At 71.2% G+C, this 113593-nt stretch carries 99 protein-coding genes, 1 tRNA gene and 12 pseudogenes; 53 read left to right on the top strand and 59 right to left on the bottom strand.

Annotation, left to right across the window (positions count from 1 at the left end):
- Positions 1-379 precede the first annotated feature (379 nt).
- From AQJ91_RS58290 to AQJ91_RS20370, 3 genes and pseudogenes are all read left to right on the top strand, one after another.
- Positions 380-1615, top strand: a pseudogene (locus tag AQJ91_RS58290) (AAA family ATPase); the annotation flags it as partial.
- A gap of 11 nt (positions 1616-1626) precedes the next feature.
- Positions 1627-2205, top strand: a complete 579-nt coding sequence (locus AQJ91_RS58285; RefSeq protein ID WP_407696887.1) for an ATP-dependent metallopeptidase FtsH/Yme1/Tma family protein — start codon at positions 1627-1629, stop codon at positions 2203-2205.
- Between the two features lie 37 nt (positions 2206-2242).
- Positions 2243-2773: a CBS domain-containing protein gene (locus AQJ91_RS20370; RefSeq protein ID WP_067023496.1), complete on the top strand. Its 531-nt coding sequence runs from the start codon at positions 2243-2245 to the stop codon at positions 2771-2773.
- A gap of 54 nt (positions 2774-2827) precedes the next feature.
- Here AQJ91_RS20370 and AQJ91_RS20365 read toward each other — a convergent pair whose 3' ends face one another.
- Positions 2828-3532: a lysophospholipid acyltransferase family protein gene (locus AQJ91_RS20365; protein ID WP_067023493.1), complete on the bottom strand. Its 705-nt coding sequence runs from the start codon at positions 3530-3532 to the stop codon at positions 2828-2830.
- Between the two features lie 77 nt (positions 3533-3609).
- Here AQJ91_RS20365 and AQJ91_RS53670 point away from each other — a divergent pair, with 77 nt between their 5' ends.
- Positions 3610-3753 (top strand): hypothetical protein, encoded by a 144-nt coding sequence (locus AQJ91_RS53670; RefSeq protein ID WP_159054613.1) that lies wholly within the window; start codon positions 3610-3612, stop codon positions 3751-3753.
- Positions 3754-3795: 42 nt separating this feature from the next.
- Here AQJ91_RS53670 and AQJ91_RS20360 read toward each other — a convergent pair whose 3' ends face one another.
- Entirely contained in the window at positions 3796-4467 is a 672-nt protein-coding gene (locus AQJ91_RS20360) for a CBS domain-containing protein (RefSeq protein ID WP_067023490.1), read from the bottom strand.
- Between the two features lie 425 nt (positions 4468-4892).
- Here AQJ91_RS20360 and fbp point away from each other — a divergent pair, with 425 nt between their 5' ends.
- A complete protein-coding gene (gene fbp, locus AQJ91_RS20355) occupies positions 4893-6062 on the top strand; it encodes a fructose-1,6-bisphosphate aldolase/phosphatase (RefSeq protein ID WP_067023487.1) in 1170 nt (389 codons plus the stop codon).
- 42 nt (positions 6063-6104) lie between these two features.
- Here the strand turns inward: fbp and AQJ91_RS20350 are convergent, their stop codons facing one another.
- Positions 6105-7595 (bottom strand): ATP-binding protein, encoded by a 1491-nt coding sequence (locus tag AQJ91_RS20350; protein ID WP_067023483.1) that lies wholly within the window; start codon positions 7593-7595, stop codon positions 6105-6107.
- Positions 7596-8254: 659 nt separating this feature from the next.
- Between AQJ91_RS20350 and AQJ91_RS58280 the strand changes: the two are divergent.
- The 4 genes and pseudogenes from AQJ91_RS58280 to AQJ91_RS57385 all read left to right on the top strand — a co-directional run.
- A pseudogene (locus AQJ91_RS58280) lies at positions 8255-8581 on the top strand (baeRF2 domain-containing protein); the annotation flags it as partial.
- Positions 8582-8729: 148 nt separating this feature from the next.
- Positions 8730-9134 (top strand): hypothetical protein, encoded by a 405-nt coding sequence (locus tag AQJ91_RS55780; RefSeq protein ID WP_234382659.1) that lies wholly within the window; start codon positions 8730-8732, stop codon positions 9132-9134.
- Positions 9110-9253 (top strand): annotated as a pseudogene (locus tag AQJ91_RS57390) (universal stress protein); the annotation flags it as partial. The gene AQJ91_RS55780 and the pseudogene AQJ91_RS57390, both read left to right, overlap by 25 nt.
- A gap of 109 nt (positions 9254-9362) precedes the next feature.
- Positions 9363-9914 carry a universal stress protein gene (locus tag AQJ91_RS57385; RefSeq protein WP_267891221.1) on the top strand — a complete coding sequence of 184 codons (552 nt, stop codon included), beginning with the start codon at positions 9363-9365 and terminating at the stop codon, positions 9912-9914.
- Positions 9915-10257: 343 nt separating this feature from the next.
- Here the strand turns inward: AQJ91_RS57385 and AQJ91_RS20335 are convergent, their stop codons facing one another.
- The 3 genes from AQJ91_RS20335 to AQJ91_RS20325 all read right to left on the bottom strand — a co-directional run bounded on the left by AQJ91_RS20335 (position 10258) and on the right by AQJ91_RS20325 (position 12971).
- Positions 10258-11586: a PP2C family protein-serine/threonine phosphatase gene (locus AQJ91_RS20335; RefSeq protein WP_079085073.1), complete on the bottom strand. Its 1329-nt coding sequence runs from the start codon at positions 11584-11586 to the stop codon at positions 10258-10260.
- Positions 11586-12170, bottom strand: a complete 585-nt coding sequence (locus AQJ91_RS20330) for an ATP-binding protein (RefSeq protein ID WP_079085087.1) — start codon at positions 12168-12170, stop codon at positions 11586-11588. The genes AQJ91_RS20335 and AQJ91_RS20330 overlap by 1 nt, the downstream gene beginning before the upstream one ends.
- A gap of 342 nt (positions 12171-12512) precedes the next feature.
- A complete protein-coding gene (locus tag AQJ91_RS20325; protein WP_067023472.1) occupies positions 12513-12971 on the bottom strand; it encodes a CBS domain-containing protein in 459 nt (152 codons plus the stop codon).
- Positions 12972-13576: 605 nt separating this feature from the next.
- Between AQJ91_RS20325 and AQJ91_RS20315 the strand changes: the two genes are divergently transcribed.
- Both AQJ91_RS20315 and fdhF read left to right on the top strand, forming a co-directional pair.
- Complete coding sequence (locus AQJ91_RS20315; protein ID WP_067023463.1) at positions 13577-15262, top strand: NAD(P)H-dependent oxidoreductase subunit E; 1686 nt, start codon at positions 13577-13579, stop codon at positions 15260-15262.
- Entirely contained in the window at positions 15259-17946 is a 2688-nt protein-coding gene (fdhF, locus tag AQJ91_RS20310) for a formate dehydrogenase subunit alpha (RefSeq protein WP_067023461.1), read from the top strand. Before AQJ91_RS20315 ends, fdhF begins: the two co-directional genes overlap by 4 nt.
- On the opposite strand, the gene AQJ91_RS20305 is transcribed toward fdhF, so the two are convergent.
- From AQJ91_RS20305 to AQJ91_RS20290, 4 genes are all read right to left on the bottom strand, one after another.
- Positions 17947-18366 carry a CBS domain-containing protein gene (locus AQJ91_RS20305; RefSeq protein ID WP_067023459.1) on the bottom strand — a complete coding sequence of 140 codons (420 nt, stop codon included), beginning with the start codon at positions 18364-18366 and terminating at the stop codon, positions 17947-17949. It abuts the gene before it with no gap.
- Positions 18367-18499: 133 nt separating this feature from the next.
- Positions 18500-21064, bottom strand: a complete 2565-nt coding sequence (locus AQJ91_RS20300; protein ID WP_067023457.1) for a cation-translocating P-type ATPase — start codon at positions 21062-21064, stop codon at positions 18500-18502.
- A 433-nt stretch (positions 21065-21497) separates the two neighbouring features.
- Positions 21498-23897 (bottom strand): glycoside hydrolase family 65 protein, encoded by a 2400-nt coding sequence (locus AQJ91_RS20295; RefSeq protein ID WP_067023454.1) that lies wholly within the window; start codon positions 23895-23897, stop codon positions 21498-21500.
- A gap of 58 nt (positions 23898-23955) precedes the next feature.
- Entirely contained in the window at positions 23956-24831 is an 876-nt protein-coding gene (locus AQJ91_RS20290; RefSeq protein ID WP_067023792.1) for a universal stress protein, read from the bottom strand.
- A 209-nt stretch (positions 24832-25040) separates the two neighbouring features.
- On the opposite strand from AQJ91_RS20290, the gene AQJ91_RS20285 reads away from it, so the two are divergent.
- A complete protein-coding gene (locus AQJ91_RS20285) occupies positions 25041-25727 on the top strand; it encodes a CBS domain-containing protein (RefSeq protein WP_199847973.1) in 687 nt (228 codons plus the stop codon).
- Between the two features lie 425 nt (positions 25728-26152).
- Here the strand turns inward: AQJ91_RS20285 and AQJ91_RS20280 are convergent, their stop codons facing one another.
- The 5 genes from AQJ91_RS20280 to AQJ91_RS20260 all read right to left on the bottom strand — a co-directional run bounded on the left by AQJ91_RS20280 (position 26153) and on the right by AQJ91_RS20260 (position 30007).
- Complete coding sequence (locus tag AQJ91_RS20280; RefSeq protein WP_234382657.1) at positions 26153-26512, bottom strand: Hsp20/alpha crystallin family protein; 360 nt, start codon at positions 26510-26512, stop codon at positions 26153-26155.
- A 171-nt stretch (positions 26513-26683) separates the two neighbouring features.
- Complete coding sequence (locus tag AQJ91_RS20275; RefSeq protein ID WP_067023449.1) at positions 26684-26971, bottom strand: DUF1876 domain-containing protein; 288 nt, start codon at positions 26969-26971, stop codon at positions 26684-26686.
- An 11-nt stretch (positions 26972-26982) separates the two neighbouring features.
- Positions 26983-28383 (bottom strand): nicotinate phosphoribosyltransferase, encoded by a 1401-nt coding sequence (locus AQJ91_RS20270; RefSeq protein ID WP_067023446.1) that lies wholly within the window; start codon positions 28381-28383, stop codon positions 26983-26985.
- A gap of 40 nt (positions 28384-28423) precedes the next feature.
- Complete coding sequence (locus AQJ91_RS20265) at positions 28424-29029, bottom strand: Rv1733c family protein (protein WP_067023445.1); 606 nt, start codon at positions 29027-29029, stop codon at positions 28424-28426.
- A gap of 156 nt (positions 29030-29185) precedes the next feature.
- Positions 29186-30007: a universal stress protein gene (locus AQJ91_RS20260; protein ID WP_067023444.1), complete on the bottom strand. Its 822-nt coding sequence runs from the start codon at positions 30005-30007 to the stop codon at positions 29186-29188.
- Positions 30008-30252: 245 nt separating this feature from the next.
- Here AQJ91_RS20260 and AQJ91_RS20255 point away from each other — a divergent pair.
- The 9 genes and pseudogenes from AQJ91_RS20255 to AQJ91_RS20215 all read left to right on the top strand — a co-directional run.
- Positions 30253-30897 (top strand): annotated as a pseudogene (locus AQJ91_RS20255) (AAA family ATPase); the annotation flags it as partial.
- Between the two features lie 169 nt (positions 30898-31066).
- Complete coding sequence (locus AQJ91_RS20250) at positions 31067-32095, top strand: alcohol dehydrogenase catalytic domain-containing protein (protein WP_067023443.1); 1029 nt, start codon at positions 31067-31069, stop codon at positions 32093-32095.
- 209 nt (positions 32096-32304) lie between these two features.
- A complete protein-coding gene (gene acsA, locus AQJ91_RS20245) occupies positions 32305-34095 on the top strand; it encodes an acetate--CoA ligase (protein WP_067023442.1) in 1791 nt (596 codons plus the stop codon).
- Positions 34096-34148: 53 nt separating this feature from the next.
- On the top strand, positions 34149-35150 hold the full coding sequence (gene pdhA / locus AQJ91_RS20240; protein WP_067023786.1) for a pyruvate dehydrogenase (acetyl-transferring) E1 component subunit alpha: 1002 nt from the start codon (positions 34149-34151) through the stop codon (positions 35148-35150).
- Position 35151: 1 nt separating this feature from the next.
- Entirely contained in the window at positions 35152-36147 is a 996-nt protein-coding gene (locus AQJ91_RS20235; protein ID WP_067023441.1) for an alpha-ketoacid dehydrogenase subunit beta, read from the top strand.
- A gap of 2 nt (positions 36148-36149) precedes the next feature.
- Positions 36150-37607: a dihydrolipoamide acetyltransferase family protein gene (locus AQJ91_RS20230; protein ID WP_067023439.1), complete on the top strand. Its 1458-nt coding sequence runs from the start codon at positions 36150-36152 to the stop codon at positions 37605-37607.
- Positions 37608-37609: 2 nt separating this feature from the next.
- Positions 37610-37855, top strand: a complete 246-nt coding sequence (locus AQJ91_RS20225) for an acyl carrier protein (RefSeq protein WP_067023438.1) — start codon at positions 37610-37612, stop codon at positions 37853-37855.
- A gap of 32 nt (positions 37856-37887) precedes the next feature.
- Positions 37888-38145, top strand: coding sequence for a hypothetical protein (locus AQJ91_RS20220; protein ID WP_067023436.1), 258 nt, complete (start codon positions 37888-37890; stop codon positions 38143-38145).
- Positions 38146-38355, top strand: a complete 210-nt coding sequence (locus tag AQJ91_RS20215; protein WP_067023433.1) for a hypothetical protein — start codon at positions 38146-38148, stop codon at positions 38353-38355.
- A 524-nt stretch (positions 38356-38879) separates the two neighbouring features.
- On the opposite strand, the gene AQJ91_RS57825 is transcribed toward AQJ91_RS20215, so the two are convergent.
- From AQJ91_RS57825 to AQJ91_RS20200, 6 genes and pseudogenes are all read right to left on the bottom strand, one after another.
- Positions 38880-39074 (bottom strand): hypothetical protein, encoded by a 195-nt coding sequence (locus tag AQJ91_RS57825; RefSeq protein ID WP_234382655.1) that lies wholly within the window; start codon positions 39072-39074, stop codon positions 38880-38882.
- A complete protein-coding gene (locus AQJ91_RS57820; protein ID WP_234382652.1) occupies positions 39068-39994 on the bottom strand; it encodes a cation-translocating P-type ATPase in 927 nt (308 codons plus the stop codon). Before AQJ91_RS57820 ends, AQJ91_RS57825 begins: the two co-directional genes overlap by 7 nt.
- A gap of 35 nt (positions 39995-40029) precedes the next feature.
- Complete coding sequence (locus AQJ91_RS57815; RefSeq protein WP_324618015.1) at positions 40030-40641, bottom strand: P-type ATPase actuator domain-containing protein; 612 nt, start codon at positions 40639-40641, stop codon at positions 40030-40032.
- A gap of 159 nt (positions 40642-40800) precedes the next feature.
- A pseudogene (locus AQJ91_RS58275) lies at positions 40801-40878 on the bottom strand (universal stress protein); the annotation flags it as partial.
- Positions 40879-41053: 175 nt separating this feature from the next.
- Entirely contained in the window at positions 41054-41719 is a 666-nt protein-coding gene (locus AQJ91_RS20205) for a CBS domain-containing protein (protein WP_067023429.1), read from the bottom strand.
- 582 nt (positions 41720-42301) lie between these two features.
- Positions 42302-42529, bottom strand: a complete 228-nt coding sequence (locus AQJ91_RS20200) for a DUF1918 domain-containing protein (protein ID WP_067023426.1) — start codon at positions 42527-42529, stop codon at positions 42302-42304.
- 266 nt (positions 42530-42795) lie between these two features.
- Here AQJ91_RS20200 and AQJ91_RS20195 point away from each other — a divergent pair, with 266 nt between their 5' ends.
- Positions 42796-43899, top strand: a complete 1104-nt coding sequence (locus AQJ91_RS20195) for a baeRF2 domain-containing protein (protein WP_067023422.1) — start codon at positions 42796-42798, stop codon at positions 43897-43899.
- Between the two features lie 51 nt (positions 43900-43950).
- Here the strand turns inward: AQJ91_RS20195 and AQJ91_RS20190 are convergent, their stop codons facing one another.
- Entirely contained in the window at positions 43951-44247 is a 297-nt protein-coding gene (locus tag AQJ91_RS20190; RefSeq protein WP_067023419.1) for a hypothetical protein, read from the bottom strand.
- 138 nt (positions 44248-44385) lie between these two features.
- Positions 44386-46113 carry a DNA polymerase/3'-5' exonuclease PolX gene (gene polX / locus AQJ91_RS20185; RefSeq protein WP_067023415.1) on the bottom strand — a complete coding sequence of 576 codons (1728 nt, stop codon included), beginning with the start codon at positions 46111-46113 and terminating at the stop codon, positions 44386-44388.
- A 374-nt stretch (positions 46114-46487) separates the two neighbouring features.
- Here polX and AQJ91_RS55745 point away from each other — a divergent pair, with 374 nt between their 5' ends.
- The 8 genes from AQJ91_RS55745 to AQJ91_RS20150 all read left to right on the top strand — a co-directional run bounded on the left by AQJ91_RS55745 (position 46488) and on the right by AQJ91_RS20150 (position 53495).
- Positions 46488-46643 (top strand): adenine nucleotide alpha hydrolase family protein, encoded by a 156-nt coding sequence (locus AQJ91_RS55745; RefSeq protein ID WP_234382649.1) that lies wholly within the window; start codon positions 46488-46490, stop codon positions 46641-46643.
- Positions 46625-46768, top strand: a complete 144-nt coding sequence (locus AQJ91_RS55740; RefSeq protein ID WP_324618014.1) for a universal stress protein — start codon at positions 46625-46627, stop codon at positions 46766-46768. Before AQJ91_RS55745 ends, AQJ91_RS55740 begins: the two co-directional genes overlap by 19 nt.
- Positions 46769-47026: 258 nt before the next feature.
- Positions 47027-48355, top strand: a complete 1329-nt coding sequence (locus AQJ91_RS20175) for a phosphoribosyltransferase (RefSeq protein ID WP_067023410.1) — start codon at positions 47027-47029, stop codon at positions 48353-48355.
- 800 nt (positions 48356-49155) lie between these two features.
- Positions 49156-49500 carry an ArsR/SmtB family transcription factor gene (locus tag AQJ91_RS20170; RefSeq protein WP_067023407.1) on the top strand — a complete coding sequence of 115 codons (345 nt, stop codon included), beginning with the start codon at positions 49156-49158 and terminating at the stop codon, positions 49498-49500.
- 5 nt (positions 49501-49505) lie between these two features.
- The gene (locus AQJ91_RS20165) at positions 49506-49748 is read left to right on the top strand and encodes a hypothetical protein (protein ID WP_199847972.1); all 243 of its coding nucleotides are present in this window, start codon (positions 49506-49508) and stop codon (positions 49746-49748) included.
- A 293-nt stretch (positions 49749-50041) separates the two neighbouring features.
- Entirely contained in the window at positions 50042-50338 is a 297-nt protein-coding gene (locus AQJ91_RS20160; RefSeq protein WP_067023404.1) for a zinc-binding dehydrogenase, read from the top strand.
- A 404-nt stretch (positions 50339-50742) separates the two neighbouring features.
- Positions 50743-51090: a VOC family protein gene (locus AQJ91_RS20155; protein ID WP_067023402.1), complete on the top strand. Its 348-nt coding sequence runs from the start codon at positions 50743-50745 to the stop codon at positions 51088-51090.
- Between the two features lie 590 nt (positions 51091-51680).
- On the top strand, positions 51681-53495 hold the full coding sequence (locus AQJ91_RS20150) for an ABC transporter ATP-binding protein (RefSeq protein ID WP_079085071.1): 1815 nt from the start codon (positions 51681-51683) through the stop codon (positions 53493-53495).
- Positions 53496-53501: 6 nt separating this feature from the next.
- Here the strand turns inward: AQJ91_RS20150 and AQJ91_RS20145 are convergent, their stop codons facing one another.
- The 3 genes and pseudogenes from AQJ91_RS20145 to AQJ91_RS52190 form a co-directional block, all read right to left on the bottom strand.
- Entirely contained in the window at positions 53502-55007 is a 1506-nt protein-coding gene (locus tag AQJ91_RS20145; RefSeq protein WP_067023398.1) for a tryptophan 7-halogenase, read from the bottom strand.
- On the bottom strand, positions 55004-63154 hold the full coding sequence (locus AQJ91_RS20140) for a type I polyketide synthase (RefSeq protein ID WP_067023395.1): 8151 nt from the start codon (positions 63152-63154) through the stop codon (positions 55004-55006). Before AQJ91_RS20140 ends, AQJ91_RS20145 begins: the two co-directional genes overlap by 4 nt.
- Positions 63155-63240: 86 nt before the next feature.
- Positions 63241-63336, bottom strand: a pseudogene (locus tag AQJ91_RS52190) (DNA starvation/stationary phase protection protein); the annotation flags it as partial.
- 251 nt (positions 63337-63587) lie between these two features.
- Between AQJ91_RS52190 and AQJ91_RS49695 the strand changes: the two are divergent.
- Positions 63588-64415: pseudogene (locus tag AQJ91_RS49695) on the top strand (alpha/beta fold hydrolase); the annotation flags it as partial.
- A 164-nt stretch (positions 64416-64579) separates the two neighbouring features.
- The gene (locus tag AQJ91_RS20135; RefSeq protein ID WP_067023392.1) at positions 64580-65323 is read left to right on the top strand and encodes a class E sortase; all 744 of its coding nucleotides are present in this window, start codon (positions 64580-64582) and stop codon (positions 65321-65323) included.
- Positions 65324-65335: 12 nt separating this feature from the next.
- On the opposite strand, the gene AQJ91_RS20130 is transcribed toward AQJ91_RS20135, so the two are convergent.
- Positions 65336-67180, bottom strand: a complete 1845-nt coding sequence (locus AQJ91_RS20130; protein ID WP_234382637.1) for a helix-turn-helix domain-containing protein — start codon at positions 67178-67180, stop codon at positions 65336-65338.
- 187 nt (positions 67181-67367) lie between these two features.
- Between AQJ91_RS20130 and AQJ91_RS20125 the strand changes: the two genes are divergently transcribed.
- From AQJ91_RS20125 to AQJ91_RS20110, 4 genes are read left to right on the top strand one after another with little or no spacing between them, the layout of a single operon-like run.
- On the top strand, positions 67368-69134 hold the full coding sequence (locus tag AQJ91_RS20125) for an FAD-dependent oxidoreductase (protein ID WP_067023389.1): 1767 nt from the start codon (positions 67368-67370) through the stop codon (positions 69132-69134).
- Positions 69135-69152: 18 nt separating this feature from the next.
- Positions 69153-70022, top strand: a complete 870-nt coding sequence (locus AQJ91_RS20120; protein ID WP_067023386.1) for an intradiol ring-cleavage dioxygenase — start codon at positions 69153-69155, stop codon at positions 70020-70022.
- Positions 70019-71086 carry a maleylacetate reductase gene (locus AQJ91_RS20115; protein ID WP_067023383.1) on the top strand — a complete coding sequence of 356 codons (1068 nt, stop codon included), beginning with the start codon at positions 70019-70021 and terminating at the stop codon, positions 71084-71086. The genes AQJ91_RS20120 and AQJ91_RS20115 overlap by 4 nt, the downstream gene beginning before the upstream one ends.
- 51 nt (positions 71087-71137) lie before the next feature.
- The gene (locus AQJ91_RS20110) at positions 71138-72049 is read left to right on the top strand and encodes a YceI family protein (protein ID WP_067023775.1); all 912 of its coding nucleotides are present in this window, start codon (positions 71138-71140) and stop codon (positions 72047-72049) included.
- Here AQJ91_RS20110 and AQJ91_RS55735 read toward each other — a convergent pair.
- From AQJ91_RS55735 to AQJ91_RS49685, 9 genes and pseudogenes are all read right to left on the bottom strand, one after another.
- A pseudogene (locus tag AQJ91_RS55735) lies at positions 72046-72284 on the bottom strand (pectate lyase); the annotation flags it as partial. The gene AQJ91_RS20110 and the pseudogene AQJ91_RS55735 sit on opposite strands and share 4 nt — an antisense overlap.
- Positions 72285-72447: 163 nt before the next feature.
- Entirely contained in the window at positions 72448-73515 is a 1068-nt protein-coding gene (locus AQJ91_RS20105; protein WP_079085069.1) for an NAD(P)/FAD-dependent oxidoreductase, read from the bottom strand.
- 5 nt (positions 73516-73520) lie between these two features.
- A complete protein-coding gene (locus tag AQJ91_RS20100; protein ID WP_107122482.1) occupies positions 73521-74057 on the bottom strand; it encodes an NUDIX hydrolase family protein in 537 nt (178 codons plus the stop codon).
- A 33-nt stretch (positions 74058-74090) separates the two neighbouring features.
- On the bottom strand, positions 74091-75257 hold the full coding sequence (locus tag AQJ91_RS20095; protein WP_067023374.1) for an amidohydrolase family protein: 1167 nt from the start codon (positions 75255-75257) through the stop codon (positions 74091-74093).
- 1 nt (position 75258) lies between these two features.
- Complete coding sequence (locus AQJ91_RS20090; RefSeq protein WP_067023371.1) at positions 75259-76662, bottom strand: type I glutamate--ammonia ligase; 1404 nt, start codon at positions 76660-76662, stop codon at positions 75259-75261.
- Positions 76663-76701: 39 nt separating this feature from the next.
- Entirely contained in the window at positions 76702-77514 is an 813-nt protein-coding gene (locus AQJ91_RS20085; protein WP_067023368.1) for an SAM-dependent methyltransferase, read from the bottom strand.
- Between the two features lie 125 nt (positions 77515-77639).
- Positions 77640-78428, bottom strand: a complete 789-nt coding sequence (locus AQJ91_RS20080) for a hypothetical protein (protein ID WP_067023364.1) — start codon at positions 78426-78428, stop codon at positions 77640-77642.
- Positions 78429-78530: 102 nt separating this feature from the next.
- On the bottom strand, positions 78531-79316 hold the full coding sequence (locus tag AQJ91_RS20075) for a response regulator (RefSeq protein WP_079085068.1): 786 nt from the start codon (positions 79314-79316) through the stop codon (positions 78531-78533).
- Positions 79317-79516: 200 nt separating this feature from the next.
- Positions 79517-79688, bottom strand: a pseudogene (locus AQJ91_RS49685) (ATP-binding cassette domain-containing protein); the annotation flags it as partial.
- 242 nt (positions 79689-79930) lie between these two features.
- On the opposite strand from AQJ91_RS49685, the gene AQJ91_RS20065 reads away from it, so the two are divergent.
- The 3 genes from AQJ91_RS20065 to AQJ91_RS55730 all read left to right on the top strand — a co-directional run bounded on the left by AQJ91_RS20065 (position 79931) and on the right by AQJ91_RS55730 (position 80688).
- The gene (locus tag AQJ91_RS20065) at positions 79931-80221 is read left to right on the top strand and encodes a hypothetical protein (RefSeq protein ID WP_159054611.1); all 291 of its coding nucleotides are present in this window, start codon (positions 79931-79933) and stop codon (positions 80219-80221) included.
- Positions 80218-80406 carry a hypothetical protein gene (locus AQJ91_RS53660; RefSeq protein ID WP_159054610.1) on the top strand — a complete coding sequence of 63 codons (189 nt, stop codon included), beginning with the start codon at positions 80218-80220 and terminating at the stop codon, positions 80404-80406. Before AQJ91_RS20065 ends, AQJ91_RS53660 begins: the two co-directional genes overlap by 4 nt.
- Positions 80407-80544: 138 nt before the next feature.
- Positions 80545-80688, top strand: a complete 144-nt coding sequence (locus AQJ91_RS55730) for a hypothetical protein (protein WP_234382635.1) — start codon at positions 80545-80547, stop codon at positions 80686-80688.
- A gap of 6 nt (positions 80689-80694) precedes the next feature.
- Here the strand turns inward: AQJ91_RS55730 and AQJ91_RS20055 are convergent.
- The 6 genes and pseudogenes from AQJ91_RS20055 to AQJ91_RS20035 all read right to left on the bottom strand — a co-directional run.
- A pseudogene (locus AQJ91_RS20055) lies at positions 80695-81369 on the bottom strand (SAM-dependent methyltransferase); the annotation flags it as partial.
- 50 nt (positions 81370-81419) lie between these two features.
- Positions 81420-81710: pseudogene (locus AQJ91_RS49680) on the bottom strand (endonuclease); the annotation flags it as partial.
- The gene (locus AQJ91_RS20050) at positions 81707-82039 is read right to left on the bottom strand and encodes a DUF3140 domain-containing protein (protein ID WP_067023355.1); all 333 of its coding nucleotides are present in this window, start codon (positions 82037-82039) and stop codon (positions 81707-81709) included. The pseudogene AQJ91_RS49680 and the gene AQJ91_RS20050, both read right to left, overlap by 4 nt.
- Positions 82040-82066: 27 nt before the next feature.
- On the bottom strand, positions 82067-82549 hold the full coding sequence (locus tag AQJ91_RS20045; protein ID WP_067023351.1) for a Dps family protein: 483 nt from the start codon (positions 82547-82549) through the stop codon (positions 82067-82069).
- Complete coding sequence (locus tag AQJ91_RS20040; RefSeq protein WP_067023771.1) at positions 82546-82803, bottom strand: WhiB family transcriptional regulator; 258 nt, start codon at positions 82801-82803, stop codon at positions 82546-82548. The genes AQJ91_RS20045 and AQJ91_RS20040 overlap by 4 nt, the downstream gene beginning before the upstream one ends.
- A gap of 65 nt (positions 82804-82868) precedes the next feature.
- A complete protein-coding gene (locus AQJ91_RS20035; protein WP_067023348.1) occupies positions 82869-83681 on the bottom strand; it encodes an alpha/beta hydrolase in 813 nt (270 codons plus the stop codon).
- 233 nt (positions 83682-83914) lie between these two features.
- Here AQJ91_RS20035 and AQJ91_RS20030 point away from each other — a divergent pair, with 233 nt between their 5' ends.
- Complete coding sequence (locus AQJ91_RS20030) at positions 83915-84688, top strand: sulfite exporter TauE/SafE family protein (RefSeq protein WP_067023345.1); 774 nt, start codon at positions 83915-83917, stop codon at positions 84686-84688.
- On the opposite strand, the gene AQJ91_RS20025 is transcribed toward AQJ91_RS20030, so the two are convergent.
- The gene (locus tag AQJ91_RS20025; RefSeq protein WP_067023342.1) at positions 84677-85510 is read right to left on the bottom strand and encodes an HAD-IIA family hydrolase; all 834 of its coding nucleotides are present in this window, start codon (positions 85508-85510) and stop codon (positions 84677-84679) included. The genes AQJ91_RS20030 and AQJ91_RS20025 overlap by 12 nt on opposite strands.
- A gap of 81 nt (positions 85511-85591) precedes the next feature.
- On the opposite strand from AQJ91_RS20025, the gene AQJ91_RS20020 reads away from it, so the two are divergent.
- Entirely contained in the window at positions 85592-86338 is a 747-nt protein-coding gene (locus AQJ91_RS20020; protein WP_067023339.1) for a cobalt-precorrin-6A reductase, read from the top strand.
- On the opposite strand, the gene AQJ91_RS58270 is transcribed toward AQJ91_RS20020, so the two are convergent.
- From AQJ91_RS58270 to AQJ91_RS20005, 3 genes are all read right to left on the bottom strand, one after another.
- The gene (locus AQJ91_RS58270; RefSeq protein WP_407696880.1) at positions 86325-86708 is read right to left on the bottom strand and encodes a hypothetical protein; all 384 of its coding nucleotides are present in this window, start codon (positions 86706-86708) and stop codon (positions 86325-86327) included. The genes AQJ91_RS20020 and AQJ91_RS58270 overlap by 14 nt on opposite strands.
- A 132-nt stretch (positions 86709-86840) precedes the next feature.
- Complete coding sequence (gene cobF / locus AQJ91_RS20010) at positions 86841-87629, bottom strand: precorrin-6A synthase (deacetylating) (RefSeq protein ID WP_067023336.1); 789 nt, start codon at positions 87627-87629, stop codon at positions 86841-86843.
- A 426-nt stretch (positions 87630-88055) separates the two neighbouring features.
- Positions 88056-88580 (bottom strand): DUF309 domain-containing protein, encoded by a 525-nt coding sequence (locus AQJ91_RS20005; protein WP_067023332.1) that lies wholly within the window; start codon positions 88578-88580, stop codon positions 88056-88058.
- 99 nt (positions 88581-88679) lie between these two features.
- On the opposite strand from AQJ91_RS20005, the gene AQJ91_RS20000 reads away from it, so the two are divergent.
- Positions 88680-88753, top strand: a tRNA-Pro gene (locus AQJ91_RS20000).
- 626 nt (positions 88754-89379) lie between these two features.
- Positions 89380-89712, top strand: a complete 333-nt coding sequence (locus AQJ91_RS54470) for a hypothetical protein (protein ID WP_067023329.1) — start codon at positions 89380-89382, stop codon at positions 89710-89712.
- A gap of 109 nt (positions 89713-89821) precedes the next feature.
- Here the strand turns inward: AQJ91_RS54470 and AQJ91_RS19990 are convergent, their stop codons facing one another.
- The 4 genes from AQJ91_RS19990 to AQJ91_RS19975 all read right to left on the bottom strand — a co-directional run bounded on the left by AQJ91_RS19990 (position 89822) and on the right by AQJ91_RS19975 (position 92764).
- On the bottom strand, positions 89822-90262 hold the full coding sequence (locus AQJ91_RS19990) for a PRC-barrel domain-containing protein (RefSeq protein WP_067023325.1): 441 nt from the start codon (positions 90260-90262) through the stop codon (positions 89822-89824).
- 3 nt (positions 90263-90265) lie between these two features.
- Positions 90266-90835 carry a PRC-barrel domain-containing protein gene (locus AQJ91_RS19985; protein ID WP_067023322.1) on the bottom strand — a complete coding sequence of 190 codons (570 nt, stop codon included), beginning with the start codon at positions 90833-90835 and terminating at the stop codon, positions 90266-90268.
- A gap of 377 nt (positions 90836-91212) precedes the next feature.
- Positions 91213-91593: a retropepsin-like aspartic protease gene (locus tag AQJ91_RS19980; RefSeq protein WP_067023319.1), complete on the bottom strand. Its 381-nt coding sequence runs from the start codon at positions 91591-91593 to the stop codon at positions 91213-91215.
- Positions 91594-92398: 805 nt separating this feature from the next.
- On the bottom strand, positions 92399-92764 hold the full coding sequence (locus AQJ91_RS19975) for an SAM-dependent methyltransferase (RefSeq protein WP_079085065.1): 366 nt from the start codon (positions 92762-92764) through the stop codon (positions 92399-92401).
- Positions 92765-93008: 244 nt separating this feature from the next.
- Here AQJ91_RS19975 and AQJ91_RS19970 point away from each other — a divergent pair, with 244 nt between their 5' ends.
- From AQJ91_RS19970 to AQJ91_RS19950, 6 genes and pseudogenes are all read left to right on the top strand, one after another.
- Positions 93009-93512, top strand: coding sequence for a pentapeptide repeat-containing protein (locus AQJ91_RS19970; protein WP_067023313.1), 504 nt, complete (start codon positions 93009-93011; stop codon positions 93510-93512).
- 364 nt (positions 93513-93876) lie between these two features.
- Positions 93877-93960 (top strand): annotated as a pseudogene (locus tag AQJ91_RS57375) (helix-turn-helix domain-containing protein); the annotation flags it as partial.
- A 465-nt stretch (positions 93961-94425) separates the two neighbouring features.
- On the top strand, positions 94426-97125 hold the full coding sequence (locus tag AQJ91_RS19965; protein WP_067023310.1) for a SpoIIE family protein phosphatase: 2700 nt from the start codon (positions 94426-94428) through the stop codon (positions 97123-97125).
- Between the two features lie 288 nt (positions 97126-97413).
- Positions 97414-98556, top strand: a complete 1143-nt coding sequence (locus AQJ91_RS19960) for an ABC transporter substrate-binding protein (protein WP_067023307.1) — start codon at positions 97414-97416, stop codon at positions 98554-98556.
- Positions 98557-99308: 752 nt separating this feature from the next.
- Entirely contained in the window at positions 99309-100124 is an 816-nt protein-coding gene (locus AQJ91_RS19955) for a PP2C family protein-serine/threonine phosphatase (RefSeq protein ID WP_067023304.1), read from the top strand.
- Positions 100125-100189: 65 nt separating this feature from the next.
- Positions 100190-101173 (top strand): MASE1 domain-containing protein, encoded by a 984-nt coding sequence (locus AQJ91_RS19950; protein WP_067023768.1) that lies wholly within the window; start codon positions 100190-100192, stop codon positions 101171-101173.
- A gap of 165 nt (positions 101174-101338) precedes the next feature.
- Here the strand turns inward: AQJ91_RS19950 and AQJ91_RS19945 are convergent, their stop codons facing one another.
- A complete protein-coding gene (locus tag AQJ91_RS19945; protein WP_234382633.1) occupies positions 101339-101599 on the bottom strand; it encodes a hypothetical protein in 261 nt (86 codons plus the stop codon).
- Between the two features lie 81 nt (positions 101600-101680).
- Here AQJ91_RS19945 and AQJ91_RS19940 point away from each other — a divergent pair, with 81 nt between their 5' ends.
- The 4 genes from AQJ91_RS19940 to AQJ91_RS19930 all read left to right on the top strand — a co-directional run bounded on the left by AQJ91_RS19940 (position 101681) and on the right by AQJ91_RS19930 (position 106715).
- Positions 101681-102541, top strand: coding sequence for an FAD-dependent oxidoreductase (locus tag AQJ91_RS19940; protein WP_234382630.1), 861 nt, complete (start codon positions 101681-101683; stop codon positions 102539-102541).
- A gap of 174 nt (positions 102542-102715) precedes the next feature.
- Entirely contained in the window at positions 102716-102871 is a 156-nt protein-coding gene (locus AQJ91_RS55725; protein WP_234382612.1) for a hypothetical protein, read from the top strand.
- Entirely contained in the window at positions 102868-103077 is a 210-nt protein-coding gene (locus AQJ91_RS19935) for a hypothetical protein (protein WP_067023295.1), read from the top strand. Before AQJ91_RS55725 ends, AQJ91_RS19935 begins: the two co-directional genes overlap by 4 nt.
- 764 nt (positions 103078-103841) lie before the next feature.
- Positions 103842-106715 carry a SpoIIE family protein phosphatase gene (locus AQJ91_RS19930; RefSeq protein WP_234382610.1) on the top strand — a complete coding sequence of 958 codons (2874 nt, stop codon included), beginning with the start codon at positions 103842-103844 and terminating at the stop codon, positions 106713-106715.
- Between the two features lie 8 nt (positions 106716-106723).
- On the opposite strand, the gene AQJ91_RS19925 is transcribed toward AQJ91_RS19930, so the two are convergent.
- The 8 genes from AQJ91_RS19925 to AQJ91_RS19890 all read right to left on the bottom strand — a co-directional run bounded on the left by AQJ91_RS19925 (position 106724) and on the right by AQJ91_RS19890 (position 113277).
- Positions 106724-107803 (bottom strand): sodium:calcium antiporter, encoded by a 1080-nt coding sequence (locus tag AQJ91_RS19925; RefSeq protein ID WP_067023289.1) that lies wholly within the window; start codon positions 107801-107803, stop codon positions 106724-106726.
- Between the two features lie 48 nt (positions 107804-107851).
- The gene (pqqE, locus tag AQJ91_RS19920; protein WP_067023286.1) at positions 107852-109006 is read right to left on the bottom strand and encodes a pyrroloquinoline quinone biosynthesis protein PqqE; all 1155 of its coding nucleotides are present in this window, start codon (positions 109004-109006) and stop codon (positions 107852-107854) included.
- A complete protein-coding gene (pqqD, locus tag AQJ91_RS19915) occupies positions 108990-109277 on the bottom strand; it encodes a pyrroloquinoline quinone biosynthesis peptide chaperone PqqD (protein ID WP_079085062.1) in 288 nt (95 codons plus the stop codon). The genes pqqE and pqqD overlap by 17 nt, the downstream gene beginning before the upstream one ends.
- Positions 109264-109971: a pyrroloquinoline-quinone synthase PqqC gene (pqqC, locus tag AQJ91_RS19910; protein WP_067023279.1), complete on the bottom strand. Its 708-nt coding sequence runs from the start codon at positions 109969-109971 to the stop codon at positions 109264-109266. Before pqqC ends, pqqD begins: the two co-directional genes overlap by 14 nt.
- A 9-nt stretch (positions 109972-109980) precedes the next feature.
- Positions 109981-110916: a pyrroloquinoline quinone biosynthesis protein PqqB gene (gene pqqB, locus AQJ91_RS19905; RefSeq protein ID WP_067023276.1), complete on the bottom strand. Its 936-nt coding sequence runs from the start codon at positions 110914-110916 to the stop codon at positions 109981-109983.
- A 16-nt stretch (positions 110917-110932) separates the two neighbouring features.
- On the bottom strand, positions 110933-111031 hold the full coding sequence (gene pqqA, locus AQJ91_RS19900; RefSeq protein ID WP_067023273.1) for a pyrroloquinoline quinone precursor peptide PqqA: 99 nt from the start codon (positions 111029-111031) through the stop codon (positions 110933-110935).
- 82 nt (positions 111032-111113) lie between these two features.
- The gene (locus AQJ91_RS19895; protein ID WP_067023270.1) at positions 111114-112793 is read right to left on the bottom strand and encodes a PQQ-dependent dehydrogenase, methanol/ethanol family; all 1680 of its coding nucleotides are present in this window, start codon (positions 112791-112793) and stop codon (positions 111114-111116) included.
- Positions 112794-112815: 22 nt separating this feature from the next.
- Positions 112816-113277, bottom strand: a complete 462-nt coding sequence (locus AQJ91_RS19890) for an MSMEG_3727 family PQQ-associated protein (RefSeq protein ID WP_067023267.1) — start codon at positions 113275-113277, stop codon at positions 112816-112818.
- Positions 113278-113593: the final 316 nt, after the last annotated feature.

Genomic DNA, 113593 nt, shown 5'->3' with positions numbered 1-113593 from the left:
CTTTCCAGACTTATCACCCATCGTGTGCAGAGGGCTGGGGTTCCTGGTCCTGGTCGGCCGGTTTCTCCGGTTGGGTCCGCGCGATGACCCGAGGTGGGAGGCGACCCCGACTGGGTGCGTTCGATCTTCTCGATGGCGGAGAAGGCGTGGATCCTGGAAGTGGGACGCCCGCCTGCGATCCGCAGCCTTTTCGGATTCCGGGAACGGCCTCGCCCGAGGTTCGTCCTTTCGCCAAGGGAGCCGTCCGGTGATCACATCAGTCCGTCTGCCAGGCCGGCATCAGTCGCGTTCGGCCAAACCGGGGCCTCCTCGTGAGCCGCCGAAGCCGCCGGCGTCCTCGCCGACGCCTTCCTGGTCGCGCTGGCTTCTGCCCGTCGCCATGCTGATCCTGCTGCTCGTGGTGCTGACGCGAGCCCCCTCGCCCCAGGAAGGCACATCGCTGTCGTACAGCGACTTCGTCGGCAAGGTCAGCGGCGGTCAGGTCAAGACGGTCGACATCAACGACAAGGGCGCCGTCAAGGGAACCCTGAAGGACGGTACGAAGTTCACCACGCGGATCCCCACCGCCCTGGACAACAGTCGCCTGGAGCAGCAGCTGCAGTCCAAGAACGTGGAGATCACCGCGTCCCAGAGCAGCGGCGGCAGCCCTTGGGGGACGCTGCTGGTGTTGTTCCTGCCGCTGCTGTTGTTCGCCGCCCTGATCATGTGGAGCGGCCGCCGGGCGGCCCGCTCACTGGGCGGGGGGCTCAGCGCCATCGGGCGTGCCCGGGCCAAGATCATCGAGACCGAGCGGCCGACCACCCGCTTCGAGGACGTCGCCGGCTACGAGGGTGTCAAGCAGGAGATCAGCGAGATCGTCGACTTCCTGCGTAACCCGGGGCGCTATGCGATCGCCGGAGCCAAGGGACCACGTGGTGTGATCATGGTGGGGCCGCCGGGCACCGGCAAGACCCTCATCGCCCGCGCTGTGGCCGGCGAGGCGGAGGTCCCGTTCCTGTCGGTGACCGGCTCGGCGTTCGTGGAGATGTTCGTCGGCGTCGGCGCCTCACGGGTACGCGACCTGTTCGCCGAGGCGCGCAAACGCGCCCCTCGATCATCTTCATCGACGAGATCGACGCCGTCGGCAGCCGCCGCGGCGGGGGCGCCCGGCTGGGCGGCAACGACGAACGCGAGCAGACCCTCAACCAGCTCCTTGCCGAGATGGACGGTTTCGACCAGTCCAGCGGCATCGTGGTGCTGGCCGCGACCAACCGGCCCGAAGCCCTTGACCCCGCGCTGCTGCGCCCGGGCCGTTTCGACCGGCATGTGACGGTGCCGCTGCCCAACCAGGCCGAGCGGGCGGCGATCCTGGGCGTCCATGCCCGCGGCAAGACCCTGGCGCCGGACGTCGACTGGGACACCGTCGCCCGGGCCACCCCGGGCTTCTCCGGCGCGGATCTGGCCAACCTGGTCAACGAGGCCGCCATCAACGCCGTCCGCGCCGGCGGTCCCATCATCGACGCCCAGGACCTCGACGACGCCCGCGACCGGCTGCTGCTCGGGCGGCGGGAGTCCACCAACGCGCTGCTCCCCGAGGAACGGCACTCCGTGGCGATCCACGAATCCGGGCACGCGCTGATGGCGGCGTTGTGCGAGCACGCCGATCCGGTCGCCAAGGTCACCATCCTGCCGTCCGGGCCCGCGCTGGGCGCCACCGAGCAACTCCCCGAAGCTGAACGGCACTTGTACAGCGAGAGTTACCTGACCGATCTGCTCACCGTGCGGCTCGGCGGCCGGGCCGCCGAGCTGGTCGTCTTCGGTGAGGGCTCGACCGGCGCCGCCGACGACCTGGCCGGCGCCACCCAGATCGCCGCCCGCATGGTCCGCGAGTTCGGCCTGTCCCCGGCCCTAGGCCCCGTCGGATACGGCTCCGGCGCCCCCCGCTACCTCGGCGGCGAGAGCACCGAAGAGACGCTGCACCGGCCCTACGCGGAGCAGACCCAGCGCATCGTCGACGAGGAGACCGCCCGCCTGGCGCGGAACGCCGAGAAACGCGCCGTGGCCCTGCTGAGCGAACACCGCAAGGCGCTGGACGCCCTGGCCGAACTGCTCACCACCCGCGAGACCGTCGACGGATCCGTGGTCCTCGACGTACTCCAGCAACAGCAGCAGCGACCGGACGGCCACCACCCCGCCGCGGCTGGGAAACCAACGCCCTCCCCGTGACGCCACGGTGACGCCCGCGAACAAGAAGGAGGCGACCATGGAACAGCAGCCGGGGGCGGTCCACGGTGAGCAGGAGGTCTTGGCGCGGACGGTCGCCGACGTGATGCGCACTGCCGCGGTCACGATCTCTGTCGACGAAACCGTGCTCGTGGCCTGGGAGTTGCTGGAGCGCTCCGGTTCCCGTCACCTTCCGGTCGTGCGTCCGGACGGTCGTTGTGCCGGCCTGCTGGACAGGGCCGAGGTAGCGGTCGCCTGTGCGGCGCCGGCCGCTTCGCTGTCCGGCCTGCGCGTGGACGAACTCCTGCCCGGCCACCGGCCCGCGCTCGTACACGTGGAGCAGACCGTACGCCACGCGGCCGACCTCATGAGCTGTACCGAAGTCGACGCCCTCCCGGTGCTGGACGAAGACGGTCGTCTGGCCGGGGTGCTGACCGCAGCCGACATCGTGGCGGCCCTCGCCGGTCGTCCGGTGCAGAAGGAGTCCGCCGACACGCGGCCGCAGGCTCCGTCCACGGTGCTGCCCGGCCTCCCGCCCCGGCGTGGCTACCGTGGAACGGCGGTGCCCTGACGACCCACCACGCAGGCGTGCTCACCGAGATGACACTCGGTAAGGCTTCTGGTGTCACCCGGCCGCGGCGTCAGGCCCGTCGGAGCCAGGTAGGCAGGGCGCGCCGGGGATCACCGGTGCGCCGAGTCGTCGGGCAGCGGCGCACCAGGCCCGGGTCAGCGCGCTGCGGGCCAGGGCAAGGGCCTGAGTCTGTTCGCTGCCGACGTACAGCGGTGCGCCGACGTGCACGTGCAGTCTCGGGCGGCGCAGCGGAGCGGTGAGCAGCCTCGCCGCCTGTTCGAGAGGGCTGCCTGATGCCAGTGCGCGGGATCCGGCCTGGCCGAGGGGCACGACGTGGGCGCCGGTCGACCGCGCGAGGTGGAAGAGGCCCGGATGGAAGGGCCGGGGCGGAGCTTCGCGAACGCCCTTGCGGTGCGGGAGCCCGCCCTCCGGGTAGAGCAGGACGGACCGGCCTGCGGCCAGTGCGGCTTGGGCGTCCCGGAGTGCTTGCGCGGCTCGCGGGTCGTGACGGTGGACCGGGATGTGTCCCTCCCAGGTCAGGACACGGCCGAGCACGGGGATGCGCCACAGCCGCGCAGCCGCGAGGACGACGGGTTCGGTGCCGAGGCGGCGCAGCGCGGCGAGGACGACCGCAGGATCGCTGAGGAATGTGTGGTTGGCGATGATGATGCTGCCCGCAGGCGGTGCGGCACCGGTTTCCGTGGTGACTTTCAAACGGCCGAAGACAGGTACCACGACGCCTGCGAGACGACTGAGCACGACACCACCCCCAGCGTGGGCGACAACCAACAGCGGTCCTGCGATCGCGGCTGCTCGACCCGTACGGACCGAAGGGCGTGATCGAAGCCTGGCTCTCCACGGCGGAGCGGCACCAGCTCATCGCCCGGCTGGCTTCGGACCGGCGGGAGCACCTGGCAGTGCAGACCTATCGCGCCCGACAGCCACGACCTCCGGGCATCACGCCGCTCAAGCCACAATGACGACGACCATGTCGGTGAGCTCGTGCGCGGCATGGATGCGGGTCACCGCCGTGGTGTGCCGGCTTCGGCGTTGTTCTCGGCGCGCAGGTGACTCGTGACGTCGACGACTCCGTCGACGCTCTCGGCCAGGCGTACCGCGATGGGGATGAGGCTCTCCTGGGGCAGGGTCCCCCTGAGCGTCACCCGTCCGTCGGTGACCTGGACGGTGACCGCGCCAGGGGCCAGGCCGAGGGTTCGGGTCAGGACGTCCGTCGTGATCTCCTCGCCGATCGTGAAGTCACGCCGCAGGAAGACGCGCAGCAGGTCGCTGCGGCTGACGATGCCCACCAGCTGGCCGGCGTCGTCCACGACGGGGAGCCGTTTGACGTGGTGGCGGGCCATGGCACGGGCCGCTTCCACGACCGACCACTGGGGTCGGGCCGTAACGGCCGGGCTGGTCATCAGCCCCTCGGCGGTCAGCGCGTGGGTCTTGGCCCGTTCCGCGGGCAGCAGGTGCGCGGCGGCCAGGTGTCCGCCCGGATCCGCCTGGCTTTCCTGTTTGCGCAGCAGGTCCGTCTCCGACACCACGCCGACCGGGCGGCCCTGGTCGTCGACGACCGGTACCGCCGTGACGTCGTGCTCTGCGAGGTGCTCGGCGATGTCCTTGAAGCCCGTGTCCCGCTGGACACTCACCACGGCCTTCGTCATGAGATCTCCGACCATTCGATGCAGCATGTCACCGCTCCCTCCTCGGACGCTCGTGGCACGGGCCCTCTCTCCACTGTCCGCCCCTGGGAGAGCCCCCGCACTGTTCACGCGTCCTGGGAGCTTCGGCGGGCGTGCGAACGAGGACCGCGTGCCCGGGCCTGTCCTGCCGAGTGGCATCGGCCCGGGCTCGTGGCCCGGTGCCTCAGAGCAGCCGATTCGGCGAACAACCGGTGTCGGCAGCGCGCCGCTGACGGACCGGTGGACTGTCCGCTGCGGCGGGCGGCGGGCGGCGGGCGGCGACGGCCACGGGCGAGGGAAATGCCTCCCCATGGCTGACATCTGGTGCTCGGCGTTGCCCCAGAGGTCCCGGCATTTGGGCCGTTCGGCCGTTGCGCCTGAGTGCGGGCACTGCTGAGCGTGGAGCAGAGAGCCGATCGCGAAGGAGGCCGGCCATGCTGACCCTGAGCATCATCAAAGCCGATACGGGCGGATTCGTGGGGCACTCGGCGGTGCACCCGGACATGATCGATCTCGCTCGGCGGGCCCTGGACGGGGCACGCACCAGCGAGCTGCTCCTCGACGGGCAGGTGGCCACGTGCGGGGATGACCTGTCCTTGATCATGACGCATACGTACGGCGCGGACGCCCAGCTGATCCACGAGTTCGCCTGGGACGTCTTCACCCGCACCACCGCCCTGGCGAAGGACCTCGGCCTGTACGGAGCCGGTCAGGACCTGCTGTCGGACGCGTTCTCCGGGAACCTGCGCGGGATGGGGCCGGGCTATGCGGAGCTGGACTTCGAGGAGCGGCCCTCCGAGCCGGTGATCTGCTTCCTCGCCGACAAGACCGAGCCGGGTGCGTGGAACCTGGCGCTGTACAAGATGTTCGCCGATCCGTTCAACACGGCCGGGCTGGTCATCGACTCCAAGATGCACGACGGGTTCGTGTTCGAGGTCTACGACCTGTTCGAGGAGAAGCGGATCTTCTTCGACTGCCCCGGTGACCTGTACGACCTGCTGATGTACATCGGCGCTCCGGCCCGCTACGTGATCCACAGCGTGCGGTCCAAGGCGCTGGGCGAGGTCGCCGCGGCGACGAGCACCCAGCGGCTGTCGCTGATCGCGGGCAAGTACGTCGGCAAGGACGACCCGGTGATGATGGTGCGCTGCCAGTCCGGGCTGCCCGCGGTGGGGGAGGTGCTGGAGCCGTTCGCGTTCCCGTACGCCGTGGCCGGGTGCATGCGCGGTTCGCACCACGCGCCGCTGATGCCGGTGAGCGTGGGCACGGCGCATCCCTCGCGCTTCGACGGCCCGCCTCGCGTGGTGGCGCTCGGTTTCCAGATCACGCACGGGCGGCTGATCGGGTACCGGGACCTGTTCGACGATCCGGCGTTCGACGACGCCCGTCGTCAGGCGAACGCGGCCATGGACTACCTGCGCCGCCACGGCCCGTTCGAGCCGCACCGGCTGCCGCTGGAGGACCTGGAGTACACCACGATGCCCGGCATCGAGGCCAAGCTCGCCGACCACTGGCAGCCCATCGCGGGCAGCCTGGAACCGGTCCACCAGGAGCACCGGGAGGAGCCTGCCCGGGCAGGGACCGCGAGCGGGACTCCCGGCTGAACGGGATCACCGCCGGGAACCGCGCGCTTCGCTGCTGCCGGGTTATTCCCCCCGGTACAGCCGGTCGAGGCCGACGAGCACCACCTGCCCGTCGGCTTCGGCCGCGCGGAGCGCGGGAGTGAAGCCGACGCCGCTGTAGCAGGCGGGCCGGGCGTGAGTGACGTCCTCGCCGTCGGCGGCGAGCAGATCGAGGAGGTGACGGAGGTGTTCCAGGTGGTGCAGGTCCATGACCTCGTTCCAGAGCGCCACTCCCACCGACAGCAGAGCGCCGGAACGGGTGCCGATCCGGCCGCGTACGACCACTTCCGCCTCCGCCTCCGGACCGGCACGGCGTGCCGGGTCGGGCAGTGAGCCATGGGCCACCGTGGCGGGGCGTGCGCCGAAGAGGGCCGGGTCGGCGAAGTCCCTGACCCAGTCCCGGCAGATCCGGGCGAAGTGGGGGCCCGCTACCGTGGAGTCGAAGACGGGTCGTGCGTGGTGCCAGACCTCGGCGGCGTCCTGTTGCTCCAGCTCTGATCGGTGGGGCCAGACCGCCGCGTGTTCGAAGGCCAGCAGCGGCTCCGTGATGCGCAGCCGGATCAGGTTCGGGCGGAAGGCGTCGGGCTCGTTGCGCAGCAGGCCGTTTGCCTGCAGGAGCGCGAGACAGTGGGAGGCGTCGGTGAGCGGAGCGCCGAGACTTTCGGCGATCTGGCCCTGTGTCGAGCAGCCCGAGGCGATGGCGGCGAGCGCGGAGTGGCACAGCGCCCGGTCCCAGTGGTCGGTTTCCTCCTGCAGCAGGTGATGTGCCTCCAGGAACAGCGGTGTCTGGGGGTTGAGGACGGTTCTGCACACCCAGGCGTCGAAGTCGCCCGGCCCGCTGGGGGCGTCGTTTCCGACGTACGGCCGGTAGGCGGGGGTCCCGCCGACGACGGCGTGGACCAGGAGGGCGAGGCCGGGATCGTCGATGCCCCAGAATCGCGCGGCCTGCCGGAAGTCCAGTTGATGAAGGGTGAGTTCCAGATCGGCATGCCCGCGCAGCGGCGAGGCAACGCCGAACAGCCGGTGCATCACCGGCAGGGCGCTGCCACTCAGCAGCAGGCGTGCGCGGTTGTCGCGTCCCGTGTCGTGCAGGCGCCGGTAGGCGCTGTGGATGACGGAGGGCAGTTCGGGACTCTGCCGTACGAGGTCGGGGAACTCGTCGATGACGACCGGTACTGGCCGCTGGTCGCCCAGCGCGAGCAGGGCGTCGACGGCGTCCTCCCAGCCGCGCCAGCGGTGCGGTGGCGGTGTGCCCGTGTAATGGGCGAGCCCGTCGCCGAGTCGGCGCAGGGACTCGGCCCGAGTCGCCTGTTGCGCCCCGAAGTAGAAGCCGCCCAGGGCTGCCGTGAGTGCCTTCAGAAGGTGCGTCTTGCCGTGCCGTAGCCGTCCTGACACGACAGCGAGGCCGGCTCCGGGGCGGGTGTCGCAGGCGAAGGCGATGAGCGCGTCCCACTCAGCGTCGCGGTCGAAGACCGTCTCCGGCTTCGCGGGGCGAGAAACGTCGGAGGACGACACGGCTGCTCCCCTCGTTAGGCAGCACTCCTGCCACCAGTACAACGTCGAATGCCGGACGCCGCGACATGCGCGGCCACGCACGTCAGGCCCGTCGGGGCCGTCGGGGTCGAGCACGCATGCGTGGTCATGCGCTCCCGGTCGTCAGGGCTCCGGGTAGGCCGACTGCGGCTGACCGGGGGAGCGGGCATCGGTGCACTGTCGGCGCGCAGGGTCGGTGGCTGCGAGGTCTACTGGAAGGGCGGAGGCGGGTTTTGGGTGTTGCCGCGAGTGGTGGCTGGGTGGCCGGGAGGCGGGGGAGCGGTTCGGGCGATTCGAACGGGCCACAGCGATGAGGAGCGACCGTGGAGCTGAACTTTCTCGACCCCGTGTACGCGGGACCGGGCCCGTATGCCTGCGCCTACCTGGACACCTCGCGTGACATCCCCGATCCGGAGGCGGCGATCAGTCTGCGGCGCCGGCATCTGCGTGAGGATCTGGTCGGGCAGGGGGCCGATGACACCACCGTGGCCGTTGTCGCCGACGTGGCGGGCACGGACCGGGAGGTTTCCGGCCGGCACGGGCAGGCCATCGTCGCGAGCCACGGTCGTCTGGTTCTGGTGGAGGAACTGCCCAAGCCGCCGGCGCACGACGCGGCCCGGTTCGGCGCGTTGCCCGACCTGATGCCGCTCGCGGTCCAGCATGCGCCGGACATCCCCTACGTGGCCGCCATCGTGCACCGCGTCTCGCCCTGGGAGACCGGCGAGCCGGAGGAACTGGAGGTGGACTTCCAGATGGGGAGGTGGCCGAGCAGCGCGGTCGCGCCTGAACAGCATCGCCATCGGAGCGGTCCTGCGGCCCAGTGGCCTTACGGCGCCGACGAGATCGCCGGCGAGCTGGCGGAGCTGGTCCACCGCAGCGGTGCCGAGGTGATCGTGCTGGGCGGGGACGCGTGGGCGCGCAACGTTCTGGCCAACCGCCTTCCCGAGCCGTTGCGTGAGCGCGTTGTCACCGTCGCGGGTGACGGGCAGGCGGCCGGTGAGGGACGGGCGCTGCTGGAGCAGGAGTTGGGGGGAGGTCTTCCGGGGCCGGATGAGAGCGCGGGACCGGGCTCGGGTGGAGGCGTTCCGGGCGCGGCGAGCTCGGCACGCCGGCGCAGTGGAGGGCCTGACGGCGGTCGTGGCCGCGTTGCAGCGCGCTCAGGCAAGTGCGTTGCTGCTGAACACGCCCGTCGAGCTGTCTGTGCGGCCGTGGGCCGGCTCGGAGCCGACCCAGATCGCCCTGTCGGCTACCGACCTGGAGTCCTTCGGTGTCCTCGGCTTCCAGGAGGATCCGCCCGGCGCGGCCCTGAACCGCGCACTGGTTCGCACCGGCGCCGAGCTGGTGGTCGTCGCGCGGGAGGAACTGCCCCTGGAGGACGGGGTGGGCCGTGCTGCTGCGGTACACCGACCCGGAGGTGCCCGGGTGACTCCCCGTCGCCGGCCGGAGGTGCCACACCGTGGCGGGTTCTGCTTGTCGCCGGGAGGAGCTGGTGAGGTATGCCTGAGGGGCCGGTGGTGGTAGGGACGGACGGCTCGGCCGGAGCGGCACGCGCGGTGCTGTGGGCGGCGCAGGAGGCTGCCCTTCGGCATCAGCCCCTGCACATCGTGTGCGCCGTCGGCCTCGACCTGGCGGAGCGCCTGTCCGCCGAGACCGCTCGGCGGGTCCGTGAGGCGGCCCGGTCTCTGCTGGCCGAGGCTGCGGGCGGCCGCCTCGACGGCTCCGCAAGCCCCGGGTGTTTCGGCAGCGGCAGTGACGATCGTCGTGGGTTCGCGGGGGTTGGGCGGCTTCTCCACGCTGCTGCTGGGCTCGGTCGGGCTGACGGTGGCCGGACAGGCGAGGTGCCCCGTGGTCGTCGTGCGCGGTACGGAGCAGCCGTCGAGCGGCGTGGTCGTGGTGGGTGTACGGGACGAGGAGGACCTGGAGGCGGTGCGCTTCGCCGGAGAGACCGCCAGGCGACGCAAAGCGTCGTTGCGTCTGCTGAGCACGTGGACCTACCTCCAGTACATCGGGACCATGGCGCCCATGGCCGACGCGGTGCGGGTGGCCGTGGAGACAGGGGCAGCGGCGAGCACCCGCATGCTCGGCTCCGTCCGGGAGGAGTTCCCGGACCTCGAGGTGACCGAAGAGGTGGTGAGGGTCCCCTCGCCGGCCGGTGAACTGGTCGCGGCGTCGATGCGCGCGGATCTCGTCGTGGTGGGCGCGCGCAGGTCCGCGCACCACGTGGGCCGTGCGCTGGGCCGGGTCACGCACGCCGTTCTGCAGCACGCGCACTGCCCGGTTGCCGTCGTCCCACGCGAGTGATTCCTGCCGCTTGCCGGCGACGGGAACTGCGCGGATGGTGTCGTCCCGCGGCTAGCGCATGGCGCGGGCGCTGTTCGCTTCCGTCAGGCGCCGAGCTGTCCGCCGAGTCCGGGATGGTGGCAGGCGGGTGACGATGCGCGGTGAGCAGGTTGGTACCGCTGTTTTCGGCTGTTGGTCATGAGCCACTCGGGCAACTTGGTCATGAGCCACTCTGCTTCGTCCGTCGAGCTGATGGACTCGTCCACAGATGCGTGATCGGAAACCAGATCGGGAGCCGCCCCGCCTTGACAGGCGTGGTTCGGTGGGGCGCGGTTCTTCGTGTGTCTGCCGGACGCCTTGAGGGTCAGGTGTGCGGGGTGCGGATGGCGAGGATGGCGATGTCGTCGTGGCCGTCGCTGGGGTGGTGGTCGGCCAGGGTCTGTACGTAGTCCTCGAGTGGCAGGGCGGCGTGGGCGGTGGCGAGTTCGGCGAGTTCGGCGAGGCTCTGATCGATGGGATGGCCGGGGTGTTCGATGAGCCCGTCGGTGAAGAAGACCACGGTGGCATCCGGGGGCACGGGGTGGGTGTGGTCGGGGCGGGGGTGCTCGATGCTGACCCCGAGCGGTAGCCCGGGCTCGGCATTCAGGTACTCCGCTTGCCGGTCGGGCGTGATCAGCAGTGGTGGCAAGTGGCCCGCACTGCTCCAGTGCAGCCTCCAGGCGGGCCCGGCGGGTTCGATGCGGGCCAGGCTGACGGTGGTGACGGGGTTGTCGGTGATGGCCTGCAGGGTGCGGTCGAGCTGGGCGAGGACCGCGCTGGGCGGAGTGCGCCTGTCGAACAGCAGGGCGCGCAGCATGTTTCGGGTGGAGGCCATGGCGGCCGCAGCATGAAGATCGTGGCCGACCACGTCACCGATGACTACCGCCAGTGTGTCGTCGGGGAGCAGGATGGCGTCGTACCAGTCCCCACCGAGGGGGTGGGGCTGGGCGGCGGGCCGGTAGATGGCGGCGGCGTCAAAGGGCCGCAGGTCGGGCAGCGTGGGCAGCAGAAGTCGCTGGAACTGCTCGGACCCGGCACGCGCCTGCTCGAACAGACGGACGTTTTCGATCGCGATACCGGCGGCGCCGGCCAGGGCGACGACGATGTTCTCGTCGTGAGCGTCGAAGGGCTGTCCGTCGCGTCGTTCGGACAGGTAGAGGTCACCGTAGATCGAACCGCGGACGCTGATGGCGACTCCCAGGAGGGTGCGCAGGCGTGGGTGGCCGGCCGGGAAGCCGGCGGAGGCCGGGTGGGAGCGGATGTCATCGACCCGCAGGGGCACGGGATGGCGGATCAGGAACCCGAGAACGCCCTTACCGCGGGGGAAGCCGGTCTCAGCCAGATCGGCACGTTCCTGTTCGGACAGTCCGACGGGGATGAACTGCTCAAGGTACTCGCCGGACTCGTGCAGCACTCCCAGTGCCCCGTAGCGGGCCCCGACCAGATCCATGGCGGTGGTCACGACGCGGTGGAGCACCGCAGACAGCTCCAGTTCGCGGCTGATCGCCAGCACAGCATCCAGCAGCCCGTGCAGCCGGTCCGTGGCGCGCGCCAGCGCCCGAAGCTGCTCGGTGATCTGCTCCAGTTCGGCATCAAGGCGAAGCCGCAGATCAGGAGTGCTCGGCTGCTTCGGTTCCTCGTCCTCTCTCGCCATCACAGGTGCCCGGCCTGGCGTGCGGTTTCGGTGGGCTTGAGCTGGCAGGGGTCGGTTACGGTCTTCTGGATCAGGGTGCCCTTGAAGGTGAGCCGGTCGGCGATCGCCGTGCAGAGGCGGGCGTCGGTGAAGGTTTTGTCCCACTTGCTGAACGGGGCGTCGGAGGCCACCGCCGTCGCCTTGCCTTCCTCCCGCTTCGTGAAGATCTGGTAGAGCAGCCTGGCGCCCTTCCGGGCCAGGTTCAGGTAGCCGAATTCGCTCAGATACAGCAGGGCGAGCGTGCTGCAGCGGGCGATCACGGAGGACGGACGCTTGACGGCCTCCGCTCCGGCGAGCTCGTTCACCAGAGCCGCCTGGCAATCCTCCAGGCGCTTGGGCCGGGAAGACTTCGCCGCCCGCACCTGCCGTTGCCGACGGCGGACCTCCCGGGCAGCGACCTCGATCTGCAGGAACTGCTCGTAGGACGGCTGCTCGAGCCGGGCGGTGGCCCCGATCTCGACGAACCGCTCACGGAACGCCGGCGGGCGGAGGTCTCGGCAGGCTTCGTCGATCAGCGCGCTCTCCGGAATGCCGGGCAGCGCCATCCGGGTGGGCAGCCCCTGCGGCTCGGCTGCAGTCTCCGCAGCCTGGGTGGGGGTCATGCACTCATGCCCTTCCTGGTGGATGCGGGTGTGGGTACCGGCTTGAGTGGCCGGTTCGTACTCGCTCAGGAAACAACGGCCGAACGTGCGGATCGCGGGACCGGCCGAGGGCTCGCTCCCTCCCCGGCCTGGGATTGCGAGCGAGCCGCGCCTTCGGCGGGCGGTGGTCGGGCGGCGTTCGGTGGCAGGGGGCGGCGGGGATGCCGAGCGCGGGCAGCCACCGGGCCTCCCGCCCGGCTGAAGACAACGTCCCCCGCATCTCGCCCGCTGCAAAGCCGCAGTCGGTCAGCCATGCGGCAGGAGAGCCTGCTGGGCGCCGCGGAGAACTTCGGGGATCTTCCTGGCGGCGTCGACCACGGCCGCCAGGTCCGAGAGTTGCTGGGTGAGCTGCCAGAACAGGTCGTCGAAGGAGATCATGCCGACCAGCCGGCCCTCGGACACCACCGGGAGGTGGCGCACCTGAACCGACCGCATGACGAGAAGGGCGACCGCGACGGCCGTCTCGGAGTCCACGGTCGCCGGGGCGTTGGACATGACCTTCTCCACCTCAGTCTGCGGCGGCAGCCCGCGGGCCATCGCCCGTACGACCAGGTCGCGGTCGGTGACGATGCCGACCACCCGGTCGTCCTCGACCACGGGCAGGGCCCCGACGCCGACACGGGCCATGTGCTGAGCCGCCTCCTCGAGGGAGGTCGTACGGGGCACACTGGCCGGCGGTGTGTTCATCACGTACTGGATCTGCACGGTTGGAATCCCTGCCCTCGGAAAAGGGGCGACTCAGGCTGTCCGCAGCACCCCGTCGCCACGGGCGCCACCACGGCTTCGACGAATCGACCGAGGCCGACCTCCTTGTCGCGGAGGCCGCAAGCCAGGTCGGCTTCGCTGATCAGGCCGACCAGTTACCGTCCTCGTTGACAACAGACGGGTCCAGCATGCGCCGCGCCACGACGTCCAGCACCTCGTTGCCCGCCCACGCACTCGGCCCCTTTGTGCATCAGGTCCCGCGCACTGGAAGCCTCCTTGACACGGAGGACCGGCGTTCGCGGCACGGGCGTCTTCGGTGCCTCCTGATGCCCTGAACCAGAACTCCATTGTCACGTCGGCCGGACCGCCATGCACCTCGGGAGCCTGACGAGGCCGACGTGTGTACCGCTCGCTGCATCTGGCCGTTCACCAGGCTCATCCACGCTTCACCGCACCGGTCGGCCACCTGTTCCGGCCGTACGCCGTCTGTCGGTCCTTCCCGGTTGGCGTCCCGCCGCCGGGGCTGGGAAGGCCCGGGCTCGTCACGTCAGCCAGCCATCAATGTCTGAATTGCAGCCTTCTGCGGCTACCTTGACGATGAAGGCATGGTTCCCACGGCACCTGCGGACCGTTTGGACGCGTTCCGGGCCCTGGACGACCGGCGTGGGCGGCCAGGAAGCCGCCTGATCGAGGCGTTGGCCGAGGCCAGGGCGGGAACAGCGGACCAGCCCGCCGACTGGGCTCCGGCTGTCGCCGCCGGTATCGGCCTGCCCGCTGCCGCCGGGCTTGGACCGGCCAGTTACTACGCGGACCTCGCCGCCCCGCACGGCCGCCGTCATGTCCGGGTCTGCGCGGCGACGGCCTGCTTCGCCGCGCAGGCGGGACGGCATCTCACCGAGGTGGAGCACGAGCTGGGCGTCACCGTGGACACGGCCCCACTGGGCGGGGAGACGTCGGTGCAGGCCGTCCGCTGTCTGGGGTATTGCTACGCGGGTCCCGCCGCGCTCGACGGTGACACACCCTGCACCGGCCCGACGCTGGCTGGGCAACTCGCGGGACGCGAGCCCCCTCGGGCTCCGGAGATCTGGGCGGCCGACGACACCGGCGACCCCGTACTTCTGGGAAACGTGGTTGCCGGGGAGCCCGTGTGGCGGGTCTGGCCGCAGGTGGTCACGGCTGGCACTCCCGGCGATGTTCAGCAGGAGGTGGCTGTGTCCGGGCTGCGAGGACGCGGTGGTGCGGGGTTCCGGGTGGCAGCGAAGTGGGAGGCGGCCGACCGGGCTCCCGGCACCGTGGTGGTGGCCAACGGGGACGAGGGGGACCCCGGCTCCTACGCCGACCGGCTGCTGATGGAGGCGGAGCCGGAACGAGTGCTGGAGGGCCTGGCCCTGGCCTGCTTCGCGTGTGCGGCCCGCCGGGGTGTGATCCTGGTGCGCTCGGAGTATCCGCGTGCGCTGGCGCGGATGCGGGAGACGGTGGCGCAGGCGTACGACGACGGGCACTTCGGCCCGTCCGTTCACGGCACGGACATCGCCTTGGACGTCGAGGTGGTGGAGGGGGCCGGATCCTACGTCGCGGGCGAGGAGACCGCCCTGATCGCGAGCCTGGAGGGGGATCGGGGCTGCGCCCGGCCGCGCCCGCCGTACCCGACCCAGCGTGGCCTGTGGGATGCGCCGACGGTGGTGAACAATGTCGAGACCCTGGCATCCGTCCCGTGGATCATCGCCCACGGCGGAGAGGCGTACGCCCGGCGCGGGGCGCGGGACGAGACCGGGACGAAGCTGGTGTGCTTGTCGGAGCGGTTCGCCCGGCCGGGAGCGTACGAGGTCGAACTGGGCACCCCACTGCTGCGGATCGTCACCGAGCTGGGCGGCGGCCTGAAGGACGGCAGCGAGCTGGCCGCGTTGCAGGTGGGCGGTCCGTTGGGCGGCTTCCTCGGCCCCGATGCGCTGGACGTACCGCTGACGACCGCCGACCTCGCGGCCCGAGGCGCCGCACTCGGCCATGCCGGACTGGTCGCCTTCGACCGGCGGGTGGCTCCGGAGGAAGTGCTGCGGCACATCTGGCAGTTCGCGGCGGCGGAGAGCTGCGGCGCCTGCTCCCCCTGCCGCGTGGGCTCGCGCCGCGGCCTGGAACTGGCGTCCGTCGACACCCCACCCGGACCTGAATGGGAACGGCTCGGGCGTGTTCTCGCCGAGGCGAGCCTGTGTGCCTTCGGGCGGCGCATTCCGCCCGCGGTGCACAGCCTCGCCCGCGCCTACGGGGACCGACTCGCGGGATGGCAGCCATGACGGGAATCGAGGTCGATGGCGTCAGCGTCACCGTTCCGGAGGGAGCCTCACTGCTCTCGGCGGTACGGGCGGCCGGAGTCGAGCTGCCCGCGCTCTGCTCCGACGAGCGGCTCAGCCCGGCCGGCTCCTGCCGTACGTGCCTCGTGCGGGCCGACGGGACGATCGTCGCGGCCTGTGTGAGCCCGGCCGCACCCGGTGCGCGCGTCGAGACGGACGCCGACGATCTCCGGCAGCTGCGCCGGGACGCGGTGCGGCTCATCGCCTCCGCCCTGCCGCGCCGTGCCCTGACCGGGGACAACCCCAGCGAACTGGCGCATGCCTGCCGGTCGTTGGGCCTCGGCCCCGAGGCCGCGCAGGGCGCCGAAGGGAGGGGCGGAGACGACTCCCACCCGTACGTCCACCTGGACCGGGACCTGTGCATCGCCTGCGGCCGCTGCGTCCGTATGTGCGCCGAGGTGCAGGGCACCTTCGCGCTGACCCTGGTCGGACGGGGCGCCGGCACTGTGGTCGCGCCCGGCACCGGCGGGCCCTGGGCCGAGTCGGACTGCGTGGCGTGCGGCGGGTGCGTGGACACCTGCCCCACCGGTGCGATCACCGAACCCGGCCCGGGGCGCGGGCTCACCTCCGCCCACGCGCCGGCCGCGACCCGTACCACGTGCGGATACTGCGGGGTCGGCTGTGCCCTGGACGTCGTCACCGCCGACGGCGAGGTCACGGCGGTCCTGCCCGCCCGGGACGGCCCGGTCAACCAGGGACACGCCTGCGTCAAAGGGCGCTTCGCCCACGGCTACCTCACCTCTCCCGAACGGCTCACCTGCCCCCTGCTGCGGCGCTACGGCCGCCTGGAGCCCGTCGGCTGGGACGAGGCTCTCAGGCATGTCGCCCGAGGGCTGCGCGCGGCCATCGGAGCGGGCGGCGCGGACGCGGTGGCGGCGATCTCCTCGGCCCGCGCCACCAACGAGGAGAACTACCTCGTCCAGAAGTTCATGCGGGTCGTCATCGGCACCAACAACGTCGACAACTGCTCCCGCCTGTGCCACTCCCCGTCCGCCGCCGGACTGACCGCCTCCTTCGGACTTGCCGGCGGCACCGACAGCTTCGACGACGTGGAGCGGGCCGACTGCCTGCTGGTGGTCGGTGCCAACCCGGTCGAGGCCCATCCCGTGGTCGGTGCGCGCCTCCTCCGGCGGGTGCTGCGCGGGGCCAAGCTGGTCGTGGCCGACCCCCGTGCCGTGGGACTGGCCTTGCACGCCGACGTGCACCTGCGGCCCCGGCCCGGCACCAACGTGGCGCTCTTCCACGGCCTTGCCCACGTCCTGCTCACCGAGGGTCTGGTGGACGAGGAGTTCCTGCGTGAGCGGGCCGCGGGTCTGCCGGAGCTCGCCGAACTGCTGATGGACTACCCGCCCGACCTGGTCGAGGACATCACCGGGGTGCCCGCCGAGGACCTGGTCGCCGCCGCCCGGCTGTACGGCCGTGCCCGGCAGCCCGCGATCGTCTACGGCCTCGGCGTCACAGAGCACCTGCACGGCACCGACGGGGTGCGGTCCCTGGCCAACCTGGCGGTCCTGCGCGGCGCCGTCGGCACCGACCGCGGATACGGCGTCAACCCGCTGCGCGGCCAGAACAACGTCCAGGGCGCCTCCGACATGGGCGCGCTCCCCGACCTCCTACCCGGCTACGGCAAGGTGGCCGACCCTGCCGTACGGTCCCGGGCCGAGGCGGTGTGGGGCGTACCGGTCCCTGAACGGCCCGGCCTGCGGATCCCGGACATGTTCGCCGCAGCGCGGGCGGGGGCTCTGCGGGCGCTGTGGGTCATCGGTGAGGACGTCTGCGCCACCGACCCCGACAGCAACCGGGTGGCCGCAGCCCTGGACGCGTGCCCGCTCGTCGTGTGCAACGAGCTGTTCCTGTCCGAGACCGCCCGCCACGCCGACATCGTGCTGCCGGTCGCGTCCTGGCTGGAGAAGGACGGCACCTTCGTCAACTTCGACCGCCGCTTCCAGCGGGTCCGCCCCGCCGTGCCCTCGCCGGGCGAGGCACGCAGCGACTTCGACGTCGTGCACGCCGTCGCGGTGGCCATGGGCAGCGACATCGGCTGTCCGACACCGGCCGACGCCCTGGCCGAGTGCGGACGCATCGCGCCCGTCTTCGCCGGCCTCTCCCACGACCGGCTGGACCGGGAGGGCGCCGTGCCATGGCCCTGCCCGGACCCCGACCGCCCGGGCGAGGCCAAGCTCTACAAGGAACGGTTTGCCACACCAGACGGGCGGGCTCACCTCGCCGCGCCCCCTTATCTCCCGCCGGGAGAACACCCCCACGACGACTACCCGCTGCTCCTGGTCACCGGGCGGCGCTGGGCCCACTACAACTCCGGCAGCATGACCCGCCGCGGCGGCAACCTCGCACTCGACCCGGTCGACTTCCTCGACCTGCACCCCGACGACGCCGCCCGGTACGGCGTCCGGGACGGCGCACAGCTCACCGTGGAGAGCCGACATGGCCAGGCCCGCCTCATCGCCCGGGTCAGCGAACAGACAGCCCCCGGCCAGGTGTTCAGCTCCTTCCACTTCCCCGCGAGCGGGGTGAACCGCCTGACCTCCAGCCACGCGGACACCGTCACGTCCTGTCCCGAATACAAGGTCACGGCAGTACGCGTGAGAGTGCGACGACCCGTCGGCTGATCAGCGGGCCGCGCAGACGACCTCGACGAAGTGGCCCACCTGCTCCTCGGGCAGGTGACGTGCGAGGTCCGCCTCACTGATCATGCCGACGAGGCGGTGGTTGTCGATGACCGGCAGCCTGCGGATACGGTGCTCCTCCATGGCCCTCAGGACCTGGTCGGCATCGGCCTCGGCGTCGATCGTGACCGGCTTGCCCTGTTCGAGCAGGCCCGCGGTCATGGTCCTGGGGTCCTTGCCCTTGGCGACGCACTTCAGCACGATGTCGCGGTCCGTGATGATCCCGTGGAGCCGGTCGTCCTCGCCGCAGATCGGGAGGGCTCCGACGTCCAGTTCCTGCATCTTGCGCGCAGCGGCTTCCAGCGTCTCGTTCTCCTGGATGCAGGTGGCGCCGCCGTGCATGATCTCCCGGGCAGTGGTCATGGTCGTCTCCTTCGGGCGTCGTGATCCACGCGGGGAGAGCCCATGGAGCCTGGCCCACCCCGGCCGGTACTCCCACAGACCAGTGTGGATTCCGCGTCTGCTGTGCGCATGCCGGGCGGGGCGCTCTCGGGCCTCAAGGCGGGCCCCCGCGCGGTGGGCGCTCCGGTCTCAGCCGGGCCTGAAGGCGCATGACGACATGGCCGAGGCCGGACACCAAGCCGGCGATCGCCAGGTCGGTGGGCGGAAGTGGCTCCGTGCCCAGCAGCTCCCGCAGGGGCGGCAGATAGACGCCCGCCGCCTGGAGGCCCAGTGCCGCGCCCACGGCGACCAGCAGGAACGGGTTGGCCAGGCTGCCCGGGCGGGCCCGGGAGCCGAGCGCCACGCCGAGCTGGGTGGCGCCGAGGATCAGGAACACCATGGACTGCCACGGGCGTCCGGTCTCCCGGGCCCACACCCCGACCACGAGGGTGACCGTGGCGACGAAGGAGCCCATGAGCAGGATCCGCGGCCACAGGCCGGCACCCAGCACGCTCTCCTCGGGGGGCCGGGGCGGGTTGCGCATCGCGTCCGGCGCGACGGGCTCCGCGCCGAGCGCGACACCGGGCAGGCCGTGCGTGAGCAGGTTGATCCACAGGATCTGCGCGGGCAGCAGCGGCAGCGGCATCCCCAGAAAGGGGCCGAGGAGCATGACCAGGATCTCCGCGGTGCCCCCGGCGAGCGCGTAGAGCAGGAACCGGCGTACGTTCGCGTAGACGCGGCGCCCCTCCTCCACGGCTGCCACGATCGTGGCCGGGTTGTCGTCAGCGAGCACCAAGTCGGCCGCCTGGCGTGCCACCTCGGTGCCGCGCCGTCCCATGGCGACGCCGATGTCGGCCCGCCGCAGGGCCGGGCCGTCGTTGACGCCGTCCCCCGTCATCGCCACCACCTGCCCGGCCCCGCGCCACGCCTGGACGATGTCCAGCTTCTGCTCGGGAGTGGTGCGGGCATAGACCCGTACGCCTGTGAGGTCACCCGCCGTGCCCTCCCGGATCCGATCGCCGGTGGTGACCTCCTCGTCGCGGGTGGCGATGCCCAGGCGCCCGGCTATGGCCCGTGCGGTCAGCGGGTGGTCACCGGTGATGAGTACGGGGACGATGCCGGCCCGTTTGCAGGCGGCGATCGTCGGCTCGGACGCGCTGCGGGGCGGGTCCAGGATGCCGACGAGGCCAAGGAGTGACAGGCCCGACTCCCATGTCGTGGGCCGTGGCCCCCTCTCCTCGTGGACGGCCGAGGCGAGGGCGAGCACGCGGTACCCACGGCGTGCCAGCGCCTCCGCGTGTGCGGCCGCTCGGGCGAGCGCTTCAGGGCCGTCGGCCAGGATCTGCGGCCGGAGCACGGATTCCGGCGCCCCTTTGCACGCGACCCACAGTCCTGACTCCGGCCGGCGGTGCACGGTCGTCATCCGCTTGCGCTCGCTGTCGAACGGGATCTCCTCCAGTCGCGGCAACTCGCGGTCCAGCGCCGCTCGGTCCAGCCCGAGTCGGACCCCGGCCACCAGCAGAGCGGCCTCTGTGGGATCGCCCAGCGCACTCCACTCCGTGGAGCCGTCCGGCGGAGGCTGAAGCGCGGCGTCGTTGCACAGCATCGCGACACGCAGCAATGCCACCAGGTCGGGCGCGTCGCCTGCGGTCACGGTCTCGCCGTCGCGGACAACCCGGCCCCCGGGGTCATAGCCCGTGCCCACGACCGCTGCCTCTCCGCGCGGTGTCCACAGCTGCTCGGCCGCCATCCGGCCCTCGGTCAGGGTGCCGGTCTTGTCGGTGGCGATCACGGTCACCGAGCCCAGGGTCTCCACTGCGGGCAGCCGGCGGACGATGGCGTGCCGGTCCGCCATCCGCCGCGCTCCCAGGGCCAGAGCAAGCGTGACTACTGCGGGGAGGGACTCCGGAACGGCCGCGACGGCGAGGCTGATCGCCGCCACGATCATCAGCTCCACGGGCTGTCCGCGTACCAGCCCGAGCGCGAGGACCACCGCGCACAGCGCCACGGTGACGGCCGCCAGCGTCCGGCCGAACCTCGCGAGCCGGTGCTGCAGCGGAGTCAGACCGGGTGCGGCACCCATCAGGGAGGCGATCCGGCCGAGCGCGCTGTCGGCCCCGGTGGCCGTGACCACCACACGGCCGTGGCCACGGACAACGACCGTACCCGCCGACACAGCACCGCGCGACGCATCCGGGTCAGGGGCCTTCTCCACCGGCACTGACTCACCCGTCAGCGACGACTCGTCCGCCAGTAGCAACGCCGCGGCCAGCACGTCTGCGTCCGCGGGGACGATGTCCCCCTCGGACAGCAGGACCAGGTCACCCGGAACCACCTCGGCAGCCGGAACGGAACGTTCCCCACCGTCCCGCACCACCCTGGCCGCAGGGGCGCTCATGGCGGACAGGGCCATCACCGCCTGTTCCGCCCGCACTTCCTGTACGACGCCGACCACGGTGTTCACGGTGATCACGAGCAGGATCACGGCGGCGTCGGAGAGATCGCCGGTAGCGATGGTCAGGGCGGCGGCAACGAGTAGGACGAGGATCAGCGGATCGCGCAGTTGTTGCAGCACCCGCCGCCACACCGGGGTCCGCGGCTCCGCTGGGATCTCGTTGGGCCCATGGCGCTCCAGTCGTCGCGCGGCCTCGTCCGACGACAGCCCCGTGGCGGGAGGCATGCTCTGAAGTCGGCCGACCTCCGCAGCGGGCCTCCGGCTGCCTCCGCGCCGGTTCACGGCCGTGGCGGAGCCGCGTCCGGACGGCTTGGTGTATTGGGTGCCATCACCGCTCCCGTCGTGAACTCGATTGCCCCGGAGGACGGTTCCCTACCTTCTCAGACTGCACCCTGGCTCGGGGCTGCGCGCGGCTGCGGTCGTGGTCGGCGGCGTACGCGGGGAAGACTGCCGTCGGTGTTCCGCCCGTGTGGAGGAAACGCTGGTCGAGGTTGACGGCGAGGTCTTTCAGCGCATCGGCGAGCAGGCCGCCGGCCAGTCGCCTCCTCGGCCGCCGCACTGCCCGTCCGAGCTGGTCGGGCAGCGGCGTGGCTGACCATGCCCGCCGACGACGAGTGGTCCTCCCCGTCATGGAAGCCCGGCACGCCGTCCGCGCGGATCAACTCGCTGGCAGCACGAGCGTGCAAGTCTCCCCGGGCGCGATGGTGACGGCCCGGTCGGCCAGCACTACGCGGATCGGTGACTCCTCCGAGTCGGGTACGCCGATCTCCAGCTGCCCGCTCCGCCGCCGTAGGCCGACGCCCCAGTGTCCGCGGTAGCGCAGCGAGAATCCGTACTCGGAGAGCGCCGGAAGGGGCACCGGGTCCAGCCACAGTGCGTCCTCGCGCGTCTGAAGTCCCGTCAGGCCGCGCTGGACCAGGTCGAGTGTCCCGGCCATGGCCCCGAGATGGATGCCTTCACCGGTCGTGCCGCCCTGGATGTCGGCGATGTCCGCCTCCAGGGCCTCGTGGACGTACTGCCACGCCTCGGCTCGCCTGACCCTGGCGAGGACCAGGCCGTGGACGAGTCCGCTGAGGGTGGAGCCGTGGCTGGTGCGGTGGAGGTAGTAGTCGACGGTCCTGCGCCAGATCTCGTCGTCCAGGTCGTATCCGAGCCGACGGAACAGGTGCCGCAACTCGGCGGGGGAGAAGAGGTAGCCGAGCATGAGGACGTCGGCCTGCTTGGACGCCTTGTAGCGGTTGACCGTGTCGCCTTCGGCCTCCAGGATCCGGTCCAGCCGCCGGATGTTGTCGTAGCGGGCCCGGTAGGCGTCCCAGTCGAGTTCGGCGAGGTCGTCGTAGCCCTCGAACTGGCTGATGACGCCCCGGTGGAACGGCACCAGCAGCCGCCGGGAGACCTCCTCCCACCTCGGCAGCTCGTCGCTGTTCAGCCGCACGCGTTCGAACACTTCCTCCCGGCGCCATGCGGGAAGGCGCCGCAGCAGCTCCAGAGCGCGGGTGAGGACCCAGGCGGCGGTGACGTTGGTGTACGTGTTGTCGTCCAGTCCCGGCCGGGCGGCACCCGGGTAGCCGTCGTGGTACTCGTCGGGTCCGACGACGCCGCGGATGCGATAGCGGTTCGTGCCGGGCTCGAAGTCCGCGGTGTCCGCCCAGAAGCGGGCGATCTGCAGCAGCATCTCCGCGCCTTTGGTGTGCAGGAACTCGGTGTCGCCGGTGGCCTCGCAGTACTGCCAGATGTTGTAGGCGATCGCCGAGCCGACGTGGTGCTGGAGCCGGGAGTTGTCCGGTAGCCAGCGTCCCGAGCGGGGGTTGAGATGCCATTGTTGGGTCTCCTCGCAGCCGTCGCTGCCGCTCTGCCACGGGTACATCGCCCCGGCTCGGCCGATCTCGGAGGCGGCCCGGCAGGCCCGTGGGAGGCGCCGGTAGCGGTAGTTCAGCAGGGCCCGGGAGACCTCGGGGAAGTGCAGGTTGAGGTACGGCAGGACGAACAGCTCGTCCCAGAAGACATGGCCCCGGTATGCCTCGCCGTGCAGCCCTCGGGCCGGGACGCCCACGTCGAGATCCGCGGTGTGCGGTGACAGCGTCTGCAGGACGTGGAAGAGGTGGAAGCGCAGGATACGACCGGCCTGGCCGGGCACCTGGATGTCCGCGCGTCGCCACAGCCGCTCCCACGCGGCGACGTGGGAGTCCAGCAGGGCCGGGAAGCCCGCCGCGGTGGACACCCGGTCGACCGCTTCGCCGAGGGGGTCGCTGATCGCCGTGTCGCGTGAGGTGTGCAGTGCCACGGTCTTCTCCACGGCGACGGGGCGGCCGGCAGCGATTGGGACCACCAGGCGGTGGACCGCACGGTGGCGGGCCGGACGAAACACCGACGAGGCTGCGGGCCGACCAGTGACGACCGTTCGGGCCGACATGGCTATACCGATGTCTGAGGAGCTGGTCCGGCAGGTCAGCCAGACCGTGTGGGGCTCTTGTGCCCCGGTCCGCACCCGGGTCACATGGCGGTGGTCGAGGGCGCGGTAACGGTGCACGTTGCCGTTGATGACCTCGCCGTCGAGGGCGGACTCGATCTCGATCTCTCCCGACCAGTCCTCGGCTGTGAAGACGGTCCGCAGCGCGGCCAGGTGAGGGTCCCCCATGTGCACCAGGCGGGTCTGCTCGACGCCGAGCACGCCCGCCTCGTCGTCCCGGTGGCGGAAGACACGGGTGAGGATGGCGCGGCGCAGGTCCAGGGTGTGCCGGTGGTCCAGGAGGGCGTGCGTGTCCGGGGAGAACCACGGGCCCCACGCCCCCTCGGCGCGGCGCAGACGAAACCGCAGGAGCAGCCAGTTCGGGAGGTTGACCAGGTCCTCGTTCACCACCTGCCGCCCCGCCACAGTCGACTCCAGGCGGTCGTAGCACCCGGCCGCGTAGGTTCCCGGGCAGTGCACCAGCCCCGCCCGGCACTCGGGCACCGCGCCCCGCGTGGCGAAGTAGCCGTTGCCGAGCGTGCAGAGCGATTCACGCAACCGCTCGGCACCGGGGTCGTAGCCCTCGTACTCCCACGTCCACTCCGACATCCGCCGCCCTTCCTTCTCCCTCAGAAGCCGTGGCAGCCCCGGCCCGCGCTGGGAGACCTCAGATCCGCTGAGGGATGACGGCGACCGGGCACTCGGAGTGGTGCAGCAGGGCGTGGGCGACCCTGCCGAGCTGCAGACCGAAGTGACCGTGACGTCGCTGAGCGCCTACGACGATCAGGTCGGCATCGGCCGATGCCTTCAGCAGGACGTGGTGGGCGGGGCCTTCGACCGGCTGACGGTGCGCCTCCACGCCGGGGTGTTCTCGTACGGCTTCTCGGAGCCCGTCGGTGAGGCGGCTGGAGGCCCGCTCCTCGTGCACTTGGGCGGCGTCGTCTGCGATCAAGGGGTGGTCCACGTGCTCGTGGGCCGGGCTGCGCCAGGCCCGTACGGCCGTCAGGGCGCAGCCGCGCACCTCGGCCTCGCGGACGGCGAACTGTACGGCGCCCGCACCGTCGGTCGAGCCGCCGACGCCTACCACGACCCGGCCGAAGGAGCCCTGAAGGTTCCGTTCCGAGCCGCGGACCACGATGACCGGGCACACGGCGCGAGCCGCCACCGCCAGGCTGACCGATCCCAGCAGGAACCCGGCCAGCTCACCCCGCCCACGAACGCCCGTGACCAGGGCGAACGCGTCGGGCCCCGCCCGCAGCAGCACGGACACGGCGTCGCCCGGCAGTACCTCGCCCGACACCTTCAACTCGGGATCGCGAAGCCGGGCGCGTTCCGCGCAGGTGGCGATGATGTGCTGCGCCGCGACCTCCTCGGCGGGACGTTTGGTGCTGAAGGACGGCAGGGCTCCCTCGTAGCGCTCCCACAGGGAGCCGTTGACCAGGCGCAGCGGCAGCCCGTGGCGTGCCGCTTCGTCCACTGCCCAGTCGACCGCGAGCAGGCTGGAGTCCGATCCGTCGACGCCCACGACCAGCGGCAGTTCCATCGCCGCCACCCCTTCTCCGTCCGGCTGCCAAGAGCCCCTGTGAATACCGTCGCACCGCCTGCGCACCGCCGCGACATACGGACCGGCTCTCGGATCGGGTGGCCTTCGGCCGGATTGCGGTACGCCGGGCTGCGGCGATGCTGGAGGCATGCGACTGAACCAACTCCTCCGGCGCGCCCCCAAGGACCACGCCCTCAAGGACCCAGGACATGCCTGACGCTGCGCACATCGTGAGCGATGTGATGACCCTCCCCGTGGTGGCCGTCGGACGCGGCGCGCGGTTCAAGGAGATCGTGCGGGCCATGGAGCAGTGGAAAGTCAGTGCGGTGCCGGTCGTGGAGGGTGACGGACGGGTCGTCGGAGTGGTCTCCGAGGCCGACCTGCTGCCCAAGGAGGAGTTCCGGGACCGCGACCTCACCCGCGCCGAGCGGATCCGGCGCCTGTCCGGCCTGGCCAAAGCGGGGGCGGTGACCGCTGGGGAGCTGATGAGCACCCCCGCTGTCACGGTTCACCCCGACGTCACCCTGGCCCAGGCAGCCCGGATCATGGCCGTGAAGCACCTCAAACGGCTGCCCGTGGTCGATGACGAGGATCGGCTGCGGGGCATCGTCAGCCGCGGCGACCTGCTGAAGGTCTTCCTGCGGTCGGACGAGGACATCGAGGAGGAAGTCCGCCGCACCGTGGTGTCCTACCTGTTCCCCGCGCTCAGTCACGCCATCCACGTGTCCGTGCACGACGGGGTCGTCACGCTCCGCGGACGGGTCCACGATCCCTCGCTCATCTGGGTCGCCGAGCGCCTCGTCCGCGCCGTGGAGGGTGTGGTGGACGTTGAGTCCCAGCTCAGTGGCGAGGAGGCAGCCCGAGACGTCCCGGACCGGCCTGAGACTACGCGGTGACCTGGGCACGTGGTTCGGGCGGAGACCGGCGGCGGTCCCTCGGGCGGGTCAGAGCTGGATGCCGAGTTCCTCCGACACCGGGCTGCGCGGGGTGTGCCGGGGCCTTGGGGCTACTGATCGGCAGGAGTGATGCGGCGGCCTGTGAGGCTTGTGGGCCAACCTCATGGGTGTGGTGTCCGAGGCCGACCTCGCTACGCAGGAGTGCCGACGTCACGCGACTGCGCGTGGCGGAACGGCTCGCGTGCCGGTCCGACGTCGCCGGCGTTTTCCCCCTCGGCACCTGCGGGACAGTCGGCGCCGGCGGCTCACAGACACGCCGACTGTGGTCGCACGAGGCCGACGACGGAACCGTCGCCCCTCAGGGGGGAGCGGGCACCGGCCTACCGGACCCAGGTACGGATCCCGGCGGCCGGTCCCGCCACGGCTCAGCTGGTGACCTCGATGCGCTGCACCTTCCCCTTCTCGGTTTTCGGCACCCTCACCGTGAGGACTCCGTTGGCCAGGTCCGCGCTGATGTGCTCGGTGTCGGCGTTCGGCGGCACGGTCGTGCGGTAGTCGAACTGTCCGATGCGACGGGTGTGCCGGCGGACCACCCCGGTGTGTTCCCTCGGCCTGACCTCACCGTGGACATCGAGTTCGCCCTCGGCGACCTCCACGGTGATCTGGTCCTTGTCCACACCGGGAAGCTCCAGTTCCACCAGGTAGGCGTCCTCGGTGTCCTCGACATCAGCCGGCGGCGCCCACGGTTCGGCCGCGAAACGACCACGGGGAAAGGCTGCGTGCATGACCTGGTCCATCCGGGTCCGGAGGTCCTCCAGGTCGGGCAAGACCGCCGGAAGCGTGCCCCTTCGGGGTCGTACGGGATGTGCCATGGATGATCCTCCTTGACTACTGCCGGGCTCCCGCCCCGGCACCGGACACTTGGGAGGTCGTGCGGCTTGCTGCACCGCCGTCGGTCATATGGGCCACCCGGCCACCTGACGGGTGCTCGGCCGGGGCACGCCCATGCCTTCGATGTCGCGCTCGGCGGCGTTCAGCAGCTGCTGGGCGAGGTGGTTCATGGCCCGGCCCGCAGCCAGTTCGTCGCCGATCTCCGGCACGTTCATGTCCGCCGGATGGCAGTGCGCGGACCCATGACCGGTGAGCGCCGTGCTGCCGGTGTCCAGCCTCACGCGTGCCTTCGTCGTTCCCTCGTCGTCCTCGAAGAGATGAAGACGAACCTTCCATTCCACCGTATGCGGCATCGCTGTCCTCCTCACCTCGGCACGGACCGATGTGGTCCGGGTGCGGTTCGTGCTGGGACCGGGGGCCGTGCGGAGCCGGCCGACAACTGCTCCTCGAGGCGGCGCCGGACGCGGACGGCGAGTGCGTCCAGCCGCTCGGAGGCCGTCGCGCGAGGCGCGACCGGCGCTCGGATACGGCGGGCCGCCGACGGCAGTTCACTCAAGTCCGCGGCGAATCTCTCCCGGCACTCGTCGAGTGAGGGCCGCTTGCCGGTGCGCCGCCCGCCCCGCATCACCGTCTCCAGCAACGGAACGCCGTCGTCGGGTGGTTGCTCGTCGGCGAGACCGATCACGTCGGCGTAGCCGGGGCGGCGGAACACCTGCTTGGGGCCGGGTGCCGTCACCTTCGCCGACGAGAACTTCATCACCGCCCGGCCGTCGTACTCCACCATCTTGTACGCGGAATCCAGATAGGGTGCGTCGGCCGAGACCCCGACGCGGGTGCCGACGGCGTAGACGTCGATCGGTGCGCCGGAGCGGACCAGGTCGTCCACGGCGTACTCGTCGAGACCGCCGCTGGCGATGATCCGTACGTCGGGCAGGCCCGCGCTGTCGAGGATGGCCCGCGCTCGCACCGCCAGGGCCCCGAGGTCGCCGCTGTCCAGTCGTACGGCCGAGCCGGGCCCGCGGGCCGCGTGGTCGAGGTCTCGCAGGACGTGCGTCGCGACGCGGACGCCCTCTTCAGTGTCGTAGGTGTCCACCAGGAAGGTCACCGGGCCGGGGTGGGAGCGGGCGAAGGCGCGGAACGCGTCTTCCTCCGTGGCGAACGCCTCCACGAAGGAGTGGGCCATGGTGCCGACGGCGGGGATGCCCACGGTGGTCGCCGCGGCCACGTTGCTGGTCCCGGCGAAGCCGACCATCGCACCGAGACGGGCCGCCTGGAACCCGGACTGCGGGCCGTGGGTGCGCCGCAGTGAGAAGTCCACGACCGGATGCCCGGACGCGGCGAGCACGCAGCGCGCGGCCTTCGAGGCGATTGTGGTCTGGTGGCTGAGCTGGTTGAGCACGTACGTTTCGGCCAATTGCGCCTGCGGAAGGGGCGACGTCACCTCCAGCAGGGGCTCTCCCGCGAGCACGATCCGCCCCTCCGGCACCGCCCGCACGCTGCCGGTGAACTCCAGGCCGAGCAGCGACTCCAGATCTCGTGGCGGCCGGTGCAGCGCGGAAGCGAAGGCGTCGACGTCCTCGGGGCCGACATGCAGGCCGGACAGGTAGTCCAGGGCCGACTCCAGCCCCGCGGCGACCAGGAAGCCCCGCTCGGGCGGCAGATCGCGGACGAAGAGGCTGAAAGTCGCCGGGCCGGTCATGCCCTCCCGCAGATAGGACATGGCCATCGTCACTTCGTACAGATCGGTGGTAGTCGCATCGGACATAGGCGGCACCTCCTCGGCTTTCGCCCGGTCGCCCCGTCCGTCACCGGCGGAAGCGCCCGGACCACAGGGGCTCCACCAGGTCCCACTCGGCGTCCCACTGCGCGTACCTTCTCCGGTCCAGCACCAGGAGCACGCCTGCCCGCACCGCGAAGAACCCGGCGGCTACGCCGACCGCCGCCATACCGCCCACGAACCAGCCAGTGGTCCTCGCGTTGAGCGTGTTCATCGGCGCACTGGCGAGGTTTCCGTCCTGGTCCACCCACACCCGCACGGTGGCGCCGTCGGGCGTTCCCGACTTCACGCGGGCGGTTCCCGTCCGCACCGTGTCTTTCCCGTCGGTCCAGCGGACCTGCGCCAACTGCTTTGCCACTTCGGTGTCGCCCTTGACCTTGGACGTCACTCGAGCGGTGATCTCCTGCCGTTCCGCCGCCTGGGCGTGCACGGTGCGCATCGACGACTCGTATGCCGTCAGGCCCGCGCTGAGCGCGGCCACCGGCAGTCCGAGGACAAGGACGAGCAGCAGGAAGCGGCGGAACCAGGACTCGAACCTGTCGGACGTACGTCTCAGGGGGTTCGCCCGCTTCGGCACGTGCTCCTGGCGCTGCGGGGGCGGACCGGATGTGTACGGCGAACCTTGTGCGCTCATGAGTCGGCCTCCAGCAGGCTGCTGGTCCGTTCCCCCACCGCTTGGTCCCACCATCGAACGGGAGAGGAGTTCGGTCACAGGGCCGAAAGTCCCTGCGAGGTCGACGTCCGGCCTCGCAAGGCTGCCCGTCGGCGTGGTCCTCGGCGCCGGGCACGGTCATATCTGGGGAACGAGTACGACCGGACACGGCGCGTGATGCAGTACCGCGTGATTGGTCAGGCCCAGTTGCAGGCCCAGGTGCCCATGTCGCTTGCGGGCGCCGACGACCAGCAGGTCCGCCCCCGCCGCGGCTTCCAGCAGTGCCTGGCGGGTCGGTCCCTCGATCACCCGTCGGCTCACCGGGGCGTCGCCGTACTGTTCAGCCGGGCCACGCAGGGCGTCGTCGAGCACCTGCGCCGGCGGGCGCCGGTGGGCCTCCAGGGCGTACCACGACGGGGCTTGAGGTGTGGTGAAGGCACCGAAGGGTGCGCTCCAGGCGTGCACCGCCACGAGTGGGCAGCGCCGCACATGGGCCTCGCGGAACGCGAACTGCACGGCCGTGCCGCTGCCCTCGCCCTCCTCGACACCGACGACGATGCTCCCGAACCGGGCACTTCGGTGTTCCGCCGCCCCGCGCACCACGACGACCGGGCAGTCCGCTCGTGCCGCCACGGCCAGGCTGACCGAGCCCAGGAGCATCCCGGCGAGGTCTCCGAGCCCTCTGGACCCGAGTACCAGAGCGAAGGCGTTGCGCCCCTTGCCGGCCAGGGCGGAGGCCGCGTCCTCGTGCAGCACCTCGCTCGACAGCCGCACCGTGGGAGCGCTCTGCCTGGCACGTTCCGAGGCGGCGCTGATCACTTCGGACGCTTCGTGGTCCCTCGCCGCCGCGTGCAGAAGGTGGAGCGGCAGCTCGTGCCGGACCGCCTCGTCGGCGGCCCAGTCCACCGCCTGAAGGCTCGCCTCGGACCCGTCGACGCCGACCATCAGGGGAATCGTCACCGCCCCTGTCTCCTCTCGTGCCGGATTCCATGTCTCCGGCCACCTCCTCCACAGGTCCACATGCGCAGCGGAGGGGATTGGGGTACGCCTCGAATGAGAGAACGCACCACGCTCGGCTTGTCAGCGACATCCAGTCCGGACCATCCACGCCATCGGACTCGGTCACCGTCATCCACCGTCCTTTCCAGCTTCTTACGAGACGGAGGCCGCCGCCATGCAACCAGTCGTCACCGTGGGCCTCGACGGCTCACCCGAGGCTGGTCTCGACGACGCTGCGTCACCTGCGGACCTCCGCCGTCTGCGTGACGCTCGTCGGCGGACTGCCGGGCAGCGGGAAGTCCACCCTCTCCGGGGCGCTGGCCGACCGCCTCGGCGTCACGCTGCTCAGCAGCGACCGTCTCCGCAAGGAGCTGGCGGGCATCCCCGCGGAGCAGTCCGCGGCGGCTGGCTACGGCGAGGGCCTGTACACACCCGAGTGGACCGCCAGGACCTACGCCACCCTGCTCGACCGCGCAGCCGCCCTACTTTCCTGCGGCGAGTACGTCGTCCTGGACGCCACGTGGTCCGATGCGGGGCAGCGGGACGCGGCCCTGCGCGTGGCCGAACACACCGGCGCCGACCTGGTCGCCCTGCACTGCCACGTGCCGGGCGACGTCTCAGCGGCCCGCCTGAGCACGCGCGCCGCCGGCACATCCGACGCCGGCCCCGGCATCGCCACCGCCATGGCGGCCAGGGAACCGCCCTGGCCCGAGGCCGTCGCGGTCGACACCAGCGGCCCGCTGGAGTCCACGGTTGCCCAGGCACTGGCAGCCGTACGCCCGTGGGGCACCGGCCAGGCCCCGGTCTTCCGCCGCCCTTACATGAAACCGGACCGAGGTGCCCCCGCATGAGGCGGGACCGAGGTGCGTGGACCCCGGCCGGGAGAGCGAGCGCGACACCACGACGCGGCAGCGCCTCGTCGCCGGCTCGTCGTCCTCCGGGAGAAGCAGGGGCGGCCCGTGTTGCCCGGGAGTCCCGCGGGGGTGACCGTGGAGGTGGGGGAGCGAGGGAGTGAGTACCGTGCGAGCGCTCGTCTACCACGGTCCGGAACAGACCTCCTGGGACACCGTCCCGGATCCCGCGATCGAGGAGGCGACCGACGCGATCGTGCGCGTCGAGGCCACCACCGTCTGCGGCAGTGATCTGCACATCCTGCGGGGAGACCTCCCCGAGGTGAAGCCGGGGACGATCCTCGGCCACGAGGCCGTCGGCGAGGTCATGGAGGTCGGCGGCGAAGTCCACGACCTGCGCCGCGGTGACCAGGTGATCGTCTCGTCCGTCTCGGCCTGCGGCCACTGCAGGGCATGCCGCGACACCACGCCAGGACAGTGCCGCAGGGGCGGTGGATGGATCCTGGGGAATCTGATCAACGGAGCCCAGGCCGAGTTCGTGCGAGTGCCCTTCGCCGACTACTCCACCCACCGACGGCCGTGGGACCTCCCGCTCGATGACGCGGTCCTGCTCGCCGAGGTCCTCCCGACCGCCTATGAGGTCGGAGTGCGGAACGGACACGTGTGCCCGGGAGACACCGTCGTGGTGGTGGGAGCGGGTCCCGTCGGCCTCGCTGCGGTGATCATCGCGCGGCTGTACTCGCCCCGCCGGATCATCGTGGTGGACCTGGCCGCTGCCCGGCTGGAGGCCGCGCTCCATGTGGGGGCCGATGCCGCCGAGCTGCCGGGGAAGATGATCGCCGAACTGTCCGAGGGACCGGGTGCCGACGTGGTCATCGAGGCATCGGGTGAACCGGACGGCTTCGTCCTGTGCACCCGTGCCGTCCGCACAGGGGGTCACATCGCCAACATCGGCGCGCACGGCAAACCGGTCACATTGCATCTCGAAAATCTCTGGAGCAAGAACGTGACGATCAGCACCGGCCAGGTGGACACGTCCTCCACACCCTGGCTGCTGGAGCTGGTGAGGTACGGACGCCTGCACGTCTCCCGGCTGGTCACTCACACCTTCGCCCTCGATCGGATGCAGGACGCCTACGAGGTGTTCTCTCACGGCACCACCACGGGCGCCCTCAAAGTCGTGCTGCACCGCGAGTGAACCCGCCCGGCCGACAGGAGCCTGAACGGGGCGGCTGGACCCTCGCGTCGGGGCCGTCCGGCCCCTACAACCCGCCGACGAGTGGCGGAACCATGATGCCCGCAGCATGCCGCCGCCCGTCTCGGTCGGGCCGCGTTCTCCGGCCGAGGTGCAGCCAGGGCCGGGCTCGGCGACTCTGGAGACCAGGGGCAGTGCCGGGAGGAGCACCCATGCACTGGGAAACGATCCACAAGGACACCACGCCGGTCGTCCCGCCCCGTCTCACCGACTATGACCAGGCCCGCTCCGCCTTCACCTGGTCGCAGGCGCGCGCCGCGCTGGCCGGACTGCCCGGCGGCGGGCTCAACATCGCCCACGAGGCGGTTGACCGGCACGCGGCCTCGGACCTCGCGGAGAAGGTCGCGCTGCGGTGCGTCGCCCGGGACGATTCCGTCTCGACCGTCACCTACGCGGAACTCGCCCGCCGTACGGCCCGCTTCGCGAACGTTCTGCAGACGCTCGGCGTCGGCCACGGGGACCGGGTGTTCACCCTGCTCGGCCGCTGCCCCGAGCTCTACACGGCGGTGCTGGGCACACTGAAGAACACCAGCGTGCTCTGCCCGCTCTTCTCCGCCTTCGGCCCCGACCCGGTGGAACAGCGGCTGCGATTGGGCGATGCGCAGGTCCTGGTCACCACGGCGGCACTGTACCGGCGCAAGGTCGCCGAGCGGCGGGTGTCGGTTCCCGGGCTGAAGCACGTCCTGATCGTCGGGCCCGGCGCGGAGGACCTGCCCGGAACCGTCTCCTTCGACGACCTGATGTCCGCCGCCCCGGACGCCTTCACCATCCCGCCGACCTCGCCCGACGACATGGCCCTGCTGCACTTCACCAGCGGGACCACCGGCACCCCCAAGGGTGCGGTCCATGTCCACGAGGCCGTCGTCGCGCACTACGCCACGGCCGCGTACGCCCTCGATCTGCACCCCGAGGACGTGTACTGGTGCACCGCCGACCCCGGCTGGGTCACCGGCATGTCGTACGGGATCATCGCGCCGCTCGTCCACGGCGTGACGGTGGTCGTCGACGAGGGCGACTACGACGCCCGGCGCTGGTATCGGATCCTCGGCGAGCAACGGGTCACCGTCTGGTACACCGCGCCCACGGCCCTGCGGATGCTCATGCGCGCCACCCCGCGCGAGGGCCCGTACGATCTGCCGCGCTCCTATGACCTGTCGGCCCTGCGCTTCATCGCGTCCGTCGGTGAACCCCTCAATCCGGAGGCCGTGGTGTGGGGCCGGGACGTTCTGGGTCTTCCGGTGCACGACAACTGGTGGCAGACGGAGACCGGTTGCATCATGATCGCGAACTTCGCGGCCTGCGAGATCCGGCCCGGTTCGATGGGGCGGCCGCTGCCCGGCGTCGAGGCGACCGTGCTGAAGCAGGGCGAGGACGGCCGGGCCCTGGTCACCGACGGCAGGGTCACGGAAGTGCAAAGCACTGATGTGGAAGGCGAGTTGGCGCTGCGACCAGGCTGGCCGTCGATGTTCCGCGGGTACTTGCACGACAAGGAGCGCTACGACGCCTCCTTCGCCGGCGGCTGGTACCTGACCGGTGACCTGGTCCGCCGGGACACGGATGGCTGGTACTGGTTCGTGGGGCGCGCCGACGACGTGATCAAGTCGGCGGGGCATCTGATCGGCCCGTTCGAGGTGGAGAGCGCGCTGATGGAGCACCCGTCGGTGGCCGAGGCCGGGGTGATCGGACGGCCGGACCCGGTCGCCGGGAACATCGTCAAGGCGTTCGTGTCGCTGCGCCCCGGTGTCGAACCGACCCCGGATCTGGAGCGGGAGCTGCTGGCGTTCGGCCGCCGCAAGCTGGGCCCCGCCGTTGCTCCCAGGGAGATCGCGTTCGACCAGAACCTGCCCAAGACGCGCAGCGGGAAGGTGATGCGCCGTCTGCTGCGCGCTCGTGAACTCGGCCTGCCTCTAGGCGACTTGTCGACGTTGGAGGGATCCGCATGAGCGTGGCCCGCCACACCCGCACGCGGAAGGACCCGGCGCACCCGAAGCCCGTCATGAAGACCGCTGCGGACAAGAAGAACGCGAGGACCGAGCACCGCAGGGAGCTACTGGAGGCGATGCTGCGCATCCGGCGCTTCGAGGAACGCTGCGTGGAGCTCTACAGCGCCACGAAGATCCGAGGCTTCGTCCATCTGTACATCGGTGAGGAGGCCGTCGCCGTCGGTGTGAACGGGGCACTGACCCCCGAGGACGCGGTCGTCTCCACGTACCGCGAACACGGGCACGCCCTGGCGCGCGGCATCGCGGCCGAGGCCGTCATGGCGGAGATGCACGGCCGGACGACCGGGTGCAGCGGCGGACGGGGTGGATCGATGCACCTGTTCGACGCGAGCCGCCGCTTCTACGGCGGCAGCGCGATCGTCGCCGGCGGGCTCCCGCTCGCCGCGGGGCTCGCGCTCGCCGACCGCATGCGGGGACTGCCCCACGTCACCTGCTGCTTCTTCGGCGACGGGGCCTTCGCCGAGGGGGAGTTCCACGAGACGGCGAACCTCGCCGCCCTGTGGGGTCTGCCGCTGCTGCTCGTCTGCGAGAACAACCTCTACGCCATGGGCACCGCGCTCGCCCGGGAGCATGCGCAGACCGATCTGGCGATGCGCGCCGCCTCCTACGGCATGCCCGCCTGGGCCGTGGACGGCATGGACGTCGAAGCCGTCGAACAGGCCGCCCGGCGGGCCGTCGAGGGCATCCGCGCCGGCACCGGGCCGCACTTCCTGGAGGCGCGCACCTATCGCTTCCGCGCCCACTCGATGTACGACCCGGACCGCTACCGCGCCAAGGTGGAGATCGAGCAGTGGAAGGAGCGGGACCCGATCAGCCTGCTCACCGACCGCATGCACGAGAACGGTGAGCTGGGCGACAAGGAGCTCGCCCGGATCGAGCAGCGGATCACCGCCGAGATCGACCACGCCGTCGAAGCGGCCGAACAGGCCCCCGAGGAGCCGGTCGAGAACCTGCTCCACCACGTCACCAGTGCCTCGGCGGAGGCGGTGAGTTGACATGGGCGCCGACGGGACGGCAGAGGCGAAGACGACCTACCGGGAAGCGATGCGCGAGGCGCTGCGGGAAGCCCTGCGCGCCGACGACCGCGTGTTCCTCATGGGTGAGGACGTGGGCCGCTACGGCGGATGCTTCGGCGTCAGCCTCGGCCTGCTGGAGGAGTTCGGCCCCGAACGCGTCCGCGACACCCCGCTGTCGGAGTCCGCGTTCGTGGGCGCCGGCATCGGCGCGGCCCTGGCCGGAATGCGGCCCATCGTCGAGATCATGACCGTCAACTTCAGCCTGCTCGCCCTCGACCAGATCCTCAACAACGCCGCCACCCTGCTGCACATGTCCGGCGGCCAACTGCCCGTACCGCTGGTCATCCGCATGACCACGGGCGCCGGACGGCAGCTCGCCGCCCAGCACTCGCACAGCCTGGAAGGCTGGTACGCGCACATCCCCGGCATCCGCGTACTCGCCCCCGCCACCCTTGAGGACGCCCGCCACATGCTGGCCCCGGCGCTCGCCGACCCCGACCCCGTGCTGATCTTCGAGCATGGCAGCCTCTACAACGTTTCCGGCGAACTCCTCCCGCCCACCGACCCGGTGGGCCTGGACCACGCCGCGATCCGCAGGCCCGGCACCGACATCTCCCTGATCACGTACGGCGGTTCGCTGCCCAAGGCACTCGCTGCGGTGGAAGAGCTGGCCGCCGAGGGCATCAGCGCCGAAGTGATCGACCTGCGCACGTTGCGTCCCCTCGACGATGCGGCAATCGCGGCGTCCGTGGCCCGGACCCACCGGGCGGTGGTCATCGACGAGGCATGGCGGACGGGAAGCCTCGCCGCCGAAGTGTCCGCCCGCATCGCCGAAGAGTCGTTCTACGACCTGGACGCGCCCGTCGAACGGGTGTGCAGCGCCGAAGTGCCCATGCCGTACGCCCGGCGGCTGGAGGAGGCCGCCCTGCCGCAGACCGCCGACATCGTCGCTGCGGCCCACCGGGCGGTGGGCTGATCATGGCCGAGTTCACCATGCCGTCCCTCGGCGCCGACATGGACGAGGGCACGCTCCTGGAATGGCTGGTGGGGCCAGGGGACCTCGTGCACAAGGGCGATCCGGTCGCGGTCGTCGAGACCGCGAAGTCGACCATCGAGGTGGAGTGCTTCGCAACCGGGACCATGACGGAGCTGCTGGTCGAGCCGGGTGCGACGGTGCCGGTGGGCACGCCGCTCGCGCTGATCGGGCCGATGGCGGAGAAGCCCCAGGAACCGGAGAGAGCGGGGAAGCCGCACAGACCCCGGAAACCGGCGAAGGCCAGGAAACCCGAGGGCCCCACAGAAGCCGAGAAGGCGGAGGAGCGACAACCGGTCCGTCACGCGCCGAAGAAGGCCGAGCCCTCGCCACCCGAACCCGCCCCGGTCCCCGTATCGGCGTCGGCACCGCCCGCCGCTCGGCAGCCCGGCCATATCGAGGCCGGCCCCTTGGTCCGGCATCTCGCGGAGCACAGCGGCGTCGACCTGGAGACACTGCACGGCTCCGGCCCCGGAGGGCGCGTCACCCGAACCGACGTCGAACAGGCGGCGGCCGCCCGAGCCGCTCCTCGGCCACCGCGCGTGCGGGCCACCCCGTTCGCCCGGCGACTCGCCGCCGAGCTGGGCGTCGACCTGGCCACGGTGACGGGGACGGGGACGGGCAGAGGATCGGCCGTGTGTGCCGCGGACGTACGCCGGGCAGCCCGCGGCCCGGCGACCCCCGCCCCGCCCGCGGGTGCCAAGGCCGTACGTCCTGTCGCGCGCCCTGCCGAAGACCGGGCGGCGGCCATGCGCCGGGCGATCGCCGGCCTGATGAGCCGCGCCAACCGGGACATCCCCCACTACTACCTGTCCACGACCGTGGACATGGCCGCCGCGATGGACTGGCTGCACGAGCACAACCGGCGCAGCCCCGTCGGTGAACGGCTGCTCCCCGCCACCCTGTTGCTCAAGGCGGCGGCCATGGCGGCCCGGGAAGTACCCGAACTCAACGGCTTCTGGACCGACGACCACTTCACGGCAGGCGAGGGCGTCCACCTCGGCGTGGCCGTCTCCCTGCGCGGCGGAGGACTCGTCGCCCCCGCGCTGCACCACGCCGACACCCTGGCACTCCCGCAGCTGATGACCGCCCTGAAGGACCTGGTCGCCCGGGCCCGCACGGGCAGGCTGCGGGGTTCCGAGGTGTCCGACGCGACGATCACGGTCACCAATCTCGGCGACCAGGGCGTGGAAACCGTCTTCGGCGTGATCTACCCGCCGCAAGTGGCCCTGGTCGGCTTCGGGCGGGTGGTCGACCGGCCGTGCGCCGTCGACGGCCTGCTGGGTGTGCGGCCGGTGGTCACGGCGACCCTTTCGGCGGACCATCGGGCGACGGACGGTGCCGTCGGCGCCCGCTACCTCACGGCGGTCAACCGCCTTCTGCAGAACCCGGAGCAGCTCTGAAAATGAACCGAACCGATGCACTGGACATGGTCAGGGAATCGATCTCCACCGTCATCCCCGACGCCGACGTCGTCGCCCTGGGCCCCGACGACGCGTTCCGCGACGTGCTGGAGATGGACTCGCTGGACTTCCTGAGTTTCGTCGAGGTCCTCAGCGAGCGGTCCGGCGTGCGCATCGAGGACGAGGACACGCCCCAACTCACCACGCTGTCCGGCAGCGCCGACTTCCTCATCGCCCACACGGAGTGAGAGACGCCGGATGGACGGCTCAGACCGCTTCGATGTGGTTCCGGCCGGCGGCATCGCCCGGCCGGGCCGCACCGAGTGGTGTCCCCGCCGACCGTTCCGCCGAGCTCCGTGCGGAGCTCGCACCACCCCTGGCCTTGCTCGAACAGGCCGAGGCGGAAGCGCGGACCGTAGGCGAGCGGGCCGCCGCGGCCGCCGCGTCACGTCGACAGGAAGCCGAACGGCAGGCCGAGGCGATCGTGGCCGAGGCGCGTGAGGAGGCCCGCCGGGTACGCGCGCGCACCGCCGAGTAGGTGCTGCGTGCCGCCGAGGACGAGGCGGCGGCCCTGCTCGCGGCGGCAGAACGCGAGGCAGTCGCCGTACGCGAACGTGCCAGGAGCCGGTCATCGGTGCTCGCGGACCGTGTGGTCGCGCTGGCGCTGGAGGAGCTCGCGGCGGAGGAGGCATCACCTGCGCCACCGGAGGGTTATCGGGCTTTTCCGCACCAGGAGGGTGGTTCCTGATGGGCGCCGGATGGGTGGCCGGCGCGACCCGGGCACGGGGTCTGCGGACCAGGTGCCTGGGCGCCGAGGGCATGAGGGAGGTGGCCGCGTCCCCCACCCTCGAGGACGCCTTGAGCTACTTGGCGGCCACCCCCTACCGGCACGACGTCACCCCGGGTGCCACCACGGCCGGGGCCCAGCGGGCGGTGTCGGCGACATTGCTGTGGCATCTGCGGGTCCTCGCAGGCTGGCAGCCGGCCCGCGGCCCGAACGCCGTCCGGGCGCTCGCCGCCGGCTTCGAGATTTCCAACACCGAACACCATCTGTGGGCCCTTGGGGCCGACCCGCGGCACCCGGACGCGGAACGCCTCCATCCCCGCCCTACTGCCTGGGCGCGTTGGCACTCGCCTGGACGCGGATCGCCCGCACCCGCACGCCGTCGGAGCTGCGTGCCGCGCTGGCGACCTCCGTCTGGGGCGACCCAGGGGGCGACTCACCGGCGGCGGTCGCCATCGGGATGCGGGTCTCCGCCGCCGTTCGGCTCGCTACTGCTGTCCCCGACGCGGCGCACTGGGCGGCGGCCCGGCTAGCCCTGTTCCCTCGCCGCGTCGCTGGAAGGCGGTGACGACACGCATCTTGTGTTCCGGGCTGACCCGGCACAGCAGCAGCTCGGACGGCTCGGCGAGCAGCACGTCGAGCGCCTCGTCGTCCATCGCGTCGAGCCGGGCACCCGTCACCACGACCGGATCCGGCCGCCGTACGATCCCCACCCGGCGGGCCACCGCCTCCCCGGTGAGCGGGTGGTCGCCGGTGACCATGACGATGCGGATGTCGGCCGGCGGCAGGCGGCGACCGCGTCGCTGACCTCCGGACGCGGCGGGTCCGGCATGCCGACCAGGCCCAGCAGCGTCAGCGCCGACTCGGCCTCGTCCTGCGCGGGCCGTGGCCCGTCCAGCTCTCGCCGCGCGACGGCCAGCACCCGCAGGCCCTGCGACGCCAGTGCGTCACTCGCTGCGACGACCGCCGCCCGGTCCTGTTCGGTCAGCGGCCCGCGCCGTCCCTCCCACTCCACGTCGGTGCACCGCGCCAGCAGTTCCACGGGCGCCCCCTTGACGCACGCCTGGTAGCCGGCGCCGCTCTTGTGCACCGTGGTCATCAGCTTGCGGGTCGAGTCGAAGGGGAACTCCGTCACCCGCGGGACCGCCGCCTCCTCCGCGCCCGGGTCGAGCCCGGCCTTGGCCGCGACGGCGAGCAGCGCCCCCTCGGTGGTGTCGCCGAGCACGCGCCAGTGTTCCCGGGGGCCGTCGGGCGGAACCAGCCGGGCGTCGCAGCACAGGGCCGCCACCCGCAGCAGTTCACGCACCGGCTCCGCGTCGGCGACTTCGCCGCTCGGGGCGTACCCCACACCGCTCACCGGGTGCGGCACGCCTCCCGCCCAGACCTGGGTGACGGTCATCTCGGCCTGGGTCAGCGTCCCGGTCTTGTCGGTGCACACCACCGTGGTCGACCCGAGCGCCTCCACTGCCAGCAGCTGTTTGATCAGGGCGTGGCGGCGCGCCATCCGCCGTACGCCGATCGCCAGGTGACACCGAGAGGGTGGCGGGCAGCCCTCCGGCACCAGCGCCACCATCACCCCCAGCGCGAACACGAACAGCGTCACCGGGGACTCCCCAGTGGGCAGCCGCACGGCGAACATCACGGCGCCGATCGCCAGGCCGCCCCCGCCACCCGCCGCGCCATGGAGGCCACCTGGAGCTGCAGCGGGGTCTTCTGCCGGGGAGCCGCCGCGGCCAGCCGGTATATCCGCCCGAACTCGGTCGCCGCGCCCGTGGCGTACACCACGGCCCGCCCGGACCCGGCGACGACATCGGTCCCCATGAACACGCAGTTGCGAGCCTCCAGCGGCGGCCCGGCCGCCACCGGGTCGGCCGTACGGCCCACGGCGTTGCTCTCCCCGGTCAGCGGCGCGTTGTTCACGGCCAGCTCGTGCGCCTCCACCACCCGGCAGTCCGCCGACACCGCGTCCCCGGCCTCCAGCACCACCACATCGCCCGACACCAGCTCCCGGGCCGGCAGCTCCAGCCGCTCGCCGCCGCGCACCACCCGGCAGGTGCGGGGCACCATCGCCTCCAGCACCTGGGCCGTCCGCTCCGCCGAGTACTCCTGGGCAAAGCCGATCGCGGCGTTCAGCACGGTGACCAGGTCATCGTCGCCAGTGGAATCGGCCGGCTTGCGCACAGAGCCTTGGGTGAGGCTGCCATCACGGACTCCAGAGAACTCCGCGGACGTCGCCAGATCGCCGCCCATGACAGGCGGAACTCCCTCCCATCGTGTGACAGGCCCGCCGACACCGCCAGGGCCGACCGGGGCAGGTGCCCCGCGCCGTTCGCCGAATGACGCGGGAGCCGTAATGACAGGACAGCGGGCGTGTTGGGGTACGCCGTGGCTCACCGAGCCCAGCAGCGTGCCTGGGAAACCGCCGCGTCCCCGGGTTCCCACAACGAGGCCCAGGGCGTGCTCCAAGGCTTCCGTCAGGACCTGCACCGAGTGGCCGCAGACGACTTCATGGCGCAGCTCCCTTCCGGGTGCGTCGTGGTGCGGCCGGCGACCGTCTCGGCGGATGCCCCACGCGGAGCGGTCTGCCGTGCGGCCGAGCCCTCCACGCGGGTGTCCGTACGTCCGTTCTCGGGCCGGACTCGGTTCACACCGCTGTCCGCCCCTACGCGACCATGTCGTCGACGGTGTAGTCGATCATTGGCCTGACGGTGACGACGCCGTCCACGCCCTTGGCGAGCCGTTCGGCGATCTGGGCGGTGCTGCGGTTGTCGACTTCGCCGCGCAGGGTGACGACACCGTCGTGAACCTGGACCTGCACCTCCGTTCTGCCCAGCCGCAGCATCCCTTTGAGTACGTCGTTGCGTATTTCCTCGCGGATCTCCTCGTCGGGGCGCAGGAAGACGCTGAGCAGGTCCGAGCGGCTGACGATGCCGATGATGCGGTCCTTGTCGTCCACGACCAGCAGTCGCCTGACTCGGTGGCGGTCCATCGTCCGGGCCGCCTGGGCGACCGGCCAGTCGGCGTGGGCGGTGACGACGGGGGTGGTCATCAGCCCGGCGGCGTTCTCCGCGTGTGCCTTGGCCCTCTCGTGCGGCCATCCGGGAGGAGTTGCCTGCTTGCCGTACTTGTCGGGCTGCTCGGCCTGCTTGCGCAGCAGGTCGGTCTCGGACACCAGCCCCATCGGCGCACCACGCTCGTCGGCCACGGGCACGGCGCTGAGGCCGTGGGTGGACAGGACGGAGGTGATCTCCTTGAACGGGGTGTCCGGGCGGACGGTGACGACATCGCGTGTCATCACTTCGCTGACGGTGATGTGCTGGGCGCTCATCGTCGCGGCTCCTTCCCGCGTGTGCGCGTCGCGTGGACGCCGACTCTCGTCCCCCTGTCTTCCACTGTGCTCCTTCCGCGTCCGGCTGCATCCGGGCCGATGGTCCCGAATGTCGAAGGCATCCCGGGAATTCGGAGGGCGCAACGCCGACCCAACGCAATGGCCAAGTCCGCCTCGGGCAGTTTTCGGCGATCGTCGGCCCGGAATCATCTGAGGAATTCATGGTCCTCAGTAAGCGTTCTCGTAAATGGAGGATCTGAGGCGCGAGGGAAACGGCTGAAAGCCATTCACCGCGTAACTGGAACCCGCCGGATGCGGGTGATCCTCCTTTCAGCGCGAGCCGCCGCAACGGAGCCGCCGTGCCTGCGGCCGTGGCCGGACGGCCCTGTCAGCCGAACAGATGGCGCACCCGTATCGTGTCGACGCGCCTCCAGCCGGACTGTGGCAGCAGCAACCACTCGCGGCCGTCCTCGAGCCCCCTGCCGCCCGCCACCGCGGCCGCGCCTCGCGGTGCCCGGCGCCGCGGCAGCCTGGCCCCGCACACAGATCGCGTGGACCGGTTCCCGCCTCCGGCGAACCCGGTCACCGCCTCTCCTCGCGCGGACGTCCGAATGCGGCATCCTGTGGCGGATGGGTCTCGTTCACGCATCCAGGGCCGGGAAAGATCTCCGTCTCGTGACCGTCGTCGTAGCGCACCCGATAGGGCGGTTCGCCGTTCGGGCCGAGCACTTTTACGACGGTGGCATGGTGTTCGGGCGTTCCCACGGTTCTGCCGGTGAACCGCAGCACGTCACCCTCATGTGCCCGCATCGTCGCTCACCTCGTTCCCTGCCGTTTTTCCTGTCTTCGTTCAGGATGACTCCGGCGGTCGGCTCGCGCGGAAGGGCCGTTCGGGCACCTCCGGGGGTCTGGGGCCCCGCGATCAGATCGGCGCCAGGCGTCGCGCAGGTCGTGCCGCAGGCGGGCGCGGCTCGTCAGACAGGCGCATCCTGGAGTTGGACGAGCCGCAGCACGCCAACCCGAACGTGTCTTGCCACGGCGGCATCGTGGCGCCGACAGCGCACTCGGGAGTCACCATGAGACTTTCCTTCCTCGAACCTCTGTACAAGCAGCCCGGTCCCTTCGCGTCCGTCTACCTGGACACGTCCCGCGATGCCGCCATCGACGACCCCGATGCCGCGATAGAACTGCGCTGGCGGCATCTTCGGGACGCCCTGGCGGCCGAGGGGGCGGACCGGGATTCCATCACCGCGGTGGCGGGCACCGTGGGCAGCGACGCGGACGTCCCCGGCACCCACGGTCAGGCCGTGTTCACCGCCCACGGACGACTTGCTCTGCTGGACGAGCTGCCCGCCCCGCCCACCCGGGACACCGCGCACTTCGGAACCCTGCCGGACACCATGCCGCTGATCGTCCAGCACGCGCCCGGGATCCCCTACCTTGCGGTGCACGTGCACTACAGCGGCCGCCACTCCACGGACGCCACCGACATCGTGCGCATCGACGCCGAGGTCGGCACCTGGCCGTTGACCAGGGTCACGCCGGGGCACCGCGTCCACGAGGAGATCCCGGCGACCGACTGGCTGAACGCCGCCGGGGAGATCGGCCGGGAGCTGGAGGGTCACGCACGGCACATCGACGTCGAGGCGGTGGTCGTCGCGGGAGACGTATGGGCCCGCGGCATCCTCGTCCGGCGGCTTCCCGCTTCCCTGCTCGGGCAGGTCTCCACGGTGGGAGGCGTCGGCGAGTCCGTGCCGGGACGAGCGCTGCTGGAGCAGCGACTCGAAAGCTTCTTCAGCGGCCGCATGGCCGCGCACGACCGGGCGCTGCTGGATACCTTCCTCGCACAGCGGGCCCGGGACGGAGCAACGGCCGAGGGCATTTCCGCCGCTGTATCAGCCCTCCAACGCGGCCGGGTCAAGGTCCTCTTCCTCAACGACCACCCCGAGTCGACGCTCCACCTCTGGGTCGGCCCGGAACCCGGCCAACTCGCCCTCAGCGAAGAGGAATTGCGCTCCTACGGCGCCCGGGATGTACGCAAGGAGCGGGCCGACGCGGCACTGGCCCGCGCCCTGGTCGGCACACGGGGCGAACTCGTCGTGGTACCCGAGCAGCAGATGCGGCTGAGTGAAGGCGTGGGCGTACTGCTGCGCTACGCCGACCCCGCGTCCCGTGCGTGAACTGGCTTCCGGGGAGCGGCGGAACTCTGGGTACTCGCTGAACGCCGGTCCTTACGCATATCCCCCGAGCGGGTGGGACTGCGGAACGGTCGCGCCTCCGCCCGCCCGCACGGCTTCCACCGCCGCCTGGTGCAGGCGCCGGCTGTCCTCCCGGGAAGGGCAGGGCACCGGGCTTCCGGACAGGGTGAACCACTGGGCAGTGCCGCTGTACTGGACCGCCACATCGGCCTGCCTGCCGTCCCAGGTGGTGTGCACGGTCAGGTCGCCGGTGACGATCCCAGCCTCGTCGGTACGGGCGCCGCCGTGCCCGGCGAAGACGCCTTTCGTCGTCCATGATGTCTGGACCATGCTGATCAGCCTTCCTTCGTGAATGCGGGCCCCCCTTTTTTTCTCCCCGCGCAGCTCCTGTGGACACGCGCCGCCGTCATCGCGCTGATGGCGGTGCTCGCCGTTCTCGTCCACCACACTGTCGGGACGCGTGCGGCCTCAGTCCGCCCGGTCCTTGCGCAGAAACCGGCGCAGCCGCCGCAGCGGCCAGGTGTTGATCACGTCGTCCGGGGTGAGCCATCCGCGTTGCGCCGTGCCGACTCCGTAGCGGAGGTATGCGAGTTGGGGGATCGAGTGGGCGTCGGTGTCGATGGCGAACTTCGCCCCGTGGCTCCTGGCGCGGAGGATGTTCTCGTCGCCCAGGTCGAGACGGTCGGGCTGGGCGTTGATCTCCAGGGCGGTGCCGGTGCGGGCACAGGCGGCGAACACCTCGTCGAGGCCCGCGTCGATGCCCGGCCGTTTGCCAATCAGGCGGGTGGTGGGGTGGCCGAGGACGTTGACGTGGGGGTTGTTGCAGGCGCGTACGATCCGCCGGGTCATCGCCGTGCGGCCGAGGTTGAAGTGGGAGTGCACCGAGGCCACGCAGATGTCGAAGCCCTGCAGGAACTCGTCGGGCCAGTCCACCTCCCCGTCGGGGCCGATGTTGAGCTCGGTGCCGTGCAGCAGGCGCATCCCGTGGTGTTTGCCGTTCAGTGACCGCACGTGCTCGCGCTGGGCGAGGATCTTCTCGTCGGTCATGCGCTGCATGTACAGGTTCGGTGCGTGGTCGGTGACCGCGTAGTAGGCGTATCCGCGCTCGGCGGCCGCTGCCACCATCTCCTCCATGGGGGCGAGGCCGTCGGTGAGGTCGGTGTGGGTATGCAGGTCACCGTTGATGTCGGCCTCCGTCACGACCTCGGGCAGTTCGCCGCGTAGGCCGGCTTCGATCTCCCCGCGGTCCTCGCGCAGCGTGGGCGGGATCCAGGGCAGGCCGAGCCTGGTGTACACCTCGTCCTCGGAGCGGGAGGCGACCCGCTTGCCGCCCTCGGTTTCGAACAGGCCGTACTCGGAGAGCTTCAGCCCCAGGTGGACGGCGATCGTGCGGGTGCGGATGTTGTGCGCCTTGGAGCCGGTGAAGTACTGCATCCCGGCGCCCCACGCGTCCGGTCGCACCACGCGCAGGTCGACCTGGACGCCCTTGACGGTCCGGATCGAGGTCTTCTTCTCGCCGTGGGCGATGACTTCGGCGGTGGGGGGCAGCTCGGTGAGGGCGCCCATGAAGGGCGCCGACCGGGCGGCGGCGACGAGAATGTCGATGTCGCCGGCGGTTTCCTTCATGCGGCGCAGCGATCCGGCGTACGCGCAGTTCTCACAGCCGGTGATTCGGGAGAGCTCCGTGACGATGTCCTCGGCCGTCTCCATGGCGGTGCTCAGCAGGATCCGCTCTCCTGCCTGCTGCATGAGGGCGATGCCGTGCAGGATGTTCTCCTCGGTCTTCTCGCCGAAGCCCTTCAGGTCGCGCAGCTTCTCCGCCTTGATGGCGTCGGCCAGCTCGCCCACCGAGGAGAGGTGCAGGTCCTCGTAGAGCGCCATCGCCTTCCTGGGGCCGAGGGTGGGGATGGTGATGAGCTGCCGTACCCCTGCGGGGATCTTGGCCCGTGTCTCCTCTACGACCGTGACGTGGCCGGTGCGGAGGTACTCGATGACCTTCTCGGCGATCGACTTGCCCACGCCCGGGATTTCCTTGAGTCCCTTGATGTCGAGGTGGGAGACATCGGCGGGATAGCCGCCGATCGCGCGGGCGGCCTTCTCGTAGGCGCGCGCCTTGAACGGGTCGCCTCCGGTGATGGCGATGAGGTCCGCGTACTCCTGCAGGAGCGCCTCGACCTCCTCGTTGGGCCGGACCACCTCTCCAGTCTAGGAACCGACCTTTCCGACATGCCAGCTGACGGCATGTGCCCGATGGCACTACGGCTGATGAGTCAGTGCGGTTGGGCATCGCTCCGCTCGGGCCCGTCGGGATGCCCGCGCAGTGCGCATGCGCGACGGTGGAAGGGAGCGGAAGGGAGCCTGGCGGGCCACGTGCGGCGGCCGGAGGAGGGCACCTCCAGGATCGGCCGCGATTCCGGCGAGCTGCACTGGTCCGGCGGCGCGCAAGGCATTCGGCGTGAATCCCCGGGAGAGGCAATGACTGATCCGATCGTGGTCGGGGTCGACGCTCCCGAGCGGGCCGACGCCGGCGATCCCTCGGCGGTGGCGGCGTTGGCGCCCTGAGCCATGCTGTGGAGGATGCGGAGGACGAGGTGCGGCGGGTGCTGGCGGAGTCGACGGCGGGCTGGCGGGAGAAGTACCCGCAGGTCGAGGTCCAGCACACGGTGATCCGCGGCCACCCGGTACGGGTGCTCAGCGACGCGGCCCAGTGGGGGTGCTGCTGGTAGTGGGCAGCCGCGGGCTGGGCGGATTCTCCGGACTGCTGCTCGGCTCGGTCAGCCAGGGCCTCATGCACCATGCACCCTGCCCGCTCGTCATCGTGCCGCACCCTGCCGGGGACAGAGGCGTCTGACCACCCCGCGACGCCAAATCCGTCGGTGCGTCGCGCACGTCAGCCCTCCGGGCAGACCGGACAGAGGAGAGTGATCGCCGCCTGACGCCCTGAGCCTGCACTCCATCCTCCCGCACGCGGGTCGCCCCACCCCGTATCCGGGCAACCCGCGCGAGCGCGTCTCTCAGCGCCGCGCATCCGTTCTCCGCGGGGGTGAGGATGGAAGTACGAGGCGCACACGTCGCCCGCCGTGTTCCTCCGGGACGAGGAGGTCGGATCGTGTACTTCATCGATCGCCGTGACGCCGGCCGGCAGCTGGCTCGTCGGCTGGAGCATCTCAAGGGCGCTGAGGTGGTGGTGCTGGGCCTGCCCCGCGGAGGGGTTCCGGTCGCCGCAGAGGTTGCCGAAGCCCTGGGCGCGATGCTGGATGTGTGCCTGGTGCGGAAGCTGGGCGTGCCGTTCCAGCCGGAGCTGGGGATGGGGGCGATCGGCGAGGGTGGGGTGCGTGTGATCAATGACGAGGTGGTGCGCATCGCGCATGTCACCCCCGAGGAGCTGGCCGAGGTCGAGGCCCGTGAGCGGGAGGTGCTTCAGAGCCGTGCCCGGCGCTACCGGGGCGGGCGGGAACCGGTCGGGCTCCAGGGCAGCACGGTGGTGGTGGTCGACGACGGGGTGGCCACGGGGTCGACGGCGCGCGCGGCGTGCCAGATCGCCCGTGCCCGGGGGGCCGCACGGATTGTGCTGGCGGTCCCCGTGGCCCCGCACGACTGGACCGCCCGGCTGGGCGGGGACGCCGACGAACTGGTGTGCCCGCATACTCCACGGGAGTTCTTCGCGATCGGCCAGTTCTACGCAGACTTCTCGCAGACCGACGACGATGAGGTCGTCGCCTGCCTGGAAGAGGCGGCCGCCCACCCGGTGAGCACCCGCCGGACCAAGCCGCGTCACACCGTGCCCGAGGATCGGGAGGTGGACGTGCAAGCCGGTGCGATGGTGCTGCGCGGGCAGTTGACGGTGCCCGAGGGCGCGGCCGGGGTGGTGCTGTTCGCGCACGGCAGTGGCAGCAGCCGGCACAGCCCGCGCAACCGGTTCGTCGCCGCCGGGCTGAACCGGGCCGGGCTGGGCACCCTGCTGTTCGACCTGCTCACCGAGGAGGAAGAGATCGACCGGGCCAACGTGTTCGACACCGGCCTGCTGGCCCGGCGGCTGGCAGACGCCACCGGCTGGCTGCGCGGACAGCCCGAGACTCAGGGGCTTGCCGTCGGGTACTTCGGCGCGAGCACCGGCGCGGCCGCCGCGCTGTGGGCGGCCGCCGAGCCCGGCGCGCGGATCGCCGCAGTCGTCTCTCGGGGCGGCAGGCCCGACCTGGCCGGGCCCCGGCTGCCGGCGGTGACGGCGCCCACGCTGCTGATCGTCGGGGGCCACGATGAGCTGGTCCTTGAACTCAACCGCGACGCACAGGCCCAGCTGCGTTGCGAGAACCGGCTCGCGGTGGTCCCCGGCGCCACCCACCTCTTCGAGGAACCCGGCGCTCTGGAGAAGGTGACCGATCTGGCCCGTGACTGGTTCACCGACCACATGGCCCCGGTTCCGCATGCGGCGGCCTGAGGTCGGACGCGTGTTCCCGTGACGGGCGAGTGCCCAGGTGCAGCCGCACGATCCCCATGCGTCTGCCTCGCGCCGGAGCGCTCTGGGTGTCCGGCGCCAGGATCCGTAGGCCCCCGGTGAGCACAGCACCGCCGTGCGAACCGTGAGCACGGCCAACGGGCATGACCAGCACGAGGGTGCGGAAGCGGCCGTGCGGGTCGAGGTCCAGCAGCCGCGAGGGCTGCCGCTCCGGATACGGTCGGTGGCCCCCTGCTCTGTCGTCAACCGCTTGCCCGGAGCGTGACCGGGTATAGGGGCAATGGGGCGATTCCACGCTGACGTTGCAGGTCAGCGCCCGTGGCCAGCGACAACACTCCCTGAGAACGGGCCCGGGGGCTTGCCCCTGATCTTGGGCACACGAGACACTGGATCTTGAGGATCTGAGAACGGACACCCGCCGGAGTTCAAGGCGGACGTGGTCGCGCTGTACCAGTCGCGCCCGTGAGCGACGACCAGGTCGGTTGCCGCTGATCGGGGGCAGCCCGGAGACGTTGCGGAGCTGGGTACGGGCGGCCGGGGCAAGTCGGCCCCGAGGCCGCCGGGCGGAGATGCCCGCCGAGCCGCCCCTGTCGGTGTGGGATCGGCGCCTGTGGTCCGTCAGGGCTGGACCGGAACACTGCCGTGGTCGAGCGCGGCGCATGCTGACACCTTGCCAGGACGCAGCGTCGTGCCCGGCTGAAGCAGCCCATCGCATTGCTGCCAAAGCTGGAGAGAGCACACACTTCCATGTGTAAGAAAAAACTGTCACATGGAGGAGATTGATGGTGGCCGCACCGCCGACCGGCGATCAGCTGGTCATGATGCTGGCGGCGCTGGCCAACCCGCTCCGGCTTCGCATCATGGCGAAACTGGCCGTACGCCGGGACTACGTGAGCAGTCTGGCCCGCGAGATCGGTGTGAGCCGTCCTCTCCTGCGCATGCACCTGCAGCGCCTGGAGGAGGCCGGACTGATCGTGGGCACGCTGGAGTTGTCCGACGACGGCAAGGCGATGAAGTACTTCGAAGTCACCGACTTCGACCTGCACCTGTCCGCCTCGGCGCTGACCGAGGCGGCCAAATCCCTGACCAGCTCGGACCCGGCCAAGGGGTCCCCACGCAAGGAGTAGTCCTGATGGAGGTCACGACCTGGCCCGGCGCGATCCTCGTCCTCGGGGTGCTGCTCATGGCCACGACGCTGATCGGCGGCTCGATGTCGGTCTACCTGGAAATCCGCAAGGCCAAGCTCCAGGCCATGGAGCGGGAGGAACTGCGGCAGCTCGTGCAGCGCTACGAAAACTCGCCGAGAACACCCTCGACGCACAGCAGCGAACCGCCGCCGACGTGGCCGAACTGCGGTCGAGGACCGTCTCCATAGAGCAGATCCTGCGAACGGTCGATTAGCCGTGGACAGGAGCACTCGTATGAAGGCGGTCGTCCACCGTGCCTTCGGCCCGCCCGAGGTGCTGAGTGTCGAGGAGGTGCCCAAGCCCACGCCCAAGGCACGCGAACTGCTGATCCGTATCCGTGCGGCGGCCCTCACGGCCGTGGACTTGTGCTGCACGCCGAGGCAAGCCGTTCTCGGCGAGGCTGGCCTTCGGGCCGTTCAGCCCGAGGCGCCCCGTCCTCGGCGGCGCGTGTGCGGGAGAGATCGAGGCGGTGGGCACAGATGTGCGGCCGTTCACCGAAAGCGACCGGGTCGTCGCGATCAGTGAATCATTCGGCATGCACGCCGAATACGTCTGTGTGCCACAGGAATCGGCGGTGACATCCAAGTCCCCCGGGCTGAGGCCGCCGCGCGAGAAGACCCGGGACCTTGTGCTGATCGGGGAACTCGCCGGGGCGGGGGCGATCCGACCCGTCATCGACCGGAGCCATCCCCTGGAACGGGCCGCCGAAGCCCACGGATACGTTGACACCGGACACAAGAGGGGGGCCGTCATCGTGCTCGCTTCGGAAACCGGATGAGTGACACCGGACGCGGCCGCTGCCCCGGCCGGGGAAGCAGTCGGTGCCGTACTCGATCCGGTCCGGCTCGGAGCCAGGGTCGGGACTGGTGGACTTCTGCCGAGCCCGGTGGGGTGACACGTCGTGCCGGATTCGACGGACCCGGGCCGTGGGTTCCGTCGCCCGGCGGGTTCAGAGCAGCTCTCGGCGGCGCAGAGGGCGCGTACCGTCGCGGCACCCGCGGGCGGCAGCGGGGGAGGCAGAGACACTGCGGGCGACGAGGGGGGCGGGCCCGGGCGACGGGGAAAAGCCTTTGCCTCCAACGGTGTTGTCATACCTATCATGCGGCTGGTGACCGCGCGTGGCGGCACCGTGCTGGGCCCCTGCGGGGGGACGCGAAGGGGTGGACGATGTCGCGTGCCGTAATGCGAGGCGTGACGCTGGACTGTGCCGACCCGCAGGCGCTGGCGGACTTCTACGGGGAACTGACCGGCATGCGGGTGCTCTTCAGCGCGGACGAGTTCGTCGCTCTGACTGATGGCTCCGGCTGCGACCTGGGATTCCAGCGGGTCGACGGATACCGGGCCCCGCGGTGGCCGGGACAGGACGTGCCGCAGCAGTTCCACCTGGACTTCCGCGTCGAGGACCTCGACGCGGCGGAGCGCCGGGCCCTGGGGCTCGGCGCGGTGAAGCCGGACCATCAGCCCGGCAACGGGCGGTGGCGGGTGCTCGTGGATCCGGCCGGCCACCCCTTCTGCCTCACATCGTCCTGACGGCGTTGGAGAAGGGCCGGACAGGCTGGGCAGAAGGCCTGGCCACCGGCGCGGGGCTCAAGGCATCGTGCCGCGCATCAGACCGAGCATCATCCAGCACACGATCACGGTCTGGATGGCGTGCGGGACGACCGACAGTCGCATGCTCTGGTACCGCTTGACGGGCACACCCCGCGCATCCGGGGCAGGAGGATTCCCCGGAAGACGAACTCCTCGCCCAGGAACACGTTGAGCACGCTCAGCGTCATGAACAACGCCATGAACCACCAGGCGCCTTCCATGCGCGGGGCGACCTCGGAGGAGAGAGTGTCTCGCCCTCCTGGGAGTGCAGGGGGCGCAGGTTCAAATCCTGTCGTCCCGACGGTGCGAAGGGTCTTCGCAGGCGACGAGCGTGAGGGCCCTTTTTGCATGGGCCGGCCGAGAAAATGCTTGGACGCCGCGTACGCCGTCGCGGGACACTCCGTTCCCGGTCCGCTCTATTCGCACAGTGACTTAGTCGCTACTCTTCGTGTCCGGTGTGCGGACGAAGCCCACGGCACCTGCCCGCCAACAGCACCTGGCGGGCGGCCGTACGACAACTCAGGATGGGGATGGAATCGCCTGCATCGCGCGAAGTCCCGCCGGGCAAGGGCCCGGTGCTCCTCGCGCTTCGTCATTACGGACGGGAACTGGCCCGGCTCCGGCGGCTGACGGTGCCGGGCATGCTACTGCCCGCGCTGGGCAACATCGGCCTCTACTACATCGCGCCGCTGGTCGTCGCGAAGCTCGTCGGCCGTATCGCCGACGACGCCGGCAGCACCGTCGGCTCCGCGCTGCCCTACGTCCTCGGTTTCGCCGGCGTCATGCTGCTCGCGGAGGCGCTGTGGCGCATCGGCCTGCACTGCCTGAACCGGCTCGACGCCCTCGGCATCGAGCACCTGTACATCATCGGCATGGACGAGCTGTTCGCCAAGGACGCCGCCTTCTTCCACGACAACTTCGCCGGCTCGCTGACCAAGCGGGTGCTGAGCTTCGCCTCCCGCTTCGAGCAGTTCGTCGACACACTGACGTTCAACGTCGTGGCCAACTTCGTGCCGCTGCTGTTCGGAGCGGTGGTCCTGTGGCGCTACGAACCGCTCCTCGTCGTCGGGCTGTTGGTGATGATCGCGGTGACGGCGCTGTGCGTGGCACCCCTCATCCGGCGCCGCCAGGTGCTCGTCGGACAGCGCGAGGCGGCGATCGCCCGGGTGTCGGGTCACGTCGCCGACAGCCTGATGAACATGGACACGGTCCGGGCGTTCGCCGCCGAGGAACGTGAGGCCGCGGAACACCGCTCCCGCGTCGCGGCGTCGCGACGGCTCACGCTGCGGTCGTGGGACTACGGCAACCTGCGCATCGACACGCTGGTCGCGCCCTTGTCCGTGCTGACCAACGTGCTGGGCCTGCTGCTAGCGGTCACGCTCGGCGGGGGTGGGAACGGCGTGGAGGCGGTCGTGGTCGCCTTCACGTACTACACCAACGCGACCCGGATCATGTTCGAGTTCAACCAGATCTACCGGCGGCTGGAAAGCTCGATGACGGAGGCCGCGCAGTTCACCGAACTGCTGCTGACCCCGCCGACCGTGCTCGACCCCGTCTCGCCGGAGCCGCTGCTGCCCGGGGGCGCCGACGTCCGCTTCGACAAGGTGACGTTCGCGCACGCGGGAGCGGAGACGCTCTTCGAGGGCCTCGACCTGACCGTGCCCAGCGGGACGAAGATCGGTCTCGTCGGCCGGTCCGGCGGAGGCAAGACCACACTCTCCCGGCTGCTGCTGCGGATGACGGACATCGACGCCGGCCGGATCCTGATCGGGGGTCAGGACATCAGCAGGCTGCGCCAGGCCGACCTGCGCAGCCTGATCGCCTACGTGCCGCAGGATCCGGCGATGTTCCATCGCACGCTGCGGGACAACATCGCGTTCGCCCGGCCGGACGCCACCGACGCCGAGATCCGCCGCGCCGCCGAGGCCGCGCACGTCACCGAGTTCGCCGACGCGCTGCCGCACGGCTTCGACACCATGGTGGGCGAGCGCGGCATCAAGCTGTCCGGCGGACAGCGCCAGCGAGTCGCTCTCGCCAGGGCGATCCTGCGCGACGCGCCGATCCTGCTGCTCGACGAGGCGACCAGCGCGCTGGACTCCGAGAGCGAGCTCCTCGTCCAGGAGGCGCTGTGGCGGCTCATGGAGGGGCGGACGGCGCTCGTGGTGGCGCACCGGCTGAGCACCGTCGCCGGCATGGACCAGCTTGTCGTCCTCGACCGCGGACGGATCGTCGAGCAGGGAACGCACCAGGAACTGCTCGCATCGGACGGCGCCTACGCGAAGCTGTGGCAGCACCAGTCGGGCGGCTTCCTCGACGACAGCCCCGCCCGGGCCGACCTGCTGTGAACAGGTTCACCCGGCCACCCACGTGAGTCCGTCCTCCGAGGCCACCAGACCGCCGGGGCGCAGCGGGGTCTCCTCCTCCAACGGTCCGCCGAAGACACCCCGTTCCTGCAGGACCGCGCCCTCCTGGAAGACCTGGCGGATCGAGGCGGACTCGAAGAGCGGATTGCGCAGGCCGTCGGAGTCCGGGAGCCGGCCGACGGCCTGGTCGAGTTCCGAGGCGGTGGTCGTCAGCCGGGCACCCGCCTGTCCGGGCCCGGCGAGGGACGTGTCGCCGGAGGCCAGTCCGCCCACCAGGTCGACGAACGCCTCCCGTTCCGTCGCGTCGACGTGGGTGACCTTGCGTGCCTTCCAGAAGTACGACCGTTCGTCCTGATGCATGTCGTAGAAGGAGACCAGGAACTCGTGGAACAGGCCGTACTCGTGCCGGTAGCGGGCCTCGAACTCGTCGAAGAGGCGGCCCTCGCCGAGCGTTCCGGCGAGGCCGCCGTTGATGGAGCGGGCCGCGAGCAGGGCGCCGTACGTGGCGAGGTGCACTCCGGAGGACAGCACCGGGTCGACGAAGCACGCCGCGTCGCCGACCAGCACCATGCCGGGCCGCCACAGCCGTGCCTTCCAGTACGACCAGTCCTTGCGGACCCGCACCTGGTCGTACGGCGCTTCGGTGGACTGCGGCACCCCGTGCAGGAGGTCCCGGACCTCCGGGCAGGAGTCGATCAGCCCGCGCCAGGCCGTCACCGGGTCCTGCTGGATCGCGGCGGCGTTGTCCCGGCCGACCACCGCTCCGACACTGGTGAGGTCGTCCCTCAGCGGGATGTACCAGAGCCAGCCCTCGTCGAAGGCGGCACAGAAGATGTTGCCGTCGTTCGGCTTCGGGAGCCGCGCGCCGCCGGCGAAGTAGCCGAACACCGCGATGTTCCGGAAGAAGTCGGAGTACGTCCGCCTGCCGCCGACCTCGCCGTGGACCCGGCTGCCGTTGCCGGACGCGTCCACGACGTAACGGGCCCGGGCCTCGTGGATCTCCCCGGCGGGGCCCGTCCAGTTGACGCCCCTGACGCGTTCCTCGTCGGCGAGTACGCCCTTGACCCGGCAACCCTCCCGTACGTCGACGCCGACCCGGCGGGCGTTGTCCAGCAGGATCGCGTCGAACCGGGACCGCTCGACCTGGTAGGCGAACGAGGTCGGGTCGGCCAGCCGCGGGGACAGGGCGAAGGAGAACTGCCACGGGTCCCGGTTCCGGCCCCAACGGAAGGTCCCGCCGCGCTTCGGCTTGAAGCCCGCCCGCGCGACCTCCTCCTCGACGCCCAGGATGCGGCACACCCCGTGCACGGTGGACGGGAGCAGCGACTCGCCGATCTGGTACCGGGGGAACGTCTGCTGCTCCAGCAGGAGGACGCGGTGGCCCCGCAGGGCGACGGCCGTGGCGGCGGTCGAACCGGCCGGGCCGCCGCCCACGACGATCACGTCGAACTCGTCGGTCTCCCAGGTCTCCCCTGTCTCACGGTTGGGGTTCACTGCTCTCCTTCTGCGGTCGGCGCCGACGGAGCGTCCGTGCGGCCGAGGGAGTCGATCCAGGTGCGGACGGCCGCTGCCGTGGTCCGGGCGTGTTCCCGCATGAACGAGAAGTGGTCGCCGGGGACGTCGACACGGGTGTGCGGCAGCGGCCAGGAGGTCCGCCACTCGTCCGGGGCGGCGCCCGCCTCCATCGCGGGCGTCGGCCGGGTGGCCCGAACCAGCAGGGTGGGGATGGCGACCGGCTCCGGCTCCCAGTCCAGGAACATACGGGTGTACGCGCCCAGTGCCGCCACCCCGGTGTCCTCGTCCCCGGTGAACTGGTTCCCGCCCAGGCGCGGCGCGATCACAGCGGGCAGGGACAGCAGCCAGTCCTTGTCGCTGTTGCCGTCGTCGATGAGGTACGTGTCGAGCAGCACCTGTCCGACGGGCGGGCTCCCCATGGCTTCGAGTCGCCGGGTCACCGCGTGGGCGACCGCGCCTCCGGTACTCACGCCGACGATCACGAAGGGCCGGTCGCCGACGTGCCGCAGCACCGTCTCCGCGTGCGTCCGGGCGAGCGTGTCCCGGTCCGCGGGCACGGCGCGGCCCGCCCCGATGCCGGGGTGCGGGAGTTCGAGGACGTCCAGTTCGCCCTGGAAGTGGGCGTGGAATCCGGCGAATTCACCACCGGGGGCGGCGAAGGGCGGGTGGTACCCGGTGAGGAAGACGAGTACCGGCCCCTCAGGGGAACCGTCGGCGCGCCGCAGCGGAGGCAGGGCGTGCTCCCGGCCGGCGTCCGGGCCGAAGGTCTGCATCGCCCAGGAGGCCGTGACCAGCATGTGCATCGCCGCGACCACCTGCCCGGCCTCACAGACCCGCCGGTAGAGCGAGGAGAGCGTCTGCGCGGGCCGGTCGTCCGCAGGCGCGTGCTCCGGCTCCGGCGCGACGTCGGGCAGGTCGTCCAGCAGACCGAGTACGTGGCGGGCCAGCCCCTGGGCCGTCGGGTGCTCGAACACCACGGCGGCGGACAGCCTCAGCCGCAGGGCCATGCTCAGCCGGTTGCGGACCTGGACCGCCATGAGGGAGTCGAAGCCCAACTCGGCGAAGGACTTGCCGGTCGGCAGCGCGTCGGCGTCCGGGTAGCCGAGGACCGCCGCCACGTCGGTGCTCATCAACGCCGCGAGGGCGTCCTCCCGTTGGGCGGCGGGCAGCCCGGCCAGCACCTTGCGCCACGCACCCGGCTCCGAGAGCTGCTCCGCACCGGGCGAAGAGTCGGTACCGGCACCATCCCCGGTTCCGGCGGCCGGCCTGCGTGGCGGCACCAGTCCGCGCAGCAGCGGCGGCAGAGGCCCCCGGGCGGACCTGAGAGCCCCCCGGTCCAACAGGATCGGCGCCAGCACGGGCTCGCCCGCGCGCAGCGCCGCGTCGAACAGGGCCAGGCCCTGCTCCACGGAGAGCGCCCGGAGCACATCACCGGCCGCCCGGTTCGGGACACCTGCACCCGCACGGGCACCAGCCGTCCGGTTCCGGACACCTGCACCCGCACCAGCCGTCCGGCTCGGGACCCCCGCGTCCCCACCGGCCATGCCGGCCCCGTGCTCCCACGGTCCCCAGGCCAAGGAGACGGCGGGCAGTCCCAGTCGGGAGCGGTGCCGGGCCAGAGCGTCCAGGAAGACGTTCGCCGCCGCGTAGTTGCCCTGGCCGGCGCGGCCCAGCAGGCCGGACACCGACGAGAACAGGACGAACGCCGACAGGTCCAGGTCCCGGGTCAGCTCGTGCAGATGCCAGGCCGCGTCCGCCTTCGGCCGCAGCACCGCCGCCATCCGCTCGGGTGTCAGCGCGGCAAGGACACCGTCGTCCAGCACCCCCGCCGCATGCACCACGGCGGTCAGCGCGGGCGAGCACCCCTTGATCACCTCGGCGAGCGCGGCGCGGTCGGCCGCGTCACAGGCCACGATCCGCACCTCGGCACCCAACTCCTCCAGCATGACGCGCAGTTCCTCGGCATTCGGCGCCTGGGGCCCCTGCCGACCGGTGAGCAGCAGGTGCCGTACGCCGTGGGAGGCCACGAGATGGCGGGCGACTTCCGCGCCCAGCGCGCCGGTACCGCCGGTGATCAGGACTGTGCCGTCCGGCCCGAAACTGCCGCTGCGGGCCGAGAGGTCGCCGGCGCCGATCAGGCGCGGCACCGCCAAGCGCCCCTTCCGAACGGAGAGTTGGCTCTCATCGCCGGCCACCGCCGCAGGGAGCAGCCGCAGCGATTCCGGCCGCCCGTCCACGTCGACGAGGACGACACGCCCCGGCAGCTCCGCCTGTGCCGCACGCACCAGCCCCCACACAGCAGCCCCGGCCGGATCCGGGTCGGGTGCGGTCGCGTCCCGCGTCACCACCACCAGCCTGGAGCCCGCCGTCCGAGGGTCGTCCTGCCAGTCCTGGAGGGTGCGGAGCACCCTGCCGGTCAGCTGGTGTACGGCGGGCAGTGGATCGGCATCCCTCACCGGGCCGCCGCCGACGGCCGTGACGACGACGGTGTCCGGTTCGGCTGCGTCGGTCCCCACGACGTCGGGGAGCGACCCGCGCAGGTCCAGCGCGTCCGGGCCCACCAGCGCCCAGCGTCCGCCGGCCACGGGCCGCCGCTCGCCCTCCGATTCCTCGACCGCGGCCCACTCGGGGCGCAACAGGGCTCGGCGCACGACGTCGGCCGCCGATTCGACCGTCTCGGCGGGGAGTTCACGCATGGTCAAGGAGTCCACGTGCGCCACCGGGCGCCCCGACGGGTCGGTCAAGGTGACCGAGACCGCGTCCGTCCCGCGCGGAGTGATCCGTACGCGTACCTCCGACGCACCGGTCGCGTACAGGCGTACGCCGTTCCACGCGAACGGCACCCGGACCGTGTCGGAGTCGGGTGCCGAGCCCGTGAGGAGCGGGGCGTGCAGGGCCGCGTCCAGCAGCGCCGGATGGATCCCGAACCGGTCGGCGTGTCCCAACTCGACGTCCGGCAGGCGGACTTCCGCGAACATTTCGTCGCCGCGCCGCCATGCCGCGCGTACGCCCCGGAAGGCCGGGCCGTAGGCGAGGCCGCCGCCCGCGAGGCTGTCGTACGCGTGGGCGAGGTCGACCTCGGTCGCGTCCTGCGGCGGCCACACCGCCGGTTCCGTCTCCGGCCGGGCGGTCTCCGTGCCGCCGAGGAGACCTGTGGCGTGCCGGGTCCAGCCGGGCTCGGAGTCGTGCGTGGCGGGCCGGGCGTAGCAGTCGACCGGGCGTCGGCCGGAGTCGTCCGCCGGGCCCACGACGACTTGGACGCGAACGCCCGTGGCCGCGGGCAGGATCAGCGGGGCCAGGATCACGAGTTCGTCGAGCGTGCCGGAGCCGACCTCGTCGCCCGCCCGTACGGCCATCTCCACGAACCCCGTCGCGGGGACCAGGGCCGTCCCGCGGATCACATGGTCGGCGAGCCACGGGTGGGTGGTGGTGGAGAGCAGGCCGGAGAACACCGTCCGGTCGGTGTGCGGCACGGCGAACGCCGGGCCCAGCAGCGGGTGTTCGTGCGGATCCACGGCGGGGAGGGGGGTGCGGGGCGCGTCCAGCCAGTACCGCTCCCGCTGGAAGGCGTACGTCGGCAGGTCGTCCACGTGCCGTGCACCGCTGCCCGCGAACACGGCGGGCCAGGCGACGCGCGTTCCACGCACATGGAGCCGGGCCACGGCGGCGAGCAGGGTCTTCGGTTCGGGATCGCCACCGCGGGTGGCGGCGGCACACACCGGGGCGGGGCCCTCGCCATCCGGGCCGGTCAGACAGTCCTCGGCCGCGGCGGTCAGCGCGGGACCCGGGCCGATCTCCAGGAACGCCGACACCCCGTTGTTCCCGAGCCATCGCACGGAGTCGGCGAACCGCACCGGCAGACGGGCGTGCCTCACCCAGTACTCCGGCGAACACAGTTCCCCGGCCTCGGCCGGGCGGCCCGACACGGCCGAGATGACCGGGATCCGCGGCGGCCGGAAGGCCAGCCCCTCGGCGACCCGGCGGAAGTCGTCGAGCACCGGTTCCACGAGTGGCGAGTGGAAGGCGTGGCCGACCCGCAGACGTACGGTCCTGCGGCCTCGCGCCTCGAACCCGGCCGCCACGGCCAGCACCGCGTCCCCCACTCCCGAAATCACCACCGAACGTGGCCCGTTGACCGAGGCGATCGCCACCTGGTCGCCGAACGTAGGGAGTACGGCGAGGACTTCCTCCTCCGTCGCGTGCAGCGCCACCATCGCACCGCCGTCGGGCAGGGCGTGCATCAACCTGCCCCGGGCCGCGACGAGTTCCGCCGCATCGGCCAGGTCCAGCACTCCGGCGACATGGGCCGCCGCCAGCTCGCCCACGGAGTGCCCCGCCAGGAAGTCGGGGCGCACTCCCCAGGACTCCAGCAGCCGGAACAGCGCCACCTCGAACGCGAACAGGCCGGCCTGGGTGAAGTCCGTACGGTCGAGCAGGGCGGCCTCCGGCGTACCCGGCTCCGCGGACAGCACCACGTCGAGAGGGTGTTCCAGGCGGTCGTCCAGTGTCCGGCAGACCTCGTCGAAGGCCGAGTCGAAGGTGGGGAAGGCGGCACGCAACTCCGCACCCATACGGGCACGTTGAGAGCCCTGGCCGGTGAACAGGAAGGCCGTACGGACGCCGGGATCGGCGACGGCACGTTCCGCGCCCGTGCCGTCGGCGAGCGCCTCCAGCGCGGTCAGCATCCGCGCCCGGTCCTCGGCCGGCACCATCGCCCGGTGGGCGAGCGGGGACCTCGACACGGCCAGGGAGAAGCCGACGTCGGTGGGCGACAGGTGGGGCCGGGCCGCCAAGTGGGCGGCGAGACGGCGGGCCTGGGACCGCAGGGCGGCCTCGTCGGCGCCGGAGAGCAGCCAGGGCACCGGCACCTCCGCGGTGCTCGGTCCGGTGTCGGGTGGCCGGGGGGCCTCCTCCAGGATCACGTGCGCGTTGGTCCCGCTGATGCCGAAGGCGGACACGCCGGCCCGGCGCGGCCCGGAGTCCGTCACCGGCCAGGGGCGGGACTCGGCCAGCAGTTCCACCCGGCCCGCCGACCAGTCGACGTGCGGGGTGGGTTCCTCCGCGTACAGCGTGCGCGGGAGCTGCCCGTGCCGCATGGCCTGCACCATCTTGATGACCCCGGCGACACCGGCGGCCGCCTGGGTGTGCCCCAGGTTGGACTTGACCGAGCCCAGCCACAGCGGCGGCCGGTCCTCGGCCCGCCCCTGTCCGTAGGTGGCCAGCAGGGCCCCCGCCTCGACGGGGTCGCCGAGTGTGGTGCCCGTGCCGTGTGCCTCCACCGCGTCCACGTCGTCCGCGCTGAGTCCGGCTCCGGCCAACGCCCGTGCGATCAGGCGCTGTTGGGCCTGGCCGTTCGGTGCCGTCAGGCCGTTGGACGCGCCGTCGGAGTTGACGGCGGAGCCGCGCAGTACGGCCAGGACGGGGTGGCCGTTGCGGCGGGCGTCGGACAGCCGCTCCAGCAGCACAAGGCCCGCGCCCTCGCCCCAGGCGGTGCCGTCCGCCGAGGCCGAGAACGACTTGCAGCGGCCGTCGGGCGAGAGAGCGCGCTGTCGGCTGAAGGCCGTGAACGGCTTGGGCGTCGCCATCACAGTGACGCCGCCGGCGAGGGCCAGGGAACACTCGCCGGAGCGCAGCGCCTGCGCCGCCCAGTGCAGGGCCACCAGCGAGGACGAGCACGCGGTGTCGAGAGTGATCGACGGCCCGCGCAGGCCGTACACGTACGAGATCCGGCCGGAGGCCACGCTGCCCGCCGAGCCCAGGGCCAGATGGGCCTCCAACTCGCTCCGGGTCAGGCGGGCGGAGTAGTCGCCGTGCATCACACCGACGAACACACCCGTGTCGCTCTCGCGCAGCGCCGCCGGGGCGATGCCCGCCCGTTCCCAGACCTGCCACGAGGTCTCGAGCAGCAGCCGCTGCTGCGGGTCCATGGCCAGCGCCTCGCGCGGCGAGATCCCGAACAGGCCCGCGTCGAACTCCGCGGCCCGGTGCAGGAATCCGCCGCTGCGGGTGTACGACGTGCCGACCCGGTCCGGGTCCGGGTCGTACAGCGCGGCCAGGTCCCAGCCCCGGTCGGTGGGGAAGCCCGAGATCGCGTCCCGGCCCTCCGTCACCAGGTTCCACAGATCGTCGGGGGAGTGCACGTCGCCGGGGTAACGGCAGCCCATGGCGACGATCACCACGGGGTCGTCCGCTCCCGCTCCCGCGGCGAGGTGCGGCACAGCTGTGGGCGCCGGGGTGAAGAGGACGTCGTGCACGTGCCGGGTCAGGGCGGCCGGAGTGGGGTGGTCGAAGATCAGCGTCGAGGGGAGCCGCAGCCCGGTCGCCTCGCCGAGCCGGTCGATCAGCGTGACGGCTCCCGTGGACGTCAGCCCGAGATCGGTGAACGGGCGGTCGGCGTCGAGCCGTTCGTACGGTCCCTCACCGCACACCCCGGCCGTCTCCGCGAGCACCGCCTCGCGCAGGGCGCGTTCCCGCCCCTCCGGCGGGAGGGCGAGCAGCCGTCGGCGCAGGGCACCGTCGGCCGCGGTCGGGGAAGCGGGGCGGACCTCGGGCGCCGGGCGGGCCAGGTCCGGCAGGACCGCGTGGCGGGCGATCTTTCCGGACGCCGTACGCGGGACGGCCGCGATCTCGCGGATCTCGACGGGCAGCTTGTACGCGGCCAGCCGCCCCCGGCACGCGGCCAGTACCCGCCGCGGGTCGAACCCGTCCGGCCCCGGAACGACGTAGGCCACCGGGACCTCCCCGAGGACGTCGTGCGGCCTGCCCACCACCACCGCGTCCCGCACGCCGGGACAGTGCAGCAGGGCCTGCTCGATCTCGGTGGGGTGGATGTTCTCCCCGCCCCGGATGATCAGCTCGCTGACCCGGCCGGTGAGGGTGAGATGGCCGTGCGCGCCGCGCCGCCCCAGGTCACCGGTGCGGTACCAGCCGTCCCGCAGCGCGGCCGCCGTCGCCTCGGCCTGGTGGTGGTAGCCGGTCATCAGACTCGGACCACGCGCCCAGATCTCGCCCTCGTCGCCGTCCGCGACATCGTTGCCGGAGCCCGGATCGACCAGCCGTACGTCCATCCCCGGGACCGGCGGCCCACAGGACCCGTCGGCCCTCGGCCCGTCCGGCCGGTTCACCGCGATCATCCCGCAGGTCTCGGTACTGCCGTACGCGTCGAGCAGCGGCGCACCGAGAAGGTCCTCCACCGCCCGCCGCAGGGCCGGCGCACTCGGGGCGCCGGCCACGAGGCACGTCCGCAGACCCGCCAGGGGCGAGGTGTCCTCGGCCGCCGACGCCACCAACTGGTGGTAGACGGCGGGCACCCCGGCCAGGACGGTGTAGGAGCCGCCGAGGGATGCGTGAGGTGTGCGCAACTCCCTCAACAGGCCCCCGGGCGGCAGCAGTTCGCCGGTGATCCGGGCGCTCGCGCCGACCGCGGTGACCCCCAGGATCGCCAGCGAGTGCCCGAAGCTGTGGAACAACGGGAGCGGCCAGAGCAGCCGGTCCTCGGGAGAGAGCCCGAAGACCGGCGCATAACAGGCAGCCACCGACCACAGGGCCGCGCGCTGCGTGGACAGCACGCCCTTGGGCCGGTGTGTGGTGCCGGAGGTGTAGAGCATCCAGGCCGGCTCGTCGAGCCCGAGGTCGTCCCGGGGCGGCACGGCGGGCTCCGCCTCGGCCACCTCCTCGAAGAGAACCGTGCCCTCGGGGGCGTCCGACGGGACCGGATCCGTACCGGTGAGCAGGACCCGCATACGGCCGTGCCGGGCACCCGCGCGGTGCAGTCGGGCGAGGTGCGCGCGGTCGGTGACGACGACCGAGGCCCCGCTGTCCTCCAGGAAGTGGTCGAGTTCGGCGTCCGAGGACCGGGGGTTGAGGGGGACGCCGACCGCCGCCGCCCGGACGGTGGCGAGGACGCTCTCCACCATCTCCACGCAGTTGCCCAGACAGATCGCGACCCGGTCCCCGCGCCGCACACCCGCCCCCGCGAGATACGCGGCCAGCCGACCGGTGCGCCGCTCCAACTCGGCGTAGGTGACGCCCCGTTCGTCGTCGGCGTACGCCACGCGCAACGGTGACCTCTCGGCATGCGCCTTCAGCAGTTCCGGCAGCGGCCGGATCAGCTCGTCGCGCGTCATGTACCCGCCCCTCCGGCACGTGTCGCAGCACGGCCGCCGTCAATCTCCTTGCAGAGCAACGGTATTGAGCGTAGGCGCACCGTCCCTCAGGCGCGCACCAGCGGTGTGTCGACCAAGTGCTCGGCCAGGAACCACGCCTGGAGTTCGCCGGTCCTGATCACCTGGGACACCAGCGGGTCGTTGTGCACCATCGGCTTCCACCTGCACAAGATCTTCCCCAAGCCCGGCATCACCCGCCCGCGCCCAGCTCCGCGACACGCTCGGCGGCATGCCGCGGTCGGACCGAAGCCCGGACGTCGTGACCGAGGCGGTCCGTCCGCGGCGGCGCTGCTGGACAACAGGCCGTGCGCTGGAGGAGAACAGGCCGTGCGAGGTCCGCCCTGGCATGGTGACGACGGGCATCACCAACCAACTCCGGACGAAGGGCGGGCACGTGCCATACATCACCGTGGGCCAGGAGAATTCCACCACCATCGACCTGTACTACGAAGACCATGGAACCGGTCAGCCGGTCGTCCTCATCCACGGCTTCCCGCTCGACGGCCACTCCTGGGAGCGGCAGAGCGCCGCGCTCCTCGAAGCGGGCTACCGCGTGATCACGTACGACCGCCGCGGCTTCGGCCAGTCCAGCCAGCCGACGACCGGCTACGACTACGACACCTTCGCGGCCGACCTGAACACCGTGCCGGCGACCCTCGACGTGCGGGACGCCGCCCTGGTCGGTTCCTCCATGGGCACCGGCGAGGTCGCCCGGTACGTGTCCACCTACGGCTCCGCCCGGGTCGCCAAGGTCGCCTTCCTGGCCTCGCTCGAGCCCTGCCTGCTCAAGTCCGACGGCAATCCGGGCGGGGTCGCCCCGAAGGAGTTCTTCGACGGGGTGGTCGCGGCCGTCAAGGCGGACCGCTACGCCTACTACACCGCCTTCTACAACGACTTCTACAACCTCGACGAGAACCTCGGCACCAGGATCAGCGAGGAAGCGGTACGCAACAGCTGGAACGTCGCGGCGGGCGGCGGCTCCTTCGCCGCCTCGGCCGCGCCGTCGACCTGGTACACCGACTTCCGCGCCGACATCCCGGCCATCGACGTGCCGGCCCTGATCCTGCACGGCACGGCCGACCGGATCCTGCCGGCCGAGGGAACCGCGCGCCTGTTCCACAAGGCGCTGCCGTCCGCCGACTACATGGAGATCGAGGGCGCCCCGCACGGCCTGCTGTGGACCCACGCCGAGGAGGTCAACAGCGCGCTCCTCGCCTTCCTGGGGAGTGACGGGAGGGGCGGGGCCGGCCTGACGGAGGGGGCGCGGAAGGCGGGGGAGGCGCTGGGCGGAGTGGCTCCGCGGGTACGGGGAGGTACAGGGAACACGTGGACGACTCGTGTCGTTCTCCTGTCGAAGCACCCACCCCGGCTACGAACCCGAGTGCCATGCCCCGTTCCCGCTCCCGAACCCTCCCCGCCCTCCTCGCCGCCGCCGGCGTCACCGTGCTCCTCGGCTGCTCCACCGGCGCCCGCGCAGCCGACGAGTCCGCGACGGCCCCGGACACGTCGTCCCCCACGGCCGGCCCCACCCGGGCCGCACCCGAAACACCCTCGGTCACGACGGCCCTGGAACCGACGCAGCCGACTCCCCGCGAGACCGGCGCCCAGCACCGGACCGCGTCGATCACCATCCCGGCGATCGGCCTCAGGAACCTGCGCGTCATCCCCTACGAGGGGACGACCGACGACTGGCCGGGCACCCGCATCCAGAACCGCGGCGTCGGAGCCAGCCCCTACGGCGAGCTGGGCGGTGTCGGTCCCGGCGAGATCGGCAACTACCTCGTCACGGCCCACCGCCTCTCCGTCGGCGGCCCCCTGCGCCAACTCCCGGCCCTCGACGAGGGCGACCGGGTCCTGGTCACGTCGGGCGGCACGAGCTACGAGTACGAGATCACCGACACCAGGAGCACCTCCTTCCGTTCCGCGCGCTCGCTCGCCGAACAGCGGGCAGCGGTCCCGGGCGTCCCGGGCGAACGCCCCACCCAAGCCGTGATCACCATCTCCACCTGCGCCACACCCGAGGACAACGCGGCCGGAAACTACTGGCGTGACGAAAGAGGCAACCCCGAACACCGCATCGACAAGATCGGCGTACTGACTTCCGTGCGGACTCCGTCGAGTACGCCCTGACCGGAGCGGCGCTCAGCCCCGATAGCCCCGCAGCTTCCGGTACAGCGTGGCGCGGGCGATGCCCAGGGCCGCCGCCGTGCGGGCCTTGTTGCCACCATGACGGCGGAGAGCCTCCAGGATGGCGGCGCGCTCGGCATGCTCCATCGGCGTGAGGCGTCGAGTCGCGGGCCCCTCACGCACGGGGTCCGGCAACTCGCTGCGCCGCACGGGGCCGGTCGTGCGACGGCGCTCGGCCAACGCCCGTACGAGGTGGGCGAGTTCGGTGACATTCCCCGGCCATGGGTGCTGCTCCAGGGCGCGCAGTGCGTCCAGCGTCCAGGTGAGCGGGGGCTGTCCCGGTGCGGGCCGGGGTGCCAGGGTCGGGAGCAACTCCCTGATGTCCGGCGTCCGTTCGCGCAGCGCCGGGAGGGTCACCGAGCGTGCGGCCAGGGTGTCGAGGAGCCGTTGGAGACAGGGGCCCGGCGGGGTTCCGGGGGTGTAGGTGACCAGCAGAGGTGCGCCCGGATGCGTTTCGAGCAGCGAGTTGAGGGCTGCTGTGTCCGGCTGGGCGAGCCGCTCGACGTGGCGGACGAGGAGGGGATGGCCGTCCATCAACCCACCGAAGTCCGCGTGGAGTTCACCTTCGGCCGCGTCCAAGGTCAGTGGGCTCGCGGCCAGTTCTCGGGCGAGCGAGGTCTTCCCGGTGCCGCGCTCGCCGACGAGCAGCAGAGGCTCGGGGGACCGGGCTAGCTCCAGCGCGCGACCGACCGCATGCCGCCAGGGCACCGACCGCCCGGCCATCCCCACGACGACCCGCCCGGCCGACGTCACCGGCCCCTGCCACGCCGGCTCCAGCACGACGACCGCGCCGATGACCGAGCCCAGGTGCGGGACGGGGGTGACGGTCGCACAGCATCCTGAGTCGTCCTGGAGTTGGATGCGGTACGAGGCCGATGGGGTCGGGTCGGCTGCCGTGGGGGGTGCGAGTGCCGAGGCACTCCCGGGACCTGTCGTCGTACCAGCCCGGTCCCCGTCCCCGTCCCCAACTCCGTCCCCGAACCCCGACCGCACCCCCCGCCCCACATCCCGCACCAGCGCAACCACGCCCCGCTCCAGCCCCTCCAGCCCCTCCAGCGACAGCAACTCCCCCGCGGCCTCGCTGACCAGCCGATTCCGGCCGTCGAGGGCGACGACCGCCTGCCCCGGCTCACGTACCGCCCGGAGATAGGCGTCCAGAAGCACCCGTTCCGCCGCCCGGGACCGCGCGAGGAGCTCCGCCTCGACCGCGCTCGCCGCGGCCTCGGCGAGCGCGGCGCCCGGATGCGGCCGGCACTCGGCGCACAGCCCGGAGGCCACCGTCACGGTGCCCTGTGTCCGCCCGGTCTCCGGCGCCAGCACCGGCACGCTGACCGCGGAGACGTCCTGCCACAGATCGAGGAAGTGCTCGGGACCGTGCACCTCGGCGCGGCGGCGGGTGTGCAGCGCGAGGGCCGCGCTGTTGTGGCCGACCTCCCGTTCGGAGAGGTCACGGCAGCGGGGGGCGTCCGCCGCGCACCCGGTCGCCCACAGCACGCGCAGCCGCTCGTCGGTGAGCACGAGGGCCGCCCGCCCGGTGCCGAGCGCCGGGGCGATCCGTTCGAGCACGGGCCGGGCCGCGGTGAGCAGGGCGGACTCGGTCGGCCGTACGGGGTGCCGCGGCGCGTCGGGTGCCAGGTCCCGCACGTCGGGCCGTACGCCGAAGAACCGGGCGCGCTTCCACGCGGCGACGATGTCCTCCGGGACCCCGTCAGGCAGTTGGCGACCCGTCAGGAACAGCTCACGGGCCCTGCGCAGCGAAGCGAGCGCGGGGTGGACGGAAGCGTGCTCTGCGGTGGTCACGACGCCGCTCAGCCTACCGGCAACGGTTGAATACGCAACAAATACGGCTCCTCGTATCGCGCCAGACGCGCTGCCTCTGACGCACCGCCCCCAGACGCACTGTCTCTTATTGAGACACCCACGCTCCCGCGTCCCCCTACATGATCTTGGACGTTCGGCACCTGTTCTCATGTCCTGGAGCGTCCCCGTGCACACCGTCGAGCCCGATGTCGTGACCGACGTACTGATCGTCGGCAGTGGCCCCGCCGGCGCCTCCGCCGCACTCGCGCTGAGCACCTACGGCGTACCGAACATCGTCGTCACCCGCTACGCGAGCCTCGCCGACACGCCCCGGGCGCACATCACCAACCAGCGCACCATGGAGGTGCTGCGCGACCTCGGCGTGGAGCGGGAGGTCGTCGCGCAGGCCACGCCGCAGCACCTGATGGGCAACACGACCTTCTGCACCAGCCTCGCCGGCGAGGAACTCGGCCGGGTCCGCTCCTGGGGCAACGACCCGCTCGTCCAGGCCGCGCACGAACTCGCCAGCCCCACCCGCATGTGCGACATGCCCCAGCACCTCATGGAGCCGGTGCTCGTCGACGCGGCCGTCGCGCGCGGCACGAACCTGCGCTTCAGCACCGTCTACAAGTCCTTCGTCCAGGACGCCGACGGGGTGACCGTCACCGTCGAGGACCGGCTGCGCGGCGACGAGTACACCATCCGAGCCAAGTACCTCATCGGCGCCGACGGCGGCCGCTCGAAGGTCGCCGAGGACGCCGGGCTGCCGATGGGCGGCCAGATGGGCGTGGCCGGCAGCATCAACATCGTCTTCGACGCCGACCTGTCGAAGTACACCGCCCACCGGCCGTCCACCCTCTACTGGGTACTCGCCCCCGGCGCCACCGTCGGCGGCATCGGCGCGGGCCTGGTGCGCTGCGTCCGGCCCTGGAACGAGTGGCTGATCGTCTGGGGGTACGACGTGACCGCCGGCGCCCCCGACCTGACCACCGAGTACGCCGAGTCCGTCGTCCGCAAGCTGGTCGGCGACGACGAGATACCCGTGACCATCAGGTCGTCCTCGGCCTGGACCGTCAACGAGATGTACGCGGAGACCTACGGCAACGGCCGCGTGTTCTGCGCCGGCGACGCCACGCACCGCCACCCGCCGTCCAACGGCCTCGGCTCCAACACCTCCATCCAGGACGCCTACAACCTGGCCTGGAAGCTCAAGCTCGTCCTCGACGGCACGGCGTCCCCCAAGCTGCTGGACACCTACACCGCCGAACGCGCCCCGGTCGGCAAGCAGATCGTGACCCGCGCCAACAAGTCCATCGGCGAGACCGCCCCCGTCTTCGAGGCGCTCGACGGACTCTCCCCGCAGACCCCCGAGCAGCTGTGGGCCAACATCGTCGCCCGCAAGGAGGACACCGAGGCGGCGGAGAAGCAGCGGGCGAGGCTGCGCGAGGCGATCGCGTTCAAGGTGTACGAGTTCAACGCGCACGGCGTCGACCTCAACCAGCGCTATTCCGCAGAAAGCTCCGCCGCGATCGTCCCCGACGGCACTCCCGACCCCGGCTTCGACCGCGACCCCGAGCTGTACCACCAGCCCACCTCCCGCCCCGGCGCCAAGCTCCCGCACGTCTGGATCACCGCGGGCACCCGCACCCTGTCCACGCTCGACACCGTCGGACAGGGCCGCTTCACCCTGATCACCGGCATCGGCGGGACGCACTGGCTGAGGGCGGCCGACGCCCAGGACCTGGAGATCGCCACCGTCGTCATCGGCCCCGGCCAGGAGTACGAGGACCCGTACGGGGACTGGGCCCGGCTCAGTGAGGTCGCCGACGGCGGAGCCCTGCTCGTACGGCCGGACGGGTACGTCGCCTTCCGGCACGCCACGGCGGCCGCCGGCGGCGAGGACGCCGAGCGGTTGCTGACCGAAGCGGTGCGACGGATCCTCGGACATGCCTGACCGGAAGGATCCCCGGACATGACCACCGAATTCACCACCCACCTCACCGAGGCCGTCGTCGACAGCATCGAGGGCACGTCCGACCCCCGGCTGCGCGAGCTGCTCGCCGCCCTCACCCGCCACCTGCACGCCTTCGTCCGCGAGACCGAGCCCACCATGGCCGAGTGGGAGAGGGCCGTCGGCTTCCTGACGGCGACCGGGCAGACCTGCACGGACACCCGGCAGGAGTTCGTCCTCCTGTCGGACGTGCTCGGCGTCTCGATGCTGGTCGAGACGGTCAACAGCGACGGCCGTGAGGGCGTGACCGAGTCGACGGTGCTCGGCCCCTTCCACATGACCGAGTCCCCGGCCCGCGAACTCGGCGCGAACATCGACCTGGTCGGCGGCGGCGAGCCGTGCGTGGTCAGCGGGCGTGTGCTGGCCCGGGACGGCAGCCCGCTGCCCGGCGCGGTCCTCGACGTCTGGCAGGCGAACGCCGAGGGCTACTACGACGTGCAGCAGCCGGACGTCCAGCCACCCGGCAACGGGCGTGGCCTGTTCACGGCCGACTCGGAGGGCCGCTTCCGGTTCCGCACCTGCGTACCGAGCCCGTACCCCATCCCCACGGACGGTCCCGTCGGGGACCTCCTCCGGGCGATGGGCCGGCACCCCTACCGCCCGGCCCACATCCACTTCATCGCCTCGGCCGACGGACACACGCCGGTCACCACGCACATCTTCGTGGCGGGCAGCGAGTACCTCGACTCGGACGCGGTGTTCGCGGTCAAGGAGAGCCTCGTCCAGGACTTCACCGAGACCGACGACCCGTCCCTGGCACGGGAGTTCGGCATCCCGAACCCGTTCCGGCACGCCCGCTTCGACCTCGTGCTCAACCCGGTGCGGTCATGAGGGAGTTCGTCTACGAGGCCCAGCCCATGCGGGTCGTCCTGCGGCCCGGAGCCTCGGTCACCGCGATCGCGGGAGAAGCCGAACGGCTGGGTCTGCGGCGGCTGTTGGTGGTGTGCGGGCCACGGGGTGCGGAGACGGCACGGGCCGTCGCCGACGCCCTGGGCGACGCCTGCGCCGGGCTGCACGCCGAGGCCCGTCCGCACGTGCCCGCGGACGTCGCCGACCGGGCCGTCGAGGTGGCGCGCGCCGCCGGTGCCGACGGCTGCGTGGCCGTCGGCGGCGGCTCCGCGATCGGCCTCGGCAAGGTGATCGCGCTGCGCACCGGCCTGCCGCTGCTCGCCGTGCCGTCGACGTACTCCGGCTCCGAGATGACCCCCGTCTGGGGCCTGACCGAACACGGCGCCAAGCGCACCGGCCGCGACCCGTCGGTCCTCCCGCGCAGCGTCGTCTACGACCCCGAGCTCACCCTGTCGCTCCCCGTCGGCCTGTCCGTGACGAGCGGCATCAACGCCGTGGCGCACGCGGCCGAGGCCCTGTACGCGCCGGACGCCTCGCCACTGGTGTCGCTGATGGCCGAGGAGGGCGCTCGCGCCATGACAGGCGCACTCCCCTCGGTGGCGGCCGACCCCGGGGACCTGGACGCCCGCGGCCGCGCCCTCTACGGAGCCTGGCTGTGCGGTGCCACGCTGGGCGCGACCACCATGGGCCTGCACCACAAGCTCTGCCATGTCCTCGGCGGCACCTTCGGCCTGCCGCACGCCGAGACGCACACCGTGGTCCTGCCCCACGTCCTCGCCCACAACGCGCCCGCAGCGCCCGAGGCGATGGCCGCACTGGGCCGAGCCCTGGACACCGATGACCCCGCACTCGCCCTCCAGAACCTCTCCCACCGCCTCGGCGCACCCCGCTCCCTGTCCGAACTGGGCCTCACGGAAGCCGACTTGACGGTGGCGGCGGACGCGGTGACCGGGCAGGCGTACCCCAACCCGCGGAAGATCACGGTGGAGGGCGTACGGGCCGTACTGAGAGCGGCGTACGAGGGCGCACCACCACCGAAGTCGTGACCTCTCCTGCGGTCCCACCGAAGTCCCGTTGAAAACTGAAAGGTGAACACCATGCCCCTCGGACTGCTCCGGCGGCGACTCAAGGGTGCCTCCAGGGGTGCCGCGGGCCCCGCGCTTCCGGTCCCGGCCGGTGCGGGTGTCGTCGTCCGCGAGGTTCTGGACCCGGTGAACCAGCCCATGGGTGCGGCCGACGTGACGGTGACGGAACTCGGCAGCCATCGCGTCGCGGCACGCGGCACGACGGACCCGTACGGCTTCTTCATGGCCGTCCTGCCGCCGGGCAGCTACAGCCTGCTGGTCATCGCCGAGGGGCTGGAACCGCACCGCGAGACCTTCGAAGTCGTCGCGGACACCGGCCCGTCTCCGCAGCGCGTATGGCTCCAGTCGGCCCGCCAGCTGGAACTCCCGGTCCCCGGAACGTGGCTCTTCGACCCGCCGCACACGGCGATCCGCTTCATCGCCAAGCACGTGGGCATGGCCCATGTGCACGGCCGCTTCGAACGCTTCGAGGGCGGCATCCAGATCGCCCCGGACATGGCCCAGTCCCGCGTCCACGTACGCATCGACGCGTCCAGCATCACCACGGGCAACAACACCCGGGACACCCACCTGCGGTCCGCCGACTTCCTCGACGTCGACCGCTTCCCGTACATCGACTTCACCAGCACCCGCTTCGCCTACCGCGGCGGCAGCAAGTGGATCCTGCAGGGCAGCCTGCACATGCACGGCGTGAGCCGGTCGGTGGCCCTGGACACGACCTACCTCGGCACGGTCAACGGCGGCTACGGCGAGGAACTGCGCTGCGCCGCCCTGGCCAAGGCGGAGCTGCACCGCGAGGACTACACGCTCAACTGGCGTTCGATGCTGGCCCGCGGCATCGCGGTGGTCGGCCCGACGATCCAGCTGGAGCTGGACGTCCAGGCGATGTACCGCACGCATGACACGCCGACGCCGCCGGAGTAGTGGCGCGGTGGGCCCGAGCCGTGGGTGGGCGGCTCGTCCCCGTCATCGTTCCCGATGTACTTCTGGCACGGCACGATCTTCCTGCTGCTGTCACCGATGATCGTGATGTTGCGCAGCGCGGCCGAATCGCCGTAGTTGGTGTTGATGCCGACCAGCCGTCCGCCCGGGGCGGTCACCTCGACGGTGTTGAAGATCGAGGTGCGCTGTACTGCGTCGAGCAGTTGCCGCAGGAACGGGTACTGGCGGTCAACGCCATCGGCTTCACCGCCGTCAGCGCGGTCAACAGGCGCATCGCCCCGCGTTTGCTGCTGCGAGTCGGCCTGGCCTCAATGGCCTCGCCGTGACCGGGCTGCTCGTCGCGGTGCTCAGCGAGACGCCCGCCTCGGTGGCGACGGCGGTCAGCAGGCCGTAGCGGGGTTTCGTCCGGTACTGCTCGGCCGGCAGCGGCTCAGCTCGGCCACGGGTTTGCCGGTGACGAGTTCCTGGGCGACCAGCCGTCCGACCGTGGGCGCCAGGGTGACGGCCGAGTGCATGACGGCCACGTACACGGACCCGTCCGGGGTGAGGGGACCGACCAGTGGCCCGTCGGCCGGCATCGGCCGCGCGCCGACCAGGGAACCCAGGACCCGGCAGTCGTCGGCGCCGCGGAACGCCGCGCGCAGGCGCCGCAGCGCGCCCTCCTCGGGCGAAGCCGCCACGGGCACCGTCATCAGCAGCTGCCCGTCCCGCACTTCCCGCACCTCGACGTCCGGCCCGGAGACGATGGTCCGGACGAGCCCGGGCGGCGCCGTCAGCCGCACCAGACAGGCCGGCGAGGCGGCGAGCGGCAGCCCGACCCCCAGCGGCTCGATCAGCTCCGTGATCCCGGTGCCGGCCGCCAGCACCACGGTCGACGCCGGATGGAACCCCGCGGACGATGTCACACCGGTGACCTTCCCCCAGCCTCCGGCCGGGGGGACCCCCATCTCGCTTCGCTCGCCGTCCACCTTCAGGGCGACCCCGGTCGCCCCGAGGATCACCTGCGCACCGGAGGCCCGCACCAGCGCGCGGGTGACCGTCACCGGATCCACGCCACCGTCGGAGGGCGTGTGCACGACCCACTCGGGAGGCGTGCGCAGGCCGGGCTCCAGCGCCCTGATCCCGTCGCGCCCGACCAGGTACTGGCCCTCGTCCGGGCGGGCCTCCGCCGCGCTGCCATGCCAGATCAGCGAGCCGGACCGGCGCACCTCGACGTCCGGCAGCTCGGCTTCGAGGCGCCGGTAGTCCGCCAGGACCGACCCGCGCAGATCCTCGGCACCGCCCGGCCAGTCACCGCTGCGGCCCCCGAACCAGGCGAAGGAGCCACCGGTCACGCCCGCGGCCGGTGCCGCCTCCCGGTCGATCAGGGTCACGGACACCCCGCGGCGCGCGAGGTGGTACGTCACGGAGGCGCCCACGATCCCCGCCCCCACCACGACGACCCGCACGCCGGTCAGACCGCGCAGCCCACATGTGCCAGCGCCTGCTTCAGCAGCACCCCGTGCCCGCCCGGCATCTCGCTCTGCACCGCGGGCGACAGGGCCTCCTGCGGGCTGAACCAGACCAGGTCGAGGGCGTCCTGGCGGGGCCGGCAGTCGCCGGCGACCGGGACGACGTAGGCGAGGGACACCGCGTGCTGGCGCGGGTCGTGGTACGGCGTGACGCCCTGCGTCGGGAAGTACTCCGCGACGGTGAAGGGCTGGAGGGAGGACGGGACCCGGGGCAGCGCCACCGGGCCGAGGTCCTTCTCCAGATGCCGCAGCAGGGCGTCGCGCACCCGCTCGTGGTGCAGGACGCGGCCGGAGACCAGGGACCGGCTGACCGTTCCGTCCGGCCCGATGCGCAACAGCAGGCCGATGCTGGTGACTTCGCCGCTGTCGTCGACGCGCACGGGCACGGCCTCGACGTACAGGATCGGCATGCGGGCGCGTGCCTGCTCCAGGTCGTCGGAAGTCAGCCAGCCGGGCGTGGTTTCGGTCATGTCAGACATTGCTTGATCATACTTTCCGGGAATTGCGAACGCTCAGTCGCGGTGCTGACGGGGGACGGGATCGGGGCCGGGCCCGGGGGCGGGCAGTCCATAGAGCCGGCGGGCGTTGTCGCCGCCCGCCCACGCCGCGATCCGCAGCGCGTCCGGCCGGCTCAGCTCGTCGGCGGCCACCCGGGCCTGCAGTAACGCGCCCAGGCCCTGCCGGAAGGCCAGCGCGCCGAGCAGGTGGAACTCGGCCATACCGTACGCGTCGGAGCTGTACAGCAGCTTGCGGAACGGGGTGATCTCGAGGGCCTCCTCCAGGACCGCCCGGGCCCGGGCGGGGCCGACGTGGTGCAGGGTGAGGCCCACATCCAGGTACACCTGTTCGAAGACGGCGGCCAGATAGGCGGCCTGGCGCTGGTAGGGCCAGCAGTGCAGCAGGAGGACCGGGATCGTGCCGGAGGTCAGGTGCAGCCAGTCCGTGAGGTGGGTGGGGTCCACCCGGTGCAGCCGGATGTCGTTGTCGCCGAAGCCGGTGTGCAACTGCAGGGGGAGGCCCAGGTCCACGGCGGTCCAGAGCAGGTGCCGTACCAGCGCCGGGTCGGTCAGACGGCCGCCCTGCGGCAGCCAGTGCCGGGCCGCCTCGACGACCTCCTCGCCCGCCGGGCGGGCCGGGTCCAGGTCGAAGCCGGTGCGGTAGGCGGCGACCGACTTCACCGCGACCACGCCCGGGCGCCGTACGGCCTCCTCGGCGGCCGCGCGGCAGGCGGCGCCGTACTCGTCCGGCTCGACTCCGCCGGCCGCCACCGCCTCGGCCACGTTCTCCAGGCGTACGACCTCGTAGGCGGCCCCTCCGGCGGCCTCGGCCAGCTCCTGGGGCGAGGTCAGGGGGTGCGGGGTGTAGCCGGTGTCGACGCAGAACACGTCGGTCCCGGCGGCGGTGAGGAAGCGGCGGTTCACCTCGCGCGGGCCGAGTTCCGTCCGCCGGGCCAGGTAGTCGTCGGCGGGGGCGTGCCGTGGCAGGTCGAGGAGCGGGGCGCAGTGGCGGCGTACGGACACCCCGACGGGAGTGTCGAACGGCGAGATCCCGGGCCAGGCCGCGCCCTCGGTGAGCAGGGACTCGAAGTCCGCGCGGCCGAGGTCGGCGGTCACGACGCCGTGACAGTGGTGATCCACCAACGGGAGGGCGGCGAGCGCCTCTTGGACCGTGGCGCGCACGTCAGTACTTCCACCGGTAGGCCGCCGCGACCCGCTCGTCGTCCAGACCGTCCACGGTCGCGATCTCCCCTTCCCGTACGGCGATCACCGCATCGGCCAGCACCGGGCCCAGCGTCGCCCGCAGCAGCTCGTCCCCGCGGAACTCCGCCACCGCCCCGCCCAGCGAGGTCGGCAGCCGGCGCACACCCCGCGCCTGAGCCGCCTCGGCGCCGAGCCGTACCGGATCCCCGGTGGTCTCCTCCGGCAGCGCGGCGGTCGAGGTCAGCCCGTCCATCCCGGCGGCGATCAGGCAGCCGAGCGCGAGGTACGGGTTGGCGGCCAGGTCGACCGGTTTGACCTCCAGGTTGGCGGCCTGGTCGTGGCGGCCCGCGGTGCCGGTGATGACGCGCAGGGCGGTCTCGCGGGTCTCGCGGCCCCAGGCGGTGAACACCCCCGCCCACTGGGAGGGCTGGAGCCGCAGATAGCTGGCCGGGCTCGGCGCGGTGACCGCCGTGAGGGCGGGCAGACGGGCGAGGACGCCGGCCAGGAAGGACTCGGCGTCGGCCGTCATGCCGTACCGGCGGTCGCCGCCCGCATGCAGGTTGGCCCCGCCGCGCCAGGCGGAGAGGTGGACGTGGCCGCCGTTGCCGACGCCCTGCGCGGACACCGCCGGGGCGAAGGAGACCCGGAGCCCGTGCCGCTGGGCCACCGCCCGGATCGTCTGCCGTACCAGCACACTGAGGTCCGCCGCGGCGACCGGGTCGAGCGGGTCCACCGAGAGCTCGAACTGGCCGGCCGCGTACTCGGGATGGAACTGGTCGACGCCCCCGCCCTGCCGGCCGAGCGCCGCCAGCAGGTCGGCGCCGAAGTCACTGAGCTCGATCTGCCGGGTGGCACCGTACGCCGGACCGGTCGCGGCGGGCACGAACTCGCCGTCAGGAGCCGCCCCTTGGCCGACGGCCCACTCGATCTCGATGCCGGCCTTGAAGGTGATGCCGTGACGCTCGGCCGTCTCCCGCACGATCCGGCGCAGGAAGGTGCGGGCGCACCCCGGATGCCGCTCGCCCTCCTGCGTGATCCGGTCGACCGGCACCCACGCCCAGCCGGGCTGCCCGGCCAGGACCGTCAGCCGGTCCAGGTCGGGGTAGAGACGCAGGTCGCCGTCCGGGGAGCCGAGAACGTCCGTGGCGACGATGGAGTCGTTCGCCAGGAACGTGTCGAACACCGGCGACATCCCGACGCCCCAGGCCGCCGCCGAGGCGAGCTTCGCCGTCGGGACCGTCTTCACCCGACCGACGCCCGCGGTGTCGACGTAGGACAGGACAATCCCGTACACCCCCTGCTCAGCCAGCTTCCGGCCGAGCGAGGTGGCCCGGTCGACATCGCCGGGCCGCCCGCCGGGGACGGGATCGGCAAGGGTGGTCATACGGTCTCCTCGACGGGCTCGGCCGGGCCGTGCAGGGCGTCAGGGTTTCACAGCCACCGCGCCGTACTGCGGGACCGCGACGGGGGCGTCCGGACCGGCATGCCACTGCGAGCACGACACCATGCCCGGGTCGAGCAGCTCGAGCCCCTCGAAGAACGCGGCGATGTCCGCGCCGCTGCGGGCGGTGATCGGCGGCGTGGCGTTCTCGTTCCAGAACTTCATCGCCGGGATCTGGCCCTCGCCGCCGAGTTCCGCGTCGAAGGTGGGGTGCGTCAGGACCAGGAAGCTGCCGGACGGCACCTCGGCCATGACGCGCCGCACGATGGCGCGGGCCTCGTCGTAGTCGAGGACGAAGTTGAGGATGCCGAGCATCATCACCGCGACCGGCTTCGTGAAGTCCAGGGTCCGCGCGGCCTGTTCGAGGAAGGCGGCCGGGTCGTGGACGTCCGCGTCGATGTAGGCGGTGACGCCCTCGTGGGTGCCGGTCAGCAGGGTGCGGGCGTGCACGAGCACGACCGGGTCGTTGTCGACGTACACGATCCGCGAGTCGGGTGCGACGCGCTGGGCGATCTCGTGGGTGTTGTCTGCCGTCGGCAGCCCGGTGCCGATGTCCAGGAACTGCCGGATCCCGTGCTCCTCGGCCACGTGGCGCACCGCCCGGCCCAGGAACTCGCGGTCCGCGCGGGCGATGTCCCGGATGATCGGGAACATCCCGGCGACACGCTCGCCGACCTGCTGGTCGACCTCGTAGTTGTCCTTGCCGCCGATCCAGTAGTTCCACACGCGCGCGTTGTGCGCCACACCGGTGTTCAGCTTCGCCGACCCGCCCGACGGGGTGTGGCCATCACTCACGACTCGTTCCTCTCCTCGCACGTACGGCCGAAACCGGCCGTCGCCGCCATTGTGCCGTCCGTTGATCACGTTGTCCCGCGAATGGGCGGACCGGGGGCGGGGGTTGGCGTCCGGGAGGGGCGGGGTCAGTCGAACTGCCCGGGATTCGCCGTGGGCGTCCGGCCCGCCTGCACGTCCTCCAGCCGCTGTGTGCCCTGCCGCACCGCCTGCTCCACGGAGTCGTCCTCGTCGCCGTCCAGGCCGCCCGCGGTGACGGTGATCGCGTCGGTGCCGACGCGGACGGCGGCGACGTCCAGGGTGAGCGTGCTGGTCCCGTCCTTCACCGTGACCCGCAGGCCCTGACGGGCGTCGCCGCTGTCCGGCACCGGGGACTCGATCACCTGGACCGTGCGCTGCCCGCCGTCGTCGCCGGTCGCGGTGAACTGATCGCACTTCACCGGCAGGGTCTTCAGCCAGGCCAGGGAGGCGTCCAGGTCGGTGCGGTCGTAGGCGGCGACCTGGTGGAGCAGCCGGGAGTCGCCCTGCTCGAAGCCGCGCAGCGCGGATGCCCCGGACGGCTTGCCCAGCAGGTCGTCGCCGTAGAGGGCGTCGAGGAGCTTCTGACAGTCCACGGCGTTCGCCTTCGCGGTGAGCAGGTCGGCGACGTCGACCTTGCCGATGAGGAGACGGTCACGCCAGCCGGCGGCGTCCGCGACCTGCGCCCAGTCGTCCTCGATATCCGCCTCGGTGATCAGCGCGGCCCGCGCACCGGCCTCGGTGAGGCGGGCGGCGGGAGACTTCTCGGCGCCGGGGGACGCGGCGACGTCCGGGGCGCCTCCACCGCTGTCCGAGCAGCCCGCGGTGGTGAGGAGCGTGGCCGCCGCGAGGGCCGGGGCGAGGACGCGGGCGGGGCGGCGGGACGGACGACGGCTCATCGCGGATGCCTCCTGGGGACGTGGTGGTGCGTGCGTGTCCTCAGCGCACCATCGGGCCCGTGGGCCCACCAGCGGCATCGGGCCGATCGGGTGAGGCGTTCCTCAAGCGGTTTCCCGCTGGTGGTGGCGGTGCGGCAGCCTCCCCGGTGTGGCCGCAGCCGCCGCAGGCGAACGCGAAGGGCGAGGATCGCTGACGTCGGCTTGAGCGCCCGGCTGTGCGTGGCCGTTCTGCCAGGCCCAGGCCGCGATCTCGACGCGGTTTCGGGCGGCCAGTTTGAGCTGGACGCTGGAGAGGTGCGTCTTGACCGTGGACAGGGAGACGTACAGTTCGGCGGCGATCTCGGCGTTGGTGCGGCCGAGGGCGACCCGGCGGACGACGTCGAGTTCGCGGTCGGTGAGGGGTTCCGTGGGCGGGGCGGGCCTGGCCGGGGCCGAGGCGGCCTGCGGGGCGGTGACGTGCTTGAGCAGGCGGACCGTGACCGACGGGGAGACCAGCGAGTCGCCGGCCGCCGCGGCGCGGACCGCCTCCGCGAGGAGGGTCGGACCGGAGTCCTTCAGCAGGAACCCGCACGCGCCGCCGCGCAGCGCCCCGTACACGTACTCGTCGAGGTCGAAGGTCGTCACCACGACCACCCGCATCGGGTCGGCCACATCGCGCCCCGCCAGCAGCCGTGTCGCCTCCAACCCGTCCAGCTTCGGCATCCGGATGTCCAGCAGACACACGTCCGGCCGCTCCCGCCGCGCCAGCGCCACGGCCTCCTCACCGTCCGCGGCCTCGGCGACGACGGTGATGTCGGGCTGCGCGTCGAGGAAGAACCGGAAGCCGGTGCGGACCATCTCCTGGTCGTCGGCGATGAGGACGCGGATGGGCGGGGCCGGGATGCTCATCGCTCGATCATGCCAGCCCTGGCCCGTCGGCCATCCGGCCCCACCCACAGGCTCTCAGTCCGCCGACTGCGCCGGATCCGCCGTCACCCTGCGCAGCAGCGGCCCGCTGCCGCCGATCGCCGCGAACATCGCCGACGCGCCGATGGCCACGCAGAGGCCCAGCTGCAGGGCGCCGGTCGTGTTGATGCCCACGTCGGCCGCCTTGTTGAGCTGGTAGGAGCCGAGACGCCCCCCATGCTGGTGCGCTGGTCCAGGGGCGCCGATGGGCTCGTGGGCGAAGACCACGTCCGGCTCGGCGGCCAGGGCGCGGGCGATGGCGACCCGCTGGGCCTGTCCGCCGGACAGCTGGCCGGGGCGGCGCTGCTCCAGCCCGTGGTCCAGCAGATACGTGCCGACGCCGCCCACCGCGACGACGGCGGTGACACCGCCGATGACGCCGACGAGGAACTTGCTGCGCTGCATCGCCTCACTCCTGATGACTGCGGGGAGGAAGTGGCTCCACCCTCGCCCGTGGGTGCGGGCGCGCGCCTCGGCCATAAGGCCAGGGTTCGGGAGGCGGCGCCTCGGCCATTCGGCCGATCCGGCCGCAGGTGACTGCGCATACGGTGATCCACATGGCTTCTCTTTCCGGCCGGGGCTGCATCCGGGGGTTCGGCGTCGGCGTCCTGCTCGCGGGGTCGTTCGTCGATCTCGCCTCCGTGACAAGCACGGATGTCGGCATCCTGCCGGTCACGATCGTGGTGCTGCTGGTGGGGTTGAGTGCCGTGACCTGGCCGGCCGCCCGCCGGCCGGCCTGGCTCACCCCGCAGCTGCGTACGGGCCTGCCCGCCCTCCTGTCCGTGCTGTTGTCGGTGGGCATGCTGCTGAGCGGCGCGTCGGACGTGATCAGGCTTGCCGAGGCGTGATCCTGCTGTGTCTGCTGTTCATCGCCGTGCGGCACTGCCCGCGCCCCTGGGCCATGGCGTGCGGTCTGCTGGCCGGCGGGGCCCTGCTCCTCATGGTGCTGATCGAGCCGGACCTCCTGCTCGTGGGCCTCATCCTCGTCGGCGTGATCGCCGGGCTGGCCGGCTATCTGCGCTCCCTCGACTGACGACGGTGGCGACCGTCAACGCGGGAGTACGCGGGCTGGTGAACACCCTCGCCGTCGAACTCGCCCCCGTCCGGGTCAACGCCGTGCCCCCCCGGCGTCGTCGGCGACAGCCCGTACTGGCTCGCCAGGCCGGAGGAGGTGCGGGCCGGGCTGCGCGCCAGGAGGCCCACGGGACGGCTCGCCACGATGGCGGACGTGGTGGACGCCGTGGACTTCCTGCTGCGCAACAGGTCCGTCAACGCGGTCGAGCTGAACGTGGACGAGGGCTGGCTCCTGGGGTGAGGCGGATCAGGGCTTGAGCCCGACCGCGCCGTACAGCGAGATGGGCCCGTCCCCGTCCGCCTCTTCGTCCACCGCGAGCTCCGGACGCCAGTCGGCCACCGACACGACGCCCGGCTCCATCAGCTCGAGTCCCCTGAAGAACCGGCCCACTTCGTCCCGCGAGCGCGCCACCAGCGTCACCCCGCCGGCCGCGTACGCCTCGATGCCCCGGCGTACGTTCTCCGGCTCGAAGTCGGCGGTCATCGCGGACAGGACGAGACAACTGCCCGGCGCCAGTGCGCCGACCAGGGTGTCCACGATGTCGTAGGCGCCGTCCGCGTCGGCGATGAAGTGCAGCAGGGCGATCAGCGACAGGGCGACCGGGCGGTCGAAGTCGAGGGCGCGGGCGGCCTGTTCGAGGATGCGGTGCGGTTCGCGGGCGTCGGCCTGGAGGTACTCCGTGACACCCTCCGGGGTGCCCCGCAGCAGGGCCTCGGCGTGCGCGAGGACGATCGGGTCGTTGTCGACGTAGACCACGCGCGCCACCGGAGCCGCCGACTGGACTATCTGGTGCAGATTGGGCTCGGTCGGGATGCCGGTGCCGATGTCGAGGAACTGGCGGATTGCGGTCTCCCGGACCAGGCGGCGCGTGGCCCGCTGCATGAACCAGCGGTTGGCGCGCGCGGCCCGCGGGGCGTCGGTGTTGATCGACGAATGGGGGCACCGCCCGTGCCCGAAGGGCTACGGGGGAGGGTGGCCGTGCGCTCGTCGTAGCGCCGGTAGCCGCCCCGGCCGAGTGCGTCCACCCGCTCCTGCCAGCCGGCCGCAGCCATGCGGCGCGGGTCGCGCAGACCGGCGTCGTACAGGGCACGGGCGGTGTCGACCGCGATCGAGCCGCGGATCCTGGCGCTGAGCAGCAGCGCCAGGACCAGCAGCCGGTACAGCCGCTGCGGGGTGTATTTGAGCGTGATGCCCGCGTCCTCGGCGAAGGTCCGGCCGTGTGCCCCGACCAGCTCACGCACCACGGACTCCTTGCCGCTCATGGCTTCAGCGGGTCGTGGCCGATGGTCATCAGCCGGTGCCGGCGGCGGGTCTCCTCGGCCTCGGGCTCGTTCTCCACGTCGGCCTGCTCGGTGACGGTGTCCACGACTTCGTACATCACGCTGATGTCGTCGTCGGTGAGATCCGTACGCCGTTTCTGCAGGATCGCCAGGACGTGCTGCCCGGTCGGTGTGCCCGCCCGGTCCGGCAGCGGCTCGGTGTCCTCGTCGGCGTCACTGACCCGCAGCCGGGCCGCCAGCTCCTGGGAGGTCATGTTCACCACGCGGTGGAAGTCCTCCCACAACGCGTCGAGTTCGAGGGCGTCGGTCATCGGATGCCCCTTTCGTCCGTACGTCCGTCACTCGTGACGGGGCCAGTTCGCGGCGTCGAACATCCAGCGCTGCTTCTCCAGCTCCCGGGTGATGCCGATCAGCAGGTCCTGGGTGACCGGGTCCGGCTTCTCGGTGGCGTCGACGCGGTCGCGCAGCCGTGCGACGGCCGCCTCCAGCGACTCCACCATCAGCCGGACGACCGCCACGTCCCGCAGCCAGCCCTCGCCGATGCCGGGCAGCTTAGAAGCCGCGGCGATCGTCTCCGGGCGGCCGTCCGGCGGGACGCCGAGCGCCGCGGCGCGTTCCGCGACCGTGTCGGCGTAGCCCCGTGCGACCGTGACGACCTCGTCCAGCTGGAAGTGGATCGAGCGGAACCTGGGTCCCACGATGTTCCAGTGCGCCTGTTTCCCTACGAGCGACAGCCCGAGCAGATCCACCAGGGTGTCCTGGAGAGCGTCGCAGGCGATCCGGCGCTCCTTGTCGGGCAGCGTGCTTTTCACCACGGTCATAGCGCGCTTCTCCTTCTCGTGTCGTACCTCGACGTCCGGAGCAGCTCGACGCGTTCCTCCTCGCAGGTCCCGCCCCAGACCCCCGAGGCCTGTCCGCTGTCCAGCGCGAAGTCCAGACACTGGACGGTCACCGGGCAGCGGGCGCAGATCCGCTTCGCGGCCGCGATGTCCCGCAGCGCCGGTCCCTTCGTGCCCACCGGGAAGAACAACTCGGGGTCCGCACCCACACAGGCCGCTCTCCTCAACCACTCCATGCGGGCGCGGGTGCCCAGGGCCAACTGGTGCAAACGTGACGTGACGCCGCTGCTCGACAGGTGTCTCAGCCTGCGAGAACACGCTCCACGAAGCCCGTCAGGTCGGCGTAGACCTCCGCCTTGTTGGTCTCGTTGAACACCTCGTGCCGGGCGCCCGGGTAGATCCGCTCGGTCAGCGAGTCACCGCGGAGTTGCTCGACCCCGACGCGGCTCCCGGCGAGCGGTACCAGCCGGTCGTCGTCGCCATGCAGCCACAGCAGCGGCAGCCGGCCCACGTCACCCCCCTTGGACACCGCGTCCAGCATCCGGACGAACGCCTCCACCGTCGGCCGCTTCATCGGCCCGTGCCAGACCAGTGGATCCGCCGCGTACGCCGCCCCCACCGCCGGGTCCCGGGAGAGCGCGGCCGGGCTGATGGGCGTGTCGGGGATCTCGTCCAGGGCGAGCAGCCGCCGCGGCAGCTCCCAGTCGCCGATCACCGGCCCGGACAGCACCAACGCGGCGAGGCCGCCGCCGTACCGCTGGGCGTAGCGGGCCGCGATCAGGCCGCCCATGGAGTGCCCGACCATGACGACCGGTACGTCCGGGTACGCGGCCCGGGCCGGCCCGGCCACGGCGTGCACATCGGTGACGACGTCCTCGAAGTCCTCGATCAGTACGCGCTCGCCCGCCGACCTCCCGTGCCCCATGTGATCGATCCCGAACACGGCCGCACCGTGCGCCACCAGCACATCGGCCACCTCGGCGTACCGCCCGACGTGCTCCCCGTACCCGTGCACCAGGAGCGCCACGTACCGCGGCCGCTCCCGCGCCGGCCACTCGCGGACGGCGATCGCTCCCCAGGTCCCCGTGAGGACGTGCTCGCGGGTGTCGGCCATGTCTCCTCCAACTGCGTCGGTGAAGGTTCCCGGGTCTTCCCCGGGCCCTGGGGATCTTCCCAGGCGTTCTCGGGGCGGTCTACGGCCCGAAACTAGCGCTGCCGATCAAAGCGTCGGCCGTGCTCCATGGGCGAGACCGCCGCGGGAGTCGCCGCACGCCACGGCGTCCAGAGGCCGCCTGGCGAGACGGTGCTTACGGGCATCGGTTAGGTGCACGTAGCATCGGTCCCCGCATGGACACGATGACTCTCTGGCACATCTCCGGTTGGGAGTTCGCCGCGCTCGCCTTCGCGGCTCTGCTCGTCGGCTTCTCCAAGACGGCTGTGAGCGGGGCCAACACGGTCAGCCTGGCGATCTTCGCGGCCGTACTGCCCGCCCGCGCCTCCACCGGCGTACTGCTGCCGATCCTGATCGCCGGGGACGTCCTCGCCGTCCTCACCTACCGGCGGCACGCCCACTGGCCCACGCTGTGGCGGCTGTTCCCGGCGGTCGCGGCGGGCGTGGTGTTCGGCACGCTGTTCCTGGTCTGGGCGGACGACGGAATCGTCCGGACGTCGATCGGCGCGATCCTGCTGCTGATGGCCGGAGTGACGGTGTGGCGCCGCCGCAGGACCGAGAAGGAGGAGGAGCCGGACTCGGTCGTCACCCGGACCGGCCGGATCAAGGCCCGCTCGTACGGCGTCCTCGGCGGCTTCACCACGATGGTCGCCAACGCGGGCGGCCCCGTGATGTCGATGTATCTCCTCTCGGCCGGCTTCCGGAAGCTCGGCTTCCTGGGCACCTCGGCTTTCTTCTTCCTGATCGTGAACGTGTCCAAGGTGCCCTTCAGCGTGGGCCTGGGCCTGATCGACGGCCCCTCGCTGCTTCTTGACGCCGCGCTCGTGGTGTTCGTAGTGCCCGGCGCGTTGTTGGGCAAATGGGCTGTGAGCCGAATCAACCAGCGATTGTTCGAGCAGCTCGTGATCGGGGCGACGGTCGTGGGCGGCCTGCAACTACTATTGCGCTGACCGCAGCGGCCCTCGCAGCAGCGCGGGCAGATCCGCGAACGAGTCGATGACTTGGCCGGGCGTGCCGCTCGCCGACTCATGCGTCTCCGGCAGGTACTTCCCCGTCTTCACCAGCACCCCCGTCACCCCGGCCCGCTGCGCCGCCAGTACGTCCGACTCGATGTCGTCCCCCACCATCACCGCCTCGTCCGCACCGACCCCCACATGGGCCAGCGCCGCCTCGAAGAAAGCGGCCGACGGCTTCCCGGTGATCTCCGCCTCGATGCGGGCGGCCTTCTCGAGCCCATTCAGAAACGCCCCCGTGTCGAGCTGCAACCCTCGGTCGGTACGCCAGTACAGGTTCCGGTGCATGGCGACCAGCCGCGCCCCGCGCTGCAGATACCCGAAGGCCCGGTTGAGCGCCGCGTAGCCGAACTCGGGACCGGCACCCCCGACGACCACGACGTCGGGAACGGCGTCTCCTTCCTCTTCGTCCTCTTCCTCCTCTTCCTCCTCTTCGTCCATGACAGTGACCCCACCCAGATCCTCCGCGATGTCCCCGCTGTTCAGCAGCACACACCGCGCCCCCGGACAGTGCTCGGCGAGATACGCGGCGGTCACGGCGGGCGCGGTCAGGATGTCCTCCGCGGACACCGGGAACCCCGCGTCCGCCAGCGTCCCGGCGATCGACGCCCGGGTCCGTGACGTCGTGTTGGTGACCAGCACGACGCCGAGCCCGGCCTCGCGGATCTCCCGCAGCGCCTCGACCGCACCGGGCAGCGGCTGCCAGGAGACGGTGAGGACCCCGTCGATGTCGATCAGGACGGCACGCACGGATTCCATGCCAGGGACGATAGCGATGCGGCGGCTCGGATTCCCGCACCCGGCATACGCTCCTCGCCGTCCGTTTCGTACGCTCGCCCCATGTCCCCCCACGTCCTGATCCTCGGCGGCACCACCGAGGCCCGCCAACTCGCCGCCGAGCTGGCGGCACGCCCCGGAGTCCGGGTCACCACCTCGCTCGCCGGACGCGTGTCACGGCCGGGGGCGCTCGCCGGGGACGTACGCGTCGGAGGGTTCGGCGGGGCACAGGGACTGGCCGACTGGCTTCGCAAGGAGCGCGTGGACGCCCTCGTCGACGCCACGCATCCCTTCGCCGAGTCGATCACGGCGAACGCGGCGCGGGCCGCGGCGGCGACCGGGGTCCCCTCAGTGGTGTTACGCCGTCCCGGCTGGCGCCCCGAGCCCGGGGACCGCTGGCACCCGGTCCCGTCCCTGGACCTGGCTGCCGACCTGCTGCCCCTGCTCGGCCGACGCGTCTTCCTCACCACCGGACGCCTGGGCCTTGCGGCCTTCGCGCACCTGTCCGACCTGCACTTCGTCGTACGCTCCGTAGAGCCGCCCGAGCCGCCGCTGCCGCCCTACACCGAAGTGCTGCTGGCCCGCGGTCCGTTCACGGTGGCCGACGAGTCGGCGCTGCTGGGCGAGCACCGCATCGACGTACTGGTGACGAAGGACAGCGGCGGAGAGGCGACGGCCGCAAAACTCGCGGCGGCCCGCCAACTCATCCTTCCCGTCGTCCTCGTGCAACGGCCGCCGTTGCCCGAGGGCGTGGACACCGTGCCCGATGCGGCGGGGGCGCTGGAATGGCTGGGGTTCAACTCGCCGTGACGGAGGCGCGGATGCGGTCGATGGAGCGCGGGACTTCGGTGCGGTTCTTGGCGCTCTTCATCCAGGCCGGGAGCCTGGCGACCAGCGTCATCTTCTGACCCGTGTCGTACCAGGGCGCCCGCTCCCGCAGGTCGGCGGCGACGAACCGCCTGATCTGGTCGAGGTGTTCGAGGTTGTAGGCCCACACCTCGCCGTACCTGGTCGTCGCCCGCAGCCACAGCGGAGGTCGGTGGCAGCGGTTCCCGGTCTGCCACGAGGTTTCGTACGGCCCCTTGCGGATCCGGCACAGCCCGCAGCGCAGGACCGGCAGACCCGCGGTTTTCAGCGGGCGGCGCGCCGGCCAACTCCGGGCTCCGCTGCGGCAGCCCATGGCGAGGGCAGCCCGTGCAGGCCCTCCGGGCTGGTCGCGGCCCCGGTGAGGGCGTCCGGATCCAGGCGGTCACAGTACAACTGGCGCCGCATGCCGGGACCGTTCGCCCGGGTGGCGTGCTTACCGGTGGTCCTACTGGCCGTCCCCCCGGTCGTCCTTGGGGTGGCGGCGCAGCAGATACGTGTCCATGATCCAGCCCTTGCGCTCGCGGGCCTCCGCGCGCAGCCGCTCGATGCGGGGAGCGGCCTCGGCGATGGGCCCCGAGGCGAGGATCTCGTCCGGTGTGCCTATGTAGGCGCCCCAGTAGATGTCCATGTCCTGGTCGGCGTACTGCCGGAAGGCCTGGTGGGCGTCGAGCATCACCACCACGTCGTCCACGTCGTCCGGGAAGCCCTCGGCGAGCCGCCGCCCGGTGGTGATCTGCACGGGCCGGGCCACCCGGTTCAGCCCCGTCCGATGCCGTGCGACAAGCGCCGAGACACTGCTGATCCCCGGCACGACGTCGTACTCGAACTCCACGGCGCCCTTGTCGAGCACCTCCTCCAGGATCCCGATCGTGCTGTCGTACAGCGACGGATCGCCCCACACCAGGAACGCGCCCGTCTGGTCCTCGCCCAGCTCCTCGGTGATCAACCGCTCGTAGATCCCGGCACGGGCACTGCGCCAGTCCCCGACGGCGGGGGAGTAGGCGGCCCCACCTGCGGACCGGTCCCGCTCGGGATCCCGCGCCTCGACGACGCGGTACGCCCCCTCCGGTATGTGCGCGTCCAGCATGTCCCGGCGGAGCCGGGTGAGGTCCGACTTCACCTCGCCCTTGCCGAGGATGAAGAACACGTCCGTGCTCCGCAGCGCCCTGACCGCCTGCAGGGTCAGCTGGTCGGGGTCGCCCGCGCCGATACCGATGACATGAATCTTTCGCACGCGTCGAGTCTGCCGTACGCCACTGACAACGCGGACACCGCGCCCGCGCTCATCGTGGTGACGGACGGCCCCGGCTCCCGCGCGGCCGGACCGCTGGGCTGAACCGGGTCGTCCGAGCAGCCGTTCCTACGACAGGACCAGCCGGGACGCTCACTGTGATGAGGCCTGCTCGGCCAGAGCCCTGAGCCTGTGCCGTCGGGACGGCCCTTGTCGGTGTCGGCCCGCGACGCCGGGGGCGCGCTGGGGACGGTGCGCGATCCTGCACGGTGGGCTTCCCGCGGCCGCGCCGGCTGGCGGGGCGGACCGCATGGCTGCCCCTGCCGGGCCCGCGTGCCTGCCGCCACTATCACCGTGCGCGCCGCCGAGCGGCTTGGAGGGCCCGCCGCGTGCACTGAGGTGGCTGGGCCCCCGGGCGCCCGCCGGCCCCTACGACCACCCCCGCAGCCGAGGCGTCCGCTCCCCGGCGTCCACCGTCTCGGCCCCCTCCTCCACGACCCCGGCCAGCTCCCGTGCCCACACGACCAGCCCCCCGAGATCCATCCCGTACGGCCGCTGCCGCCCGGCATCCGACGCCACCCACTCCGCGACCGCCCCGGCCCCGCGCTGCAGCAGCCGCGCCCCGCCGGTGACGTTGCCCCGGGCGGCGTGTGTAAGGCCCACGGCGAGCTGTGCCAGGCCCCGCCACAGGGCCCGCTCCTCCTCGGGGCCCGATTTCCAGGCGTCCTCGAAGACCTCGTGCGCGTGGAACGGTTTCCCGGCGTCCAGGAGCTCCTGCGCCTCGGTGACGGTCTGCTCGGGGGTGCGGACGACGCCCTCGGGCTGGCGGGCCACGCCGTCCGCGTCATACGGCAGGGGGCGCCCGAGACCGTCCCGTGGGCGGGCGTTGCGTGCCCGGCCCTCGCTGTCCCGGTCCCGTGCGTCGGTCTGTCGTCCTGACGGCGTGCTGCCCATGCGTCGATTGTCTCGCGCCCGGTGCCCCTTTCGGCGTGGCCCACGGCGTGCGGTAAAGTGCTGTTCGCGCGATCATGCGGTTCACCGCGGGTGGCGCACCGGGACGTGGCGCAGCTTGGTAGCGCACTTGACTGGGGGTCAAGGGGTCGCAGGTTCAAATCCTGTCGTCCCGACTCTTATGAGTCGCAGGTCAGGGCCGGTTTCGGAGGCATCCGAAACCGGCCCTTGATCATTCTTGGGGACCAGTTGGGGACCGGCGTCCTTGACCGCGTCAGCGAGTCATGACGATCGGGCCCGGCAGGGAGCGCGGTGCGCGGAGCACACTGAGGTGTGCGGAGAGCGCTGCGCCGGCGGCCGGGAGGGGTAGACGCGAGGGGGTTTCGCGACTCCGATACGGGCTGTTGCCGGCGATCTCTGAACCCTCAAGGAACGGCGACACTGGGCTCGCGGTGACGCAACACCAGACTGGGTGACCGTTTCCCCCAGCAGATGACCATCGCAGAGCGGCCCACCCATCTGCGCAACGGACGACGTCCTCCTGGTCTCCCACCTGGACGACTCAAGCCAGTGAGCCCCGCGTGAGTCCGGCGACACACGGTGTCGCCGCCACCAGGTTCATACCCTGGGCAGCGCGTGATCAAGTAAGCAGCCACTGCAGTGGCCGGCTGACAGCTATCCACCACCCGAGCAATTCCCGGGCTGCCGTGGGTCGGCTGCGCTGCCCAGAACGTGTGTGGTACGACCGGCATCGGGTACTTCAAGAAGATCAGAATTATGACCGGATCAGGAGGTGAGAGCAATGCTCACGTTGGCGCTCCTGCTGGTACTGGCCACCGGTGCGTTCACGGCTATTGCTGCCGCAGAGAACTTTTCAGACGGACCTGAGTACGCGGTGGAGATATTCGGCAACCAGATCGCGACGCTAAATGGGCCGGAGCTGTTCCTCTCCGGCGTAGGGCTGGCCCTTATCTTCTGCTTGGGCCTGGCCGTGCTCACCGCTGGAGCGAAGCGGCGGCACCGCAGGCGGGAGTCCGTGCCTGCCGCGCCCGTGGCAGAGGACCGGGAGGCCGACCGCCCACCGCCGTCGCAGTCAGATCACCGCCGCCGGGCACGGCACATCTTCGGACACTGAGTGTGGGCGGCGTACGTCCAAGGGTGACGACGCAGCTCGACCCACTTCCAGAAGTACGGACGAAGCCCATGTGACGATTGTGGCCCAGGACCCTGACACCCTGATGTTGTCATTGCGAGGCGGTGACTACAACTGCGTAGCTGCCGACTCCGAGGAGTTCGTCGCCCGGGATCTGCTCCTGATCGGTGAGCAGTTGACGGATACGTCCTGATCGTTCGTCGAATTCGATGTCGGTCACGGTGCCCTTGTTGACGCCTGATTCGGTCAGTATCGCCTTTCCGACGGGGTCGTGTGCCGGATGGGCGTGGTCGCCACGATCGATGGTCTTCTCGTCGCGGATCCGAGTGGCCTCTTCGACGGCGACCGCGTCTGGGCCGAACGACTGGACGTCTGTCCATTCGAGGGTGTGGTGTCCGCGGCCGCGGGTCCTCAGGCGCAGGCCGACGATGCGCGCTGGCGACGGTGTGACGGTGCACGCGGCGACCGTCCCTACTGTCTCGGCTGTCGCGAGGTCCATGACGGGCTTGCCCTGGGCCTTGGTGATCAGCATGGGTCACTCCTCATGCGAGTCCTGCTGGAGGCGGACGCGCAGGCTCTCCGCGGCGGTACCAAAACCGCTCAGGTCACCGGCTCGGTACTGTGCTGTGGCGTCCGGAACGAGTACGCGCTCGCCGGAGACGGTGACGGGTCCGGCAACCGGCAGCAGGACGCGGCGGTGCTCGTCGGTTTCGATCTCGTAGCCCGCCACCACCGGAGTCCTGCCTGTCTCGACGACGGCGTCGGTGACCGTACCTAGCCGCTCTCCGCTGCGGGTCGTGATCGCGACACCCAGGACATTGCCTCCGCCTGGCTCCGTCGCGCCGAATCGGGCGGCCCTGTCGTCCTTCTCCAGCGCGCTCTCGTCGCGCACCATGACCGCGTGCGGACCCAGGGCATGGACGTTTCTCCACAAGAGGGCTCGGTGGAGCGGGCCCGCCAGCAGGCCGCGGCCGGCGAGGGTGAAGCATCGAATGCTGCCCGTCGAGGCGTCGAAGACCAGGTCCTTGACCTGCCCGAGGTCGTCCCCCGCCAGTGTGACCACCGGCTTCTTGGCGATCTCGCTGGCCCGCATGTAGGCGGTCACGGCTTCGGCCCTCCTCCCTCGCGAGGTCGGCGACCCTGAGCTATCACACCACCGGAGCGGCGCCGCGCCTGCAGTGGAACGACCAGGGCGGCGCCCGCCAGGACGATCGCGAGAGCGACGATGAGCCAGCTCCACCATTCCATCTCGACACTCCTTTTCTCCCGTATCACCCATATATTCCCCTTCCAGGGTCGGCCCACCGAGGCTCGGGTGTCGACCGCAAGAGGCGAGGATCAGCCTTGGGCATGTTCGTGAGGGCGCTGACTGGAGGGGCCAACGGCCCCACAGAGGGAGCGGGCCGACCGCCTGCACCGCGAGGGCCACCTCGCCAGGGCGCCGAGAGACGGACGGTGACGGTGGTCTTCGTCGGGGCCCAGTCATCCCGGGGCAGGGATGGTGAGGACGCCGTCGTCGTAGTCGATGGTGATCGAGCCGAAGTCACTAAGCACGTCCGAGCCGAGCAAGCCCTGAATGCCACCGCCGTCTGTGGGAGAGCCCAGGTCGATGACCGTGACCTCACCCGGATCGAGACGTATGTTTCCGACGTCCCACTGGTCCACCTGGGCAACGGGAACCTTCCCGCTGCCGAGAACCCCGCTCACTGAACGGCGTTCCCCGGTGGGCTCAAGGCCGACCCGGTCGGCGACGTCGTCATCGACGACGCTGGTCGAGGCACCGGTGTCCAGGGCGAACATGAAGGGTCCCTCGCCTTCGATGCTCACGGGGATGAACGCCAGCGTCAGGCCGTTCTGCTCCACGACCCTGAGCGGTACCTCGCGCGCCGTCCTTGGAGAAGGCTGCCTCGCACGGAAGTCGTCGGAATCTCCGTACGCGAAGCAGCCGACGAGCAACAGCGCGGCCAGGGGTGCAGCGACGAGCCGGCCCTTCCACCGCTGCCTCGTGCCGGATGTGCCGTCATGTCGTGGCCGCATGCAGCCGGAGTGCCCACCGAAGCACCGGCCAAACACGCGTCAGCCGGCGGTGGGTGCACCAAACGGCGTCCGGCTTGGGCGTGAACCGCGCTGCGCTCACGCCCCATCCGAGGGCAGCAGTTCAAGGATGCTGAAACCGGGCGCGACGAGAACAGGACCGTCCCCTCACCTGCGAAGGGCACCACCAGGCGCCCCCGATCACCGATCCGTGACGGCCCCAGCGGGTGAATCGGCCTCACCTGGCCCTCGCTGAGGCGAAGCCGCGCATCATCGCCGCGCTGTACGGCAGCAGCCAGCCGCACTGGCACACCCCGCAGGAAGCCGCCCCAGTCACAGCCCCCGCCAGGATAAAACACTCCCAGGTCAGCCTGAATTTCGACTTGTTCGCTGTCCACGAGGAGGAGCACCGGCTCAGGCGAAGCGGACACACCTCCAGTCTGCCCTTGGGCAGGCTCCTCCGCGAGCCCGGAGTCCCACGCAATACGCCGGGCGGCCTACCGCAGAAGCCCATGTCCGCTTCGTCGGCCGCCGCCCAGGCCGGGCGGTTCGCCGTCCACGTGAACGAACGGCACGGCCGTGGCCTGCATCATCCCGCCCTGGGCGGCGCGTGCGCAGGGGCTTGCCGCCGGCTTCAGGTATCCGCGCGTGCTGACCGAGGCTTGGGGGCGATGGCGGCGTACACGCTGACGTCGCTGTCGGTGGCGTCGTTGATGCAGTGGTACTTGATCCTGTCGATGAGATCGAGGGAAGCGAGGTATTCGGGGTCCGGTACCTGCGGGACCGGCCCGGCGCGGTCGGGGCACCAGCGGTGGACGGGGATGACACGGGGATCCACGGGGTGCAGACCGTTGGTGGCGAAGAACCTCTCCACCCCCTCCTTCGTCCGCGGTACGAAGGCCGGCCCCCGCCGCTGGAACGACCGCACCATGGCGCCCGTGCCCTCGCGGTTGAGGTCCGCGGCCAGGTGGCTGAGTACCAGCCAGCTTCCGGGGGCCAGAGCGAGCGGCGGGCCGGATCATGGACGAGGCCGATCGTTTGTCTGCTCGGTGATTCCCGGCGGCCACACGCCCCCGGGAGTATGCCAGGGATGGCTGGTGAACATGCGTGTGTATCGTCTGCGGCTGTGTACGGCTGCGCTCGCGTTGTCCGTTTGGTTCGCAGCTGGCTGCGGGCAGGGGAAGCAGGGCCGGACCTGTCCTGATGGGACGGGCAAGGACCTCTCGGGCCGCACCGTTGTAGGGGTGGAGCTGTGGCAGAAGAAACTCCGGTGCGTCAACCTGGAGGGCTCGGAACTGACCGGCTCGGTCTCTGAGGCCAACCTCAGCCGCGGCAACCTCTTCGGAGCGCGGCTGGCCGACGTGTCCCTGCAGAGCGTGGACCTGCGTGATGCTGATCTGCGGCGTGCTCAGCTCAGCTCCGGCACTCTCGCCGAGGTCGACCTGCGCGGTGCCGACCTTGGCAGAGCCGTGCTCGACAAGAGCCTGCTCACCAACGTCAGTTTCGAGGGAGCACGGCTTCGGGGCGCGATGCTGCGTTCTGTGTCCCTCACCAACGTCGACTTCGGCGACGCGGACCTGCGGGACGCCGATCTGGCGGGGGCCGCGTTGTCCGGCACCACGCTGCGCGGCGCGAGGCTGGACGGGGCTGATCTGTCGGACACGAGTTGGGAGAACGTTGTGTGTCCCGACGGCACCAAATCCGTCGGCAAGCGTTCCTGCGCCGGGCACCTCGACCTGTCCTCCTGACGACAAGGCACCACCGGGGGTGCCCTGATGCCGGTGTACTTGGCGATGGGCCGGCCGCCTTCCAGTCGCGAAGTGGAGGAAGGACGCCGTCGCACCCGGCGGGTGGATCCGTTCGGAATTCAACCCACGGCGTCCCTCTCGTCCTCGAGAGTTTTATGCCCTTTGATACTTATTTCTCACCTCGTGTGATAGTCGTGTGCCGTGTCGGGGGGCGCGACGATTTCGCAGCCTGCAGACAGCTGTGTACGGCAGTGCTGGCGGGCGGTGGCCTCGACGCGGTCGCTGCGCTCGGCTGCCGTCGGCAGACAGGTTGGCGCGCCGGTCATGCGGCGGGCGCGCGCCCGCTGAGCTGATGGTGCTGTTCGCAGAGGTGACGTTCACCAGCGCGGACCGGGTCCGGGACGTGATCCACAACTTCAACGCCGATGGTTTCGAGACGCTCTACCCGACACTCGGCCCGGGCGGCGGAGAGTGAACGAATCCCGGCACCGGCTCCGCGAAACATGCAGCCGGGAAGAGCGGTGTGGTCTCGGTGACGGCGTGCCGAAGGGTGAGCCTGTCGCCCCGCAGGACGTGATGACGGTCCGGGCGACGGGTGGCAGGCTCACCGACACGGGAACATCAGCCCAGGACGTGGCGTATGTGCGATGCTTCGGCCCCCTCCCCCCATCACCGCTGGCCGTGTGGTTGCACACAAGCGTAGAAAAGGTATATGCGTAGAATTCGGGGGCGATGGGTGCGATCGGGGCGCAGAGTGCCTCGCGTATCCGAGGGGACCCAGGGACTCGGTCCCCGTCCCCGTCCGGTCCAGTCCCCCCAAGGTTCCCCAAGCCTCCATGGCCACCCAGGCCCCCTGGGCGCCCGAAGGCACCCAGGGCCGCGGGAACGCGGTCGGTCTCGCCAGGGGGGAAAGATGGAACGGTCGTTGCGGCGGCTGCGCTCCCTGCTGAGCGTGCGCAGTGTCGCCGGCGAGGTCTTCCTGCTGCAACTGGTGATCGTCGTGCTGCTCGTCGCCGCGGCGCTGGTGGCTCTGGTGGGGAATGCCCGCCGCGACAGCATGTCGGACGCCCGTGAGAAGACGCTTGCCGCGGCGCAGACGTTCGCGAACGCCCCCGGGATCGTGACGGCGCTGAACGGGCCCGACCCGACAGGGGTGCTCCAGCCGAGCGCCGAGGCCGCTCGGAAGGCCGCCCACGTCGACGCCATCATCGTGTACGGGCTGGACGGGGTCACAGTCACCCACAGCGACCCGCGCCAGATCGGAAAGTACGTCATCGGGCCCTATGCCCAGGCGGCAGACGGTAGGGCGTTCACCAGGACCTTCAAGGGGTCCTTGGGGTTGTCCGTGGTTTCGGCGGTCCCGGTCAGGGACACCGACGGTTCGGTGGCCGCCGTCGTGGCCGTTCCCGTCCGGGTTGAGACGGTGCAGCGCAGTGTGAATCAGCAGCTGCCGGTGCTGCTGGGCGGCGCCGGTGTGGCCCTGGTCGTCGCCGCGGGCGGGTCCGGCTTGGTGAGCCACCTGCTGCGGCGGCGGACCCACGGCCTGGGCCCGGCCGAGATGACCCGGATGTACGAACACCACGACGCGGTCCTGCACACCGTGCGGGAAGGAGTGCTGATCACTGGCGGCAACGGCCGTCTGCTGCTGGCCAACGATGAGGCACGGCGGCTGCTGGACCTGCCGACGGACGCGGAGCGGCGCCACGTCACCGATCTGGGGCTGGAGGAGGACCTCGCCGGACTGCTGGCCTCCGATCGCCCCGCCACCGACGAGGTGCATCTGGCGGCCGACCGTCTCCTGGCGGTCAACAAGCGGCTCACGACGCCCCGGGGACCGGTCGGCAGCGTGGTGACGCTGAGGGACACCACAGAGTTGCGCGCACTTTCCGGCAGGGCCGAAGTCGCACGGCAACGGCTGAGACTGCTCTACGACGCCGGGCTGCGGATCGGCACCACGCTGGACGTGCGGCGCACCGCCGAGGAACTGGCGGAGGTGGCGGTGCCCCTGTTCGCCGCCAACGTCACCGTCGAACTGCTGGAACAGGTCCTGCACGGCGAGGGGTCCCGCGGACCGAACACCGAGATGCGCCGTGCCGCAGTCGCGGGACCGGCCGCGGACCACCTACTCCACCCAGTCTCCGTGAGGATGGCGGGCGACGGGCCGGTCCTGGTCAAGGACCTCAGTACCTGGGCCGACTGGCGGGACCAGGACCCCGAACGCGCCCGGCGGATCCTCGACCGCGGCATTCACTCCCTGCTCGCCGTCCCGCTGCGGTCCCGCGGGGCGATGCTGGGCATGGCGGAATTCTGGCGGTCGACGGACTCCCCGCCCTTCGAGGACGAGGATGTGACCTTTGCTGAGGAGCTGGCCACCCGGGCAGCGCTGTGCATCGACAACGCCCGCCGCTACACCCGCGAACACACCATGGCCGTCGCTCTGCAGCACAGCCTGCTGCCCCGCGCGCTGCCCGATCAGGTGGCCCTCGACGTGGCCTACCGCTACCTGCCCGCCCAGCATGGGGTGGGTGGGGACTGGTTCGACGTCATCCCGCTCTCCGGCGCCCGGGTGGCACTGGTGGTCGGCGACGTCGTCGGCCACGGCCTCCACGCCGCGGCGACCATGGGCCGGTTGCGCACCGCCGTGCTCAACTTTGCCGGCCTGGACATGCCCCCGGAGGAGATCCTCGACCGGATGGACGAGCTGGTGGCCCAGATCGACGCCGACGAGTCCGCCGGGGCGGGCGGGCACTGGCTCACTGGGGCAACCTGCCAGTACGCCGTCTACGATCCCACGACCGGGAAGCTGGACATCGCCACCGCGGGCCATCCGGGACCGGCGCTGGTCCATCCCGACGGCAGCGTGGCCTTCCCGCCGGTACCCGTCTCCCCGCTTCTGGGGCTGGGCACCAGGCTGCCCTTCGAGAGTGCCGAGCTCACCGTGCCCGAGGGCTCCCGTCTGGTGCTCTACACCGACGGCCTGATCGAGGAGCGCGACCGCGACCTGGACATCGGTCTGGAGGCCCTGCGCGAGGCCCTGACCGGGCCCGGCCGCTCCCCGGAAGCGACCTGCGCGGCGGTGATCGAGGCCATGCTGCCCGACCGGCCGAGGGACGACGTCGCGCTGCTGGTGGCCGGTACCCGGCGGTTCGACGCCGCGCAGATCGCCGAGTGGCACGTCCCCCGCGACCCGGCGGAGGTGCGTCGCGTGCGTACCGCCTGCGCCGACCGGCTGGCGGAGTGGGGCCTGGAGCGCATCGCCTTCACCGCCGAGCTCGTCCTCAGCGAGCTGATCACCAACGCCATCCGCTACGGCGGCGAGCCCATCACCGCCCGGCTGCTCCGCACAGTAGCGAACAGCGGCTCCGCCGCGGGCACCCTGATCTGCGAGGTCTCCGACGGCAGCAGCACCTCTCCCCGTCTGTGCCGGGCGAAGGCCACCGACGAGGGCGGCCGCGGACTCTTCCTCGTCGCCCAGTTCGCCGAACGCTGGGGCACCCGCCACACACGCGACGGCAAGGTCATCTGGACCGAACTGTCCCTCTCACACAGCACCAGGGGCGCGGAAGAACTCGGCGAGATCCTGATCGGCTCCTGGGACGTGCAGGCACTGTGAGCGCACGACCGTGCGGTGGCCGGGCGGCATGGCACGGCGGGGACGGCGCCTCCCGTGGAGAGTCCCTGATCGCAGACGCCCGGGACGAGGTCCTTCTGTCGTGGGGCCGGGTATTCTGGCGCCGATGACCGTTTGATGGCTATTTTTCGGCCCTTGGTAGCGCCCGTGACAGCGTCGTATGGGACGGCACTGCGGCACCGGTCCTTCACTCCGGTGGCCCGAGCTGCCCGGCCCCACCAGACGTCCGCCGGTGATGACCCTTGTTGCACGCCCCACCCTGGAGTCGTCGTGACCGCACCCCGTGCCCGAGCAGCGGCCGTCCTCGGCTGCTTCACCCTCGCTGCACTGGGCGGCCTGAGCGCCTGCGAGAACAGGCCTCCGGCCAGCACCGCGAAGCCGTCACTGGCCACCTCCGCCGCGAACGTGGGCGGCATGGGCGCGCTGATCGCCGCAGCGAAGAAGGAGGGCAAGCTCCAGGCGATGGCGTTGCCGCGTGACTGGGCCAACTACGGCGGCCTGTTTGACGGCTTCGAGAAGAAGTACGGGATCAGGGTCACGGTCGAGAATCCGTTCGGCCACAGCGAGGACGAGATCGAGGCGCTGCAGAACCGCGGCAACCGGCCGAACGCGCTGGACGTGATCGACGTGGGCGACACGTTCGCTCGGGCGGCGGTGAGACGGAACCTGCTCGCGCCATACAAGGTCGCCGCGTACGACTCGATCCCCGGCAGCCAGAAGGACCCGCGGGCCCGCTGGTACAACAACTACGGCGGCTACATCTCCATCGGCTGCAACGCCAAGCGGGTCAAGCCCTGCCCCCAGACCTTCGCCGACCTGCTGAACCGTCGCTACAAGGGCATGGTCTCGCTCGCGGGCTACCCGCCTCGGTCGGGTACCGCCTTCGCCAGCGTCTTCGCGGCCGCGCTGGCGAACGACGGATCGTTCGACAACATCCAGCCCGGTCTCGACTTCTTCGCCAGGCTCAACACGCGCGGCAATTTCAACCCCGTCGAGTCCACCTCGGACAACGTCGCGAGCGGCCGCACACGCATCAGCATCAACTGGGACTACATCAACCTCGGCCACACCGACCAGCTCCGCGGCAAGGGCATCAAGTGGCAGGTCTCCATCCCCCTCGACGGCACGTACTCCGAGTACTTCGCCATGGCGATCAACAAGAACGCCCCGCACCCTGCGGCTGCCCGCCTCTGGCAGGAGTACCTCTTCAGCCCCGAGGGCCAGAATCTCCGTCTGCTCGGCCTCGCCCGCCCCGTGCTCATGGACACCATGAAAGAGAACGGCACCCTCGACGAGACCGCCGCCGCACGCCTGCCGACAGTAGAGGGGACGCCGCGGTTTCCGGACGACGCCCAACTCGACAAGGCGAGGCAGACGGTCAATCAGGGCTGGGCCGAGGCTGTCGCGGGCTGATGCGTTCAACGGCCGACTCCTGTCGGTGAAAAGGGCGGCCGATGACGCAGAACCGGAGAGAGCGAAGACGACGCCTGCGGACCGGGAACTCCGTGAGCACCGCGCGGGCGCTTATGAACAGGGTCTTCCGATCGGCCACGGGTGCGTGCGGCGGGTCCGGCCGCGCTCGCGGAGGCGGCACTCGCCGTGGGTGACACGGGGTATCCGACCACCGCACCGCCGACGCTGCTGCCCTTGGCACCACCTCTCGACAACATCCCTGCGACCCGTCACGAAATTCCGTCCAGACCCGTTTTCAAATAGCGCCATCATCCTTGGCCCCCGGGGATCGGCCGCCCGGCACGGCGCGGTCCGCCGCGTGCTACACCGCGAGGAGAGAAGCGTGGGCTGCGCGAAGCGCGCCGCACGTGCTGGGGCTGTCTGCACCGGGAACCGCGCAGTTGACCGCGGTGCGCAAGCAGTGTCGCCGCCTGCGTGGCCGGAGGGGGAGAAGGGCACCCTGGCTCACCGCGGAAGTCCTGCCCGCAGGACGGGAACCCGGGTGCCGCAGATGCCTTGCCCTTCTGGCTCAGCGGGCGCCCGGCGAGGAGCGGCACTACGATCGGGCGCACGGTCTGCTCAGAGCCTTCTCCGCCCGGGCAGGCCGCTGACCGGCAATGGACCACGAGCCCCAAGCCCGGGAGAGAGTCGATCTTTCGCCGTTCGCGTGGTATCGAGTGGCGGCTCATGGCCCGACCTGCCTCGGAGGGGCAATGTTCCGGCGTCGTTCCCATCGGCCCGTGAGCGCCGACGACCTGCTGGCCGAACTCGGGCGGCTCACGACCCAGGCGCGGGAACGGGCGGAGCTGCAGCGGGCCCGGATCGAGCTGGCCGAGGTCCTGCAGCGCGAGATGCTGCCGGGCTCCCTCCCCGAACTGCTCGGGCTGCGGGTGGCTGCCAACTACGCGCCCGCTCGGACCGGACTGGACATCGGCGGCGACTGGTACGACGGCTTCCTGATGCCGGACGGGTCGCTGGGGTTCTCGATCGGCGACGTCCAGGGCCACGACGTGGAGGCGGTGGCCTTCATGGGGCAGGTGCGCATCGGCCTGCGTGCGGCGACCGCGTTCACCACCGACCCCGGTGAGGTGCTCAGCTGCACCAACGATCTGCTCGTGTCGATGGACAGCGACCTCTTCGCGACCTGCAGCTTTCTCCGCTTCGACCCGGCCACTCGGGAGCTGGTCGGCGCGCGGGCCGGCCACGTCCCCGCCATCTGGGCGACGGTCGACGGGCACGGCGGCATCGCCGAGGACGAGGGAGGTGTCCCCCTGGGCATCGTGCCCGGTGCAATCTTCCCGGTCACCCGTCACCGGTTGTCCGGGCGCGGAGCGTTCGTCCTGGTCACGGACGGAGTGCTGGAGGGGCCGGCCTTCCCGATAGAGGCCGGGCTGGGGCACGTGCTACGGATTGTCCGGGCCGGGGCGGACGGCGCCCCGGCCGAACTGGCGGCCCGGGTCATCGCAGTGGCCGACCTGACGGGGCACGCTGACGACGCGGCGGTGCTGGTCCTGCGCCACGACGGGTGAGCGACCGGGTGCGGCCCCGCGTGTCACGGCCCGCTTCGGGCGCGGGCCGTTGTCTGATGGCGGGCGTGGTGCGATCCGAGGGACTGCGGCGCCCAGCCGCTACGGGGCTCGCGATCCTTGTCGTCGCCGTCGCGTACGCCACGACCGGGAAACTCGGCCTGCTGGAACAGGTGGTCATCGCGGGCGCACGCGTCACGCCGCTGTGGCCGCCCACCGGTGTGGCCCTCGCCTGCCTGCTGCTCGCCGGTGTCCGCGTCTGGCCGGGGATCGCGCTGGGCGCCCTCCTGGTCATGGCGACCCTCGGGCCGCTGGGCCCCGGCGCCCTCGCGATCGCCGCCGGCAATACGGCGGGCCCGCTCTGCTCCTACCTGCTCCTGCGGTTCTTCGGTTTCCGGATCGAGCTCGACCGGCTCAGAGACGGCCTGGCGCTGGTCTTCGGGGGCGCCTTCGCCGGGATGCTGATCAGCTCCGGAGTGGGGAGCGGAACGCTGGTGCTCACTGGTGGGCTCTCCGCGAGCGAGTTCTGGGCGTCCTGGTCCGCGTGGTGGACCGGGGACGCGATGGGGGTACTGGTGGTCACGCCGGTGCTGCTCAGCCTGCGCACCGCCTGGTGGCCCGACATGAGGGGGTGGGCCGAGCCCGCGGTGCTGATGGCCGCCACGGCGGCCGTCACGACCGCTGTCACGAACAGTCCGCTCCCTTTGCTGTTTCTGGTCTTCCCGTTGCTGATCTGGGCGGCATTGCGCACCCGGCTGGTCGGCGCCGCGCCGTGCGTGCTGCTGCTGTCCGTTCTCACTGTTGTGGCCGCCACCGATCGCCGCGGGCCGTTCGCGGGCCACGGCATCGTCGAGAACATGGTCACCCTGCAGGCACTCAACGGCGCGGCTGCGCTGAGCACCCTGTTGCTGGCGGCCATCGTTGCCGAGCGGGACAACACGTATCAGAAGATCGAGGAGGCATGCACTGTCCTCACCGAGGTGGTGACCAGCCTCTCGCCACCCCGTACGCTCGGTCGCCGGCCGCTACCCGGCGAACGGGACACCGAATGACCCCATGCCCGTAGCGCCGTCCGTCGAAGACCGCGGTCCGGGTTCCCTCGGCAGAAACACCTGATCTACTGTCACCTTCCACCGCATCTCAGGGCCGACAACCTCACTGACTGACGGCGGCAGGGTGGTGGTCGGCGCGCGGGAGGTCGCGGCGGCGCACGGACGTCATCCGCCCTGGCCTTCCTCGCCGACCGGGTGACGTGGGCGCGCCCGGTCGTCGGTACGCGGTGCCTGATTGGTGGGCGGGCAGCAGGCGGCGCGGCCGGTCCGCCGACGGCGCACAGCGACGCCGGCCGCGGCGGCCGTCACCCCGACGGCGGCGGCGATCACCCACGGGTCGGACAGCCGGGCACCCAGTACGCCGAGGGCGCCCGCGGCGATCAGTGCAGGGGCAGGGCCCGCACAACAGACGATCACCACAACCACGGCGCCGATTCAGGTGAGGGCCGTGCCGATGGCGCCGGACGCCCTGGCGCCACCGGCGGCACTTGCGTGAACACCGGCTGGGTGCCCTCCAAGGCACTGCTTGCCGCCGCAGACGCCCGGCACACCGCCGCAGCCGCCGGACGGTTCCCCGGCCTGGAGCCGGTCCGCCTGTCAGTGGGCTTTCCGGAGCTGATCGGTGGCAAGGACGCCCTGGTCGAGCAGTTGTGCGAGGAGAAGTACCTGGACTTGGCGGATGGCTACGGCTTCGAGACCGTCAACGGCACCGCCGCCTTCACCGGGAACAGCGACGGGCCTGCCTTGGATGTGGCGCTGAGCGGTGGCGGCGGTCGGCGGATCGAGGCCGCCCAATACCTCATCGCCACCGGCTCCGCCCCCTGGGCGCCGCCCATCGACGGCTTGGAGGAGGCCGGCTACCTGACCTCCACCACCGCCATGGAACTCGGCACCCTGCCCGAGTCGCTGCTCGTCGTCGGCGGCAACGCCGTCGGTCTGGAACAGGCCCAGCTCTTCGCCCGTCTGGGCACCCAGGTCACCGTGATCGAGGCCCTGGAGCGGCTGGCCCCCGTTCGAAGTGATCACCGCCGCCACCTACGCCCTGACTGCCGGGCTCACGGTCGACCAGCTCGCCCACACCTGGGCGCCGTACCTGACCATGGCCGAGGCACTCAAGCTCGCCGCCCAGACCTACACCGCCGACGTCGCCAAACTGTCCTGCTGCGCCGGCTGAGGAAAGGGGGAGCGGGGATGGCCATGCGTACGGAGGTTTCCCGGTCGATGACGGTGGGCGAGCTGTCTCGCCGCACCGGCGTGCCGGTCCAGACGTTGCGCGAGTACACCGACCTCGGGCTGATCTACACCCTTGGCCGCAGCTCGGCCAACTACCGGCTGTACACCACTGACGCGCTGTGGTGCGTGCGGTGAATCGGTGAGCTGCGCGGTATGGGCCTGACCGTGGCGTAGATCCGCGAGCTGACTGGTGCCCGCCGGGTTGGCGAGGGCCCGCAGCTGGCCTGACCGAGCTGCTGCGCCAGTCGCGGGAGCGCCTCGAGCTGGGGGTACCCCCTCTGGGGGAGCATCGCCGCCCAGCAGGAGACAGTGCGCCGGATCGAGGAGTTCGAGGCCGCGCACCAGGCGGACCTGGCCGACGACGACAAGTGCTTCGTCGGCGACCCCACTGTGCTGCGCGGACTTGACCCTCACCCCGGGGGGCAGACCCCTACCGGTCGGACGGCATCGGAGAACCGCTGGTGAAGGGACGGAATCCGTCGTGGACACCACCGACATCCAGCACGCGCTTCACCGGCGCCGTCAGCCGCGCCACCGGTGTCACCTTCTCACCGCTGCGTGCCCTGCAGGTCAGCGAGGAAGAGATGCGCAGCGCGCTGGCCGCCATGCCGGACACCGAGGCCGCTGCGCCGTGTGGTCGCCGAGAGCCCCGCCGTATCCGCTGGGCATGAGGGGGACGAGCGGGGAGCATGAACTTCCGCGCCGTCGGCCGGTGCGGAAGCACGGCCCGGTGATCGCCGACCCGAGGCCGGTCAGGCGCTGGCGCGGAGCGGAGCTGACGGGGGAAGACGTCTGTCTGTACCACGCTTAGCACGCGTCTTGTAACGCCTTGTATGGGGCTCGTATGGGGAGGGAACGTACCGTCGCTGCCGGCGGACGCGGCCCTGTTGCAGGTGTTCCAAGGCCTATCCGGCCACAGCCCGGCCCCTGCTCGACGGCCATCAGGCGCTGACGCGCGGCCCGTCGCCGCTCGCCGTCGCTCGTTTGGCCTCGACGAGGCCACGCTCACAGCGCTGCTGACGGATCTCCCGTCCGCGCCCGTCGATGATCGGCTCAAACCGTTGCTGAGTTACGTCCGCACGCTCACGCAGAGCCCGAGCCGGGTCACCGCCGAGGACGCGAGGCGGTGTTCGCCGTCGGGTGGGACGAGCGGGCGTTGCACGACGCGGTGAGGTGTGCGCGCTGTTCAACTTCATGAACCGTCTCGTCGAAGAATTCGGGATCACGGCTCCGGCGGAGTGCTACACCGTCTCGGGCAGGCGGCTCGCCGCCGTTACCTACCGCCGCCCCGGTGGCGCTGCTTGACCCACTGGGAATGCCGTAAATACGGATGTAGCATATGAAAAACCATAATCGAGTGGGAATTTTGATTGTCAAACCAGTCGAATCCACATGGTGAGCGTGGCGCCACGATCCGGTGAGGAGTGTGGTTCGGGTGCCGGTATCGGAGGTTGACCTGAGCGGTCTAAGCAGCGCCTACGAGAGCTTCCTGGCCGGTGGCCCGGTCGAGCCGGGGGTCAGGAGCGGGATTCTCGCCTCCTGGCGGCGCTGCAAGTTCTTCGGACTGGAGCCCGACCGGCTTGAGATTCCCTACCAGGAGGGTGTGGACCCGGAGGGGCGACTTCTCCGCGCGGCCGGCCCCGTGCTCGAGCAGCTGGAGTCCGCGGTCTCCGAAACGAACGTGAGCGTGATCCTCAGCGACGAGCGCGGCAGAGTGCTCCAGCGCCGGGCCGGTGACCCGAAACTCAACAAGGACCTCGACGCGGTCCAGCTCGCCGTGGGATTCACCTTCGCAGAGCCGATAGCCGGAACCAACGGCATCGGCACCGCGCTGGCGGACCGCCGCCCCTGCTACATCCTCGGCCGCGAGCACTTCGCCCAGGGGATGGAGCCTTTCGCCTGCGCCGGAGCCCCTGTCCGTAACCCTCTGAGCGGGCACATCGAAGGCGTCCTGGACTTCACGTGCTGGCGGACCGAAGCCGATCCCGCCATGCTGACCACCGTGTCCAGGGCCGCCGCGGAGATAGAGAAGCGCCTGGCCGAACAGGCCACGGAGAGGGAGCGGGAGCTTGTCAGGGCGTTCCTGCGGACGCGCCACCACGGTCGGTTGCCGGTCGGCCCGCCGGTCTCGGGACCGGTGACGCTCGGCGTCCCCCCGACGATCGGCGAGGTTCTCGATCGCAGCGATCATGCGCGGTTGCGGGAGAAAGCCGCGGAACTGATCTCCTCCTCTCACCGGGTCACCACCGAGGTGATGCTCTCCTGCGGCCAGGTGGCGACGCTCCGGTGCCGGCCGGTTACCGGCCCCTCCGGCCAGATGGGTATCGCGGTCGAGGCCAGGCTCTCCGGCAGCGGGCTGCGGGGGCGTATTGCCCGCACCGCCTCCGGCACCGCCGACGCAGGCCCCTCCGCCCCGGACTCACTGGCGGTCGCGACCGGCCGAAGGGCTCCGCGGAGGTCGGGGCCGCCCCGGGCCTTGCCCACGAGCAGCGAGGCCCCCGCCCCGGCAGGCGAAGGCTTCGTCCCGAACCCCAAGCCGCCCCCAACCCCGGCCGCCTCGGATCGGTCAGCCCCGGGGAGTGGCACCGACGAGTGGCTGCTTCTCCTGGGCGAGCCGGGAGTGGGACGGCTCGCTGTTGCGGCGCGGCGGCGACTGGCGCTGCTCTTCGATGCCGGCACCCGCATCGGCACCACCCTCGATGTGCGCCGGACCGCCGAAGAGCTGGCCGAGGTGGCGGTTCCGCAGCTGGCCGACTTCGCCGCCGTAGACCTGATGGATCCCGTGTTGCGAGGCGAGGAACCGGTGCCGGCCCACGACGAGCTGCGCCGGGTGGCGATGAGCGGGGTTCGTGAGGAATCCCACCTGTACGAGGTGGGGGAGCTGGTCCGCTTCGTTCCCTCCGCCCCGCAGGCCCGCAGTCTGGCGCACCAGGAGTCGGTGCTCGAACCGGTGCTGGCCGAGGCTCCGGGGTGGTTCGCCCAGGACCCGGTACGGTGCGCGAAGATCGTCGGTTCCGGGATCCACTCGCTCATCACGGTGCCTATGCAGGCCCGCGGCGTGCTGCTCGGGGTCGTCAGCTTCCTCCGCTCTCAGAGCCCCGACCCGTTCGAGGACGACGACCTGTCCCTCGCCGAAGAGCTGGTGGCCCGTGCCGCCCTCTGCATCGACAACGCCCGCCGCTACGCCCGGGAGCACACCCTGGCCCTGGGGCTGCAGCGCAGCCTCCTCCCTCAGGGGCTGCGCTCGCAGAGCGCGGTCGAGGTCGCGCACCGCTATCTGCCCTCGAGGGCGGGGGTCGGTGGTGACTGGTACGACGTTATTCCCCTGTCCGGCGCCCGGGTGGCGCTGGTTGTCGGGGACGTCGTCGGCCACGGCGTGCATGCGGCGGCCACGATGGGGCGCCTGCAGACAGCCGTTCACAACTTCTCCTCCCTCGACCTGCCCGCCGATGAACTCCTCTCTCGCCTCGACGCCCTGGTCGACCGCCTGGACGCGGTCCAGGACCTTGCGGGAACGGGCCGGAGTGTCGGCAGCGGGGTCGTGGGAGCCACCTGTCTGTACGCGGTCTACGATCCGGTATCCAGGCACTGCGTCCTGGCCCGCGCCGGCCACCCGCTCCCCGCGCTGGTCCACCCGGACGGCACCGTGGAGTTCCCCGAGGTTCCCGCCGGACTACCGCTGGGCCTGGGGCTGCTGCCCTTCGAGACGATGGAACTGGAGATCTCCGAGGGCAGCGAACTCGTCCTCTACAGCGACGGGCTCATCGAGGACCGCAACCGCGACATCGACGTCGGACTCAAGCTGCTGCAGGAGGCCCTCGCGCAGCCAGCCCGCCCGCCGGAGGAAACCTGCGACGCGGTGCTGGACGCCCTGCTGCCCGCCCACCCCAGCGACGACGTCGCCCTTCTCGTGGCCCGCTTCCGCTCACTGGACGCCGATCGGGTCACCGTCTGGGACCTGCCCCGCGACGACCCTGCAAGCCTGTGCAGGACACGCGCCGCGGTGACGGAGCAACTGGGGCGCTGGGGCCTGGAAGAGCTGGAGTTCGCCACCGAACTGATCGTCTCCGAGCTGGTCGCCAACGCGATCCGGCACGCGAGCGGGCCGGTCCAGGTGCGCCTGCTGCGCGACCGTTCCCTGATCTGCGAGGTGTCCGACGGCAGCAGCACCTCGCCCCGTATGCGTCAGGCGGCCACCACCGACGAGGACGGCCGTGGCCTGTTCATGATCGCCCAGCTCGCGGCCCGCTGGGGCACCCGGTACACCAACTGCGGCAAGGTCATCTGGACCGAGCAGACCCTGCCGTGAAGCCCGGTTCATGACGCGTCGACCGGGACGGTCCCGAACGCGATGAAACTGACGGCCCAGTAGACGACGTAGAGGCCGAGCAGAGTGAGGCCGTGCCATCGCTTCAGTCGCCCCGTGCAGATGAGGCACGCTGCGAGCCCGGTCACCGCGATGAACGCGGGCAGGTGCCAGGCAAGGACGTTCGGGCCGACCACGAGACCGCCGCCGGCCAGGAGGATGATGCCCGGTTTCCCCGTGGCTGAGAAGACGACGCTCCCGATGACGTTTCCGATGCCGATCTCCGGTGCCCCTCTGCGGACGGACTCCACGGTCACGAAGATGTCCTCCATGGTCAGCACGGCGGTTGCGATGGTCGCCCCGAAGACAGTGCCCTCAAGTCCGTAGGTCTGCAGGATGCGCTCGGTCCCGATACCCGTGACCGTGGCGCCGATGACGAGACCGGCGAGTGCGAGCAACGCCAGCCCGAGCCCGCTCCAGCCGGAACGGGGGCATGCCTCGGCGACGAGCACGCTGTCGGAGAGAGCGTGCGCCCGGTGGTCCGCGTCCGTCTCCGCGCGAGTGCCGGCCTCCCGGAAGAGCCGGGTGCCACCCCTTGTCTCGCGGACGGCGGAGTAGGCCTCGTACATCTCCGCGTCACGGAAGACGGGTGTGTTCTCCCTCGACTCCCGTACGGCGATATAGGCGATGCAGAGCACGAACAGCCCCAGGAGCACCACGCCGTCGACATCGGTGAGCGGTGCCGCCAGGACGAACGTGATCAACACGAAGGGCGCGGCGGCGAGAAGTGCGACGTAGGCGCGCGGAACGCTGATGCGGGTGGGTGTGAGGACGGCGGCGAGGGCGAGCACCACTCCCGTCATCGAGAGCGCGGTCCCGAACACGGTGCCCAGTGCGACCCCGCCGAGATCCTCGACGCCCAGCGCGACGCCCAGGAAGACGTCGTCGAACTCGATGCCCGTGAACACCACGGCGATCAGAAACAGGGAGACACCGAGAGCGCTCGCGGCCCGGATGAGGTAGCCGATCAGCTTTTCCGCGCTGTATATCAACAGTGCCGCCCCGGAGACGAACATCAGGATCGACGTCACAGCGGAGCCTCCCTCTCAGCCGTTTCCTCGGTTGCCCGGTTGTTCTTCTCACGCCGGGCGGCTCGGGTGCGGTCGAGGGGTGAGCACCCCTCCGCGCGGGAGCACCGCATCGTCGTCGGCCCGCACGGCCCCCTCGTCGGCCCGCACTGCTTCCTCAGCAGCCCGCACCGCTTCGACCACGATCCCGTGATCGGGGGAGAGGTGGCAGACCGGATCGGTGCGGGCGGCATCGCCGGTGAGCTGGAACGCCTGGCAGCGGCATCCGCCGAAGTCCAGCTCGCGGCGGTCGCAGCTTCGGCAGGGCTCCGGCATCCAGGCGGTTCCGCGAAAGCGCGTGAAGAGGGGGGACCGCTCCCAGATCCAGGCCAGGGAGTGTTCGTGCACGCTGGCGCGCGGCAGAGGGAGGGCGTGTGCGGCGGGACAGGGGAGCACATCGCCGTTGGGCACCACGGTGAGCTGGCGTCGGCCCCAGCCGCCCATGCAGGGTTTCGGGTACCGGCCGTGGTAGTCGGGGAGGACGTAGATGATCTCCATCCGCCCCTTCAGCCGCTCGCGTGCCGCACGCACCACCGCCTCCGCGCGCCGGAGCTGATCCGTGCTCGGCAGCAGCTCGCGCCGGTTGCGCCAGGCCCAGCCGTAGTACTGCGTGTTGGCCAGCTCGACGCGGTCGGCGGCCAGCTTCTCGGCCAGAGCGAGAACGCGGTCGATCCGGTCGATGTTGTGCCGGTGGAGGACCACGTTCAGCGTGAGGGGCCAGCCCAGCTCCTTCACCAGCCGGGCCGCCGCCGTCTTGCGCTCGAAGGACGGTGTACCGGCGAGGCGGTCGGAGAGGGCCGGATCGTCGGCCTGGACGCTGATCTGCACGTGGTCGAGGCCCGCGGCGCGCAGCTGCTCGGCTCGGCGGGGCGAGAGGCCGAGCGCGCTCGTGATCAGGTTGGTGTACAGGCCCCGCTCGGCGGCGCGGTGCACGATCTCGACGAGGTCGCGGCGCCGGAGCGGCTCACCACCGGACAGGTGCAGCTGCAGGACGCCCAGCTCGGCGGCCTCGGCCAGCACCCGTCGCCACTGTGCCGTGGTCAGCTCCTCCCGGTAGTCCGCGAGGGCCAGCGGGTTGGAGCAGTACGGGCAGTGCAGCGGGCACTCGTAGGTGAGCTCGGCCAGCAGACCGAACGGCCCGTCGGGCGGCCTACTCGTCGCTTCCATCGCTCACCTCCACGTATCGCTTGGCGGCGAGGCGGGCCAGGAAGAGCCGCACCTCGTCGTCGGACACGTGGTCGTATCGCCGGTGCAGCTCCGCCACGATCTCGGCGACCGTCCGCTCTCCATCGCACAGGCCCAGCACGGCACTGCCGGAGCCGCCCAGGACGGCGACCGCCTCCGGCGCCAGCAGCACGTGCCGCTCCCGCGCCGGGTCGAACGCCATCCGTGCGTGCGGCGCCAGGCGGGGGCGATCCGTGTCGCTAACGGTCCGCATAGGCCCACTCGATGGCGTCCAGCATGCTCCACAGCACATCGCACTTGAAGGAGAGCGCCGCCAGGGCGCCCTCCCGTTCCTGAGGACTACGGCAGTACTCCTTCACCACCCGCAGGGCGTGCTCGCAGTCGCGCGGAGCCTGGGTCAGCCGGGTCCGGAAATAGGCGAGCCCCTGACGGTCGATCCAGGGGTAGTGACGCTCGAAGGCGGCGATGCGCTCGGCCATCAGCTCCGGCGCGAACAGCTCGGTCAGCGAGGAGGCCACCGCCTCGGTCCACGGCCGTGTGCGGGCGAAGGTGTCGTAGGCATCGACAGCGAACCGCACCCCGGGCAGGACATGCCGCTCGTCCTCCATCTCCCGACGGGTCAGCCCCACCGCCTTGCCCAGGCTCAGCCAGGCCTCGATGCCGCCGTCGCCGTCCGCCGTACCGTCCTGATCGACGATCCGCTGGACCCAGCGGCGGCGTACCTCGCGATGATGGCAGTTGGCGAGGACGGCGGCGTCCTTGCGGGGCAGGTTCTGCTGGTAGTAGAAGCGGTTGGCCGTCCAGCCCCTCAGCTGCTCGCGGCTCAGTGCTCCCGCGTTCATCCTCTGGTGGAAGGGATGCCGGTCGTGGTACCGCCGGCCCTGCGCGCGCAGCGCCGCCTCGAAGCCGTCGGCTGCCGTGCTCTGGATTTGCGTCGCCGCCTCCATGGCACCCCCTCAGATCCGCAGGTTCAGCCCGTCCACGGCGACCTCCATGCCGTGGAGCTCGGCGGTGCGCCGCTGGGGGGAGTCGTCGAGCAGGACCGGGTTCGTGTTGTTGAGGTGGAGGTAGATCTTGCGTTCGATGGGAAGCGGGGACAGCTGCGCAAGGCTCCCACCGGGGCCGTCGATGGGCAGGTGCCCCATCTCGCGCGCCGTCCTGCCCGCCAGACCGAGCCGGATCAGCTCGTCGTCGTCCCAGCAGGTTCCGTCGACGAGCAGACAGGCGCAGTCGTCGAGCCGGCCGCGTACCGCTGGCGTGAGCTCCTGCACGCAGGGCAGGTAGACCAGTGCCCGGCCGCTGCGCTCGTCGGTCAGGCGGTAACCGACGACGCGCCCTTGCCCGTTCCCTTGCCCGTTCCCTTGCCCGTTTCCTTTACCGGCGCCGAAACGCGCCCGCTTCGTCGTGGGGACGTCGAAGGCCCGGTAGGACAACCCACTGCCCAGTGGTACGTCCCTGTCCGTGACGACGGGGTGCCAGATGACCGGGCAGTATGCGTAGAGCGTCCGCAGCAGCGACGTCCCGTCGTACAGGGTGTCGTGCACCGCCTCGGTGGCGTGGAGTTCGATGCCGCCCGCCTCCCGGAGCAGCAGCAGACCTAGCGTGTGATCGAGCTCGGCGTCGGTGAGGATCACGGCCCGCAGGGGAACCTCCCTGTGCCTGTCGGTACCACTGGACGGGTGCAGGGCGGGGAAGGACTCGATCTGGGCATGAAGGTCGGGGGAGGCGTTGAACAGGAACCATTGCCGGTCGTCCGGGCTCACGGCGATGGAGGACTGGGTGCGCGCAAGGCAGGGCCGGGATCCGTCCCGCACCGCACGGCAGGGGGGACAGTCGCAGTTCCACTGCGGGTACCCGCCCCCGGCTGCCGATCCCAGTACGCGAACCCACACGTCGATCCGCCGTCCTCTACTCCTCGTGGGGCTCCAGGGTGTCCATGTATGCCGTCACCTCGGCCGATACCCTGATCTCCTCGAAAGACGGGGTCTCCCACTCGTCCCGCTGCATGACGGTCACCTCCTCCCTCTGGTTCCGAGGCCGGTAAGTCGCGACTCGCTGTTCGCGCTGTTCGCGGCCCTGCTCTTCCGGGCTATTCCGGCAGAGCGAAGGCGAACACGGCGTCCCCGTGGGAGGCTCCCAGCATCCCGGGGACGATCCCTTCGATCCAGCTCCCCCACCCGACCGGCACGGCTATGTACTGCCGTCCGTCAACGCTGTAGGTCGTCGGGTTGCTGTGGTGGCCGCTTCCCGTCTGGAACTGCCACAGCGGCTCCCCGGTGTGCGCGTCGAACGCGTCGAACTCACCCGACGGCTCACCGGCGAACACCAGGTCCCCGCCCGTGGCCAGCACGGACGCGCTCATCGGCGTCTCGTTGCGCCACCGCCACACCTCCTCGCCCGTGGCGGCGGAGACGGCTTTCACAAACCCCTGCATGTCCTGGGCGTCCACGGTCACGCTCGCCCCCCAGTAGGGAATGCTCTCCTTGAACTCCCTGTGCCGCAGCGTCACCTCCGCACCGACATCCTGCACCGGTACGTAGAACAGCCGCGTCCGCGGGCTGTAGGCCGCGTGCGTCCATTCCTTGGCCCCGGCCGGACCGGGCCAGAAGTGGACCGGCTCGCCCTCCTTCTCGGGCGAGATCCTGGGCGTCACGTTGCCCTCGACGTCGATCTCGCCCCAGGTGATGCGCTCACCGAAGGGCGTCACCCGAGCCCGAGCGCCGTTCGTACGGTTCAGCGTGAAGAGGTACCCGTTCTTGTCGAAGTGCGCGAGCAGCTTCTGCCCGTCCAGGTCGTAGAGGATGCTCTCCATGTTGCTGTCGTAGTCCCACACGTCGTGCGGGGTGCACTGGTAGTGCCAGCGGATGTCACCGTTGTCGGCATCCACGGCGATGATGCTGTCGGTGTGGAGGTTGTCGCCCGCACGGACCTCTCCGTCGAAGTCGGGCGCCGGGTTGCCGGTCCCCCAGTACAGGAGATTCAGCTCCGGATCGTAAGTGCCCGTGACCCAGGTGTTGCCACCGCCGCGTGCCCAGGCCGGGCCGTCCGGCCAGGTGTCCGAACCCGGCTCACCGGGCCTGGGCACGGTGTACGTACGCCAGGCGCGCTCTCCCGTTTCGAGACGGAAGGCGTCGAGGTGGCCGCGCACGCCGAATTCCCCGCCGGAACTGCCCACGATGACCTTGTCCTTCACGACGAGGGGAGCGACCGTGGCACTCTCACCCGCCCGCACGTCACCGTTCGTCGCATCCCAGACGCATTCGCCGGTGACCGCGTCCAGCGCGACCACATGGGCGTTCAAAGTGGCGACGAAGACCTTGCCCTGCGCGACCGCGACCCCACGGTTGACGTTGCCGCAGCAGAGGGACACATCGAAGGGGATCGCGTGCTTGTACTGCCACAACTGCCGCCCGGTCCGCGCATCGAGGGCCCAGACCCAGCCGTCCCAGCCCGACACATACATGACCCCGTCCACGATGATCGGAGCGGCCTCGAAGGCGTAGGTCGACTGGCCCGCGTGAAAGCCCGCAGAGCCGAACTGGTAGACCCAGGCGGGAGTGAGGCGCTTGACGCTTTCCGCGTTGATCTGGTCGAGCGGACTGTACCGCTGCCCGTCATAAGCCCCGTAGTAGGTAAGCCAGTTCTGCGGTTCCGTGCGTGCTTGGAGAATGCGCTCGTAGGTGACGTCCTGGGCCACTGGGGGCGCGCTTCCGACCATGGGGCTCAGTTCCGAGAAATTGACGGCCGGAGGTGCCTGGATGTACTCCATGGGATCCTCCCACTCTCCCTTTCTACGGCCGTGGCTGATCCGGACGGTCGAGGCGGGCCTCTTGCGGGACGTCCCCGAGTACGGCGATCACTCCCACCAGGCCGCGGCCCTCGTCATTGCCCACGTTGGAACCGAACCAGTAGTAGCCCGGACCGTCGAGGTTGAGGGTGGCCGTTCCCCGCGAATAGACCGGAAGCCACATCCATTTGCTGTCGCCGTTGCTCGGCAGGAGCGCACAGTGCGTGTTCAGGTCGTCGTTGACGAGCTCGATGTCGAGGTCGCCCCCATGGGGCATGACGACGATCGAGGGCTCCCAGATCAGCTCATCGGGCACGATGCGGACGCGGGCATGCAGCCGTCCGTCGGCTCCTTCCTCGGCGTGACCGAGACCTCCGTGGAGGATCAGCCGTCCCAGCGTTGCCTTGTTCTGCCCGTACAGTTCCGGCAGTTCGAAGTCCGCTGTGCTCTTTGCCTCGGCCGTCATCGACTTGACCTCCCGTCTCCTGCGGCGTATCGCGCGGAGCGCTGAAAATGGGGGAGGGATTGAGTCCGGGTTCAGATTCGCCGATTTCTACCGCCGGATTCGAGGAACGGAGCGCTCGATGGCTGCGCGATCTTTAGCGCCAGTTTAGCATCGGAGCAGAATCACCGCCTTCTCAGCCCGAATCCACCGGCTGATGTTCGAACGGAGCTGGCCCTGGAACGAAGAGATGCCTTGTGACCTGCGATGATGGGCTTGTCTAGGGTCCACAACCGCAAGAGCAGCAAGGCATCTCGTAAATGCAATCCTCTCACGCACC

Origin of the sequence: Streptomyces dysideae, assembly GCF_001514305.1 — a bacterium.
Classification (GTDB): Bacteria; Actinomycetota; Actinomycetes; order Streptomycetales; family Streptomycetaceae; genus Streptomyces; species Streptomyces dysideae.
Note: the sequence above shows the minus strand (reverse complement) of the source record. Positions and strands in the feature narration are given on the sequence as shown.

Coding starts and splice junctions, on each gene's coding strand:
- pqqA (WP_067023273.1), bottom strand. CDS start 111,031: ATGCAGCGGGACGAGTGGGAGACCCCGTCTTTCGAGGAGATCAGGGTA.
- AQJ91_RS20370 (WP_067023496.1), top strand. CDS start 2,243: ATGGAACAGCAGCCGGGGGCGGTCCACGGTGAGCAGGAGGTCTTGGCG.
- AQJ91_RS20220 (WP_067023436.1), top strand. CDS start 37,888: ATGTGGTTCCGGCCGGCGGCATCGCCCGGCCGGGCCGCACCGAGTGGT.
- AQJ91_RS20195 (WP_067023422.1), top strand. CDS start 42,796: ATGAGACTTTCCTTCCTCGAACCTCTGTACAAGCAGCCCGGTCCCTTC.
- AQJ91_RS20200 (WP_067023426.1), bottom strand. CDS start 42,529: ATGCGGGCACATGAGGGTGACGTGCTGCGGTTCACCGGCAGAACCGTG.
- AQJ91_RS20140 (WP_067023395.1), bottom strand. CDS start 63,154: ATGACGCGCGACGAGCTGATCCGGCCGCTGCCGGAACTGCTGAAGGCG.
- pqqC (WP_067023279.1), bottom strand. CDS start 109,971: ATGGAGGCGGCGACGCAAATCCAGAGCACGGCAGCCGACGGCTTCGAG.
- AQJ91_RS20035 (WP_067023348.1), bottom strand. CDS start 83,681: ATGGCCGACACCCGCGAGCACGTCCTCACGGGGACCTGGGGAGCGATC.
- AQJ91_RS20065 (WP_159054611.1), top strand. CDS start 79,931: ATGGCTTCTCTTTCCGGCCGGGGCTGCATCCGGGGGTTCGGCGTCGGC.
- AQJ91_RS20290 (WP_067023792.1), bottom strand. CDS start 24,831: ATGGAACTGCCGCTGGTCGTGGGCGTCGACGGATCGGACTCCAGCCTG.
- AQJ91_RS20300 (WP_067023457.1), bottom strand. CDS start 21,064: ATGCCTCCCGCCACGGGGCTGTCGTCGGACGAGGCCGCGCGACGACTG.
- AQJ91_RS20040 (WP_067023771.1), bottom strand. CDS start 82,803: ATGGAGTGGTTGAGGAGAGCGGCCTGTGTGGGTGCGGACCCCGAGTTG.
- AQJ91_RS20295 (WP_067023454.1), bottom strand. CDS start 23,897: ATGTCGGAGTGGACGTGGGAGTACGAGGGCTACGACCCCGGTGCCGAG.
- AQJ91_RS54470 (WP_067023329.1), top strand. CDS start 89,380: ATGCTCACGTTGGCGCTCCTGCTGGTACTGGCCACCGGTGCGTTCACG.
- pqqD (WP_079085062.1), bottom strand. CDS start 109,277: ATGCGGACCGTTAGCGACACGGATCGCCCCCGCCTGGCGCCGCACGCA.
- AQJ91_RS20285 (WP_199847973.1), top strand. CDS start 25,041: ATGCCTGACGCTGCGCACATCGTGAGCGATGTGATGACCCTCCCCGTG.
- AQJ91_RS20050 (WP_067023355.1), bottom strand. CDS start 82,039: ATGACCGACGCCCTCGAACTCGACGCGTTGTGGGAGGACTTCCACCGC.
- AQJ91_RS20270 (WP_067023446.1), bottom strand. CDS start 28,383: ATGTCCGATGCGACTACCACCGATCTGTACGAAGTGACGATGGCCATG.
- AQJ91_RS20045 (WP_067023351.1), bottom strand. CDS start 82,549: ATGACCGTGGTGAAAAGCACGCTGCCCGACAAGGAGCGCCGGATCGCC.
- AQJ91_RS20020 (WP_067023339.1), top strand. CDS start 85,592: ATGTCCCCCCACGTCCTGATCCTCGGCGGCACCACCGAGGCCCGCCAA.
- AQJ91_RS20330 (WP_079085087.1), bottom strand. CDS start 12,170: ATGGCGCTGCCCGGCATTCCGGAGAGCGCGCTGATCGACGAAGCCTGC.
- AQJ91_RS20090 (WP_067023371.1), bottom strand. CDS start 76,662: ATGACCACCCTTGCCGATCCCGTCCCCGGCGGGCGGCCCGGCGATGTC.
- AQJ91_RS20230 (WP_067023439.1), top strand. CDS start 36,150: ATGGCCGAGTTCACCATGCCGTCCCTCGGCGCCGACATGGACGAGGGC.
- AQJ91_RS20115 (WP_067023383.1), top strand. CDS start 70,019: ATGAGGGAGTTCGTCTACGAGGCCCAGCCCATGCGGGTCGTCCTGCGG.
- AQJ91_RS20025 (WP_067023342.1), bottom strand. CDS start 85,510: ATGGAATCCGTGCGTGCCGTCCTGATCGACATCGACGGGGTCCTCACC.
- AQJ91_RS20265 (WP_067023445.1), bottom strand. CDS start 29,029: ATGAGCGCACAAGGTTCGCCGTACACATCCGGTCCGCCCCCGCAGCGC.
- AQJ91_RS19895 (WP_067023270.1), bottom strand. CDS start 112,793: ATGGAGTACATCCAGGCACCTCCGGCCGTCAATTTCTCGGAACTGAGC.
- AQJ91_RS20275 (WP_067023449.1), bottom strand. CDS start 26,971: ATGCCGCATACGGTGGAATGGAAGGTTCGTCTTCATCTCTTCGAGGAC.
- AQJ91_RS20225 (WP_067023438.1), top strand. CDS start 37,610: ATGAACCGAACCGATGCACTGGACATGGTCAGGGAATCGATCTCCACC.
- AQJ91_RS19890 (WP_067023267.1), bottom strand. CDS start 113,277: ATGACGGCCGAGGCAAAGAGCACAGCGGACTTCGAACTGCCGGAACTG.
- AQJ91_RS20280 (WP_234382657.1), bottom strand. CDS start 26,512: ATGCACGCAGCCTTTCCCCGTGGTCGTTTCGCGGCCGAACCGTGGGCG.
- AQJ91_RS20030 (WP_067023345.1), top strand. CDS start 83,915: ATGGACACGATGACTCTCTGGCACATCTCCGGTTGGGAGTTCGCCGCG.
- AQJ91_RS20135 (WP_067023392.1), top strand. CDS start 64,580: ATGCCCCGTTCCCGCTCCCGAACCCTCCCCGCCCTCCTCGCCGCCGCC.
- AQJ91_RS20315 (WP_067023463.1), top strand. CDS start 13,577: ATGGTTCCCACGGCACCTGCGGACCGTTTGGACGCGTTCCGGGCCCTG.
- AQJ91_RS57815 (WP_324618015.1), bottom strand. CDS start 40,641: ATGGGCGGCGATCTGGCGACGTCCGCGGAGTTCTCTGGAGTCCGTGAT.
- pqqE (WP_067023286.1), bottom strand. CDS start 109,006: ATGGAAGCGACGAGTAGGCCGCCCGACGGGCCGTTCGGTCTGCTGGCC.
- AQJ91_RS20120 (WP_067023386.1), top strand. CDS start 69,153: ATGACCACCGAATTCACCACCCACCTCACCGAGGCCGTCGTCGACAGC.
- AQJ91_RS20100 (WP_107122482.1), bottom strand. CDS start 74,057: ATGTCTGACATGACCGAAACCACGCCCGGCTGGCTGACTTCCGACGAC.
- AQJ91_RS20170 (WP_067023407.1), top strand. CDS start 49,156: ATGGTGGCCGCACCGCCGACCGGCGATCAGCTGGTCATGATGCTGGCG.
- AQJ91_RS20360 (WP_067023490.1), bottom strand. CDS start 4,467: ATGCTGCATCGAATGGTCGGAGATCTCATGACGAAGGCCGTGGTGAGT.
- AQJ91_RS58270 (WP_407696880.1), bottom strand. CDS start 86,708: ATGGGCTGCCGCAGCGGAGCCCGGAGTTGGCCGGCGCGCCGCCCGCTG.
- AQJ91_RS20205 (WP_067023429.1), bottom strand. CDS start 41,719: ATGAGCGCCCAGCACATCACCGTCAGCGAAGTGATGACACGCGATGTC.
- fdhF (WP_067023461.1), top strand. CDS start 15,259: ATGACGGGAATCGAGGTCGATGGCGTCAGCGTCACCGTTCCGGAGGGA.
- AQJ91_RS20155 (WP_067023402.1), top strand. CDS start 50,743: ATGCGAGGCGTGACGCTGGACTGTGCCGACCCGCAGGCGCTGGCGGAC.
- AQJ91_RS20110 (WP_067023775.1), top strand. CDS start 71,138: ATGCCCCTCGGACTGCTCCGGCGGCGACTCAAGGGTGCCTCCAGGGGT.
- acsA (WP_067023442.1), top strand. CDS start 32,305: ATGCACTGGGAAACGATCCACAAGGACACCACGCCGGTCGTCCCGCCC.
- AQJ91_RS20190 (WP_067023419.1), bottom strand. CDS start 44,247: ATGGTCCAGACATCATGGACGACGAAAGGCGTCTTCGCCGGGCACGGC.
- AQJ91_RS20335 (WP_079085073.1), bottom strand. CDS start 11,586: ATGGCGAGAGAGGACGAGGAACCGAAGCAGCCGAGCACTCCTGATCTG.
- AQJ91_RS19990 (WP_067023325.1), bottom strand. CDS start 90,262: ATGCTGATCACCAAGGCCCAGGGCAAGCCCGTCATGGACCTCGCGACA.
- AQJ91_RS20075 (WP_079085068.1), bottom strand. CDS start 79,316: ATGAGCATCCCGGCCCCGCCCATCCGCGTCCTCATCGCCGACGACCAG.
- AQJ91_RS20165 (WP_199847972.1), top strand. CDS start 49,506: ATGGAGGTCACGACCTGGCCCGGCGCGATCCTCGTCCTCGGGGTGCTG.
- pdhA (WP_067023786.1), top strand. CDS start 34,149: ATGAAGACCGCTGCGGACAAGAAGAACGCGAGGACCGAGCACCGCAGG.
- AQJ91_RS20235 (WP_067023441.1), top strand. CDS start 35,152: ATGGGCGCCGACGGGACGGCAGAGGCGAAGACGACCTACCGGGAAGCG.
- AQJ91_RS20305 (WP_067023459.1), bottom strand. CDS start 18,366: ATGACCACTGCCCGGGAGATCATGCACGGCGGCGCCACCTGCATCCAG.
- AQJ91_RS20005 (WP_067023332.1), bottom strand. CDS start 88,580: ATGGGCAGCACGCCGTCAGGACGACAGACCGACGCACGGGACCGGGAC.
- AQJ91_RS20150 (WP_079085071.1), top strand. CDS start 51,681: ATGGAATCGCCTGCATCGCGCGAAGTCCCGCCGGGCAAGGGCCCGGTG.
- AQJ91_RS19955 (WP_067023304.1), top strand. CDS start 99,309: ATGTTCCGGCGTCGTTCCCATCGGCCCGTGAGCGCCGACGACCTGCTG.
- AQJ91_RS20080 (WP_067023364.1), bottom strand. CDS start 78,428: ATGAGCCGTCGTCCGTCCCGCCGCCCCGCCCGCGTCCTCGCCCCGGCC.
- AQJ91_RS19965 (WP_067023310.1), top strand. CDS start 94,426: ATGGAACGGTCGTTGCGGCGGCTGCGCTCCCTGCTGAGCGTGCGCAGT.
- fbp (WP_067023487.1), top strand. CDS start 4,893: ATGCTGACCCTGAGCATCATCAAAGCCGATACGGGCGGATTCGTGGGG.